This is a genomic window from Actinomycetospora chlora, from assembly GCF_039542135.1.
In the GTDB taxonomy this organism is placed as follows: domain Bacteria; phylum Actinomycetota; class Actinomycetes; order Mycobacteriales; family Pseudonocardiaceae; genus Actinomycetospora; species Actinomycetospora chlora.
Map to the genome: position 1 here is coordinate 1 of NZ_BAABHO010000023.1, position 89,219 is coordinate 89,219.

Annotated in this window: 89 protein-coding genes and 2 pseudogenes; 47 read left to right on the forward strand and 44 right to left on the reverse strand. The window is 75.1% G+C overall.

Annotation, left to right across the window (positions count from 1 at the left end; genetic code table 11):
* Positions 1 to 80 precede the first annotated feature (80 nt).
* Together ABD994_RS15435 and ABD994_RS15440 are read right to left on the reverse strand one after the other, a co-directional pair.
* Positions 81 to 938 carry a CbtA family protein gene (locus ABD994_RS15435; protein ID WP_345416322.1) on the reverse strand — a complete coding sequence of 286 codons (858 nt, stop codon included), beginning with the start codon at positions 936 to 938 and terminating at the stop codon, positions 81 to 83.
* A complete protein-coding gene (locus ABD994_RS15440) occupies positions 938 to 1,150 on the reverse strand; it encodes a CbtB domain-containing protein (protein WP_425550068.1) in 213 nt (70 codons plus the stop codon). Before ABD994_RS15440 ends, ABD994_RS15435 begins: the two co-directional genes overlap by 1 nt.
* 136 nt (positions 1,151 to 1,286) lie before the next feature.
* On the opposite strand from ABD994_RS15440, the gene ABD994_RS15445 reads away from it, so the two are divergent.
* Complete coding sequence (locus ABD994_RS15445; RefSeq protein ID WP_345416325.1) at positions 1,287 to 1,847, forward strand: histidine phosphatase family protein; 561 nt, start codon at positions 1,287 to 1,289, stop codon at positions 1,845 to 1,847.
* On the opposite strand, the gene ABD994_RS15450 is transcribed toward ABD994_RS15445, so the two are convergent.
* Positions 1,832 to 2,404, reverse strand: coding sequence for a TetR/AcrR family transcriptional regulator (locus ABD994_RS15450; protein WP_345416328.1), 573 nt, complete (start codon positions 2,402 to 2,404; stop codon positions 1,832 to 1,834). The two genes, ABD994_RS15445 and ABD994_RS15450, sit on opposite strands and share 16 nt — an antisense overlap.
* A gap of 163 nt (positions 2,405 to 2,567) precedes the next feature.
* Here ABD994_RS15450 and ABD994_RS15455 point away from each other — a divergent pair, with 163 nt between their 5' ends.
* Positions 2,568 to 4,595: an HNH endonuclease signature motif containing protein gene (locus ABD994_RS15455; protein ID WP_345416330.1), complete on the forward strand. Its 2,028-nt coding sequence runs from the start codon at positions 2,568 to 2,570 to the stop codon at positions 4,593 to 4,595.
* A gap of 60 nt (positions 4,596 to 4,655) precedes the next feature.
* Here the strand turns inward: ABD994_RS15455 and ABD994_RS15460 are convergent, their stop codons facing one another.
* Genes ABD994_RS15460 through ABD994_RS15470 form a run of 3 tightly spaced genes read right to left on the reverse strand, consistent with a single transcriptional unit; the run spans position 4,656 to position 7,264 of the window.
* Positions 4,656 to 5,045 carry an ester cyclase gene (locus ABD994_RS15460; protein ID WP_345416332.1) on the reverse strand — a complete coding sequence of 130 codons (390 nt, stop codon included), beginning with the start codon at positions 5,043 to 5,045 and terminating at the stop codon, positions 4,656 to 4,658.
* Positions 5,042 to 5,797 carry a precorrin-6A synthase (deacetylating) gene (gene cobF, locus ABD994_RS15465; protein ID WP_345416333.1) on the reverse strand — a complete coding sequence of 252 codons (756 nt, stop codon included), beginning with the start codon at positions 5,795 to 5,797 and terminating at the stop codon, positions 5,042 to 5,044. The genes ABD994_RS15460 and cobF overlap by 4 nt, the downstream gene beginning before the upstream one ends.
* A 30-nt stretch (positions 5,798 to 5,827) precedes the next feature.
* Positions 5,828 to 7,264 carry a hypothetical protein gene (locus ABD994_RS15470; protein ID WP_345416336.1) on the reverse strand — a complete coding sequence of 479 codons (1,437 nt, stop codon included), beginning with the start codon at positions 7,262 to 7,264 and terminating at the stop codon, positions 5,828 to 5,830.
* Between the two features lie 154 nt (positions 7,265 to 7,418).
* Between ABD994_RS15470 and ABD994_RS15475 the strand changes: the two genes are divergently transcribed.
* From ABD994_RS15475 to ABD994_RS15500, 6 genes are all read left to right on the forward strand, one after another.
* The gene (locus ABD994_RS15475; protein ID WP_345416339.1) at positions 7,419 to 8,048 is read left to right on the forward strand and encodes a hypothetical protein; all 630 of its coding nucleotides are present in this window, start codon (positions 7,419 to 7,421) and stop codon (positions 8,046 to 8,048) included.
* Positions 8,045 to 9,016: an HTTM domain-containing protein gene (locus ABD994_RS15480; protein WP_345416342.1), complete on the forward strand. Its 972-nt coding sequence runs from the start codon at positions 8,045 to 8,047 to the stop codon at positions 9,014 to 9,016. The genes ABD994_RS15475 and ABD994_RS15480 overlap by 4 nt, the downstream gene beginning before the upstream one ends.
* Complete coding sequence (locus ABD994_RS15485) at positions 9,013 to 10,743, forward strand: hypothetical protein (RefSeq protein WP_345416345.1); 1,731 nt, start codon at positions 9,013 to 9,015, stop codon at positions 10,741 to 10,743. Before ABD994_RS15480 ends, ABD994_RS15485 begins: the two co-directional genes overlap by 4 nt.
* Positions 10,744 to 10,862: 119 nt before the next feature.
* Positions 10,863 to 11,696, forward strand: a complete 834-nt coding sequence (locus ABD994_RS15490; protein WP_345416348.1) for a hypothetical protein — start codon at positions 10,863 to 10,865, stop codon at positions 11,694 to 11,696.
* 3 nt (positions 11,697 to 11,699) lie between these two features.
* The gene (locus ABD994_RS15495) at positions 11,700 to 12,338 is read left to right on the forward strand and encodes a class F sortase (RefSeq protein WP_345416351.1); all 639 of its coding nucleotides are present in this window, start codon (positions 11,700 to 11,702) and stop codon (positions 12,336 to 12,338) included.
* Positions 12,339 to 12,364: 26 nt separating this feature from the next.
* Positions 12,365 to 12,754 carry an ACT domain-containing protein gene (locus tag ABD994_RS15500; RefSeq protein WP_345416354.1) on the forward strand — a complete coding sequence of 130 codons (390 nt, stop codon included), beginning with the start codon at positions 12,365 to 12,367 and terminating at the stop codon, positions 12,752 to 12,754.
* Here ABD994_RS15500 and ABD994_RS15505 read toward each other — a convergent pair.
* Positions 12,741 to 13,475 carry a DUF4118 domain-containing protein gene (locus ABD994_RS15505; protein WP_345416357.1) on the reverse strand — a complete coding sequence of 245 codons (735 nt, stop codon included), beginning with the start codon at positions 13,473 to 13,475 and terminating at the stop codon, positions 12,741 to 12,743. The two genes, ABD994_RS15500 and ABD994_RS15505, sit on opposite strands and share 14 nt — an antisense overlap.
* 96 nt (positions 13,476 to 13,571) lie before the next feature.
* Entirely contained in the window at positions 13,572 to 14,168 is a 597-nt protein-coding gene (locus ABD994_RS15510) for a DJ-1/PfpI family protein (RefSeq protein WP_345416360.1), read from the reverse strand.
* A 118-nt stretch (positions 14,169 to 14,286) separates the two neighbouring features.
* Between ABD994_RS15510 and ABD994_RS15515 the strand changes: the two genes are divergently transcribed.
* The 7 genes from ABD994_RS15515 to ABD994_RS15545 are packed head-to-tail and all read left to right on the forward strand — an operon-like array spanning position 14,287 to position 22,201.
* Positions 14,287 to 14,412, forward strand: coding sequence for a hypothetical protein (locus ABD994_RS15515; RefSeq protein ID WP_345416363.1), 126 nt, complete (start codon positions 14,287 to 14,289; stop codon positions 14,410 to 14,412).
* Positions 14,409 to 14,507: a K(+)-transporting ATPase subunit F gene (kdpF, locus tag ABD994_RS15520; RefSeq protein ID WP_345416366.1), complete on the forward strand. Its 99-nt coding sequence runs from the start codon at positions 14,409 to 14,411 to the stop codon at positions 14,505 to 14,507. Before ABD994_RS15515 ends, kdpF begins: the two co-directional genes overlap by 4 nt.
* On the forward strand, positions 14,507 to 16,162 hold the full coding sequence (gene kdpA, locus ABD994_RS15525; RefSeq protein ID WP_345416369.1) for a potassium-transporting ATPase subunit KdpA: 1,656 nt from the start codon (positions 14,507 to 14,509) through the stop codon (positions 16,160 to 16,162). Before kdpF ends, kdpA begins: the two co-directional genes overlap by 1 nt.
* Positions 16,159 to 18,279, forward strand: a complete 2,121-nt coding sequence (gene kdpB, locus ABD994_RS15530) for a potassium-transporting ATPase subunit KdpB (RefSeq protein ID WP_345416372.1) — start codon at positions 16,159 to 16,161, stop codon at positions 18,277 to 18,279. The genes kdpA and kdpB overlap by 4 nt, the downstream gene beginning before the upstream one ends.
* A 2-nt stretch (positions 18,280 to 18,281) precedes the next feature.
* On the forward strand, positions 18,282 to 18,962 hold the full coding sequence (locus tag ABD994_RS15535; protein ID WP_345416375.1) for a potassium-transporting ATPase subunit C: 681 nt from the start codon (positions 18,282 to 18,284) through the stop codon (positions 18,960 to 18,962).
* Between the two features lie 24 nt (positions 18,963 to 18,986).
* Positions 18,987 to 21,521, forward strand: coding sequence for a DUF4118 domain-containing protein (locus ABD994_RS15540; RefSeq protein ID WP_345416378.1), 2,535 nt, complete (start codon positions 18,987 to 18,989; stop codon positions 21,519 to 21,521).
* Positions 21,518 to 22,201 carry a response regulator gene (locus tag ABD994_RS15545; protein WP_345416382.1) on the forward strand — a complete coding sequence of 228 codons (684 nt, stop codon included), beginning with the start codon at positions 21,518 to 21,520 and terminating at the stop codon, positions 22,199 to 22,201. Before ABD994_RS15540 ends, ABD994_RS15545 begins: the two co-directional genes overlap by 4 nt.
* Here ABD994_RS15545 and ABD994_RS15550 read toward each other — a convergent pair.
* Positions 22,164 to 23,324, reverse strand: coding sequence for an MFS transporter (locus ABD994_RS15550; RefSeq protein ID WP_345416385.1), 1,161 nt, complete (start codon positions 23,322 to 23,324; stop codon positions 22,164 to 22,166). The genes ABD994_RS15545 and ABD994_RS15550 overlap by 38 nt on opposite strands.
* A gap of 163 nt (positions 23,325 to 23,487) precedes the next feature.
* Between ABD994_RS15550 and ABD994_RS15555 the strand changes: the two genes are divergently transcribed.
* Both ABD994_RS15555 and ABD994_RS15560 read left to right on the forward strand, forming a co-directional pair.
* The gene (locus ABD994_RS15555; RefSeq protein ID WP_345416388.1) at positions 23,488 to 24,819 is read left to right on the forward strand and encodes a hemolysin family protein; all 1,332 of its coding nucleotides are present in this window, start codon (positions 23,488 to 23,490) and stop codon (positions 24,817 to 24,819) included.
* The gene (locus ABD994_RS15560; protein WP_345416391.1) at positions 24,816 to 25,844 is read left to right on the forward strand and encodes a hemolysin family protein; all 1,029 of its coding nucleotides are present in this window, start codon (positions 24,816 to 24,818) and stop codon (positions 25,842 to 25,844) included. The genes ABD994_RS15555 and ABD994_RS15560 overlap by 4 nt, the downstream gene beginning before the upstream one ends.
* On the opposite strand, the gene ABD994_RS15565 is transcribed toward ABD994_RS15560, so the two are convergent.
* Positions 25,841 to 26,179, reverse strand: a complete 339-nt coding sequence (locus ABD994_RS15565; RefSeq protein ID WP_345416394.1) for a universal stress protein — start codon at positions 26,177 to 26,179, stop codon at positions 25,841 to 25,843. The genes ABD994_RS15560 and ABD994_RS15565 overlap by 4 nt on opposite strands.
* 155 nt (positions 26,180 to 26,334) lie before the next feature.
* On the opposite strand from ABD994_RS15565, the gene ABD994_RS15570 reads away from it, so the two are divergent.
* Positions 26,335 to 27,633: an MFS transporter gene (locus tag ABD994_RS15570; protein ID WP_345416397.1), complete on the forward strand. Its 1,299-nt coding sequence runs from the start codon at positions 26,335 to 26,337 to the stop codon at positions 27,631 to 27,633.
* 75 nt (positions 27,634 to 27,708) lie between these two features.
* Positions 27,709 to 28,401: a Crp/Fnr family transcriptional regulator gene (locus tag ABD994_RS15575; protein WP_345416400.1), complete on the forward strand. Its 693-nt coding sequence runs from the start codon at positions 27,709 to 27,711 to the stop codon at positions 28,399 to 28,401.
* Between the two features lie 18 nt (positions 28,402 to 28,419).
* On the opposite strand, the gene ABD994_RS15580 is transcribed toward ABD994_RS15575, so the two are convergent.
* Positions 28,420 to 28,740: a DUF3040 domain-containing protein gene (locus ABD994_RS15580; protein WP_345416403.1), complete on the reverse strand. Its 321-nt coding sequence runs from the start codon at positions 28,738 to 28,740 to the stop codon at positions 28,420 to 28,422.
* 156 nt (positions 28,741 to 28,896) lie between these two features.
* Positions 28,897 to 29,424 (reverse strand): TetR/AcrR family transcriptional regulator, encoded by a 528-nt coding sequence (locus tag ABD994_RS15585; protein ID WP_345416406.1) that lies wholly within the window; start codon positions 29,422 to 29,424, stop codon positions 28,897 to 28,899.
* A gap of 75 nt (positions 29,425 to 29,499) precedes the next feature.
* Here ABD994_RS15585 and ABD994_RS15590 point away from each other — a divergent pair, with 75 nt between their 5' ends.
* On the forward strand, positions 29,500 to 30,981 hold the full coding sequence (locus ABD994_RS15590; protein WP_345416409.1) for an MFS transporter: 1,482 nt from the start codon (positions 29,500 to 29,502) through the stop codon (positions 30,979 to 30,981).
* Here the strand turns inward: ABD994_RS15590 and ABD994_RS15595 are convergent.
* On the reverse strand, positions 30,978 to 31,316 hold the full coding sequence (locus tag ABD994_RS15595; RefSeq protein ID WP_345416414.1) for a putative quinol monooxygenase: 339 nt from the start codon (positions 31,314 to 31,316) through the stop codon (positions 30,978 to 30,980). The genes ABD994_RS15590 and ABD994_RS15595 overlap by 4 nt on opposite strands.
* A 124-nt stretch (positions 31,317 to 31,440) precedes the next feature.
* Between ABD994_RS15595 and ABD994_RS15600 the strand changes: the two genes are divergently transcribed.
* Both ABD994_RS15600 and ABD994_RS15605 read left to right on the forward strand, forming a co-directional pair.
* Positions 31,441 to 32,280, forward strand: coding sequence for a helix-turn-helix domain-containing protein (locus tag ABD994_RS15600; protein ID WP_345416417.1), 840 nt, complete (start codon positions 31,441 to 31,443; stop codon positions 32,278 to 32,280).
* Positions 32,281 to 32,285: 5 nt separating this feature from the next.
* A complete protein-coding gene (locus tag ABD994_RS15605; protein ID WP_345416420.1) occupies positions 32,286 to 32,720 on the forward strand; it encodes a VOC family protein in 435 nt (144 codons plus the stop codon).
* A 7-nt stretch (positions 32,721 to 32,727) separates the two neighbouring features.
* Here the strand turns inward: ABD994_RS15605 and ABD994_RS15610 are convergent, their stop codons facing one another.
* From ABD994_RS15610 to ABD994_RS15620, 3 genes are all read right to left on the reverse strand, one after another.
* Positions 32,728 to 33,513 (reverse strand): YybH family protein, encoded by a 786-nt coding sequence (locus tag ABD994_RS15610; RefSeq protein ID WP_345416423.1) that lies wholly within the window; start codon positions 33,511 to 33,513, stop codon positions 32,728 to 32,730.
* A 65-nt stretch (positions 33,514 to 33,578) separates the two neighbouring features.
* Complete coding sequence (gene idi, locus ABD994_RS15615; protein WP_345416427.1) at positions 33,579 to 34,172, reverse strand: isopentenyl-diphosphate Delta-isomerase; 594 nt, start codon at positions 34,170 to 34,172, stop codon at positions 33,579 to 33,581.
* Between the two features lie 229 nt (positions 34,173 to 34,401).
* Positions 34,402 to 34,911: a DUF1707 SHOCT-like domain-containing protein gene (locus tag ABD994_RS15620; protein ID WP_345416430.1), complete on the reverse strand. Its 510-nt coding sequence runs from the start codon at positions 34,909 to 34,911 to the stop codon at positions 34,402 to 34,404.
* A gap of 184 nt (positions 34,912 to 35,095) precedes the next feature.
* On the opposite strand from ABD994_RS15620, the gene ABD994_RS15625 reads away from it, so the two are divergent.
* The gene (locus ABD994_RS15625; RefSeq protein ID WP_345416433.1) at positions 35,096 to 35,824 is read left to right on the forward strand and encodes a VIT1/CCC1 transporter family protein; all 729 of its coding nucleotides are present in this window, start codon (positions 35,096 to 35,098) and stop codon (positions 35,822 to 35,824) included.
* Here the strand turns inward: ABD994_RS15625 and ABD994_RS15630 are convergent.
* Together ABD994_RS15630 and ABD994_RS15635 are read right to left on the reverse strand one after the other, a co-directional pair.
* Positions 35,821 to 36,810 carry a helix-turn-helix transcriptional regulator gene (locus ABD994_RS15630; protein WP_345416436.1) on the reverse strand — a complete coding sequence of 330 codons (990 nt, stop codon included), beginning with the start codon at positions 36,808 to 36,810 and terminating at the stop codon, positions 35,821 to 35,823. The two genes, ABD994_RS15625 and ABD994_RS15630, sit on opposite strands and share 4 nt — an antisense overlap.
* Before the next feature lie 39 nt (positions 36,811 to 36,849).
* Positions 36,850 to 37,626, reverse strand: coding sequence for an HpcH/HpaI aldolase family protein (locus tag ABD994_RS15635; RefSeq protein ID WP_345416438.1), 777 nt, complete (start codon positions 37,624 to 37,626; stop codon positions 36,850 to 36,852).
* 75 nt (positions 37,627 to 37,701) lie between these two features.
* On the opposite strand from ABD994_RS15635, the gene ABD994_RS15640 reads away from it, so the two are divergent.
* Positions 37,702 to 37,917 carry a hypothetical protein gene (locus ABD994_RS15640; protein ID WP_345416441.1) on the forward strand — a complete coding sequence of 72 codons (216 nt, stop codon included), beginning with the start codon at positions 37,702 to 37,704 and terminating at the stop codon, positions 37,915 to 37,917.
* A gap of 139 nt (positions 37,918 to 38,056) precedes the next feature.
* On the opposite strand, the gene ABD994_RS15645 is transcribed toward ABD994_RS15640, so the two are convergent.
* Complete coding sequence (locus ABD994_RS15645) at positions 38,057 to 38,665, reverse strand: response regulator transcription factor (protein WP_274203284.1); 609 nt, start codon at positions 38,663 to 38,665, stop codon at positions 38,057 to 38,059.
* A gap of 127 nt (positions 38,666 to 38,792) precedes the next feature.
* Here ABD994_RS15645 and aroQ point away from each other — a divergent pair, with 127 nt between their 5' ends.
* Positions 38,793 to 39,254 carry a type II 3-dehydroquinate dehydratase gene (gene aroQ, locus ABD994_RS15650; protein ID WP_345416448.1) on the forward strand — a complete coding sequence of 154 codons (462 nt, stop codon included), beginning with the start codon at positions 38,793 to 38,795 and terminating at the stop codon, positions 39,252 to 39,254.
* A gap of 8 nt (positions 39,255 to 39,262) precedes the next feature.
* Here aroQ and ABD994_RS15655 read toward each other — a convergent pair whose 3' ends face one another.
* Together ABD994_RS15655 and ABD994_RS15660 are read right to left on the reverse strand one after the other, a co-directional pair.
* Entirely contained in the window at positions 39,263 to 40,237 is a 975-nt protein-coding gene (locus ABD994_RS15655; protein ID WP_345416451.1) for an alpha/beta fold hydrolase, read from the reverse strand.
* On the reverse strand, positions 40,234 to 41,601 hold the full coding sequence (locus ABD994_RS15660; RefSeq protein ID WP_345416454.1) for an NAD(P)/FAD-dependent oxidoreductase: 1,368 nt from the start codon (positions 41,599 to 41,601) through the stop codon (positions 40,234 to 40,236). Before ABD994_RS15660 ends, ABD994_RS15655 begins: the two co-directional genes overlap by 4 nt.
* Positions 41,602 to 41,818: 217 nt before the next feature.
* Between ABD994_RS15660 and ABD994_RS15665 the strand changes: the two genes are divergently transcribed.
* The 3 genes from ABD994_RS15665 (at position 41,819) to ABD994_RS15675 (ending at position 44,267) form a co-directional block, all read left to right on the forward strand.
* Complete coding sequence (locus tag ABD994_RS15665; protein ID WP_345416457.1) at positions 41,819 to 42,931, forward strand: SDR family oxidoreductase; 1,113 nt, start codon at positions 41,819 to 41,821, stop codon at positions 42,929 to 42,931.
* Between the two features lie 38 nt (positions 42,932 to 42,969).
* Entirely contained in the window at positions 42,970 to 43,824 is an 855-nt protein-coding gene (locus ABD994_RS15670; RefSeq protein WP_345416460.1) for a glutamate racemase, read from the forward strand.
* 83 nt (positions 43,825 to 43,907) lie between these two features.
* Positions 43,908 to 44,267, forward strand: a complete 360-nt coding sequence (locus ABD994_RS15675) for a PRC-barrel domain-containing protein (protein ID WP_345416463.1) — start codon at positions 43,908 to 43,910, stop codon at positions 44,265 to 44,267.
* Between the two features lie 4 nt (positions 44,268 to 44,271).
* On the opposite strand, the gene ABD994_RS15680 is transcribed toward ABD994_RS15675, so the two are convergent.
* The gene (locus tag ABD994_RS15680; protein ID WP_345416466.1) at positions 44,272 to 45,027 is read right to left on the reverse strand and encodes a lytic murein transglycosylase; all 756 of its coding nucleotides are present in this window, start codon (positions 45,025 to 45,027) and stop codon (positions 44,272 to 44,274) included.
* A 186-nt stretch (positions 45,028 to 45,213) separates the two neighbouring features.
* Here ABD994_RS15680 and ABD994_RS15685 point away from each other — a divergent pair, with 186 nt between their 5' ends.
* Positions 45,214 to 46,230 carry an alpha/beta hydrolase gene (locus ABD994_RS15685; RefSeq protein ID WP_345416469.1) on the forward strand — a complete coding sequence of 339 codons (1,017 nt, stop codon included), beginning with the start codon at positions 45,214 to 45,216 and terminating at the stop codon, positions 46,228 to 46,230.
* A gap of 19 nt (positions 46,231 to 46,249) precedes the next feature.
* On the opposite strand, the gene ABD994_RS15690 is transcribed toward ABD994_RS15685, so the two are convergent.
* Complete coding sequence (locus ABD994_RS15690) at positions 46,250 to 46,984, reverse strand: beta-ketoacyl-ACP reductase (RefSeq protein ID WP_345416472.1); 735 nt, start codon at positions 46,982 to 46,984, stop codon at positions 46,250 to 46,252.
* 251 nt (positions 46,985 to 47,235) lie between these two features.
* On the opposite strand from ABD994_RS15690, the gene ABD994_RS15695 reads away from it, so the two are divergent.
* The 5 genes from ABD994_RS15695 (at position 47,236) to ABD994_RS15715 (ending at position 53,015) form a co-directional block, all read left to right on the forward strand.
* Entirely contained in the window at positions 47,236 to 48,504 is a 1,269-nt protein-coding gene (locus tag ABD994_RS15695; protein WP_345416475.1) for an alpha/beta fold hydrolase, read from the forward strand.
* Positions 48,505 to 48,686: 182 nt separating this feature from the next.
* Complete coding sequence (locus ABD994_RS15700) at positions 48,687 to 49,865, forward strand: acetyl-CoA C-acetyltransferase (protein ID WP_345416478.1); 1,179 nt, start codon at positions 48,687 to 48,689, stop codon at positions 49,863 to 49,865.
* A 309-nt stretch (positions 49,866 to 50,174) separates the two neighbouring features.
* Positions 50,175 to 51,263 carry an S-(hydroxymethyl)mycothiol dehydrogenase gene (locus ABD994_RS15705; RefSeq protein WP_345416481.1) on the forward strand — a complete coding sequence of 363 codons (1,089 nt, stop codon included), beginning with the start codon at positions 50,175 to 50,177 and terminating at the stop codon, positions 51,261 to 51,263.
* Positions 51,260 to 51,904 (forward strand): MBL fold metallo-hydrolase, encoded by a 645-nt coding sequence (locus ABD994_RS15710; RefSeq protein ID WP_345416484.1) that lies wholly within the window; start codon positions 51,260 to 51,262, stop codon positions 51,902 to 51,904. Before ABD994_RS15705 ends, ABD994_RS15710 begins: the two co-directional genes overlap by 4 nt.
* A gap of 127 nt (positions 51,905 to 52,031) precedes the next feature.
* Positions 52,032 to 53,015, forward strand: a complete 984-nt coding sequence (locus ABD994_RS15715; protein ID WP_345416487.1) for a gamma-glutamylcyclotransferase family protein — start codon at positions 52,032 to 52,034, stop codon at positions 53,013 to 53,015.
* Here the strand turns inward: ABD994_RS15715 and ABD994_RS15720 are convergent, their stop codons facing one another.
* The gene (locus tag ABD994_RS15720; protein WP_345416490.1) at positions 53,016 to 53,330 is read right to left on the reverse strand and encodes a hypothetical protein; all 315 of its coding nucleotides are present in this window, start codon (positions 53,328 to 53,330) and stop codon (positions 53,016 to 53,018) included.
* A gap of 169 nt (positions 53,331 to 53,499) precedes the next feature.
* Between ABD994_RS15720 and ABD994_RS15725 the strand changes: the two genes are divergently transcribed.
* A complete protein-coding gene (locus tag ABD994_RS15725; protein WP_345416493.1) occupies positions 53,500 to 54,408 on the forward strand; it encodes an ABC transporter ATP-binding protein in 909 nt (302 codons plus the stop codon).
* Positions 54,405 to 55,595, forward strand: a complete 1,191-nt coding sequence (locus ABD994_RS15730; RefSeq protein ID WP_345416496.1) for an ABC transporter permease — start codon at positions 54,405 to 54,407, stop codon at positions 55,593 to 55,595. Before ABD994_RS15725 ends, ABD994_RS15730 begins: the two co-directional genes overlap by 4 nt.
* A 73-nt stretch (positions 55,596 to 55,668) precedes the next feature.
* Here ABD994_RS15730 and ABD994_RS15735 read toward each other — a convergent pair whose 3' ends face one another.
* Positions 55,669 to 56,598: a TauD/TfdA dioxygenase family protein gene (locus ABD994_RS15735; protein WP_345416499.1), complete on the reverse strand. Its 930-nt coding sequence runs from the start codon at positions 56,596 to 56,598 to the stop codon at positions 55,669 to 55,671.
* A 98-nt stretch (positions 56,599 to 56,696) separates the two neighbouring features.
* Here ABD994_RS15735 and ABD994_RS15740 point away from each other — a divergent pair, with 98 nt between their 5' ends.
* Positions 56,697 to 57,692: a glycine betaine ABC transporter substrate-binding protein gene (locus ABD994_RS15740; RefSeq protein ID WP_345416502.1), complete on the forward strand. Its 996-nt coding sequence runs from the start codon at positions 56,697 to 56,699 to the stop codon at positions 57,690 to 57,692.
* Positions 57,693 to 57,796: 104 nt separating this feature from the next.
* Here the strand turns inward: ABD994_RS15740 and ABD994_RS15745 are convergent, their stop codons facing one another.
* The 5 genes from ABD994_RS15745 to ABD994_RS15765 all read right to left on the reverse strand — a co-directional run bounded on the left by ABD994_RS15745 (position 57,797) and on the right by ABD994_RS15765 (position 63,329).
* Positions 57,797 to 59,176 (reverse strand): cryptochrome/photolyase family protein, encoded by a 1,380-nt coding sequence (locus ABD994_RS15745; protein WP_345416505.1) that lies wholly within the window; start codon positions 59,174 to 59,176, stop codon positions 57,797 to 57,799.
* A 38-nt stretch (positions 59,177 to 59,214) separates the two neighbouring features.
* On the reverse strand, positions 59,215 to 59,979 hold the full coding sequence (locus ABD994_RS15750) for a phosphotransferase (protein WP_345416508.1): 765 nt from the start codon (positions 59,977 to 59,979) through the stop codon (positions 59,215 to 59,217).
* An 11-nt stretch (positions 59,980 to 59,990) separates the two neighbouring features.
* Positions 59,991 to 61,295 (reverse strand): citrate synthase, encoded by a 1,305-nt coding sequence (locus tag ABD994_RS15755; RefSeq protein WP_345416511.1) that lies wholly within the window; start codon positions 61,293 to 61,295, stop codon positions 59,991 to 59,993.
* Between the two features lie 184 nt (positions 61,296 to 61,479).
* The gene (locus tag ABD994_RS15760) at positions 61,480 to 62,433 is read right to left on the reverse strand and encodes a carbohydrate kinase family protein (protein ID WP_345416515.1); all 954 of its coding nucleotides are present in this window, start codon (positions 62,431 to 62,433) and stop codon (positions 61,480 to 61,482) included.
* Complete coding sequence (locus ABD994_RS15765) at positions 62,430 to 63,329, reverse strand: aldose 1-epimerase family protein (RefSeq protein WP_345416518.1); 900 nt, start codon at positions 63,327 to 63,329, stop codon at positions 62,430 to 62,432. The genes ABD994_RS15760 and ABD994_RS15765 overlap by 4 nt, the downstream gene beginning before the upstream one ends.
* Positions 63,330 to 63,417: 88 nt before the next feature.
* Here ABD994_RS15765 and ABD994_RS15770 point away from each other — a divergent pair, with 88 nt between their 5' ends.
* Positions 63,418 to 64,902, forward strand: coding sequence for an NAD(P)/FAD-dependent oxidoreductase (locus ABD994_RS15770; protein WP_345416521.1), 1,485 nt, complete (start codon positions 63,418 to 63,420; stop codon positions 64,900 to 64,902).
* A gap of 83 nt (positions 64,903 to 64,985) precedes the next feature.
* Here the strand turns inward: ABD994_RS15770 and ABD994_RS15775 are convergent.
* Together ABD994_RS15775 and pdxH are read right to left on the reverse strand one after the other, a co-directional pair.
* Positions 64,986 to 66,158: pseudogene (locus tag ABD994_RS15775) on the reverse strand (MFS transporter); the annotation flags it as partial.
* A 19-nt stretch (positions 66,159 to 66,177) separates the two neighbouring features.
* Positions 66,178 to 66,843: a pyridoxamine 5'-phosphate oxidase gene (pdxH, locus tag ABD994_RS15780; RefSeq protein WP_425550069.1), complete on the reverse strand. Its 666-nt coding sequence runs from the start codon at positions 66,841 to 66,843 to the stop codon at positions 66,178 to 66,180.
* A gap of 178 nt (positions 66,844 to 67,021) precedes the next feature.
* Here pdxH and ABD994_RS15785 point away from each other — a divergent pair, with 178 nt between their 5' ends.
* From ABD994_RS15785 to sepH, 3 genes are all read left to right on the forward strand, one after another.
* Positions 67,022 to 68,143 (forward strand): citrate synthase 2, encoded by a 1,122-nt coding sequence (locus ABD994_RS15785; RefSeq protein WP_345416524.1) that lies wholly within the window; start codon positions 67,022 to 67,024, stop codon positions 68,141 to 68,143.
* 71 nt (positions 68,144 to 68,214) lie between these two features.
* Positions 68,215 to 69,348 (forward strand): phosphoserine transaminase, encoded by a 1,134-nt coding sequence (gene serC / locus ABD994_RS15790; protein WP_345416527.1) that lies wholly within the window; start codon positions 68,215 to 68,217, stop codon positions 69,346 to 69,348.
* Positions 69,349 to 69,541: 193 nt separating this feature from the next.
* Positions 69,542 to 70,591: a septation protein SepH gene (gene sepH, locus ABD994_RS15795; protein WP_345416530.1), complete on the forward strand. Its 1,050-nt coding sequence runs from the start codon at positions 69,542 to 69,544 to the stop codon at positions 70,589 to 70,591.
* Between the two features lie 6 nt (positions 70,592 to 70,597).
* Here the strand turns inward: sepH and ABD994_RS15800 are convergent, their stop codons facing one another.
* Both ABD994_RS15800 and ABD994_RS15805 read right to left on the reverse strand, forming a co-directional pair.
* Positions 70,598 to 71,278 carry a DUF2537 domain-containing protein gene (locus ABD994_RS15800; RefSeq protein ID WP_345416533.1) on the reverse strand — a complete coding sequence of 227 codons (681 nt, stop codon included), beginning with the start codon at positions 71,276 to 71,278 and terminating at the stop codon, positions 70,598 to 70,600.
* A gap of 2 nt (positions 71,279 to 71,280) precedes the next feature.
* Positions 71,281 to 72,093, reverse strand: a complete 813-nt coding sequence (locus tag ABD994_RS15805; protein WP_345416536.1) for a TrmH family RNA methyltransferase — start codon at positions 72,091 to 72,093, stop codon at positions 71,281 to 71,283.
* A 176-nt stretch (positions 72,094 to 72,269) separates the two neighbouring features.
* Between ABD994_RS15805 and ABD994_RS15810 the strand changes: the two genes are divergently transcribed.
* Both ABD994_RS15810 and ABD994_RS15815 read left to right on the forward strand, forming a co-directional pair.
* On the forward strand, positions 72,270 to 72,818 hold the full coding sequence (locus ABD994_RS15810; protein WP_345416539.1) for a bifunctional nuclease family protein: 549 nt from the start codon (positions 72,270 to 72,272) through the stop codon (positions 72,816 to 72,818).
* A 246-nt stretch (positions 72,819 to 73,064) separates the two neighbouring features.
* The gene (locus tag ABD994_RS15815) at positions 73,065 to 74,579 is read left to right on the forward strand and encodes a glutamate-cysteine ligase family protein (RefSeq protein ID WP_345416542.1); all 1,515 of its coding nucleotides are present in this window, start codon (positions 73,065 to 73,067) and stop codon (positions 74,577 to 74,579) included.
* On the opposite strand, the gene ABD994_RS15820 is transcribed toward ABD994_RS15815, so the two are convergent.
* Positions 74,576 to 75,268 (reverse strand): class I SAM-dependent methyltransferase, encoded by a 693-nt coding sequence (locus ABD994_RS15820; RefSeq protein WP_345416545.1) that lies wholly within the window; start codon positions 75,266 to 75,268, stop codon positions 74,576 to 74,578. The two genes, ABD994_RS15815 and ABD994_RS15820, sit on opposite strands and share 4 nt — an antisense overlap.
* Positions 75,269 to 75,359: 91 nt before the next feature.
* On the opposite strand from ABD994_RS15820, the gene ABD994_RS15825 reads away from it, so the two are divergent.
* Complete coding sequence (locus ABD994_RS15825; protein ID WP_345416548.1) at positions 75,360 to 76,250, forward strand: AraC family transcriptional regulator; 891 nt, start codon at positions 75,360 to 75,362, stop codon at positions 76,248 to 76,250.
* Here ABD994_RS15825 and ABD994_RS15830 read toward each other — a convergent pair.
* The 3 genes from ABD994_RS15830 to ABD994_RS15840 form a co-directional block, all read right to left on the reverse strand.
* Positions 76,239 to 77,507 (reverse strand): MFS transporter, encoded by a 1,269-nt coding sequence (locus ABD994_RS15830; RefSeq protein ID WP_345416550.1) that lies wholly within the window; start codon positions 77,505 to 77,507, stop codon positions 76,239 to 76,241. The two genes, ABD994_RS15825 and ABD994_RS15830, sit on opposite strands and share 12 nt — an antisense overlap.
* Positions 77,508 to 77,621: 114 nt before the next feature.
* Positions 77,622 to 77,840, reverse strand: coding sequence for a dodecin (locus tag ABD994_RS15835; RefSeq protein ID WP_345416553.1), 219 nt, complete (start codon positions 77,838 to 77,840; stop codon positions 77,622 to 77,624).
* Positions 77,841 to 77,947: 107 nt separating this feature from the next.
* On the reverse strand, positions 77,948 to 78,547 hold the full coding sequence (locus tag ABD994_RS15840) for a TetR/AcrR family transcriptional regulator (RefSeq protein WP_345416556.1): 600 nt from the start codon (positions 78,545 to 78,547) through the stop codon (positions 77,948 to 77,950).
* Positions 78,548 to 78,606: 59 nt separating this feature from the next.
* On the opposite strand from ABD994_RS15840, the gene ABD994_RS15845 reads away from it, so the two are divergent.
* Positions 78,607 to 79,974: a molybdopterin-dependent oxidoreductase gene (locus ABD994_RS15845; RefSeq protein ID WP_345416559.1), complete on the forward strand. Its 1,368-nt coding sequence runs from the start codon at positions 78,607 to 78,609 to the stop codon at positions 79,972 to 79,974.
* Positions 79,974 to 80,459, forward strand: coding sequence for a hypothetical protein (locus tag ABD994_RS15850; protein WP_345416562.1), 486 nt, complete (start codon positions 79,974 to 79,976; stop codon positions 80,457 to 80,459). The genes ABD994_RS15845 and ABD994_RS15850 overlap by 1 nt, the downstream gene beginning before the upstream one ends.
* A 75-nt stretch (positions 80,460 to 80,534) precedes the next feature.
* Here ABD994_RS15850 and sfnG read toward each other — a convergent pair whose 3' ends face one another.
* From sfnG to ABD994_RS15865, 3 genes are all read right to left on the reverse strand, one after another.
* Positions 80,535 to 81,665 (reverse strand): dimethylsulfone monooxygenase SfnG, encoded by a 1,131-nt coding sequence (gene sfnG / locus ABD994_RS15855; protein WP_345416566.1) that lies wholly within the window; start codon positions 81,663 to 81,665, stop codon positions 80,535 to 80,537.
* A 207-nt stretch (positions 81,666 to 81,872) separates the two neighbouring features.
* The gene (locus tag ABD994_RS15860) at positions 81,873 to 82,934 is read right to left on the reverse strand and encodes a nitrilase-related carbon-nitrogen hydrolase (protein WP_345416569.1); all 1,062 of its coding nucleotides are present in this window, start codon (positions 82,932 to 82,934) and stop codon (positions 81,873 to 81,875) included.
* A gap of 13 nt (positions 82,935 to 82,947) precedes the next feature.
* Positions 82,948 to 84,393 (reverse strand): NCS2 family permease, encoded by a 1,446-nt coding sequence (locus ABD994_RS15865; RefSeq protein ID WP_345416590.1) that lies wholly within the window; start codon positions 84,391 to 84,393, stop codon positions 82,948 to 82,950.
* 58 nt (positions 84,394 to 84,451) lie between these two features.
* Between ABD994_RS15865 and ABD994_RS15870 the strand changes: the two genes are divergently transcribed.
* A complete protein-coding gene (locus ABD994_RS15870) occupies positions 84,452 to 84,715 on the forward strand; it encodes a DUF2530 domain-containing protein (RefSeq protein WP_345416572.1) in 264 nt (87 codons plus the stop codon).
* A 34-nt stretch (positions 84,716 to 84,749) separates the two neighbouring features.
* On the opposite strand, the gene ABD994_RS15875 is transcribed toward ABD994_RS15870, so the two are convergent.
* From ABD994_RS15875 to ABD994_RS15885, 3 genes and pseudogenes are all read right to left on the reverse strand, one after another.
* On the reverse strand, positions 84,750 to 87,749 hold the full coding sequence (locus ABD994_RS15875) for a sacsin N-terminal ATP-binding-like domain-containing protein (protein WP_345416579.1): 3,000 nt from the start codon (positions 87,747 to 87,749) through the stop codon (positions 84,750 to 84,752).
* 29 nt (positions 87,750 to 87,778) lie between these two features.
* Complete coding sequence (locus ABD994_RS15880) at positions 87,779 to 88,612, reverse strand: DUF3027 domain-containing protein (protein WP_425550070.1); 834 nt, start codon at positions 88,610 to 88,612, stop codon at positions 87,779 to 87,781.
* Positions 88,609 to 89,219: pseudogene (locus ABD994_RS15885) on the reverse strand (hypothetical protein); the annotation flags it as partial. The gene ABD994_RS15880 and the pseudogene ABD994_RS15885, both read right to left, overlap by 4 nt.

An 89,219-nucleotide genomic window follows, 5' to 3' on the forward strand; every position in this document is an offset into this window, starting at 1 on the left:
CGCGATGTGCTGAGACATCACCTGTCTCCGATGTCCTGAGAACAGACAGGCCCCTGTCGGGCCGCAACTGCTCACGTGGGTCAGGCGGTCGTGGTCTCCGGCGTGCGCGCGGCGGTGTCGTCGCGGGCGAGGCGACGCTCGACGAGCGCCCCGAACACCAGCCCGATGACGCCCCAGAGGATCATCTGCGCGGCGAACGACGCCACGCGGAAGGCGTAGAGCACGTCGGCGTCGAAGCCCGGGAAGACGATCGTCCCGGCGGCGTTGCGCAGCGGCAGCGGCGTCTCCGAGACCCGCGGGCCGTTCTCCACCACGTTGATCGTCAGCTCACCGAGGCCCGGCAGCACCGTCATGAGGACCGCCGACAGCGCGACGTAGACGGCGCCGCCGACGAGCACGGCGTTCCACGTGCCCAGGCGTTCCCGCAGGAGCCGGGCGACGGCCACCGCCGCCACGAGGAACACCAGCGACCCGACGACCATCACCAGGTAGAGCGCGGTCCGGTCGCTGATCGTCTCGTCGCTGCCCACCGCGGGCGGGCTCGCCGGGTACTTGACGAAGGGCGTCGCGTACAGCGTCAGGAACCCGGCGCCGGCCACCACGAGCGCCAGCACGCGCGGCCGCAGCGCGACCCGGCCGTGCAGCAGGGTGTACGCGACGGCGAACAGCAGGCCGAGCGCGATGCCCATGCCGACCATGCCGATCCCCAGGCCGAGCGTGCTCTGCACCCCGCGGCTGACGATCTCCTCCTCGGCCCCGCCGGCCGCCGGGGAGCCCGCCGCCGTCGCCAGGGCGGCCTCGGCCTCGCCGCGACCCTCCTCGTAGGCGATCGCGGCGTTGACCTGCGGTTCGGCGAAGACCAGGGAGAACACCCAGGCGACCAGCCCGGCCACCGCGCCGGCGAGGACGCCGCGCAGGACGAACGAGCGGGCCTCCATCAGTGGCAGGGGAAGCCGAGGAAGTGGCGGGCGTCGTGCACCAGCTCGTGGACGTAGCTGGTGTCGCCGAACACCGAGACGGCACCCTCGTCGATCCCGACGAGGTAGTACAGGGCCAGCCCGACGAGCAGGGCGCTGAGCAGCCAGGGCAGCGTGGCCGAGGTGGGGATGGCGGTGGCCCGGGCGCGGGCGACGGCACCGGCTGTGGTCACGAGGTGTCTCCTTCACGGGCGCACGACGAAGCTGCCGCACCGGGAGGGCGGCGAGATCGACGCTAGGGCGCCCGCCGCGAGGGCGTCAATACCTCAGCAGGTGATGAGATGTTCCCGTCGACCAGGAGGAGTCCCGTTGCGCCTGCACCTGCTCGCCCACGCCGCGACCGCCGCGGCGCGGGCTGCGCGCTTCCCCGCCGACGAGCCGCTCGACGCGGGCGGGCGGCGGGCGGCGACGGCGCTGGCCGGCGAGCTGCGCGACCCGGACCGGCTGCTCGTCGCGCCCTCGGCGCGGTGCCGCGAGACCGCGGGCCTCGCACTGCCCGACCGCACACCCGACGGCGACGCCCCTGAGGGACCCGCGTCCGGGGACTGGGCGGGGCGCGCGCCGGCCGACCTCGACCCCGCCGCGCTCGGCGCCTGGCTCTCCGAGCCCGACGCCGCCCCACCGGGCGGGGAGTCGCTCGCGGGCCTGCGCACCCGCGTCGGCGCCTGGATGGACGGTCTCGAGGGCGCCGAGGCCACCGTGGTGCTCGCCGTCGTCGACCCGCCGGTCGTGCGCGCGGCTGTCGCCCACGCCCTGCGCGCCGGCCCGCACGGGGCGTGGCGGGTGGACGTGGCGCCGCTCGCCCTCGCCGTGCTGACCGGGCGGAGCGGGCGGTGGAACCTGCGCTCGCTGGGTCAACCCGACCGGTAGCGCAGCCCGTCGACCAGCAGCGCGGTCATGCGCCGCGCGTGGTCCGCCCCGGCGTCCCACGCCGGCCCGCAGAGGTTGGCGACCGCGCGCAGCAGGTCGTTCGCCGCGACGTCACCGCGCACCGCCCCGGCCTCGACGGAGGCGGCGAGCAGGCCCTCCAGGGCCGGGCGGAAGCGTGCGTCGAAGTAGCCGGGCAGGGCGTCGAACGCGGGGTCGCCCGAGTGCAGGGCTGCCGCGAGGCCGCGCTTGGTGCCGATGAAGTCGGTGTAGCGCAGGAGCCACCGCTCGAGCGCCTCGTCCGGCGGCAGCTCGGCGGCGAGCGCGGGGGCCTCGTCGGCGCAGGCGTCGACGGCGTGTCGGAAGACGGCCGCGACGAGGTCGGAGCGCTTCGGGAAGTGGCGGTAGAACGTCCCGACCCCGACGCCGGCCTTCGTCGCGATCTCGCGGACCGGGGCGTCGACGCCGGAGGTGGCGAACACCGCGGCCGCGGCCTCGAGCAGGGCGTCGGTGTTGCGGCGCGCGTCGGCACGGACCCGGCGCGCCGGCTGCTCGCCCATCCACCTCTCCCCTTCGACGGGTCGAGCTACGCTGCGCTTCGTCTCCGGTGAGACGGAACCCCCCTCCGCTTCGGTGACGGTAGCGCGCCCGACAGCACGAGCACCACCGAGGCCCGAACAAGATCGTCGAGGACTGTCGGGGGTCGGGTCTAGCGTCTGGTTCGTGAGCATCGGTGCGGGTCTCGGGGCGGGCGCCGGGGTGCCGCTCGAGGTTCTCGATGCGGTGGATCCGGCGGGGTTGGCCGGGGCGGAGGTGGTCGAGTTCGCGCGGGTGTGTTTCCGGGCCCGCAACCAGGCCACGGCGCGGTTGCTGACCGCGTCGCACCATGCGGGCCGCGCGCAGGACGGGCGTCGGGTGCGGCGGGAGCTGCTCGACGAGTTCTCCGCCGACGAGGCGGCGGCCGCGTTGGGGTGGTCGCGGGCGATGGCGTCGCGGTGGCTGGATCTGGCCGACGACGTGTTGGTGCGCCTGCCCGAGGTGCATGCGCTGATGCGCACCGGGGAGCTCGACGAGTCGAAGGCGCGGGTGGTCTCGGACTGGACCCGCGATCTGTGTGACGACCACGCCCACGCGGTGTGCGCGGTGGTGCTGGCCGAGGCGCCCGGGTTGACCAACGCCGGGGTGATCGAGCGCATCCAGGAGCTGGCGGCGGCGCTGGATCCGGAGTGGACCGCGCGGCGGGAGAAGGCCGCGCAGAAGCGGGCGCGGGTGCTGGCGTCCCGGAACCCGTCGGGCACGGCGAACGTGTGCGGCTACGACCTGCCGGTGGACCGCAGCGTGGTGGGGATGGCCCGGTTGGAGGCGCTGGCCGCGGCGCTGCGCCGTCGCGGGGTGCCGGTGCGGATCGAGGCCCTGCGCGCCCAGGTGTATCTGGCGTTGTTCGACGGCACCGCGGCCGGGCTCGACGACGACGCCCTGCTCGACCACCTCGCCGCCGAACTCACACCGCCACCCGACCCGCCCGACCCGCCCGACCCGCCCGACGAGCCCGACGGCGGCCCCGACCCAGGACCCGACGGACCCGGCGACGGCGGCCCCCGCGACGACGGCCCCAGCAACAACGGCTCCAGCGGCGACCCGGGTGGCGCGGGCCCCAGTGATGCCGGCAGCGATCCGATCGCGGGACCGAGCGACGAGCCGAGCGACGACCCGAGCGACGGCCTCGATCAGCGACACACCGGCGAGGACCCGGCCGGCGAGGAGCCGGACCTCGTGGCGCCGCCGGTGTCGGGTGGGGTTCGTGAAGGGCTGGTGGAGGTGCGGATGCGGCTGAGCACGGCGTTGGGGCTCGACGAGCTACCCGCTCGGCTCCCCGGCTGGGCCGGGACCGTGCTGCCCACCACCGCCCGCGAGCTGCTCGAGCGCTACCGCCGCGGCGAGTGGCGCCTGGTGCTCACCGATGACCACGGCCACCTCCAACACGTCCTCCTGCTCCACCACCGACCAGGCGGCCCCCGCCGCGGAGGACGGCGGGGGCGGCGCGGACCAGCGATCGTCGAGCTGCAGGCCCCGACGACGTTGCTGGCCGCCCTCGACCCCGCCGGCCACCCCGCCTGGGCCGGGCTGATTACCGAGGCCCAGCAGCGCCTCGCCGACCTCGGCCCACCCGGCGCCCCCGACCGCGATGTGCACCCCGACCACGCGCGGCACCGGCGGCCCTGCGCCGAGGTCGACCGGTGGGTCCGCGCCCGCGACCGCCGCTGCGTCGCCCCCGCCTGCCGCCGGGCCGCCCACGGCACCGACCTCGACCACACCATCGACCACGCCCACCACGGCCCCACCCTGAGCCGCAACCTCGGCGCCTGGTGCCGACACCACCACCGCGCCAAACACCACGGCGACTGGCGGGTCAGCCAGCCCGCACCCGGCCGGTTCCTCATCACCACCCGCGCCGGTGCGACCTACGACACCTCACCACCACGCATCCTCGACCCGCTGCCGGACCCCCGCCCGGCCGCACGACCCCGCCCCCTGCCACCCCACGAGCAGAACCATGACCAGGACCACGACCAGGACCACGACATGGACGAGGAGCCACGACCGCTGCTCGCGGCCCGTCGAGGGCGGGGCGCCCGCAGTACCGCACGGCCCGCCGACAGCCGCCCACCCCGCAGCCCCGGCACCCGCGAGGGCCTCCGCCGCACACGCACCCCCGCCACCGAGACCGACCTCGACCCACCGCCGTTCTGACGACGCGGACGGCACGCTCGGTAGATCATTCTGGAGAGGTGCCCGCCGCCGTGGTGACGGTCAGCCGCCCGTGAGCTGGCGGCGCACTGCGTCGAGGTCGATGAGCGACCACACCTGCGCGATGCGGCCGGCGTCGAAGCGGTAGAAGACGTGCTCGGCGAACGCCACGCGCCGCCCGTCGGGCTCGATGCCGTGGAAGGTCGCCCGGGGCGTGCAGTCGAACCACAGCCGGCAGGCGACGTGGTCGCCGTGGACGACGAGCAGGTCCACGGTGAACAGCAGGTCCGGGATCCGCGCGACGTCGTCGGCCAGCAGGGCGCGGTACCCGTCGAGCGACAGGGCCTCGCCGTTGTAGGTCAGCTCGTCGTGGACGTACTCCCCCAGCCGCTCGAGCTGCCGCTCGTTCAGGCACGCGAGGTAGTCCCGGTAGACGTCCTCGAGGCCGCTCACCGGCGGCGGACCAGGTAGGTGTCCATGATCCAGCCCTTGCGCTCCCGCTCCTGCGCGCGCCGGGCGAGGATCTGCTCGCGCACGTCGGCCACGCGGCCGGCGAGCAGCACCTCGTCGGGGGTGCCGACGTAGGCACCCCAGTAGACGGTCGCGTCGTCGGGCAGGTGGTCGAGGCCGTGGTCCTTCGCGCTGTCGAGCATGACGACCAGGTCGGCCTCGCCCGAGTCGACGCTGTCGTCGAGCACGCGGCGGGCCGGGGTGATCGTGGCGGCGCGGGCGGTGCGGGTCAGCGTCGTGCGGTGCGCGGCGGCCAGCACCGACGGCGCCCCGAGGCCGGGCACGACGCGCCAGTCGAGGTCGACGCGGCCGCGGGCGTCGAGGCGGTGGAGCATCTCGACGGTGCCGTCGTAGATCGCCGGGTCGCCCCAGACGAGCAGCGCGCACGACCCGCCCTCGGGCACCTCGTCGAGCAGGGTCTGCTCGTAGAGCGCGGCCCGCTCGTCGCGCCAGCGCTCGGTGGCGCCCTCGTAGTCGGGCGAGGTGCGGTCCCGCACCGCGTCGTCGCGCTCGACGACCCGCGCCTGCGGGGCGAAGCGCTCAACGAGCCCTGCCCGGACCGCGGTCAGCTCGTCGGCCGGCCCGGGCTTGTGCAGCAGCACCACCACGTCGACGCCGCCGAGCGCCTCGACCGCGTCGAGCGTCAGCTGCCCCGGGTCGCCCAGCCCGATCCCCACCACCTGCACCGTCCGCACGAGGAGGCAGGCTCTCACGCCGGCGGCCGTTCAGGGCGCCGGCGTCTCCGGGGCGACGTCGACGGTGACCGGCACGGTGACGACCCGCCAGTCGCGCTGCACCTGCGCCCAGAGCGCGTAGCGGCCCGGCTGCGGGAAGGTGACGTCGAAGGCGACCTCGGGGCCGTAGGTGCCGGCGGGGCCGGCCGGGCGCATGTCGTGGACGTGGCCGAACGCCGACGCCGGGTCCACCGGGTCGGGCGTCCCCGCCAGCCCGGGGCCGAGCACCAGGAGGTGCCCGGCCATGCCCAGCCAGGACTGCAGGTCGGTGACGGGGGCACCGGCGCGGCTGAACGCCGCGGCGACGCGGGCCGGCCGCCCGGCGACGGCGCCGCTCACCGCGACATCGGCCTGCAGGTCGCCGACCTGCCGCGCCCCGGGACCGGGGGCGGGCGCCGCCGTGGCCGGCGCGCCGGCGACCGCGAACGCGGTGCGCGCGACCTGGTGACCGCCGTCGCCGGCGCGCTCCATCTCGGCGAAGACCCCGTACCGCCCGGCCACCGGCGGCACGAGCCGCACCACGTAGCGGCCCGGCGCCGTGCGGACGGGGTGGACGTGCGTGACCTGCCCGTCGGGGCCGATCACCGCGAGGTGGATCAGCGCGTCGTCGTGGATCGCGAGGTCGTCGACGACGGTGCCGCCCGAGGAGTCGGTGAGGTCGAGGACGAGGTCGACGGGGGTCGCGGCCGTGGCCGGGGTCGCGGTCCGGGCGGCCACGACGACGCTGCCCGGGGCCATCGCCGTCGGGACGCTCATCGGCGCGGCCGCCGGCATCGCGGGCATGTCCGCCATCCCGGCGTGACCTGCGTGTCCCCCGGCCGCGGGAGCGGGGGTCGGGGTCGGGGCCGGCGCGGCCGTGGTGGCGGGGGCCGTGGAGGCAGCCGTGACCGCGACGGTCACCCCGACGACCGCGACGACCCCGAGCGCCAGCGCCACCCGCGGGCGGTGCCGCAGGGCCAGGGCGGCGACGAGGGCGACGACGCCCACCACCGCGGCGACGCGCACCGCCCACACCCAGCCCGGCGTCGGGGCCGGCGCCGGGACGTCCACCGGGACCCGCGCGACCGCCGCTCCGTCGGCGACCACCACCTCCCACGGCCCCGGCCCGTCGGCGGTCAGGACCGCGTCGTGCGGCCGGCCGGCCGGCCCGACGGGGACGGCGACCGGCGTTCCCGCCCCGCCGGGGCGCGCGGCCGCGACCGTCACCTCCCCCGGCGGCGCGTCCTCCCGCGCGAGCACGACCACGGGCATCCGGCCGCCGCCCGCGGGCGGCGTGGTGATCGTCAGGACGAGGTCGCGGGCGCCGAGCGAGAGCTCGATCCGTGACACCCCGGCCGGCGCCGCCTCGTGGGCGAGCGCCGACGGCGCGAGCAGCGCGGCCAGCGCGACCAGGAGCACGACCGCGGCGGCTCGGCGGGGACGGGTCACGGGGACACCGTAGGTGGTGACACGGATACCTCATCAGACGCTGAGGTGAGGGCGCCGTTCCCGACCCACCGGTAACCGCCGTAACGCTCACCGCGGTGCGCCGATCTCACCAGCGTCCGGCGGAGCGCCCGGGCACCGGAGTTCGGGGGACAGGGTGACCACCAGCGAGACCGACGCGGAGGACCGGCAGGCGGTCGACGAGCACGTCGACCGCACCGAGTCCGAGCCGCAGGAGCACGACGAGCAGCAGCACGACGGGCCCGACGACGGGTCACCGGCCTACCGCCCCTGGCAGCGTCTCGCCATCTCGGCGCTGATCGTCGCGGTGCTGGTGTCGCTGCTCGCGACGAACGCACCGGACTCGACGATCAAGAACGCACTGGTCGGCCTCGCCCGCCCGTTCATCCTCGTCACCGGCCTGGACCAGCGCTGGGGCGTGTTCGCCCCGAACCCACGCCTGGAGACCAGCAACGTCCTCGCGCGCGTCGAGCGGGCGGACGGCACGGTGGGGACCTATCCGCTCGACTCGGGAGCGGGTCTCTCCGAGTACTGGAACTACCGCTGGCGCAAGTACGGCGAGCAGCTGTGGACCAACGACAACGCGGTGCGTGAGCGCGCGGCCTTCTCGCAGTGGGTCATCGCGCAGGACCGGGCGGCCGGGCACGAGCCGACGCGGCTCACCCTGATCCGGGTCACGCGGCCGAACCTGGCGCCCGGCCCGGGCCCCGACGAGGGCCCCTGGAGCGAGGTCCCGTTCTCCACCACCACGGTGAACGCGCGATGAGCGGCCCGTGGACCCGCCTGCGCGCGGGCTGGGAACGCTTCTTCTTCACCCCGGAGTCGACCGCGCCGGTCGAGGTGGTGCGCATCGGCTTCGGGCTCGTGGCGACCGGGTGGACGCTCTCGCTGGCCCCGGTCCTCGTCCCGTTCTTCGGGCCCGCCCCGGCCGTGCCGGACCCGCCGCGCGTCGCCCTCGGCTGGACGCTCATGACCCTCGTCGGCGGCTCCCCGTTGGTGTGGGTGCTGTGGCTGGCCGGAGTGCTCGGCGCCGCCGCGCTGACCGTCGGGTTCCGGACGCGCCTGGCCGCGCTGCTCGTGTTCGTGGTCATGGTCTCGGTGACCCGGCAGGCGCCGCTCGCCTTCAACGCCGGTGACGGGCTCCTGCGGGTCATCTCCTTCTACGTGCTGCTCATGCCGGCGGGCTCGGCGTTCTCGGTGGACCGGTGGCTCGCCGACCGCCGGGGCGTCTGGACCTTCCCCCGCCGCGCCCCCTGGGCCCTGCGCCTCGCGCAGATCCAGCTGTCGGTCATCTACCTCGCCACGGTGTGGGAGAAGTCCGGCGGCGTCCTGTGGCGCAACGGCACGGCGGTGTCGTACGCGATGCGCATCGGCGACCTCGAGCGCGTGCCGATGCCGTCGTTCGTCACCGACTCGCTCGCGCTGACCCAGCTCGCGACGCTCGGGACCCTCGCCGCGGAGCTCGCGATCGGCATCCTCGTCTGGAACCGGGCCGCGCGGCCCTACGTCCTCGCGATCGGCGTGCTGCTGCACCTGTCGATCGAGCTCACGCTGGCGGTCGGCTTCTTCGGCCTCGGCATGATGACGCTCTACCTCACGTTCCTTCCCCCGCGCCGTGCCGAGCAGGTCCTGGGCTGGTTCCGCGACCACGCCGCCGGCCTGCGGCGCCGCCGGTCCGGGGCACCGGTGGCCGCGGACGGGGCCGTGCGCGCTGATCCCGACGTCGTGCGATGAGCGCCGCCGGCACCGTCCGGGACGAGGCCCCGCCGGCCGGGACCCCCTCCCCGGCACCCGCCGGCACCACGCCGCGGTCGGGCGGGGACCTCGCCGTGGCGATCGGGATCCCGACGCTGGTGCTGGCCGTCCACAGCGCGTCCTACGGGCCGTACATCGAGGACGACGCCGGGATCACCTTCGCCTACGCCCGCTCGATCGCCACGGGCCTGGGCCCCGTCCTCCAGGCGGGTGCCGCACCCGTCGAGGGCTACTCGAACCCGCTGTGGCTCGGCGTCCTCGTCCTCGGCCACTGGCTCGGACTGTTCGACCACGGGGCCTGGTTCGGCCTCGCCGACGTCGTGCTGTTCCCCAAGCTCGTCGCGCTGGCCTGCGCCGCGACCATGTTCGGGGTGCTGTTCGGGCTCGCCCGCACCGTGTCCCGGCGCCCGGCCGTCCTCACCGCCGTCGCGGGCACGATCACGGCGCTCGTGCCCTCCTTCGCGATCTGGACCACCAGCGGCCTCGAGAACGGCCTCTACGCCCTGCTGGTCGTCGCCCTCGCCGCGACGGTCGCCCGGGCGGCGGTCGAGGGGCGCCTCCTCGCGAGCCTGGTGGCGGTGACCGCTGGGGCCCTGGCCGGCCTCGCGGCGCTCACCCGGCCGGACGGGCTGCTCTACCTGGCCGCCTACCCCGTCGTCGCCGCCCTCGTGCACTCCGGCGACCCGCAGCGGGCCCTCGTGCCGGCCCTGCGATCGGTCGGTGCCGCGCTCGTGCCCGTCGGGACCTACCTCGTGTGGCGTCTGCTCACCTTCGGCGACTGGCTGCCCACGACCGCGCGGGCCAAGCGCCAGGCGCTGCCGGGGCCGGCCGACCTGGCCCGCCCCGGGGAGCTGGTCTCCTACGCCGGCTGGCTCGCGGTGGCGCTCGCGGTCGTCGCCGTCGCGCTGGTGCTCACCCGGCCGTCGCGCGTCCGCACCGTCGTCGGGGTGCTGCTCGTGCCGCTCGGGATCGCGCTGACCGCGTTCGCCGCCCTGTCGCCCGACTGGATGGAGCAGTACCGCTTCGCGACGCCGGTGTGGCCGCTCGGGGCCTTCGTGGGCGTGCTCGCGGCGGGCGAGGCGTGGCGCCGGTGCCGCTCGCGGCGAAGCCGGGTGCTCGCCCTGGTCGCCGTCGCCCTGGCGGTGCTGTCGTCGGGAGCGGCGTGGTTCGACGCCGCCGCCTCGTTCCGCCGGGACCCCACGGCGCCGCTGTGCTTCGTCGCGACGACCGTCGGCGAGCGGACCAACGCCTACGCCGACATCCTCGGGGTCCGGGACGGCAGCTTCCTCACCGTCGACGGCGGCGGGACGGCGCTCACCAGCCGGCTGCGCTTCGTCGACCTCTCCGGACTGACCGACGCGCGCTACGCGGACGCCTGGCAGCGCGGTGACACCCAGCGGATCCGCGACCTCACCTTCGAGACCGTCCGGCCCACGTTCTTCAAGATCGACGCCGGCTGGTCGGGCACGGTGAGCTCCGGACTGCTGACCGACCCGCGGCTCGACCGCGACTACGTCCTGCTGATCTCCCCGTGGGTCAACACGGGGACCTGGGTGCGTCGTGACGCCGTGCCCGACGCGCAGGCCCTCGCGACGGCGCGGAGCCACGCCACCGCGGGCTACACCGCCTTCGACGTGCCGTTCCTGACGGGAGACCGCTCGGCCTGGCTGTGCGGCCCCGTGCTCCGGCCAGGGGCGACGTCGTGATCGGCATAACACTTTCGTCACGACGCGACCAGCGAGTAACACCGAACGGGTGAGTGCCGACACGTGATCGTCGGCGGGGCGGCGACCGGGTCGGATCAGGGGTGGGACGGAGCGAGGGCATGACGACGGCACAGACGATCGGGCGGCGGGCGCTGGTGCTCGGCGCGGGTGTTCTCCTCGTGGGGTCACTCGGCGTCGGCAGCGCCTCGGCGTGGACGGGCGGCGGCTATGGCTACGGCTACGGCTACGGCTGTGTGACGGTCGCCAGCAGCGGCAACAGCTCGACCTACCTCGGCACCACCAGCAGCACCGGCAACTCGGGCACGCTCACCAGCACCGGCATCCTCAGCGACCTCACCAGCACGGGCATCCTGAGCGACCTGACCAGCACCGGCCTGACCAGCACCGGGCTCACGAGCACCGGCCTGACCAGCACCGGCCTGACCAGCACCGGGCTCACCAGCACCGGCCTGACCAGCACCGGCCTCACGACCGGCAGCGGCACGACCGGAGGCACGACGGGCGGCACCACCGGGGGCACGACGGGCGGCACCACCGGGGGCACGACGGGCGGCACCACCGATGGGGGGACCACGGGCGGCACCGCCGGTGGGGCCAGCAGCGTCCTGCCGCTGACCCAGAACCTCCGCGCCGCGGACGGCACGACGACCGACGGCACCACCACCACCGACGGGTCGACCACCACCGACGGCAGCACCACGACCGACGGGTCGACGACCACCACGGGCACGACGACGGGCTCCACGACCGGCTCCACGACCAACCAGTCGACGACGAGCGTCACGACCGGCACGACGTACCCGACCTACTCGACGACCTGCTACTACCACCCCTCGACGGGGCACTACTACTACGACTCCCGCCCCGTCGGCCCGGTCTACGCGACGCAGGTCAGCTCCGTCCCGCGCGGCGGCGTCGACACCGGCAACTGAGCGATGACGACCACCGAGAAGCCGGAACAGAAGGACCAGGACCGGTCCGCCCGCGGCGGGCGATCGCTGACCAACCTGTCGATCGGGATCGTCGTGGTCCTCGTCGGCCTGGCCGTCATCGTCGGGATGAACTCCGGCTCGTCGTCCTCGTCGTCGGTCGACTCGCCGGCCCCGCTGGCGGCCTCGACGCCGACGCACGTGAGCGTGCCGTCGATCTCCGCGGACTCGTCGCTGGTGGCCACCGGGCTCCAGCCCGACGGGAGCCTCGCGGTCCCGCCGGTCTCGCAGCCGATGCAGGCGTCGTGGTTCGACGGGTCTCCCACCCCGGGCTCTGTCGGGCCGGCCGTCATCCTCGGTCACATCAACGGCAACGGGCAGCCCGGGATCTTCGCGAACCTCGACAAGGTCACGGCCGGCGCCGAGGTCGTCGTCGACCGGGCCGATGGACAGCGCGCGATCTTCCAGGTCTCGCGGGTCGACGTGATCCCGAAGTCGTCGTTCCCGACCGACTCGGTCTACAACGACACGCCGAACTCCCAGCTGCGCCTCATCACCTGCGGCGGGCAGTACGACCGGGCCAACCGGAACTACCTGTCGAACGTGATCGTCTACGCCGATCTCATCGACGTCCAGCACGTCTGATCGCCGTCCCCGGGCACGATGACCTCGTGCCCGGGGACGCCGACCTCGCCCGCCTGCTGGCGGGGATCGACCCCGTCCTGCACCCCGAGCCGCACGTGTTCGTCACCGTCCCGGTGCTGCCGGAGGGGCTGGCGCCCGTCGCGACGATCCGCGAGGACGAGGGACTCTCGGCGGTCGTGACGGCCGAGGACGCCGCGGCCCACGGGCTCGCGGGCACCTTCGTCTGCGCCTGGATCACGCTGCGCGTGTACTCGGCGCTCGACGCCGTCGGCTTCCTCGCGGTGGTCACCCGCGCCCTGGCCGACGCCGGCATCGGCACCAACCCGGTCGCCGGCTTCCACCACGACCACCTCTTCGTGCCGTGGGACCGCCGGCACGACGCGCTCGCGGTGCTGCGCCGCCTCAGCCGGGCGTGACCTCCCGCGGCGTCCCCAGCTGCTCGGCCAGCGTCACGGCGACCAGCAGCTGCTCGGGCTCCGGGCGGCGGACCTCCGAGCTCGCCGTCAGCAGGAACGTCCCCGCCCGCCCGTCACGCCCGGCCGGCAGCTCGATCTCGTCCATGACGGGCAGGCCCTCGCGCCGGACGTCGACCGTGCGGCCCGCCCACACGACCGTGCCGTCGCGCTCGAGGACGGGCCGACCCGGGGTGTCTCCCGCCGCCTCGAAGCGGCACCCGTCGAGGTCGAGGACCTCGGTGATCATGCCGGCGATCGTCTCCGCCACGTCCTGCCGCGGCGAGCCCTCGGCCGCCAGCCGCGCCGCCCGGGCGACCCCGGACAGGTAACCCGCCCGCCGGCTCGACCGCGCGGCCTGGCGCCGCCCCCACCACGCGATCTCGGAGACGGCGACACCGATCACGAGGAGCAGCACCGCGGTCTCGACGTCCTCCCGGTCGAGGATCGCGAACCGCAGGTACGGCGCGGTGAGGAAGAAGTCGAAGGACGCCGCGGAGGCCAGCGCCGCGAGCACCCCGGCGATCCGATCGCCCGCCGCGGCCACCGCCACGACCACCACCACGAGCACGAGCGCGGCCCCCGTGTTCGCCAGCAGCTCGCGGGCCAGGCCCGCCACGACCGCGACGAGCACGGGCAGCACCACCGCGACCGCCCGCACGCCGACCCGCCACCGCTCCGTCACCGGACCAGCACACCGCGGGCCGGCCCGCGGGTGCCGGAGTTCTACGCGACGTTGACGGCGCCGGGCCCGACGTTGTCGTCCTGCGTCCGCCGCGGCTCAGACGGGCGGCTCGGGGTCGTACTGGATCCCGCGGCGCACCTGCCGGGCGCGTTCCGGGCCGACGAGGCGGGCGACCAGGTGCAGGGCCATGTCGATGCCCGCCGACACGCCGGAGCTGCTCACGACGTCGCCGTCGTCCACGAACCGGTCGTCCCGGCGCACCTCGACGGTGGGGTCGAGCTCGGCGAGGACGTCCAGCGACGCGTGGTGGGTGGTCGCGGGCCGGTCCCCGAGCAGGCCGGCGGCGGCGTAGACGAGCGAGCCGGTGCAGACGCTGGTCATCAGCGGCACCTCGGCGCGCCACCGCCGCACCCGGTCGAGGTGCTCGGGGTCGCGCATCAGCGGCCGCGTGCCCCGGCCTCCCGGGTGCAGGAGCACCTCGAGCGGCGGCAGGTCGTCCACCGCCCGGTCGGGAAGGATCACCATGCCCTTGGCGCAGCGCACCGGCTCGCCGTCGACCGAGAACGTCGTCACCCGGAAGCCGTCGTCGGCGAAGTTGGCCGTCCAGAACGCCAGGACCTCCCACGGCCCCACCGCATCGAGCTCCTCGACGCCCTCGAACAGCAGGATCCCCAGCCAGCGCTCCGTGCCCACCGGGCCAGCGTGCCGGATCACATCCGGCTGCGGCGACGTGAAAACCGCGCACGGCGGGCGTCAACGACGCGTCAACGCGGACCCGCGGCGCCCGGCGCGGGCGGAACCTCGGCGGTCGGTGCACCGCGGTCGGACGCGGTGCCGCGGCGAAGGGAAACCGGTGCTCGACCTCCTCTACGCGGGCGTGGTGATCGTGGTCTTCGCGGTCCTGCTGCTCGCCGTCCGCGGGCTGGACCGGCTGTGAGCGGGGACGCCGTGGCCAACCTGGTCGGTGGTCTCGTCGCGCTGGGGCTGCTCGTCTACCTGGTCATCGCCCTCGTGCGCCCGGAGAGGTTCTGATGGCCGGCCTCCTGCAGGTGCTCGTCCTGCTCGTGCTGCTCGCGGCCGTGTGGCGACCCCTCGGCGACTGGATGGCCCGCGTCTACACCGACGAGCGCGACTGGCGCGTCGAGCGCGTCCTCTACCGGCTCGTGCGCGTCGACCCCCGCTCCGAGCAGCGCGCGAGCACCTACGCCGTCGCGATCCTGGTGTTCTCCTTCGCCGGCGTCGTGCTGCTCTACCTGCTCCAGCGGCTGCAGTCGTTCCTGCCGTTCGCCTTCGAGCGCGGCGCCGTCGAGCCGGGCGTCGCGTTCAACACCGCGATCTCCTTCGTCACCAACACGAACTGGCAGTCCTACGTCCCCGAGACGACCATGGGCCACACGGTGCAGATGGCCGGCCTCACCGTGCAGAACTTCGTGTCCGCCGCGGTCGGGATGGCCGTGGCCGTGGCGCTGATCCGCGGCTTCGTCCGCAGCCGCACCGACCGTCTCGGCAACGCCTGGGTCGACATCGTCCGCGGGTGCACGCGCGTCCTGCTGCCGATCGCGGCGGTCGCCGCCGTCGTGCTCGTCGCCACGGGTGTCGTGATGAGCCTGCGGTCGGGCGTGGACGTGCTCGGCGTCGACGGGCGGCCGTCGACGATCGCGCTGGCGCCCGCCGCCTCGCAGGAGTCGATCAAGGAATTGGGCACCAACGGCGGCGGCATCTTCAACGCGAACTCCGCGCACCCGTTCGAGAACCCCACCCCGGTGTCGAACCTGTTCGAGATCTTCCTGCTGCTCGTCATCCCGGTCGCGCTGACCCGGACGTTCGGGCGGATGGTCGGCTCCGTCCGCCAGGGCGTCTCGCTGCTGGCCGTGATGGCCGGGCTGTGGGGCGCGATGCTCGCGGTCATCTGGGTCGCCGAGGCGCGCAGCGCGTCGTTCGCGGGAGCCAACCTCGAGGGCAAGGAGGTCCGGTTCGGCATTCCCGGTTCCGCCCTGTTCGCCGACTCCACCACGGGCACGTCGACGGGGGCGGTCAACTCGCTGCACGACAGCTTCTCCGCCTTCGGCGGCGGCGGGGCGCTGCTCAACATGCTGTTCTCGGAGATGACGCCCGGCGGCGTCGGGACGGGGCTCTACTCGATCCTCATCGTCGCGATCATCGCGGTGTTCCTCGCCGGGCTGATGGTGGGGCGCACACCGGAGTACCTCGGCAAGCGCCTGGGGCGCCGCGAGGTGACGTGCGCGGTGGTCGTCGTGCTGACGATGCCGGCCCTGGTGCTGCTCGGCACCGGGCTCGCGATCGCGCTGCCGTCGACCGCCGGTCGCCCAGGAATGCCGGGGGCACTGACCAACGCGGGACCGCACGGCCTGTCCGAGGTGCTCTACGCCTACGCGTCCGCCGCCAACAACAACGGCTCGGCCTTCGGCGGGCTCACGGTCACCAGCGGGTTCTTCCAGACCACGCTCGGGATCGCGATGCTGCTCGGCCGCTTCCTGCCCATCGTCGCCGTGCTCGCCCTCGCCGGCCTGCTCGCCCGCCAGCCGCGGACCGAGCCCGGACCCGGCACGTTGTCGACCGGTACGCCGCTGTTCGCCGTCCTCGTGGCCGGCACGGTCGTGCTGGTCGCGGCGATCACCTTCCTCCCCGCCCTCGCCCTGAGCCCCCTCGCGGAGGGACTGGCATGACCGCCGCCCCGGTCCACAGCGACCACCGCTCCCCCGCCGAGGCCGAGGAGCTCCACGCCGGCCGCACCGGCCGCGCCGTCGGCGCCGGCGCGTTCCGGCCCGGGCAGCTGCTCGAGTCGCTGCCCACCGCCCTGCGCAAGCTCGACCCGCGCCACCAGGTGCGCAACCCGGTCATGTTCGTGGTCTGGGTCGGGTCGGTCGTCGTCACCGTGTCGGCGATCGTCGACCCGAGCGTGTTCGCCTGGCTGATCGCGGTCTGGCTCTGGTTCACCGTCGTCTTCGCGAACCTCGCCGAGGCCGTCGCGGAGGGCCGCGGCCGGGCCCAGGCCGACGCGCTGCGGGCGACGCGCACCGACACCGTCGCCGTGCGGGAGGACGGCACGACCATCGCGGCGACCGAGCTGCGCGTCGACGACCGCGTGGTCGTCGAGGCCGGGCAGACGATCCCCGGCGACGGCGAGATCGTCGAGGGCATCGCGACCGTCGACGAGTCGGCGATCACCGGCGAGTCCGCGCCGGTGGTGCGCGAGTCCGGCGGGGACTTCTCCTCGGTCACCGGCGGCACCACCGTGCTCTCCGACCGGGTCGTCGTGCGGATCACCGCCAAACCCGGCGACTCGTTCGTCGACCGGATGATCGCGCTGGTCGAGGGCGCGCAGCGGCAGAAGACGCCCAACGAGATCGCCCTGACGATCCTGCTCTCGGCGCTGACGATCGTGTTCCTGCTGGCCGTCGTGACGCTGCAGCCGATGGCGGGGTACTCGGGCCAGCAGCAGTCGCTCGTGGTGCTGGTGGCCCTCCTGGTCTGCCTCATCCCGACCACCATCGGGGCGCTGCTCTCGGCCATCGGCATCGCCGGGATGGACCGGCTCGTACAGCGCAACGTCCTCGCGACGTCGGGGCGCGCGGTCGAGGCGGCCGGCGACGTGTCGACGCTGCTGCTCGACAAGACCGGCACGATCACCTACGGCAACCGGCGCGCGACGGCCCTGCACCCGCTGCCCGGGGTCGACGCCGCCGACCTCGCGGCGGCGGCGCGGCTGGCGAGCCTCGCCGACACCACGCCCGAGGGCCGCTCGATCGTCACGCTCTGCGCCGAGCAGCACGGCCTGCCCGCCGGGGCCTCGGCCCACGAGGCGACCGCGGAGTTCGTCCCGTTCAGCGCGACCACCCGCATGTCCGGGGTGGACCTCGACGGCCGGGAGCTGCGCAAGGGCGCGACGGCGGCGGTGATCGCCTGGCTCGGGGACGACACCGACCGGGCCCGTCTCGAGGCGATCAGCACCGGCATCGCCGAGCGCGGCGGCACCCCGCTGGTCGTCGCCTCCCACGTGCGTGATCTTTCGAGCTATAGCTCAGAAGATCACGCACGTAACCGGGCGCTGGGGGTCGTCGAGCTGTCGGACGTCGTGAAGCCCGGGATCGCGGAGCGGTTCGCCGAGCTGCGGGCCATGGGCATCAAGACCGTGATGATCACGGGCGACAACCCCGTGACGGCCCGCGCGATCGCCGCCGAGTCCGGCGTCGACGACGTGCTCGCCGAGGCCACGCCCGAGGACAAGCTCGCGCTCATCCGCCGCGAGCAGGCGGGCGGGCGCCTGGTCGCCATGACCGGCGACGGCACCAACGACGCGCCCGCGCTCGCGCAGGCCGACGTCGGCGTCGCCATGAACTCGGGGACCAGCGCGGCCAAGGAGGCCGGCAACATGGTCGACCTCGACTCCGACCCCACCAAGCTCATCGGGGTCGTCGAGGTCGGCAAGCAGATGCTCATCACCCGCGGGGCGCTGACCACGTTCTCGCTGGCCAACGACCTCGCGAAGTACTTCGCGATCCTGCCGGCGATGTTCCTGGCGATCTTCCCGCAGCTCGCGGCGCTGAACGTCATGCGGTTGGCGACGCCCGAGTCGGCCATCCTGTCCGCGGTCGTCTTCAACGCGCTCGTCATCGTCGCGCTGATCCCGCTGGCGCTGCGCGGCGTGCGGTTCCGCCCGTCGTCGTCCGACCGGCTGCTGCGCCGCAACCTGCTCGTCTACGGGCTCGGCGGCGTCGTCGTGCCCTTCGTCGGCATCTTCGTCATCGACCTCCTCGTCCGGCTCATCCCGGGGATCGGGTGACCATGTCCACCGTCATCGACCACGACACCGAGCACGCCCCGGTCCGGGAGTCCGCCGTCACGGGGACCCAGCTGCGCCGCCAGCTCGCCGCCGCCGTCCGGGTGCTGCTCGCGCTCACCGTGCTGCTCGGCGTCCTCTATCCCGCCGTCGTCTGGGGGGTCTCGCGCCTGCCCGGCCTGCACACGAACGCCGAGGGCTCGCTGATGCCGAGCGGCCAGTCGAGCCTCATCGGCATCGACCCCGTCCCGGCGAACCCCGCCGCCGACCCGTGGTTCCACACCCGGCCGTCGGCCTCGGCCCCCGCGGACGCCGTCGCCGGGCTCGGGCCGGCCGACACCACGACGTCGGGCGGGTCGAACCTCGGCCCGCACGCCGGGGACCTCGAGACGGCGGTCGCGGAGCGCCGGGCGGCCATCGCGGCCCGCGAGGGCGTCGCTCCCGCCGCGGTGCCGCCGGACGCGCTCACCGCGTCCGCGTCCGGGCTCGACCCGCAGATCAGCCCGGAGTACGCGGCCCTGCAGGTGCCGCGCGTCGCCCGGGTCACGGGTCTGGGCGAGGACCGGGTCCGCGCCCTCGTCGCCGACGCCACCGAGGGGCGCACGCTGGGGTTCCTCGGCGAGCCGCGGGTGGACGTCCCCGAGCTCGACGCGGCACTCGTCTCGGCGGCACCGGGGATCCGCTGAGCCGTGTCGGTGCACGATGAGGAGGTGACCGAACCCGCCGCGCCGCGCCGGGGTGAGCTGCGCATCCACCTCGGTGCGGCGCCCGGTGTCGGCAAGACCTACGCCGCGCTCAACGAGGCCCACCGGCGCCTCGACCGGGGCACGGACGTCGTCGTCGGGCTGGTGGAGACCCACGGGCGGGAGCGCACCGCCGCCCTCCTCGAGGGGCTCGAGGTGCTGCCCCGGAAGGTGTTCCACCACCGCGGCGCCGAGCTCACCGAGCTCGACGTCGACGCCGTGCTCGCGCGGGCCCCCGAGGTGTGCGTCGTCGACGAGCTCGCACACTCGTGCGCCCCCGGCTCGCGGCACGCGAAGCGCTGGGAGGACGCCGAGGAGCTGCTCGCCGCCGGCATCGACGTGATCTCGACGGTCAACGTGCAGCACCTCGAGTCCCTCGCCGACGTCGTCGAGCGGATCACCGGGGTGCGCCAGCGGGAGACGATCCCGGACGCGGTGGTGCGGGCGGCCGACCAGATCGAGCTCGTCGACATCACCCCGGAGGCCCTGCGCCGGCGGATGGCGCACGGCAACATCTACAAGCCCGAGAAGATCGACGCGTCGCTGGCCAACTACTTCCGCACCGGCAACCTCATCGCGCTGCGCGAGCTGGCGCTGCTGTGGGTGGCCGACCAGGTCGACGTCGCCCTGCAGCGTTACCGCAGCCAGGAGGCGATCTCCGAGGTCTGGGAGGCGCGCGAGCGGGTGGTCGTCGCCGTCACCGGCGGGCCGGAGAGCGCGACCGTCGTGCGCCGGGCGGCGCGCATCGCCCGGCGCGCGGGATCGGCGGAGCTGCTCTGCGTCCACGTGCTGCGCAGCGACGGGCTGGCGACCAGCGGCCCGCGTCCCGACGGGCCCGGGCTGCGCCGGCTCGCCGAGGACGTCGGGGCCTCGTTCCACTCCGTGGTCGGCGACGACGTGCCCGCCGCGCTGCTCGAGTTCGCGCGCAGCGCCAACGCCACCCAGCTCGTGCTCGGGACGTCGCGGCGCTCCCGGTGGGCGCGGCTGTTCGACGCCGGGATCGGGGCCCGGACGCTCGCCGAGTCCGGGTCGATCGACGTCCACCTCGTGACCCACGAGAACGCGGGCGGGACGGTGCGCCCGCCGCGGCTGTCGCTGCGGGCGCGCCGCCACGCCCGGGGCTGGCCGGCCGCGGTCGTCCTGCCGCTGCTGGCGACGCTCGTCGGCGTGCTCCTGCGGGAGTCGGTGGACCTCTCCACCGACGTGGTGCTGTTCTTCCTGGCCACGGTCGTCACCGCGATGATCGGCGGGCTCGCCCCGGCCCTGCTCGCCGCGGTCGGCGGCGGCCTGCTCCTCAACGTCTTCCTCACCCCGCCGCTCTACACGCTCACCGTCGCCGAACCGGAGAACGTCTTCGCCATCGTGGCGATGGTGCTGGTCGCGGCCCTGGTCGCGGCGGTCGTCGACCGGGCCGACCGGAGGGCGGGGCAGGCCACCCAGGCCCGCACCGAGGCGACGCTCCTGGCGTCGTTCGCCCGGGTGGTGATCGCGCGCTCCGACCCGTTGCCCAAGCTCCTCGAGCGCGTGCGGGAGGCGTTCGGGCTGACGACGGTGGCCCTGCTCGAGCGGGGGCCGCAGGCCGGCTGGGAGGTCACCGCGTGCACCGGCGGGACACCCTGCACACGGCCCGCCGACGCGGACGTCGACGTGGAGGTCGACGAGGGCGTGCACCTCGTGGGCAGCGGCCGCACCCTCACCGCCGGCGAGAGCGCGCTCTTCACCACCGTCAGCGGGCAGGCGCTGCTCGCCCTGCGCAACCGCCGCATGGCCGCCCAGGCGACCGACGCCCAGCGCCGGGCCGACGCCGCCGGGCTGCGCACCGCGCTGCTGTCGGCCGTCGGGCACGACCTGCGCACGCCGCTGACCGCGATCAAGGCCGCCGCCGGGAGCCTGCGCGACCCGACCCTGCAGATGTCCGACGAGGATCGCGGGGAGCTGCTCGCCACCGTCGAGGAGTCCGCGGACCGCCTCACCGGTCTCGTCGACAACCTGCTCGACTCCTCGCGGCTGGCGACCGGCGCGGTGAGCCCGGTGACCGCGCCGGTCGGCGTCGACGAGATCGTCGCCGCGGCGATGACGGGCGTGTACGGCGACCGGGGCCGGGTGGCGGTGGAGGTCGGCGAGGACCTCCCCGACGTCCTCGCCGACGCCGGGCTCGCCGAGCGGGTGGTGGCGAACCTCGTCGACAACGCCCTGCGTCACGGCGGGGACGGCCCGGTGGCCGTGCGCGCGAGCGTCTACGCCGACCGCGTCGAGCTGCGCGTCGTCGACGGCGGACCGGGGGTCCCGCGCAAGCAGCGCGACCGGCTGTTCACCCCGTTCCAGCAGCTCGGGGACCGGCGCAGCGCCACGGGCGTCGGGCTCGGCCTGCACGTCGCCCGCGGGTTCGCCGAGGCCATGGGCGGCACGCTCGACGCGGAGGACACCCCCGGCGGCGGGCTGACGATGGTGCTGTCACTGCCCGCGGCCGCGGTCCCTGCGGCGACGGTGCCGGCGCCGTGAGCCGCGTCCTCGTCGTCGACGACGACCCCCACCTGCGCCGCACGCTGCGGATCAACCTCTCCGCGCACGGCCACACCGTCGTGCTCGCCGCCGACGGCGCCGCCGCGCTGCGGGCCGCCGCCGAGCACCCGCCGCCCGACGTCGTCGTCCTCGACCTGGGCCTGCCCGACATGCCCGGCCTCGAGGTCCTCGAGGGGCTGCGGGGCTGGACCGCGGTGCCGGTGATCGTGCTGTCGGCGCGCACCGACTCCGCGGACAAGATCGCCGCCCTCGACGCGGGCGCCGACGACTACGTCACCAAGCCCTTCGGGGTGCCGGAGCTGCTCGCGCGGCTGCGGGCGGCCGTGCGGCGCGCGGCGGTGGTGACGCCGGACGGCGCGCCGGTGGTCGAGACCGCGAGCTTCACCGTCGACCTCGTCGCGAAGAAGGTCGTGCGCGACGGCGAGGAGGTGCACCTCTCGCCCACCGAGTGGGGCGTGCTCGAGCACCTCGCCCGCCACCCCGGCATGCTCGTCACCCAGCAGCAGCTGCTGCGCGAGGTGTGGGGGCCCGCCTACGGCACCGAGGGCCACTACCTGCGGGTCTACCTCGCCCACCTGCGCCGCAAGCTCGAGCCGGACCCGTCGCGCCCGCGGCACCTGGTCACGGAGGCGGGGCGGGGGTACCGCTTCGAGCCGTGATCGCCACCGCGGTGACCACGAGGAGGACGGCGAGCCCGATCAGCACGGCGGCGAGGCTCACGGCCCCGAGCAGCACGCCCACCACCGCCGGCGCGACGACCGCGGCGACGGCCCCCACGGCGACGACGACGGTCAGCGCCTGTCCCGACCGCTCGGGCGCGATCTCGGCGGTCCACACCGCGAGCACGGCGGCGCCACCCATGATCCCCGGCGCGTAGAGCGCGGCGGCCACCATCGCCACGAGCCCGGACGCCGGCCCGGCACCGAGGACGACCAGCGAGGCCCCGAGGAACAGCAGACAGGCCGCGGCGACGCGGACCGTGCCGAACCGCGCGCACCACCCGCCGACGCCCAGCCCGACGAGCCCGACGACGCCGACCAGGGCGTAGAGCACCGGCGCCCAGCCGGGCGCGACGGCGGCGCGGCGCAGGACGTCGGCGGCCCAGGTGAAGAACGTCGTGACGCCGACGTGGAAGGCGATCGAGTAGGCGATCGGCACGCCGAGGCCGCGCAGGGGCAGGCGGCCCGCCCGGCCCGCCGGCGCGGGCGGCACCCGGGGCGTCCAGCGCAGGTTGAGCAGGCCGGCCGCCGCCGAGGCGACGCCGATCGCCACCCACACCAGCCGCCACCCCGGCACCCCGATCGCCGCCAGCCCGACGAGGCCGGTGACGACGAGGCCCGCGCTTGTCCCGGTCGAGATGACCGCGAGGACGCGCGGGCGGCGCGGGACGTCCACGACGACGGCCGCGAGGTCGGAGTACGCCGCCCACACCCAGCCCGCGGCGCTGCCGGCGAGCACCGTCCCCACCGCCAGCACCAGCGGGGACGGCGACACCGCGACGAGCAGGCCGCCGACCAGCCCGCACACGCTGCCCACGGTGGTCGGGGCCCGCGGACCGGACCGCCGCCCGACGACGGGCGCGAGCAGCAGCCCCGCGAGGTAGCCGGCGAAGGAGCCCGAGGCGATGAGGCCGAGGACGGCGTCGTCGAGACCCGACGGCGAGAGCGACGGGTCGTCGCGCAGCGACGGCAGCGTCAGGCCGAAGGCGTACCGGCCCATCCCGTAGGCGACGCCGACCACCGCGACCCCGGCGACGGTGAGACGGACGTCCGGGGTGCGCACGCTCCCGATCACAGCACGGTCCCGCGAGCCGGGTCACGGACGGGAACTCGGCCCCGCAGCGATCCGTTGACCGCATTGTCCGCTTCGACACAGTCACCGCTGAGGAGCCCATGACCCGCCGCCGCCGGCGACGGCCCGTCCGACCCACCGGTCCGGTGCGCCCGTGACCGAGATCCTGCTCATCCTCGCGGCGGTGGTGCTCGTCGTCGCGTGCGGCGTGTTCGTCGCCGCCGAGTTCGCCTTCGTCGGCGTCGACCGCGCCGCGATCGAGCGGGAGGCCGAGACCGACCGGCGCTCGCGCGGGGTGCTCACCGCGCTGCGCTCGCTGTCCACGCAGCTCTCGGCCGCCCAGCTCGGCATCACGATCACCAACCTCGCGATCGGGTTCCTCGCCGAGCCCGCGATCGCCCGCCTGCTGGCCGGGCCGCTGACGTCGCTGGGGCTCTCGGGAGCCGGGGCGTCGGCGGTGTCGCTGATCGTGGCGCTGGTGCTCTCGACCGCCGTGACCATGGTCTTCGGCGAGCTCGTGCCGAAGAACCTCGCCATCAGCGCGCCGCGCGGCACCTCCCGCGCGGTGCAGGGCGTCATGCGCGCGTTCACCACCGCGACGCGGCCGCTGGTGGCGCTGCTCAACAACACCTCGAACACGCTCGTGCGCGCCGTCGGCGTGGAGCCCACCGAGGAGCTCGCGTCGGCCCGCTCGGCCGAGGAGCTGTTCTCGCTGGTCCGCCGCTCGGCCGACCAGGGCACGCTCCCCGGCGAGACCGCGACGCTGGTGCAGCGCACGCTGGCCTTCACCGAGCGCCACGCCGGCGACGTCATGACCCCGCGCGGCGCGATGGCGACCCTCGATCCGGCCGACACGGTCGCGACGCTGCTCGAGCGCGCGGCGGCCACCGGTCGCTCGCGCTTCCCGGTGCTCGACGAGCACGCGGAGCCGGGCGTCGTGCAGGTCCGCGACGCCCTCGGCGTCGCCGACGCCGACCGCGCGAGCACGCCGGTCGGCGGCCTGGCCCGGCCCGTCGAGGCGGTCCCGGAGACGCTCGACCTCGACCGGCTCCTCACGCAGCTGCGCGCCGGCGAGGTCCAGCTCGCGCTGGTCGTCGACGAGTACGGCGACGTCGCGGGCCTGGTCACGCTCGAGGACCTCGTCGAGGAGCTCGTCGGCGAGGTCCGCGACGAGCACGACCCGGCCACCCCGCCCGGCCGCCGCGTCGGCGAGGGCGTCTGGCGCGCCGACGGCCGCCTGCGCCCCGACGAGGCCTCCACGCTCGTCGGCTGGACGCTGCCGGACTCCCCCGAGTACGACACCCTCGCCGGCCTGCTCGCCGAGCACCTCGGCCGCGTGCCCTCGCGGGGCGACACCGTCACCGTCACCGCGACGCGCCCGGGCGAGGAGCTCGGCGAGATCGACGAGCAGGACGTGCGCCTGACGGTCGAGGCCGTGGAGCGCTGGCGGGTCGTCGACGTCCGTCTGGAGCTGGTGTCGTCGTGAGCACCGGGACCGGGATCGCCGTCGCCGTCGTGCTGCTCGCGGTCAACGCCTTCTTCGTCGGCGCCGAGTTCGCCTTGATCTCCGCGCGCCGCGCCACCCTCGAGCCGCGGGCGGCGAGGTCGTGGGCCGCGCGGGTGACCGTGCGGGCGATGGAGAACGTCTCGCTGATGATGGCCGGGGCGCAGCTCGGCATCACCATCTGCTCGCTGGGCCTCGGCGCGCTCGGAGAGCCCGCCGTCGCAGCGGCGATCGAGCCGCTCTTCGCCGCGCTCGGCCTGCCCGAGGCGGCCGTGCACCCCGTCGCGTTCGTGATCGCGCTGCTGATCGTCGTGTACCTGCACGTGACGGTCGGCGAGATGGTGCCGAAGAACATCGCCCTGGCCGTGCCCGACCGCGCGGCCATGGTGCTCGCGCCGCCGCTGGTCGCCGTCGTGACGGTGCTGCGGCCGTTCCTGTGGGTGCTCAACGGCATCGCCAACCTGACCCTGCGGGCGGTGCGCGTGGAGCCGCGCGACGAGATGACCAGCGCCTTCAGCCGCGACGAGGTCGCGGGGCTGGTCGAGCAGTCGCGGGCGCACGGGCTGCTCGACCGCGACGAGGCCGCCCTCGTGCACGGCGCGCTCGGGTTCTCCGACGCGACGCTGGACGCGGTTGCGGTCGGCGACGTCGTCACGGCGCGGCCCGGCGCGACGGTCGCCGAGCTCGAGGCGCTGGCCCACGCGCGGGGCTTCTCGCGCCTGCCGCTGCGCGACGAGCGCGGCTGGCACGGTTACGTGCACGTCAAGGACCTGCTCGGCCCGCCCGCCCCGCCGCGGGACGCGCCGCTGCCGGCCCGCCTCGTGCGCCCGCTGACGAACCTGGCCGCGGACACCCCGCTCGCCGACGCCCTCACGGGGATGCGGCGCAGCGGGGCGCACCTCGCGCTGGTGGCCGACGGGGGTGGCGAGCCCGAGCGCGTGGTCGCCCTCGACGACGTGCTCGCCGCGCTGGTCGGCGACATCCACCACGCCGGGACGGGCTCCTAGGGCCCGTCCTTCACGGCCAGGACCGGCACCTCGGCCTCGAGCAGCAGCCGCTGCGCGACGTCGCCGAGGAACGCCTTGCCGACGGGGCTGCGGCGGCGCACGCCGATGACGAGCAGGTCGAGGTCGGCGTCGGCCTCGAGACGCTCGAGCACGGCGTCGCCGTCCTCCACCCCGAGCACGCGATCGATGACGGTCGCGCCGTCGGGGACCTCCAGCGGGGTGGGGCGCAGGTTGAGCGCCACGACGCCGACGCCGCGGACCGCGCCCTCGGCGAGCGCGACCTCCAGCGCCGCCGCGCCCGGGCTGTCGTCGGTGACGGCCACCAGGATGGTCATGTCCTGCGAGCCTACCGGCCGGTATCGCCGCTGGTCGCGGTGCGGCACGCAGCGTGCCACCACGAACCGCTTGGTCCGTCTGTCGTGTGTGATACAGACCGCGAACCTCCCGAAACGGACACTCGGCGCGCCCGTCCGAACGTTCAGGAGGCCCCGTGAGCAGCGCGCCACCCCCGATGCGGCGCATCGCCGTCGCGAGCATGACCGGCACGGTCATCGAGTTCTACGACTTCTTCATCTACGGCACCGCCGCCGCGCTCGTGTTCAACAAGGTCTTCTTCCCCTCGCTGGGGGCGGCCGCGGGCACGGCGCTCGCGCTGGCGACGTTCGGGGTCGCGTTCGTGGCCCGCCCGTTCGGGTCGGTGCTGTTCGGGCACTTCGGCGACCGGCTCGGGCGCAAGCGCACCCTCGTGACCACGCTGCTGCTCATGGGCCTGTCGACGCTCGCCATCGGCCTGCTGCCCACGACGGGGACCATCGGCATCCTCGCCCCGATCCTGCTCGTGATCCTCCGCATCCTGCAGGGCCTCGCGGTCGGCGGGGAGTGGGCCGGCGCGACGCTGCTCACCGCGGAGAACTCGCCCGGCAAGACCCGCGGCAAGTACGCCCTCTTCCCCCAGCTCGGCCCGTCGGTGGCGTTCGCGCTGGCCAGCGCCACGTTCCTGACCACCGCGCTGACCATGAGCAACGAGTCGTTCCTGGCCTGGGGCTGGCGCGTGCCGTTCATCGCCAGCGTCCTGCTCGTCGCGGTCGGGCTCTACGTACGGCTCGCGATCACGGAGACCGCGGCGTTCCGGTCGCGCGACAAGAACGTCAGCACGCGCATGCCGGTGGCCGAGGTGCTCACCACCCACCCGCGCCGCGTGCTGCTGGGCGCCGGCTCGACGATGGCCGTGTTCGCGTTCTTCTACATCGGCGTCACGTACCTGACGAGCTACGGCACCCAGCAGCTCCAGCTCCCGCGCACCACCGTGCTCGCCATGGGCATCATCGGCGGGCTCGTCTTCGCCGTGACGACCATCGCCGGCGCGATCCTCTCCGACCGCGTCGGACGCCGGAAGATGATCATCATCGGGAACGCGCTGTCGGTCCTCGGCGGGATCGTCGCGTTCCCGATCCTCGACATCGGCACCGGCTGGGCGTTCGGCCTCGGCCTGTCGGTGGTGCTCGGCGTGGTCGGCATCGCCTACGGACCCCAGGGCGCGCAGCTGCCCGAGCTGTTCCCGACCCACTACCGCTACACCGGCGCCGGCATGGCCTACAACCTCGCCGGCGTCCTCGGCGGCGGCGTCGTGCCGCTGATCGCGACCGCGCTCGTCGCGTCGTTCGGGTCCAGCCTCGCCATCGGCGTGCTGCTCGCCGGGATCTCGGTGGTGAGCCTGCTGTGCACCCTGGCCCTGCCCGACACCGACGCCGCGTCGATCGAGGTGTCGGCGGAGCCGGCCGCAGCCTGATCGCCGCCGACGACCGCCGGGCCGGCGCCTGCTTCGTCCCTTTCGACGGGTGCCGGTCCGGCCTAGGCTCCGGCCGTGCGCGCTCCCACGGTGTCGCCGTTCCTGCTCGCCGAGACCGGCGCCGTCAGCCGGCGCATCGAGTCCCTCGGCGTGCTGCGGCACGTCCGCGCCGGCGAGCACCTCTACCGGCAGGGCGACACGTCGTCGTCGTTCCCGGTGCTGGTGTCCGGGCGGGTGCGGGTGCACATGCTGCGACCCGACGGCACGGTGCGGGTGATCTCGTGGGCCGAGCCGGGCGCGAGCCTCGGCGAGGGGGCGTGCTTCGACGGCGGCCCGCACCCCGTGTCGGCGACGGCGGCGACCCCGTGCCGGGTGCTCACCGTAGGGCGCGACGTGCTCGTCGAGACCGCGCGGGACGACCCGGAGCTGCTCGTGGAGGTCGTGCGACGCGTCGCCCACAAGCAGCGGGTGCTGCACCTGCACGTCTTCCTCGACGGCCTGCCCGCCCGCGAGCGCGTGACGCTGCTGCTCGGGCACCTCGTCGAGGCCTACGGCGCGCCGGCCGGTCCCGGCTCGCCCGGCGCGGCCGGGCTCTCGGTGCGGCCGGCCGTGGACGAGCTCGCGCTGATGGTCGGCCTGACCCGGGTGACGACGAGCCGCGAGCTCTCCCGGCTGGTGGCCGAGGGCCTGCTCGTCAAGGACGGGCGCCGCTTCGTCGTGCGCGACCTCGCCGGCCTGCGCCGGCGCGTCGACGCCGTGGCGGCGTGACGCCCCGCGCCGGGACGGCTAGCGCAGCAGCGGGCGCATGCGGCGCAGCACGGTCCCGAGCAGGATCGGGACCCCGACCGGCAGGGCGACGCAGCCGACCGCCCCGATGACCACCAGAGCGGGGACGCCGAGGTGCAGCCCGAGCACGAGCGGGAGCGCACCGAGGACGACGGTGGCGACCAGGCCCCCGAAGACCATGAGGCCGCCGGCGGAGAGCCGGCCCCTCGTCGGGGCGCTGACCCGGCGCACGAACCGCGGGTCCTCCTGCTCCAGGGCCCGCACCAGGGCGGCGAACCGGTCGTCCGCGACGCGTCGGCGGATCTCGTCGTCCTGCTCCACGTCCCCAGGGTGAGGCAGGGCGGAGCTGGGCACACCGTGTCCTCGACCACCGGGACGAGCCGTCGACCAGCGGGAACATCAGCTTCACACGGGCGCAACACCCGGCCGCCGACGGCGGCCGTCCCACCGGTCACCGACGGCGGGCCGAGACCGTCGTCACCGCGGGGCCGCTCGTCGCAGCACCTCCTCGACGGCCGCGCCGAGCGCCCGGCTCGACTCCCCCACGATCGCGCGGAGGTAGATGCCGTCGCCGACGGCCGCCACGAGGTCGGCGGCCAGGGGATCGGCCAGCTCCTCGGCGAGCGCGGCGCGCCAGGCCTCGAGGCACCGGCGGGTGACCTCGGCGGCCCGCGGCTCCGTGGTCGACAGCTTGATCATGGCGACGGTCGTCCGGTAGACGGGGCTGCCCGCCGCGGGCTCGTCGACCGACGTGCGCAGGTAGTAGCGGGCGATGCCCTCCGGCGCGGCGCGGGCCGCCGCGAGGTCGGCGTCGGCGAGCTCCCGCCCGCGGTCGAGCAGGCCCTCGAGCAGCGCCTCCCGCGAGCCGAAGTGGTAGAGCAGCCCGCCCTTGGAGACGCCGGCCGCGGTGGCGACGGCGTCGAGGGTGACCGTCTCGGGGCCCGAGGTGACGACGAGGTCGGTGTAGGCGTCGAGGATGCGGTCGCGCTGTGACGGGCGAGGCACGGCGTTGACACTAGACCGTCCAGCCGGTGTAGTTTCGGAGACGACCGAAACTTGACCGTCTGGACGGTATAGCTCATGCGGACGTCGCCGCGGCTCGCGCTCGCCGTGCTCGTGCTGCCGGTGCTGCTCATCAGCATCGACATGACGGTGCTGGGCACGGCCCTGCCCGCGCTCGCCGAGGACCTCGCGCCGGGCGCGGCCGAGCAGCTCTGGATCGTCGACGCCTACTCGTTCGTGCTCGCCGGCCTGCTGGTCACGATGGGGACGCTCGGCGACCGCATCGGGCGCCGCCGCCTGCTGCTCTGGGGCTCCGCCGCCTTCGGCCTGGCTTCTGTGGCGGCCGCCTTCGCGCCGACCGCGGGGGCGCTCGTCGCCGCCCGCGCCCTGCTCGGGCTCGGCGGGGCGACGCTGATGCCCTCGACGTTCTCGCTCATCAAGACCGTGTTCCCCGAGCCGCGGCGGCGCGCGACCGCGGTGGCCGTGTGGTCGGCCGCGTTCTCCGGCGGCGCGGCGGCCGGGCCGGTGGTCGCGGGCGTCCTGCTCGAGCACTTCTGGTGGGGCTCGGTGTTCCTGGTCAACGTGCCGGTGATCATGCTGCTGCTCGTGGTCGGACCGGTCGTGCTGCCGGAGAGCCGCGACCCGCGGCCCGGCCCGTTCGACCTGCTCTCCGCGGTGCTGTCCCTGGTCGCCCTGGTGCCGCTCGTCGCCGCGGTGAAGACCCTGGCCACCGAGGGCCCGTCGCTCGCGGCGCTCGCCGCGGCGGTCGTCGGCCTCGGCGGCGGCGTGCTGTTCGTGCGCCGCCAGCGCCGCGCCGCCCACCCGCTGCTCGACCTCGCCCTCTTCCGGCGGCGGGCGTTCTCGGTGTCGGTCGCCACCAACCTGCTCGGGGTGTTCGCGCTGGTCGGCCTGCTCGTGCTGCTGCCGCAGCACCTGCAGCTGGTGCTCGGCCTCGGTCCGCTCTCCTCGGCGCTGTGGATGCTGCCGGGCTCGGTGGCGGGCGTGGCCGGCGCGCTCGTGGCCGCGCGGCTGGCGCGCCGGCTCGCCCCGCCCGCCCTCGTGGGCGCCGGGTTGGGCGCCGCCGCGCTCGGGCTCGTCCTCGTGGCCGCGCTCGGCGGGCTCGCGGGGGTCCTCGCCGGCTTCGTGCTGCTCGGGGGCGGGGTGGCGCTGGCCGAGGCCCTGACCAACGACCTCATCCTCGGCGCCGCCCCCGCCGACCGGGCGGGAGCCGCGTCGGCGATCTCCGAGACCGGCTACGAGCTGGGCGGCGCGCTGGGCACGGCGGTGCTCGGGAGCCTCGCCGCGGCGGTGTTCACCGGCCGGACCGGCCTGGAGACGCTCGGGGGCGCCGTCGCGTCGGGGCTCGACCCGGCGCTCCTGGCCGCCGCGCGGGAGGCCTTCACGGCCGGCCTGCAGGTCGCCGCGGTGCTCGGCGCGGCGGTGCTCGCCGTGGCCGCCGTCGGCGCGTGGCGACTGCTCCCGCGGGCCCGGGCCACCGGGACGCCCCCCGAGGAGCGGCCGGCCGGGGAGGCGCCCCGACCGGCCGCGACCGGCGCCTAACGGGGCGCGATCTCGCCCATCTCGCCCCAGCCGTCCTGCGGCACGTTCTGCACATTGATGATCCGCGGCTTCTGGGAGACCCAGTCCGGCGCCTGCTCGACGAACGCCTTGAAGTGGTCGGACTGCACGTGCGCCTCGCCCGCGTCGTCCTGGAACGCCTCGATCAGGACGTAGGTGTTCTCCTCGGTGAGGTGGCGCGCCCACTCGAAGAAGATGTTGCCGGGCTCCTGCCGCACCGCGTCGGTGAACTCCGCGACGAGCGAGGGGAACTGCTCGGCGTACTCCGGCTTCACCGTCCACTTGACGTTGATGAGGATCACGGTGCTCTGCTCCATCCGGTGCGGGCGTGCGGTCGGCGGGATCCTGCCGCGCGGAGATCGTCCCGCGCCACGGGCGCGCGGAGGGGTCGCCGGGACGCCACGGCGTGACGCGGCCCGTGGCGCACGCCAGACTGGCGTCGTGGCCGAGCACGGGGACGCCCGCGCGGGGCGCCCGACCGGCGCCCTGGCCCGGCACGTCACCTTCCAGGGCTACGACATGACCGGCGACCCGGGCGTGCACCGCGGCCTGCCGTCGCCGTACCTGACGTTCATCGTCACGTTCGGGGTGCCGCTGGTGATGCGCGGGCCCGACGGTGGGCTCGTGCGGCGGCGCACCGCCCTCGGCGGGCTGCACACCACGCCCGAGACGATCGTGCACGAGGGCCGGCAGTCCGGCGTGCAGATCTCGCTCGACCCGCTGGCGGCGCGGGCGCTGCTGCGGCGGCCGGCGTCGGAGATCGCGGGGGTGACCGTCGACGCCGACGACGTCCTCGGCGCCCTCGCCCGCGAGATGCAGGAACGGGTCGAGTCCGCCGACGGGTGGGCCGGCCGCTTCGCCGCGCTCGACGAGGTCCTGCACCGCGCGCTGGACGACGAGGCCCGGCCCGTGGCGCCGGAGGTCCGGCAGGCGTGGCGGCGGGTGGTGTCGTCGGCCGGGACGGTCCCGGTGCGCGCGCTCGCCGACGAGGTCGGCTGGAGCGAGCGCCACCTCGGGCAGCGTTTCCGCGCCGAGGTCGGTGTCGCCCCCAAGGTCGCGGGCCGCATGGCGCGGTTCGACCGCACCCGCCGCAGCCTCGCCGCCCGGGCCGCGGCCGGGACGCCGCTGCACCTCGCCGAGCTCGCCGTCGACGCCGGCTACGCCGACCAGGCGCACCTCACCCGCGAGTTCGGCGCGCTCGCCGGCTGCTCCCCCACGCGCTGGATCGCCGAGGAGATCGGATACATCCAAGACGCGGTGCCCCTCGAACCGGCACCGTGAGCGGCATGGCTACCGACAGCACCGACACCAAGACCCCGCCCCCGCAGGTGTGGCCCACGCTGGCCGCCGCCGACGCCCCGGCCCTCATGGCCTTCCTCCGCGAGGTGATGGGCTTCGTCGAGGTCGTGGCGTACACCGACGACGCCGGCGTCGTGCACCACGCCGAGCTCGCGTGGCCCGCGGGCGGCGGGATCATGATGGGCCAGCGGCGCCCCGACAACGAGGGGCGCGTGACCGGGCCCGGCTCGTTCAGCGCCTACGTCGTCCTGCCCGCGGCCGCCGACGTCGACGCCCTCGCCGCGCGGGTTCGCGCCGACGGTCGCGGCGAGCTCGTCGCCGAGCCCTTCGACACCGACTACGGCTCCCACGACACCAGCGTGCGCGACCCCGAGGGCAACACCTGGCACGTCGGCACCTACCCGGGGGCGCCGCGCCCCTGACCGCGGGTCACTCCGGCAGCGGGAACGACAGGTGCTGGTGGACCATCCGCCAGCCCTCGGGCGTCCGGCGGAACACGCGGGTGCCGCGCGAGCGCACGGTGCCCGCGTCGCCGGGCGTGATCTCGTCGATGCCCCACGACACCGCGAGATCGCCCCCGGTGCGCACCTGCAGGTCGGGGATCGTCCACGCCACCGGGTCGGGCGAGGACTCCAGGCCCGCCCGGCACACCTCCCGCACCTCGTCGATGCCGACGTACTGCAGCGGACCGCCGTGCTCGTAGGACACGACGTCCTCGGCGATCGGGGCCACGAGCGCGTCGAGGTCGCCCGCCGCGGTGTCCTCGGCCCAGCGGCGGTGCACCTCGCGCACGGCGCGCTCGTCGTCCTCGGCGATCGGCGTCTCGTCGGCGAACGAGTGGTGCTCGTGCGCGACCACCCACCGGCCGCGCTCCCGGCGCAGGCCGACCGTCAGGCGCAGGCGGCGGTCGGGGTGGGCGGCGAGCTCGGCGGGGGTGTCGCAGCGCAGCAGCGCATGGGCGAAGGCGACGTCCTCGCCCGCCGTGACGTCCAGCTCGACGACCTCGAAGAGCGCCCCGGACGCCTGCCAGCCGAAGAACGGCGGCCAGGTCGCGGCGTAGGCCTCCCGGCCGCGCACGCCGTCGTGGGGCGGCGGGACGTCGAACACGACGATGTCGTCCGCGTGGTCGGCCAGGACCGCGTCCAGGTCGCCGGCGTGCACGGCGCGGGCCCAGCGCAGGACGAGCTCGCGCACCCGCTCCTCGGCGTCGGTCATCGGTTCCTCCTCGGTGGGTGGTGTGTCCACCCGGTGGAACCGTCCCGACGCCGCGGACTCATCGGTCAGGACGCGAGGAACGCCGCCGGCGGCAGGGCCCGCGGGTCGCCCGGCGCCCACCCCACGGGGTCGGGACCGAGGCGGGTGAGGTCGCGGACCTGGTCGGCGCACCACGGCGAGATGCCCGGCCACGAGCCGGCCAGCACGTCGTCGCGGAACGGCGCCCAGGCCACGGTGCGGATCTCGTCGACCTCGGACGGGTCCGGCTCGCCCGGCGCCTCGGCGGTGCGTGCCACGAACACCGGGCACATCTCGTTCTCCGCCACGCCGCCCTGCTCGGCGCGGTAGCGGAAGGCGGGCAGCACGAGGCGCAGCTCGTCGACGTCGATGCCGAGCTCCTGGCGGGCGCGGCGGCGGATCGCGAGGTCCATCGGCTCGCCGGGGGCCGGGTGGCCGCAGAAGGTGTTGGTCCAGACCCCGGGGAAGGTCGCCTTGCTGCGCGCGCGCCGCGTGACGACGAGGTCGCCCCGGCCGTCGAACACGTAGCAGGAGAACGCGAGGTGCAGCGGGGTGTCGGCGTGGTGCACGTCGGCCTTCGACGCCGTCCCCGCGGCCACGCCGGACTCGTCGAGCAGCACGACCTCTTCGGTGGTGACCATCCCGGTCAGCTTCCCAAGAGGCGGGCCCGGCGGCACGTCGGGAGGTGGCGTCCCACGCGCACGGGGAGGCGGCGGGGAGCTCGGCGTGGTATGCAGGTGAGGTCGGTGGGCCCGGGCTCGTCCCTCGAGCCCGGGCCCACCTCTCGCCGCTGCAGCTGGGCGCCACCACAACACCCGCGCAGCGTTGAGGTTAGCCTAACCTCATCCGCGCGGAGAGCGCCAGCCCCTCTCACCACCGATCTCGCGGGCCGCCGTGGGGACCGCCGGGGCCGCCCGGTCCCCGGCCGTGCCACCGGCCGTGGCGCGCGTTCGCGAACACGATGAACAGCAGCGGGAAGAGCAGGAACCCGCCGGGCGCGCCCGCGCCCGCGGCGACCACCACCAGCGGCACCAGCAGCACGAGCAGCGTGATCGCCGCGAACGCGGGGCCGGAGCCGTGGTGGACCGGCGGCCCCGGCACGGGACGGGCCCGGACGGCGGTCTCCTCGACCGCGCGTGCGGGCCGCTGCGGCAGCGGGGGGTGCGGGGCGGGCAGGTCGTGGAAGAGCGCCTCGATCTCGGAGCGCCGGACCGCCACGGCGGCGCGCTCCGAACGGTCGCCGAACTCGTCGACGTCCAGGCGGCCGGCACCGAGGTGCACACCGAGGGCGTCCAGGGCCGCGGTGCGGTCCGCGTCGCCCACCCGCAGGTCGGGCTCGCGACGGTCGTCGCGCGCGTCGTCGTGGGCCGGCTGGTTCACGGCGCCTCCTCCCACCCGCCGGGCATCCCCGATGGGCCCGACCGGCTCCTCCATCGTGCGCCTCCCGGCGCCGGATCGCCGTGAATCGACGGGATCGACTCCGATCGACCCGGATCGCCCCGGATCGACCAAGGCGAGCCTCAGCTTTCTGGAACCGTTCCAGTCTCCGTGGGACGCTGGAGGCATGTCAGAACCCGCCACCGACGACACCGTCGTGCACCCCGAGCCCCACGGCGGGGAGCTGTCCCAGCGGCTGAACTGGCTGCGGGCCGGCGTCCTCGGCGCCAACGACGGCATCGTCTCCACCGCCGGGATCGTGGTGGGGGTGGCCGGGGCGACGATCGAGCGCGGGCCGATCGCCACGGCGGGGGTCGCGGGGCTCGTCGCCGGCGCGGTGTCGATGGCCCTCGGCGAGTACGTCTCGGTGTCCAGCCAGCGCGACTCGGAGCGTGCCCAGCTCGCCAAGGAGCGTCGCGAGCTGCGCGAGACGCCCGAGGAGGAGCTCGAGGAGCTCACCGAGCTGTACGAGGGGAAGGGCCTGTCGCGGGAGACGGCGCGGCAGGTGGCGGTCGAGCTCACCGAGCACGACGCCCTCGCCGCGCACGTGGACGCCGAGCTGCACCTCGACCCCGAGGAGCTGACCAGCCCGTGGCGGGCGGCGGCGGCGTCGGCGGTCGCGTTCGTCACCGGAGCGCTGCTCCCCCTCGTCGCCGTGCTCGTGACCACGGCGTCGTGGCGGGTACCGGTCACGGTCGCCGTGGTGCTCCTGGCGCTGGGGCTGGCCGGGTGGCTCGGTGCGCGCCTCGGCGGGGCGGCCCCGCGGCGGGCGGTGCTGCGGGTCGTGGTCGGCGGCGGCCTCGGGCTCGCGGTGACCTACGGGATCGGCTACCTGGTGGGCGGGGTGGTCGGCTAGTCGACCGGCTGGTCGACCCGCGGAGCGCCGACTGCGCGGGCGTAGCGGTCGGCCACCCGTCGCAGCTCGTCGCCCAGCGTGTCGGGCGACTCGACCACGAAGTCGGTGTCCAGCCCCGTGAGGATCAGCGCGGCGGCGCGGGCGTCGTCGGTCGAGAGCCGCACGCGGCAGGCGTCGGGGCCGAGCTCCTCGACGCGCACCTGGTCGGTCCAGATCGTGGCGCGCACCCGCTCCGCCGGCGCCGCGACGCGCACGACGCAGCGGAACGGCCGGACGTCGGCGACGCGGTCGGCGACGAAGGCCGCGGGGTCGCCGCCGGGCACCGCGCGCGCCGCGAAGCGCGGCCCGGTGGGCAGGCCGTCCGGGGCCAGGCGCGGCACCATGCGGTCGACGCGCAGCGTGCGCCAGTCGTCCCGGTCACGGTCCCACGCGACGAGGTACCAGCGCCGGCCCCAGGCGACGAGGTGGATCGGCTCGATGTGCCGGCGGGTGGGGGCGCCGTCGCGGGCGGTGTAGTCGATCTCGAGGACGCGCCGGTCGCGGCAGGCGGCGCCGACGGCCGCGAGCACGGCGGGGTCGACGGTCGCCGCGACCCGCGGCGCCACCGTCGCCACCGGGATCGCCGTGATCCGCGCCCGCAGCCGCGCCGGCAGGATCCGCTCGAGCTTGACCAGCGCGGCCAGCGCCGTCTCCCCCGTCCCCGCCACACCCGAGCCGGCCGCGGTGCGCAGGGTGACCGCGACGGCGACCGCCTCGTCGTCGTCGAGCAGCAGCGGCGGCAGCGCGGCCCCGGAACCCAGCCGGTAGCCCCCGCCGGGCCCGAAGCCGACCTCGACGGGGTAGTCGAGCCCGCGCAGCTTGTCCACGTCGCGGCGCACCGTGCGGGTGGTGACGCCCATGCGCTCGGCCAGCTCCGGGCCGGTCCACTCGGGACGGGCCTGCAGGAGCGAGAGCAGCCGCAGCAGGCGGGCGGAGGTCTCGAGCACGCGGTCAGTCTGCCCTGACAGGAGGACAGGACCGGTCCGCTACGCGACGAAACCGGCCTTGGCCGCGTCGAGGCCGGCGGCGAGGGCGGGCACGTCGGACCACGTCGTCACCAGCGCGAAACCGTCGGCGGCGCGGGCGGCGGCGTAGCCGGGGTCGGTGGCGTGCACCGCGGCCCGCACACCGGCCGCCGCGCAGGCGTCGAGGACCCGCCGGAACGCGTCGTGGATCGCGGGCTCCCCGCGGTCCTGGGCGGGCCCGAGACCGAGCGCGACGCCCAGGTCGCCGGGGCCGACGAACAGGCCGTCCAGACCCGGGACGGCGGCGATCTCCGGAGCCCTGTCCAGCGCGTCGGCGGTCTCGATCATCGCGAACGCCAGCACCGTGTCCGCCGCGGCCACCGGGTCCGCGCCGGCCCGCAGCGCGGTGCGCACGGGCCCGAACGAGCGGCGCCCGGCCGGCGGGTAGCGGCACGCGGCGACGAGCTCGGCGGCGACGTCGACGTCGGACACCATCGGCGCGATGACGCCGCGCACGCCGAGGTCCAGCACGAACCCGATCGTCGACTCCTCGACCGCGGGCAGGCGCACCAGCGGGGCGAGGCCGTGGGCCTCGATCGCGCGGACGGCGTGCGCCGTGCCCGCGCGGTCGAACAGGCCGTGCTGCAGGTCGAGCGTCAGGGCGTCGAGCACGTCGTGCCCGGCGGCGTAGGCCGCCACGACCTCGACGAGGTGCGGGTCGGGGACGGTCAGCCAGCCGTTGCGGGCGGCGCGTCCCGCGGCCCAGGCCGCACGCACCGTGTCGATCTCGATGACCATGGTCCGCACCGTGGCACCGACTCCCCGCGCGTGCCACCGTCGAAATCCGTCCGGACCCGTAGCATCGGGGGCACCATGGCCGTTCCCCCCGCCCCGCGCTTCCGGTTCGCCCGCGACACCTCGTACACGATCACCGTCCGCGACGACGCCGGCGAGCGCCGCGAGGTCGTGCTCGACGCCTACCAGGGGTGGCTCGCCGCGCCCGACGGCATCCGCCACCGGTTCGGCACGCACCGCCGGACCCGCACCGAGCTGCGCGACGACCGCATCCGCACGGTCGTCGGCCCCTGACCCACGCACCGGCGGCTACTGGCTGGTATCGCTCGCCGGGCGAGCGATACCAGCCAGTAGCCGCGAGACACCACGCTCGTCGGGGATCCTGCCGCCTCCGACCCGGCGGGACCGCCCGTGAGCACGCCCGAGCTCGGTCTCAGGAGACCAGCCCGCAGCGGAAGCCCTGCGCCACGGCCTGCGCGCGGTCCGCGGCCGAGAGCTTGCGGAACAGGCGGCGAGCGTGGGTCTTGACCGTGTCCTCGGACAGGTAGAGCTCGCGCCCGATCTGCCCGTTGCTCTTGCCCTGGCTCATGCCGCGCAGGACCTGCATCTCGCGCTCGGTGAGGTTGACGCCCGCGCCGGGCGACGCCGTGCGCTGCATCGGCATGGCACCGGCCTCGGCGCCGACGGCGGAGTGGGCGAGGGCGGCGACGAGCTCGGGGCGCGAGGCGTCCCAGCGCAGGTAGCCGCGGGCCCCGCCGGCGATCGCGGCGGCGATGCTGCCGGCGTCGTCGGGGGCGCCGAAGACCATGACGTTGGCCTGGGGGTGCGCGGCCATGAGGCGACGGGTGGCCTCGGCGCCGGAGGCGACGGCGCGCTGCGTGCCCACGAACACGACGTCCGCGCTCTGGCGGGCGTAGCGGGTGAGCAGCTCGTCCGCGGTGGAGACACAGTCGATGCGCTGGACGCCGGGCACCGCGGACATGACGCGCGTCAGTCCTTCGCGGACACTGCGGCGGTCGTCGCAGATCAGAACAGTCCTCATGAAGACTCCGTCCGGGTGGGGCGGGGGTGGTTCGCTCCACCGTCGGCCGGTGGGCGTTGTCTCCTCATCGGCCGTCCCACCCGTCCGCTTGACCCCCGAATGACACCCACGTCGTTAGGAACCCCCGATGGAGTGGCGCGCGAACCCCCGCCGCGTACTGGTCGTCAACGGCCCGAACCTGGATCTCCTGGGCCGCCGCGAGCCCGCCGTGTACGGCACCGACACCCTCGCCGACCTGGTCGAGCGCTGCCGGCGGACCGCCGGCGAGCTGGGCCTGGAGGTCGACGCCCGCCAGAGCAACCACGAGGGCGTCCTCATCGACACCGTGCACGAGGCGATGACCGACTTCGCCGGAGTGATCATCAATCCGGGCGGCTACACGCACACGTCCGTGGCCCTGCGGGACGCCCTGGCCGCGCTGCCCGTGCCCGTGGTCGAGGTGCACCTGTCGAACGTCCATGCCCGTGAGTCGTTCCGCAGCCACTCCTACGTGTCACCGGTAGCCACGGCCGTGATCGCCGGGGCCGGGGTGACCGGGTACGACCTCGCGCTGCGTTTCCTGGCCGAGAAGGTGCTCCGCCGGACCTGAGGGGTCCCTCAGAGGTGGGCGCGTCGCGCCAGCGCCTCGAGCTCGCCGGCCAGCGCGTCGGGGAACTGCAGGGGCAGGAAGTGCGAGCCCGGCAGCCGGACCAGGCGAGCGTCGGGCAGGGCCTCGGCCAGCGCGGCCATGTCGGCCGGCGGGGCGAGGGTGTCCAGGTTCCCGCTGACGACGGTGACCGGCACGGTGATCCCGGCCAGCGCCGCGTCGTCGGCTCGCTCGTGCTCGGCGCCCGCGAGGACCAGCCGCGAGAACCAGGTCCAGTCGTGCCGCGCGAACTGCCGCGCCACCTCGGCGAGGGTGACCAGCGGCGCCGCCGTACCGGTCGGATCGAGCTGCGCCGGGTCGACCCCGGCCCGGTCGAGCGCCTCCCGGCTCGCGTCCAGGCTGCGCGGGAGCAGGTCGATGATCCCCGCCACGGGCGGGCCGACGACGCGCAGCAGCCAGCCGCTGAGCTGCGCCGCGCGGCGCTGGACCCCCTCGGGGACGCCGGGGCCCACGGGCGGGAACGGGGGCGGGAGCTGCGGCAGCACCCGGAACGTCCCGGTGGCCGCCCCGCCCATCACCATCAGCCCCGCCACGCGCTCCGGGGCGCGCCGCGCGGCCTCGATCGCGATCGGCACGCCCAGCGACCAGCCGACGACGAGCGCGGCGTCCATGCCCGCCGCGTCCATGACGGTGAACAGGTCGTCGACGTGGTCGTCGACCCGGATGCGGGTCTCGTCGGCGGGCCGGTCGGACCCGCCCAGACCGCGGTGGTGCCAGCTCGTGGCGTGGTAGCCGCAGTCCGGCCCGTGCAGGAACGTCCACGCGGTCGGGCTCGCGCCCAGCCCGTTGGACACGACGACGGGCACGCCCGCGGCACCGTTGTCCCAGCGCCGCAGGCGCGTCCCGTCCCGGGCGTACACGTCCTCGACGAACCCGCCCGCGTCGTCGGGCTCCGCGCCGTCGAGCCCCCTGTCGTCAGGCGTCATGACGCCGCGGCGGCCCGCTCCTTCATCTCGTCCTCCGAGAGGTAGTCCCGGGTCTCCTCGAACGACGACGTCTCGTTCTTCCGCCCGGCGAGGAAGCCGATGCGGATGAAGTCGTCACCGCCGAAGAGGTGCAGCATCCAGTTGGCCACCACCCGCACCCGCGTGCGGGTCAGCGGCAGCGCGTAGAGGTGGTACCCGCGGGTCACCGCCTGGGCCACGATGCCGGTCAGGCGCAGCTTCAGCGGGTGCGCGACGGCCTGGGTGCCGCCGAGGTCGACGACGAGGCCCAGGTCGTGGTGCTTGTAGTCCTGCAGCGGCTCGCCGCGCAGCGAGCGGACGACGTTGTCGGCCGCGGTGACGGCCTGCCGCGTGGCGTGCTGGGCGGTGGGCGGACAGATCGCGGAGCCCGGGTCCTCGGCGGTCAGGTCGGGCACCGCGGCGGCGTCGCCGAGCACGAACACGTCGTCGTGGCCGTCGAGGCGCAGGTCGGTGCCGGCCTTGACGCGCCCGCGGACGAGCTCGACGTTCAACGTCTTGACCAGCGGGCTGGCGGTCACCCCCGCCGTCCACACGAGCGTCTTCGTCGGGATCGTGCTGCCGTCGGTGAGCGTGACGCTGGAGTCGGTGACCTCCTCCACGCCGGTCTCCAGCCGGATCCCGATGCCGCGGCGGCGCAGCAGGTCGAGGGCCTCCTCGCCGAGGCGCTGCCCCAGCTCGGGCATGAGCCGCGGCGCGATGTCCACGACGGTCCACTTCACGAGCGTCGGGTCGAGGCGCGGGAAGCGCTTCATGGCCGCGTCGGTGAGCAGCTCGAGGCAGGCCGCGGTCTCGACGCCGGCGTAGCCCCCGCCGACCACCACGAAGCTGCAGCGCGCCGCACGCTCCTCGGGATCGGTGGAGGCGTTGGCCAGCTCGAGCTGGGAGAGGACGTGGTCGCGCAGGTAGGCGGCCTCGCCCAGGTTCTTCATCCCGAGCCCGTGCTCCTCGAGGCCCGTGATGTCGAACTGCCGGGTGACGCTGCCCGCGGTGATGACCAGGCGGTCGTAGGGCAGCTCGACGACGTCCTCGCTGATCTTCTTGACCACCGCCACCTTGCGGTCCAGGTCGAGCCCGACGACCTGGCCCGGCAGGCGCTGGGCCCGCTTGATGGCCCGCGGCAGCGGCACGGTGACCGACTGGGCGGTGATGACCCCGGCCGCCACCTGCGGCAGCAGGGGCAGGTAGAGCATGTAGTCGTGGGGGTTCACCACCACGATCTCGACCTCGCCGCGCGACAGCTCGCCCTTGAGCTCACGTTCGAGGCGCTGGACGCACTTCAAGCCGGCGAACCCCGCGCCGACCACCACGATGCGCTGCGCGCTCATGACCGTATGCCCTCCCACTGTCTCCCCGCGGCGGCGCCGCTCCACTGCGTGCCGGACCCCTGGGGCGTGCCGGTGTCGTTCGCGGTGCATTCCCCGGGCCGTGCGGTGGGCACACCTTTCCGTGCCCGTCCGTCCGGTCCCATGACCGCGCTCACAGGGTGCCGCCTTCTCGGGTGGTCGGCGAGCACCCGGACGACCGGCGTGGTCTGCTCCCCCTGTGCCGACGACCGCGCCGACGACCGTGCTGTTCACCGGGTTCCCCGGGTTCCTCGGGACGGCGCTGCTGCCCCGCACGCTGCGCCGCGCCCCCGACGCGCAGGCCGTGGCGCTCGTGCAGGAGCGGTGGCTGGACCAGGCGAAGCAGACCCTCGCTCGGATCGAGGGCGCCGAGCCCGCCGTCGCCGGCCGCACCCGCCTCGTCGTCGGTGACATCACCCGGCCCGGACTCGGGCTCGACCCCGCGGAGGCCGACGAGCTGCGCCGCGGGCCGCTCGAGATCTTCCACCTCGCGGCCGTCTACGACCTGTCGGTGCCGCCCGGCCCCGCCTGGGCGGTGAACGTCGACGGGACCCGGCACGTCGTCGACCTCGCCCGGGGCGCCGACCAGCTCGTGCGCCTGCAGTACGTCAGCACCTGCTACGTGTCCGGGGACTACGCGGGACTCTTCTTCGAGGACGACCTCGAGCTCGGGCAGTCGTTCTCCAACCACTACGAGCACACCAAGCACGAGGCCGAGCGCATCGTCGCCAAGGCGCGGGACGCCGGCATGCCGGTGACCGTCTACCGGCCCTCGATCGTCGTCGGCGACAGCCGCACGGGCGAGACGCAGAAGTACGACGGGCCGTACTACGCCCTGCAGCTCATCGCCCGCCAGCCCGGGCGGACCGCGGTGATGCCGCTGCCCGCGGACCCGTCGCGGGTGCAGTTCAACCTGGTGCCGAGCGACTTCGTCGTGGACGCCATCGCCGCGCTGGCGCCCCACCCCGGGGCCCGGGGCCGCACCGTCGCGCTCGCCAACCCCGCCCCGCCGACCGTGCTGGAGATGTGCGAGGCCTTCGCCGCCCACACCGGCAAGCGGCTGCGCGTCGTGCCCGCGCCCACGGCGCTCTCGAAGTTCGCCGTCGACCACCTCCCCGGCGTCGGGCGGCTCTTCAAGCTCCCGTCGTCGACGCTGGACTACCTGACCCACCCGACCGTCTACGACGTCACGGCGACGACCGCGCTGCTCGAGGAGGTCGGCGTGCGCTGCCCGCCGTTCGCCGAGCACGTCGGCGCGATGGTGGCCTTCCACCGCGAGCACCCCGACGTCGGCAGCGCGGCGATGGTGTGAGGCCGGCCTGAGATCGGGCGGGTCCTAGACTCGCCCCGATGGTCCGCGTGGCGCTGCTCGACTCCGGGTGCGGTCTCCTGCCCACCGCGGGCTGGCTGCGACACCTGCGCCCCGACCTCGGGCTCGACCTCTACCTCGACCCCGACGGCATGCCGTGGGGGTCGAAGCCCTCGGGGTGGATCGTCGACCGGGTGCTCGCGACCGGGCGGCACGCCGTGGCGCGCGGCGCCGACGCGATCGTCGTGCCCTGCAACACCGCGTCGGTGACCGCCGTGGTGCCGCTGCGCGAGGCCGTCGAGCCCGAGCGGCCCGTGGTGGCGACGGTGCCGGCGGTGAAGCCGGCCGGGGCCACGGGCCGGCCGTTCGCGATCTGGGCGACCGAGCGCACCACGGCCAGCGACTACCAGCGCGACCTCGTCGCCCGCTTCGCGGCGCCCGGCCAGGCCGAGGCCGTCGCGTGCCCGGGGCTGGCCACCGCCGTCGAGCACGCGGACCACGCCGCCGTGCGGGAGGCCGTCGCGCTGGCCGCGTCGCGGACGCCGCGGCGCTGCCGCTCGGTGGTGCTCGGCTGCACCCACTACCCGCTGGTCGTCGAGGACATCCTCGCGGCCCTGCCGCCGGGCACCGGCCTGCACGACAGCTCCCGGGCCGTCGCCGGCCAGGCCCTGCGCCGCCTCGGGCTGCCCGAGGACCCGTCGGCACCCGCCGCCGACGTGCGGGTGCACCTCGGCGGGGACGAGGGCCCGCTGCCGTCCGCGGCGCTCGCCTACCCGGTCGGTCGGGCGCTGGCGCGCGGCGGTCGCGTCGGGCGCGACGACCTGCCCGTCACCGACGAGACCGGTGGGCAGACCCGTCCCGACACCGCGGAGCACCCGGTCCTGCGCGGGGTGTGACCCCGCGCCGGCACCCCGGTGACGAAAGCCGCGCTCAGCGCGGGATCCGTCACCGAGGACGGCGCCGCCGTAGGGTCCCCGGCGTGATCCCCGCCGAGAACATCCGCGACTGGCGCGGCCGCCCCGTCGTCGACCACGAGGGCGACAAGGTCGGCACGCTGGACGCGGTGTACGTCGACACGCTCACCGACGAGGCCGCGTTCGTGACGGTCAGGATCTCATCGCTGTTCGGGAAGACGCACCTGGCGTTCGCGCCGCTGAACGGCGCGGTCGTGACGCCGGACCACCTCAAGCTGGCGTTCGGCCGGGACCTCGTCCGCGAGGCGCCCTCGATCGACCCGGACGGCGAGCTCTCGGCCGCCGACGAGCCGGGCGTGTTCGGCCACTACGGCCTCGACTACCGCACGGGGACCCTCGGCGAGCGGCGGCTCGCGCGGCGCTGACCGGTCAGACCGGCGGCACCGCGGCGGCCATGCCCACCGCCTCGCGGCGGACCCGGTCGACGTAGGCGTTCGAGCGGTTGTAGGCCAGCACCGCCGCGCGCCAGTCGTCGCCGCGGCGAAGGTCGCGGTCGTCGGCGCAGAGGTAGCGGGCGGCGGCGAGGGCGGCGTCGTCGAGGTCGTCGGGGTCGCGCACGCCGTCCCCGTCGCCGTCGGCGCCGTACTCCGCCCATGTGGTGGGGATGAACTGCAGCGGGCCGACCGCGCGGTCGTAGGACCCGTCGCCGTCGACGGTGCCGCCGTCGGTGTCGCGGATCTCGCGGTTGCCGCCCGTGCCGTCGAGCTCCGGGCCGCGGATGGGCTCGCCCGGCCGCCCGACCTCGTCCAGGGCGGTGCCGCCGAAACGGCCGTGGTCGGACTCGACCCGGCCGAGTCCGGCGAGCGTCACCCACGACAGCCCGCAGTCGCCCAGCTCGTCGCGGGCGGCCGCCTCGGCGCCCGCGTACGCCACCAGCGCCCGGGCCGGCACGCCGGTCGGGCCCGCGGCGGCGTCGGCCCACGCCACGCGGGCCGACGGGTCGGCGGGGACCGGGGCCGTCAGCGGCTGGGCGAAGGCCGGCGCCGGGTCCGGACCGCGCCGGGTGGCCACCGCGACGCCCGCGATGCCGGCGGCGAGCACCAGCACGAGCACGACGGCGGCCGCGAGCAGGTGCTCGAGCTGCCGGGCGTCGATCTCGCCGCGGGAGGGCGCAGGGCTGCTCACCGGCCCGACGCTACGGAACGTCCGGGCGGCCCAGCACGGGGGCGACGTCCGGAGCAACCGCCCGTCGGGGCGACACGGTGTGTCGCCGCTGCGACACGCGCCTCACCCGCTCGTCCTCGTGGCGGGCTCACCGGTCACCGACAGGCCCCGATCGATGGTCCGTTCGAGGAGGATCCCGTGTGGCCGATGGGGCAGTCTGTCGACCTCTCCACCGGCGAGGTCCCGTCGCCGGGCCGGGTCGCGGGAGGAGGCGCCGTGGACATCGACGTCCGGCTGCGCATGTTCACGTGGTTCGCCGACGTCTCGGGGGCCGTCGCGGTCAGCCGCATGGGCCCCGAGGAGATCACCCGCGCCCGCTCCCGGCGGCTGAGCCACAACGTCGTCACCTCGCGCGTCTTCGGGCCGATGCCCCGCGGGGTGTTCGTCACCGACCGCGTCGCGCACACCGACGCCGGGCGGCTGCGCGTGCGGCTCTACCGGCCGCACACGGCGCGCGCGCTCCCGGTCGTCGTCAACTTCCACGGCGGCGGGGGCACGCTCGGCAACCTCGACCAGTCCGACTGGCTCTGCGCCCACGTCGCGTCACGGGTCGGCGCGCTGGTGGTGTCGGTGGACTACCGGCTCGCCCCCGAGCACCCCTACCCCGCGGGGCGCGACGACGGCTACGCGGCGGTGACGTGGGCGGCGCGGCAGGCCGCCGCGCTCGGCGCGCGGCCCGACCGCCTCGCGGTCATGGGCGACAGCGCCGGCGGCAACATGGCCGCGGTCGTCTGCCTGCTCGCGCGGGAGTCCGGGCCGGTGATCGACGCCCAGGTCCTGCTCTACCCCGCGCTCGACCTGACCTTCGAGCGGCCATCGGTGGACCGCTTCGCCGACGGCCCGGTGCTCACGCGCACCGACATGGAGGTCTTCCGGTCGCACTACCTCGGCGACGACGGGGACCCCACCGACCCGCTGTGCTCGCCGCTGTTCGCCCCCGACGTCGCGGACCTGCCCCCGGCGCTGATCGTGACGGCCGCGGTCGACCCGCTGCACGACGACGGCGCCGACTACGCGCGCCGCCTGGACGCGGCCGGTGTGCCCGTCCGGCACACCGACCACGCCCGGGCCGTGCACGGCTTCCTCACGTTCCCCGGCGTGTGCCGGGCCTCGGCGCAGGCGCTGGACGACGTCTGCGCCGAGCTGTCCCGGCGTCTGGCCTGAGGGGCGGCGTGGGGACCGGTCAGGCGTCCATGTGCAGGCCGCCGTTGACCGAGTACACCTGCCCCGTGATGTAGCCCGACTCCGGGTCGGCGAGGAACTCGACCGCCCGGGCGATCTCGTCGGGCTGACCGAGGCGCTGCATCGGGATGCCGGACACGATCTTCTCGAGGGCCTTCTCCGGGACGGCGGCGACCATGTCGGTCTCGACGTAGCCCGGGGCGACGCAGTTGACGGTGACGCCCTTGCGCGCGCCCTCCTGCGCCATCGACATCGTCATGCCGAACAGGCCCGACTTCGTCGCTGCGTAGTTGACCTGGCCCGCGTTGCCCTTCTCGCCGATCACCGAGCTGATGTTGACGATGCGGCCCGAGCCCCGCTCGGCCATGTGCAGGTACGCGAGCTGCGACATGTAGAAGGTGCCGGAGAGGTTGACCTGGACCACGCGGTCCCAGTCGTCGACCTCCATCTTCGCGACCATCTTGTCGGCCGTGATGCCGGCGTTGTTGACCAGCACGTCCACCCGGCCGTGGGCCTGGATCACCTCGTCGAACACGCGCTCGCAGTCGCCGCGCTGGCCGATGTTGCCCTGGTGGATGGTGATCTGGTCGGGGTACTGCGACTTCAGGTCCTCCGCGGACGTCGGGTCCGATGAGTAACCGACACCCACCTTCATGCCGCGCTTCGCCAGGCGCTCGCTGATCGCGCGGCCGATGCCCCGGGCGCCGCCGGTCACGATGGCCACCTGTCCGGTCATGTCTCCCATGCGTGCTCCCTCTCGTGGACAGCGCTGTCGGCTGTGCATGTACCCAGGCCGTGGCCCGGGCCACACGGACCCGTCACATCGAAGACGGTCATCCCGCGTTCCGGAAGGGCCTGCCCGTCTACCGCCGGGTAGCGCCGTCGTGTCAGGCCGTTGCGAAAAATCCCAAGCGCGCCGTACGGTCCACGCAGCACCCAGAGCCGGGTGCGTCGAGCGCCCGCGAGTCGGGCGCGAGGAGGTGCGCCATGACGGCCGCTGCCGACGAGAGGTTCCTGGCTGACGAGCAGGTCAGCCCCGACACCGACGCTGACCCCATCGCCGCCCAGACCGAGGCACCCACCCCCGATCCCGCGGCCTACCTGCGCGGCTACCACGCGACGGCCGCCCTGCGCGGCGCCACCGAGCTCACGAAGGGCGCGGGCTACGTGCTGGGCCGCGCCCTGCAGCAGTCGGTGACGCCCGGGGCCAACACGCGCGACGCGCGGCGCTGGTGGCGCCACGTGCTCACCCGCCGCCGCCCGCAGTGGCACAACGAGCACGAGATCGTCTTCGAGACGCCGATCGCGCGGCTGCGGGACTTCTCCCAGGGCTCGACGGACGACGTGGTCCCCACCCTCGTGCTCCCGCCGCAGGCCGGGCACGACTCGTGCATCGTCGACTTCCAACCGCGCCAGTCGCAGATGATGGTGATCCGCGAGGCGGGCCTGACCCGCGCGTTCACCCTCGACTGGGTCGGCGCGACGCGCGAGACCGCGCACTCCACGATCTCCGACTACATCGCCGTGGTCGACCGCGCCGTCGAGCACTGCCGGGCGACGTCGGGCCAGGACGTCGTGAACCTGGTGGGCGACTGCCAGGGCGGCTGGCTCGCCACGATCTACGCCGCGATGTTCTCGGAGAAGGTCAACACCCTGACCCTCGCGGGCGCCCCGATCGACTTCCACGCCGGCGAGACGCCCATCGGCGCCCAGTCGCGGGTGTGGGCGCAGCGCTTCGGCCAGCTGCCCTACCGGGCGATGGTGGCCGCGGGCGGCGGCGTGATGCCGGGGTCGTTCGTCCTCGGCGGGTTCATCGCCATCAAGCCCGACGCGGAGATCGCCAAGCACGTCGACCTGCTGCGCAACCTCGACGACCCCGAGGCGATCGCGCGCTACGAGGCGTTCGAGGACTGGTTCAAGCACACCCAGGACGTCGCCGGCACGTTCTACCTCTGGCTGGTGGAGCACCTCTTCGCCGGCAACGAGCTGATCAGCGGGGAGCTCGAGGTCGACGGGCGCCGCGTGGACATGCGGTCGATCTCCTGCCCGCTGTTCCTGCTGGGCGGGGCGACCGACCACATCACCCCGCCGGTGCAGGTCTTCGCCGCCGCCGACCACGTGTCGACGCCGGCCGACCAGGTCACGCGACGCACCGCTCCGGGCGGCCACCTCGGGCTGTTCATGGGCAACCAGGCGTTGCGCCACGAGTGGCCGCCGCTGCTGGCCGCCGTCGCCGAGCACTCGCGACGCGGCTGAAACCCGCTCCCGACCTGGACCGATCCCGCACATCCCGGACGATCGGCCGCCCGCGGGCCTGGGTTTCGGCCCCGGCCCGCGGGTAGTTTCGGTCACACAGCACCGTCACGTGGCGATCACCGCGCGTGATCGGTCGTCATCGGCACACCGTCGCGCCATCCACCGACCAGGAGGACCACAGCATGCCCGGTTCCGTCATCGTCTCCGGCCGTCGCACCCCCATCGGCAAGCTCTCCGGGGCCTTCGCCGGGATCACCGCCGGCGAGCTCGGCACGGTGGCGATCAAGGGTGCGCTCGAGGCCGCCGGCCTCTCCGGCGAGGAGGTCGAGTACCTGATCATGGGTCAGGTCATCCAGGCCGGCGCGGGCCAGAACCCCGCGCGCAAGGCGGGCGCCGACGCCGGCATCCCGATGTCGACACCGTCGTTCACGCTGAACAAGGTGTGCCTGTCGGGCCTCGACGCCATCGCGCTGGCCGACCAGATGATCTCCGCCGGCGAGTACGACGTCGTCGTCGCGGGTGGCATGGAGTCCATGACCGAGGCGCCGTACATGCTCCCGAAGGCTCGCCGGGGCTACAAGTACGGCTCGGGCAAGATCATCGACGCCACCGAGAACGACGGCCTCACCGACGTCTTCGACCACGAGTCGATGGGCGCCTCCACCGAGCGCTTCTCGCAGTCGATCGGGCTGACCCGCGAGGCCATGGACGAGTTCTCCGCGGCCTCGCACCAGCGCGCCGCCGACGCCGCGAAGAACGGCCGCTTCGACGCCGAGATCACGCCGGTGCCCGTGCCGCAGCGCAAGGGCGACCCGGTGATGGTCACCGAGGACGAGGGCGTGCGCGGCGACACGACCGCCGAAGGCCTGTCGAAGCTCAAGCCGGCCTTCGACAAGAACGGCGCCATCACCGCCGCCTCCTCCTCGCAGATCTCCGACGGCGCCGCGGCCGCCGTGGTCATGTCGAAGAAGAAGGCCGACGAGCTGGGCCTCGAGATCCTCGCGACCATCGGCCACCACGGTTGGGTCGCCGGCCCGGACAACTCCCTGCTCTCCCAGCCCTCGCGCGCCATCCAGAAGGCCCTGTCCCGCGAGGGCATCGAGGCCTCGGCGCTCGAGATGCTCGAGATCAACGAGGCGTTCGCGGCCGTCGCGCTGCAGTCGACCACCGAGCTCGGCGTCGACCCCGAGCGGGTCAACCCCGACGGCGGCGCCATCTCCCTGGGCCACCCGGTGGGCGCCAGCGGCGCCCGTATCGCGATCCACCTGGCGCACGAGCTGCGCCGCCGCGGCGGCGGCGTCGGTGCCGCCGGCCTCTGCGGCGGTGGCGGCCAGGGCTCGGGGCTGATCCTGCACGTGTGAGCGCACCTGGATGTCAGCGGAGTGGCACCGCTGACATCCAGTGTCCGTCACTCCACTCCGATCACCACGGCGCGGCGGTCACCTCACCGGTGGCCGCCGCGCCGTCGTGCGTCGGGAACCGCGGGCGGGCCGGCGGCGTCGAACCACCGTGCGGGGCCGCGGACGGTGGGAGGAGCCGGGCGCGGCCCCGCCCGCCACACCACGTGAAACGATCTTGCTCGCGACGGTGACCATGGTCAGGTACGCATGCCAAGGTGGTCGTCCGGGCACAGGTGACCGGGAGCACACCCGAGCTAGACGGAGGCACACATGCCGCAGGAGGTCCGGGGCGTCGTGTCCCGGGAGAAGGGCAAGCCGGTGACGGTCGAGACGATCATCGTCCCGGACCCCGGCCCGGGCGAGGCGGTGGTCGCGATCCAGGCGTGCGGGGTCTGCCACACCGACCTGCACTACCGCGAGGGCAACATCGAGGACGCCTATCCCTTCCTGCTCGGCCACGAGGCCGCGGGCGTCGTGGAGTCGCTCGGCGAGGGCGTCGAGGGCCTCGAGGTGGGCGACTTCGTGATCCTCAACTGGCGGGCGGTCTGCGGGGTCTGCCGCGCCTGCCGCGCGGGCAAGCACCACCTCTGCTTCGACACCCACAACGCGAAGCAGTCGATGACGCTCAAGGAGACCGGCGAGGAGCTCAAGCCGGCGCTGGGCATCGGGGCGTTCATCGAGAAGACGCTGGTGCACTCCGGCCAGTGCACGAAGGTCAACCCCGACATCGACCCGGCCCAGGCCGGGCTCATCGGGTGCGGGGTCATGGCCGGCACGGGCGCGGCGATCAACACCGGCGAGGTCAAGCGCGGCGAGACGGTCGCGGTCATCGGCTGCGGCGGCGTCGGTGACGCCGCGATCGCCGGCGCGGCGCTGGCCGGCGCGACGACGATCATCGCCGTCGACACCGAGGACCGGAAGCTGGAGTGGGCCAAGGGCTTCGGCGCCACCCACGGCGTCAACGCCAAGAACGAGGACCCGGTCGAGCGCATCCGCGAGCTCACCGGTGGCTTCGGCGCCGACGTCGTCGTCGACGCGGTGGGCATCCCCGCCACCTGGAAGCAGGCCTTCGAGGCCCGCGACCTGGCCGGGCGTCTCGTGCTCGTCGGCGTGCCGGCGCCGGACATGAAGCTCGAGGCCGACTTCCAGCCGTTCTTCTCCCACGGCGGGTCGCTGCGGGCGTCCTGGTACGGCGACTGCCTGCCCAGCCGCGACTTCCCGATGCTGGTCGACCTCGCGCTGCAGGGCCGGTTCCCGCTCGACAAGTTCGTCACCGAGCGGATCTCCCTCGACGACGTCGAGCAGTCGTTCGAGAAGATGCACCACGGCGACGTGCTCCGTTCGGTGGTGATCATGTGAGTGCCGAGAAGGTCGGCGAGGGCGTCGAGCACCTGACGACGTCCGGCAAGTTCGAGATCGACGGCAACTCGTTCGACGTCGACAACAACGTCTGGATCATCGGCGACTCGTCGGAGGTCGTCCTCCTCGACGCTCCGCACGACGCCGAGGCCATCAAGTCCGCGATCGGCGACCGCAACGTCGTGGCCATCCTGTGCACTCATTCGCACAACGACCACGTCAACGCCGCCCCGGCGATCGCGTCCGCGTTCGACGCGCCGATCCTGCTCAACCCGGACGACCGGGTGGTCTGGAACCTGACCTACCCGGACCGCGAGCCCGACGGCGAGATCACCGACGGCGAGGTGTTCACCATCGGTGGCATCGAGCTGCGCGCCATCCACACGCCGGGGCACTCCCCCGGCTCGACGGTGTTCTACGCGCCGGACATCGGCACGCTGTTCTCGGGCGACACGCTGTTCAACGGCGGTCCGGGGGCGACTGGCCCGTCGTACTCGGACTTCAACGTGATCATCGAGTCGCTGGCCGACAAGGTGTTCTCGCTGCCCGGCGACACCATCGTGCGCACCGGGCACGGCGACACCACGAAGGTCGGCGACGAGGCCTCGCGTCTCGAGGAGTACCGCGAGCGGGGCTACTGAGGCCCTGGGGGAGACGGAGCATTGAGGCGAGCACGCCGATAGGGGAGCTCGACCCATCGACTCCGACCACCCGGACACCGAGTACCCGGCCGACCCCTACCCGGGGGTCGCGCCGGGTTTCTCGTTCGTGCACCTCGACGCGGTGAGCCGCCGCCTCGACCCGTCCGACCGCGCCGCGGCGGGCTGGACGGTCGAGGGCGCCGACCTCGACGCCTGGCTCGCCCGCCACGGCGCGGCGCCGATGGCCCGCCGGGTGCCGGTGCTCGCCTTCGGGTCCAACCGCTCGCCGGGCAAGCTGACGTGGCTGCGGGAGCACCTCGGTCTCACCGGGCCGGTGGTGGTGCTGCGGGCGCGGGTCGAGGACCTCGCCGCGGTCTGGGCGGCGGGGCTGCGGGCCCGCGACGGCGCTCGCCCGGCGACGCTCGCACCGGCGCCCGGGGTGGTCGAGACCCACGCGGTGTGGATGGCGACGGCCGACCAGGTGCGCGTGCTCGACCGCTGCGAGGGCCGCGGCGAGCGCTACGACCTGGTGCGCCTCCGGGCCGGGACGGTCACCACCGAGGACGGGGCCCGGCTCGGCGGCGTCTGGACGTACTGGGCGGGGGGTCCGGTCCGGGCCCCGTTACTCGTGGACGGGGCGCCGGTGCGCGTGGCCGACGTCGACCAGGCCGCGGCGCGGGAGCTCGCGGGTGACCCGGCCCCGCCCGTGCCGGACGCCGTCACCGTCGAGCACGGCGTCCCGGACGCCCTGGCCTGGCCGGACCGCGTCTTCGTCTACGGGACGCTGCTGCCCGGCCGGCGGGCGTGGCCGCTCATCGGGCCGCACGTCACCGGCCGGGCGGTCGAGGCGTGGATGCCGGGCCGCGTCCACGACACCGGCCGCGGCTACCCGGCCCTCGTGCCCGGGGGCCCCGGGCGGGCCCGCGGGGCGCTGCTGACCCTCGCCGACCCGCCGTCGGCGCTGCCCCTGCTCGACGGGTACGAGGGTCCCGACTACGCGCGCCGGCGGGCCGTCGTGCACACCCCGGACGCGCGGCGGCCCGCCTGGGTGTGGACGTGGCGCGGCGCGGTCCACGGCGCCCCGCTGACGGCGGCCTGGCCGGCGGACTGATCAGCGGCGCAGGCGGACCGCGACGAAGCCCGGGGTCGGCGCCCGGGCCGCCGGCCGTGGGCGCGCGTGGGATCTCGGGCTCGGCGTCGGGCTCGGCGCCGGCCGTGGTGCCGGCACCTCGTCGCGACGCCGCGCGCGCCGGCCGCGGGCGAGCAGGAGCAGGCCCGCGAGGAACGCGACCACCGCGAGCCCGAGCACCCCGAGCGCCACCGGCGTCGGCACGCCGTGCAGCCGCAGCGGCACCCCGGGCACCGCCAGCGGCGCGGCGCCCACGAAGAGGATCAGGGTCACCCCGCCGATCACCAGCGCCCGCACGACCCCTCCCCCGTGGATCTCCCCGCCGCGGATCTCCCGTCGGACACCCTGTCGCGGACGTCGTCCGTGGCGCCAGTGCCCGTTACGACGATCGAGATCACGATGCGGTCCCGTTCGTGTGGACGGCACGCGGGCGCTCCGACATCCTGTCGCGGTCGCAGGGGGTGGGATGCTCGAGATCGACGGGATCTCCAAGCGGTTCGGCAGCACGGTGGCCCTCGACGGGATGACCTTCACGGTCCGCCCGGGCGAGCTCTACGGCTTCGTCGGCGCGAACGGCGCCGGCAAGACGACGACGATGCGGATCGCGCTCGGCGTGCTCGCCGCCGACGCCGGCGAGGTGCGTCTCGACGGCCGCCCCCTCGACGCCGCGTCCCGGCGGCGGATCGGCTACATGCCCGAGGAGCGTGGACTGTACCCGCGGATGGCCGTCGGCACCCAGCTGCGCTACCTCGCCGAGCTGCGCGGCCGCTCGGCGGCGGACGCGAAGGCCGCCGCCGACCGCTGGACCGAGCGCCTCGGCATCGCCGAGCACCGCGGCGACGAGGTGCAGCGCCTGAGCCTGGGCAACCAGCAGCGCGTCCAGCTCTCGGCCGCGCTCGTCGCCGACCCCGACGTCCTCGTGCTCGACGAGCCCTTCTCCGGGCTCGACCCGATGGCGGTGGACGTCATGAGCGACGTCCTGCGCGAGCGCCGCGACGCCGGCGCCCCCGTCGTCTTCTCCAGCCACCAGCTCGAGCTGGTCGAGCGGCTCTGCGACCGGGTCGGGATCGTCCGCGCGGGGCGCACGGTCGCCGAGGGCACGGTCGACGAGCTGCGCGACGCCTCGGCCACCGAGCTCGTCGTCAGCGCGCCACACGCCCCGGCCGGCTGGGCGGACGCCCTGCCCGGCGTCGCCGCGTCCCGGGCCGGCGAGGGCGGGACCGTGCTGACGCTCGCGGACACCTCCGAGGCCACCCTCGCCGGCGTGCTCGACGCGGCGCGGGACACCGGCGCCGTGCACGAGTTCCGCCGGCGACGCCCGACGCTCGCGGAGATCTACCGCGACACCGTCGCCCAGCCCCCGGCGGCGGCGTGACCGCGCTGCGGCCCGTCGGGCTCATCGCCCGCCGGGAGTTCGCCTCGCGGGTGCGGGGCCGGGCGTTCGTGCTGAGCACGCTCGCGGTCCTGGTCCTGCTCGGGGTGTACGCGGCCGTGGTCGCCACCGTGGCCTCGGGCGAGGACCGCGCCACCGTCGGCCTCGTCGGCCCGGCCACGGCCCTCGCCGGCCCGATCGCGCGGGCCGCCCCGGCCGAGGGCCAGACCGTCACGGTGACCACGCCGCCTGACGTCGCCGCCGGCGAGGCGGCGGTGCGCGCCGGGGACCTCGACGCGCTGGTCAGCGGGGACGCCGCGCGCCCGCGCGTCTACGTGGAGTCCGAGCCCGACGCCGCCCTCGAGCGGGTGGTCGTGGCCGCGACGACGTCGGTGGCCCGCGACGCGTTCCTCGCCGGGCAGGGCGTCTCGCCGGGCGCGCTGGACGCCGCCGTCGCCGAGTCGGGACCCGTGATCGTCGCCGCCGAACCACCCGACCCGCAGGCCGGTGCCCGGCTGGGCCTCGGCCTGGCGGGGGCGTTCCTGCTCTTCTTCTCCATCCAGACCTACGGCGCGATGGTCGCCCAAGGCGTCGTGGAGGAGAAGGCCAGCCGGGTCGTGGAGATCGTGCTGTCGTCGGTGCGGCCGTGGCAGCTGCTGCTCGGCAAGGTGCTGGGCCTCGGGGCGGTGGGGCTGCTGCAGCTCGTCGTCCTCGGCGGGGCGGGCCTGGCCGTCGCGGGTGCCGCGGGGGTGGTGACGGCCGGTGCCGGACTCGCGCCGACGATCGTCTCGGTCGTCGTCTGGTACCTGCTCGGCTTCGCCCTCTACGCGACGATCTACGCCGCGCTGGGATCGCTGGTGTCGCGCCAGGAGGACACGCAGAGCGTCCTGTCGCCGATGACGGTCGTCGTGCTCCTGGGCTTCGTCGTCGGGTTCAACCTGCTGACCTCGGACCCCCGCGGCACGGGGATCACCGTCCTGTCGCTGCTGCCGCCGTTCAGCCCGCTGTTCATGCCGGCGCGGATCGCGCTGGGCGTGGCCCCGGTGGGCCAGGTGGTGCTGGCCTTCGCGCTGACGATCGCGTTCACCGCCGGGGTCCTGGCGCTCGGCGGGCGCATCTACGCCAACTCGGTGCTGCGCACCGGCGCGCGCGTGAGCCTCCGCGAGGCCCTCGGCCGGGCCCGCTCCTGACCCGGCTGGGGTTACTGGCTGGTATCGCTCGCTGGGCGAGCGATACCAGCCAGTAACCGTGTGGACGGGGGACCTAGAACGGACGGTCACCCGCGATCGCCACGCGCTCGGCGGCGCGGCGGTGCGGGTGGTAGTCGCCGACCGCGTAGTGCTGCGTCGCGCGGTTGTCCCAGAACGCCACCGTGCCCGGCGTCCACCGGTACCGGACCTGGTACTCGGGGACGTGGGCCTGCGCGAACAGGTGCCGCAGCAGCGCGTCCGACGCCGCGGGCTCGAGGCCCTCGACACGGGTGGTGAACGCGCTGTTGACGAACAGCGTCCGGCGCCCGGTCTCGGGGTGCGTCCGCACCACGGGGTGGGTCACCGGCGGGAACACGTCCTTCAGCCGCTCGAGCTTGCCCTCCTCGAGGAAGCGCACGAAGCCCGGCAGGAAGTCGTGCACGGCGACGGCGTCGTCGATGCGCGCGCGGACGTCGGCGTCGAGGTTGTCGTACGCCGCGGCCATGTCGGCCCACATCGTGTCGCCCCCGAAGGGCGGGGTCTCGATCATCCGGAGGATCGCGCCCATCGCCGGCGCCGACCGGAACGACGTGTCGACGTGCCAGATGTTCTCGTAGGTCTGCGGCCCGTCGCCGCCCTTGGTGAAGCGCACGACCGTCGGGTCGTCGCCCTCCTCGAGCAGCGGGTTCGTCTCGAGCTCGCCCCAGTGGCGGGCGAAGGCCCGCTGGGCGGCCGAGGAGAGGTGCTGGTCGGGGAAGAACAGGACCTTCCACTCCAGCAGGGCGCGGTGGATCTCCGCGCGGGTGGCGGCGTCGGTGGTCGTGAGGTCCACGCCACGGATCTCGGCACCCAGGGTGACCCCGACGGGGGTCAGCTCGAACGCGTACGGACAGCGGTCCGGCCCGTCGCCCGGCAGTCGGCGCAGGTAGCGCCGCCCCTCGAGGAGGTCGATGGCCGGGGTGGAGGTCGGTCGGTCCGTTCGCTGTTCGAGGGTGCTGGTCACGATCGTCCAGCTTCTCCCCGCCTCCGTGCACCGTCAATGCGTCCGTTCCCGAGATCATTGACCTCGCCAGGAACGTGCCGTGATGCCAGGATCACGCGATGCTCACACGTTCCTCCGGCCGAGTGGCCGGCGCGATCATCGTCGTGCTCGCGTTCGTGCTCGCCGGGTGCGGTGGCCTCTCCGGGAGCGGCCAGCCGCAGGCCCAGGGCGGCAGCCTCTCCGCCAGCGGGATCAACCTCGCCGGCCAGACCTACACGGTCGGGGGCCAGGAGTTCGACGAGCAGCTGCTGCTCTGCAAGATGAGCGTCGCGGCGCTGCAGTCGGTCGGCGCGACCGTCAACGACCGCTGCAACATCACCGGTTCCGCCGCCGCGCGCCAGGCGCTGCTGAGCGGCGAGATCGACATGGGCTGGTCGTACACCGGCACCGGCTGGATCACGAACCTGCAGAACACCACCCCGATCCCGGACTCGCAGCAGCAGTACATCGCCGTGCGCGACCAGGACCTGCAGCGCAACCAGATCGTGTGGACCAACCCGACGCCGTTCAACAACACCTACGCGATCGCCACCACCCGGGCGTTCGCCGACCAGAACAACCTGCGCACCACCAGCGACTGGGCCAACTTCATCAACAGCGGCAACCCGCAGGCCACCACCTGCGTCGAGGCCGAGTTCGCGAGCCGCAACGACGGCCTGCCCAACCTGCTGACCGCGTACGGCGTCACCCGGCCCTACAACGCCCCGCCGGCCGTGACCGTCATCGACACCGGCGCGATCTACCAGGCCACCGCCAACGGCAACCCCTGCCGCTTCGGCGAGGTGTTCACCACCGACGGCCGCATCCCGGCGCTGAACCTCGTGTCGCTGACCGACGACCGCAACTTCTTCCCGAAGTACAACGCGTCGAACACGATCCGCAAGAACGTCGTCGACCGGAACCCGCGCGTCGTCGACGTCTTCAACCAGATCTCGCCGGCCCTGACCGACGACGTCATGCTCCAGCTCAACGGGCAGATCTCGTCGCAGGGCGCCGACCCGGCCCAGGTCGCGTCGCAGTTCCTGCAGCAGCGGGGCTTCATCGGCGGGCAGTGACCCACCAGCTCTGATCCGACCGGAGGGCCCCCTCGCTCGACTCTTCCGAGCGAAGGGGCCCTTCGCTCGTGGGCGGGGGCGTCGGTTCGCGTCGCCGGCGGCGTCTACAGCGCGTTGAAGCGCTCGAGCGCCTCCTGGCGCTCCGCCTTGTGGTCGACGATCGGGGCCGGGTAGTCGGCCGGGGGCTCGTCGAGCTTCCAGGGCTGGTGCACCTTCTTGCCCTCGATCCCCGCGAGCTCGGGCACCCAGCGCCGGACGTAGTCGCCCTGCGGGTCGAAGCGCTCCCCCTGCGTCACGGGGTTGAAGACGCGGAAGTAGGGCGCGGCATCGGTGCCGGTGCCCGCGGCCCACTGCCAGCCGTGCTGGTTGGAGGGCAGGTCACCGTCGACGAGCAGGTCGAGGAAGTGCCGCGCGCCCCGCCACCACGGCAGGTGCAGGTCCTTGACCAGGAACGACGCGACGGCCATGCGCATGCGGTTGTGCATCCAGGCCTCGCCGCGCAGCTGGCGCATGGCGGCGTCGATGGCCGGGAAGCCGGTGCAGCCCTCCTGCCAGGCCCGGAAGCGCTCCTCGGCCGCCTTCCCGCCGTCGTAGGTCATGGCGTCGAACTTCGGGTCGAAGTTCTCGCGCGCCGAGCGCGGGAAGAACCAGAGGACCGCGGCGTAGAAGTCGCGGAAGCACAGCTCGTTGCGGAACGACGTCGCGCCCTTGCCGGACCCGCCCACCCCGGCGAGGAGGGTCCGCGGGTGGATGACGCCGTACTTCAGGTACACCGACATCCGCGAGGTGCCCGGCCGGTCGGGGCGGTCGCGCAGGTCGTCGTAGTCCTCGAGGTGCTCGTCGACGAACGCCTCCCAGTAGTCGTGGGCGGCCTGCTCGCCGGCGGTGGGGAGCTCGGCCTCGACCGACTCGTCGTCGGGGACCTTGACGGCCCGCGGCCCGCCCTTCTTCTCCGACGGGTCCATCCAGTCGACGGTGGACGCGTCGGTGTCCGCGGGGGCGCCCTTGTCGCGCTTGCCCCACTCGCGGCTGAACGGCGTGTAGACGCGGTACGGGTCGCCGTCGGACTTCGTGATCTTCCCGGGCTCGACGGCGTAGGGCGAGCCGGTGCGCACGAGCTCGACGTCGCGGTCGGCCAGGGCCTTCTCCACGGCCTCGTCGCGCTCGCGGCCGTAGGGGCCGAAGTCGGCGGCGACGTGCACGCTGCTGGCCCCCACGGCCCCGGCGAGCTTCGGGACCGCCTCGGCCGGGTCGCCCCGCACCACGAGCAGGCGCCCGTCCAGCGAGGCGTCCAGGTCGCGCAGGCTGCGGTACAGGAACGTGCGCCGCGCCGCCCCGGACGGCCCGAGCAGCTTCTCGTCCAGCACGAACACCGCCAGCGCCCGCTGCGCCCGGCCCGCCGCGGCCTCGAAGACCGGCTGGTCACGCACCCGCAGGTCGCGGCGGAACCAGACGATCGCGGTCTCGTCCCGCTCGTCACCCATGCGCGACGGCTACCCCTCCGAGCAGCGCCTACGCCCGTTCAGGCGCACCGTGCCGCGAGCAGGTCGAGCGATGCGGTGACGAGCGCGTCGTCGTCCGTGTCGAGCCCGTGGACCACGGCGTAGCAGGGGCCGACCGCGTGCCAGTCGGCCGCGCGGGCGGACAGGTCGGTGCCGTAGGCCTCGCCCACGGCCGCGGCGACCTCGGTCGTCGTCTCCAGCAGCGGCCAGACGAGGTCCTTGGCCGGGTCGCCGGCGCGGGCGTCGGACCAGTCGAGCACCCCGGAGATCCGGCGGCCGTCGGTGAGGACGTGGTCGGCGCGCAGGTCGCCGTGCACGAGCACCGACGCCGGCGCCGTCCGCAGCCGCCCCAGCCGGAGCGCCACCGGCCCGGGGTCGGCCAGGCGGGGCAGCACCTCGGCGTCGAAGCGGTCGAACGCGCGGTCGCGCCTCCCGCGGGTCGTCGCCGGGTCGGGCAGGCCGTGCCGGACGGCGTCGTCGAGCGGCACCGCGTGCAGGGCCCGCAGGAAGGCCCCGAGCGCCGCGCCGTGGACGACCGTCGGCGCGACCAGGGGCTCGCCGCGCAGCACGGCGTGCCGCGCCGTGCAGGGCTCCTCGCCGACGATCTCCGGGCGGGGCACGGGCAGCGGCAGCCGCGGCGCCAGCCACGACAGCAGGTGCGCCTCGCGGCGCAGCCCCGCCGCGGCCGCCGGGTGGCGCGCCGTGCGCTCCACCCAGCGGTCGTCGACGAGCACGGCGTCCGCGTCCCACCCGGAGCCGAGCGGGACGCGGCCCACCGTGGCCACCGCGAGTCAGCTCAGCGCTGGTCCATCCCGACGTACTCGCGCTGCGTCGGGCCGGTGTAGACCTGACGCGGGCGGCCGATGCGGGTGTCCGGGTCGTCGATCATCTCGCGCCAGTGGGCGATCCAGCCCGGCAGGCGCCCGATGGCGAACAGCACCGTGAACATCTCGGTCGGGAAGCCCATGGCCTGGTAGATCAGGCCGGTGTAGAAGTCGACGTTCGGGTAGAGCTTGCGCTCGACGAAGTACTCGTCGTGCAGCGCGAACTCCTCGAGGCGCATGGCGATGTCGAGCATCTCGTCGCCGCCGCCGAGCTTCTCGATGATCCCGCGCGCGGTGTCGCGGACGATCGCCGCGCGGGGGTCGTAGTTCTTGTAGACGCGGTGGCCGAAGCCCATGAGCCGGACGCCCGGCTCCTTGTTCTTGACCTTGCGCACGAACTCGTCGGCGTTGCCCTCGTTGTCGCGGATGCCCTCGAGCATCGTGAGCACCGCGGCGTTGGCGCCGCCGTGCAGCGGGCCGAACAGGGCGTTGATGCCCGCGGAGATCGACGCGAACAGGTTGGCCTGCGACGAGCCGACCATGCGCACCGTCGACGTCGAGCAGTTCTGCTCGTGGTCGGCGTGCAGGATGAACAGCATGTCGAGCGCCTTGGCGACGTCGGGGTCGACGTCGTAGGGCTCGGCGGGCAGGCCGAAGGTCAGCCGCAGGAAGTTCTCCACCAGGCCCAGCGAGTTGTCCGGGTAGAGGAACGGCTGGCCGATCGAGTTCTTGTAGGCGTACGCGGCGATCGTCGGGACCTTCGCGAGCAGGCGCACGCTGGACAGGTCGACGTTCGGCTCGTCGAACGGGTCGAGGGCACGCTGGTAGAAGGTCGACAGCGCCGACACCGCCGACGACAGCACCGGCATCGGGTGCGCGTCGACCGGGAAGCCGTCGAAGAACTTCTTCAGGTCCTCGTGCAGCATCGTGTGCCGCTGGATCTGGTCGGTGAACGTCTCGAGCTGCTGCTTGTTCGGCAGCTCGCCGTAGATCAGCAGGTAGCTCGTCTCGACGAACGTCGAGTTCTGGGCGAGCTCCTCGATCGGGTAGCCGCGGTACCGCAGGATGCCGGCGTCACCGTCGATGTAGGTGATGTCCGACCGGCAGGCACCGGTGTTCACGTAACCGGGGTCGAGCGTGATCAGCCCCGTGTCCCCGAGCATCTTCCCGAGGGCCACACCCGAGGAGCCCTCGGTCGCCTCGACGATCTCCATCGTGTGCTCGCCGCCCGGGTAGGACAGCGTGGCGGTGCGCTTCTCGGAATCCTCGCCGGCCATGGCATCCCTCTCGCGCGGTCGTTGCGCGGGAGAGGGGCGGCCCGGCCGCCGGGGGTGTCCCCGCGGCGCGCTCCCGCACGGGTCGGGGTCGTACGACCGCGAACCGTAGCGCTCGCGCGGTCCGCGCCGCATCACGAGCCACGGGCGTACCGAGGGTGGCCCATGTCACTGTGTGACGGCCGTGTTACGTCGCCGCGTCGAGCTCCGCCCGCCACGGCGGCTCGGCCCCGGCCCGCGACACCGTCCACGCGGCCGCCCGTGCCGCGGACGCCAGGGCCTGCGACCAGGCCTGCGCGTCGAGCCGCGCCACCGCGTCGCGGTCCAGCGCGTCGCGGTGCGCCAGCCAGGCCAGCAGCGCGGCGTGCACGCTGTCCCCGGCGCCGATCGTGTCCACCAGCGGCCCGACACGGTCCGCGGGGACCTCGACGACGCCCCCGCCGCGGGTGTGGGCCGTCAGGCCCTCGCCACCGCGCGTGAGCACGACGGCGCCGGCGCCGAGGTCGAGCACGTCCTGCGGCGACCGGCCCCAGCGCTCGGCGTCCTCGTCGGAGAACTTGACCAGGCCCGCCACCGCGGCGACGGCGTCGAGCCGCGCGACGAGCGCCGCCGGGTCGTCGACGAGCCCGGGCCGCAGGTTGGGGTCGAGGCTCACGAGCCGGCCCCGGGCGGCCTCCCGCTGTGCCAGCGCGGCGTAGCGGGACGCGCCCGGCTCGAGCACCAGCGACAGCGTGCCGACCGCCACCGCCGCCGTGTCCGCAGGCAGCTCCCCGGGGTCGGCGACGAGCCGGTCCGCCGTGCCCTCGACGTGGAACGTGTAGCGGGCCGCGCCCGCGGCATCGAGCGTGACGACCGCGAGCGTCGTCGGCTCCGGGCCGCGCTGCAGCAGGCCGGTGTCGACGTCGTTGGCCTCCAGCCGCGCGACCAGCGCGTCACCGAACGCGTCGGTCGAGAGGCGCGTGAGCATCGTCGTCGGCGCGCCGAGGCGCCCCAGCCCGACCGCGGTGTTGAACGGGCCGCCCCCCAGCCGCGGGGCGAGGGGGCGCAGGGCGGGGTCGCCGCCCTGATCGACGGAGTGCTCGCCCGGGACGGGCACGAGGTCGACCAGCGCCTCGCCACCGACGACGACGCGGCCGGTCACGTCGCGTCCCGACTGGTGATCCCCCACCGCATCGTCCACGTCTCCCCCGGCGCGACGACGTGGAGGTCGGTGCCGGAGTTGGCCGCGTCGGCGGGGCAGGTCATCGGCTCGACGGCGACGGCCCTGCCACGGCCGGCGAGGTCGTCCGGGGTGAAGACCATGACCCAGCGGAAGCTCGCGTCGCCCCACAGCGCGGTGGCCCGCCCGTCGGGCGCGGTGACGGTGCCGAGCACCCCGTCCGGGCCGGGGGCGGCGCCGAAGCAGGTGTCGAGGGCGAGGTCGCCGACGCGCCGGCCGCCGCGCAGGTCCTCGGCCGGGGTCACCGGCCGCACGCCGGTCGGGATCATGAGGTCGTCGGTGTCGACCACCCGGTCGGCCGCGACGGTGACGGTGCACGTCGCGGGGTCGGCGTCGCCCGCGCGCAGGTAGGGGTGGGTGCCGACGCCCGCGGGCACGTCGTCCGTGCCGGTGTTGGTGAGGGCGTGCGCGACCGTGAGCCCGTCGGGGCCGCAGGTGTAGGTGGTCTCGACGTGCAGCGGGCCCGGCCAGCCCCACGCCGGGTCGACGTCGGCGGCGAGCACGACGCGGTCCTCGGCGCGGTCGACGATCTCCCACGGCCGGCGGCGCAGCAGCCCGTGGATGGCGTGCCCGCGGGCGGCCTCGGTGACCTCGAGGGAGTACCGCCGCCCCCGCCAGGTGTAGGCGGCGCCGGCGATCCGGTTCGGCCACGGGACGAGGACGCCGCCCGCCCCCATCGGCGGGGTGGTGTCGACCTCGAAGGACTCGGTGCGGGGCTGCCCGTCGATCGCGAGGGCCCGCAGCCCGGCCCCCACCCCGGTGACGACCGCACGGGTCGTCCCGGCGACGAGGTCGATCTGCTCGCCGGTCGGGTGCACGGCGTCACACGCTAGCGGTTGTGACGATCGGTTTGCTTCTGCGTCCGTCCGGTTTCGCCGACCGTCCCGAACGGTCACTGTGCCGGACATGACGAGCCACAGCTCCCCGCGCCCGAAGGTCGTCATCGTCGGCGGCGGGTTCGCCGGCTTCCAGTCGGCCCGCTCGCTGGCCCGGCAGATGGGCGACGAGGTCGACATCGTGCTCGTCAGCCCCACCAACTACTTCCTCTACCTGCCGCTGCTGCCCGAGGTCGCGGCCGGGATCCTCGAGCCGCGACGGATCTCCGTCGCGCTCGCCGCGGCGCTCCCGCCGTGCGTGCGCCACGCGCCCGGAGAGGTCGACGAGCTCGACCTCGACGCCCAGACCATCGGCTGGCTCGACCCCGAGGGCGTCCACCACGAGAGCCGGTGGGACCGGCTGGTCGTGGCGGCGGGCAGCGTGCACAAGGTGCTGCCGGTCCCGGGCGTCACGCAGTACGCGCAGGGCTTCCGCGGCGTGCCCGAGGCGCTCTACCTGCGCGACCACCTCATCCGCCAGGTCGAGCTCGCGGCGATGTGCGAGGACCCCGAGGAGCGCGCCGCACGGCTGACCACGGTCGTCGTCGGCGGCGGCTACACCGGCACCGAGGTCACCGCGCAGGGCTACCTGTTCACCAAGGAGCTGGCGGCGAGCCGCGGGCTGCCCGAGACCCCGCGGTGGGTGCTGGTCAGCCGCGGGGAGATCCTCGCCGGGCTGGCCGGGCACCTCTCCGAGACGGCCGACCGCGTGCTGCGCGAGCGCGGCGTCGACGTGCGCACCCACGAGGAGGTCGAGGAGGCCACCGGCGACGGGGTGCGCCTCTCGTCCTCCGGTGAGCACGTGCCCACCCGCACGCTGCTGTGGTGCGTCGGGGTGCGCCCCGACCCGCTGATCGACGACCTCGGGGTCGAGGTCGACCAGGGCCGGCTGGTGGTCGACACGCGGCTGCGCGTGCCCGGCCACCCGAACGTCTTCGCGTGCGGCGACGCCGCCGCCGTGCCCGACCGCGCCCGGCCCGGGCAGTACACGGCGATGACGGCCCAGCACGCCGAGCGCCAGGGCAAGCTCGCCGGCCGCAACGTCGCCGCCTCGCTGCGCGGCGGGCGGATGCGCACCTACAAGCACCGCGACCTCGGCTTCGTCGTCGACCTCGGCGGCTTCGACGCGGCGGCCAACCCGCTGGGCATCAGGCTCACCGGCAAGCCCGCGCACGTCGTCGCCCGCGGCTACCACCTCATGGCCATGCCGGGGAACCGCGTGCGCACCGCCGTCGACTGGCTGATGGACGCGCTGCTCCCGCGCCAGACCGCGCAGCTCGGGCTCGTGCGCTCCCCCGCCGTGCCGCTGGACTCGGCGTCCCCCGAGGTACCGCAGCACGGCCTCGGGTTCCCCCACCGGTCCGCGCCGCCCGATCAGTCCGCGACGTCCTCGGGGCGCGAGCGGCCGGGCGGGTCCGCCGAGGCGGCCTCCCCCTCGGCGGACGCGGCGGGGGCGTCGGCCGAGGTGTCGGGCGAGGACCCGGTGGAGGAGTCGCCGCGCAGCGGGGCGCGGTAGCGCCAGAACACCGGGAAGATCGCGACGACGACGATCGTCAGGACGATCACGCCGACGCCGCCGATGACGACCGCGGCGCCGGTGCCCAGCGCGTCGGCGACCGGGCCGTGCCACAGGTCCCCGAGTCGCGGCCCGCCCGCGACCACGACGGTGAACACGCCCTGCATGCGCCCGCGCATCTCGTCCGTGGCGACGACCTGCAGCATCGTCTGCCGGAAGACGGCGCTGACGAGGTCGGCGGCGCCGGCGACGGCGAGGCACGTGACCGCCAGCCAGAGCACCGACGTCAGCCCCGAGAGCGCGACGCCGAGCCCCCAGATGCAGACGGCGACGGTCACCGCGACGCCCTGGCGCCGGATGGCGTGCAATCGCCCGGAGAACAGGCCGCCGAGCGTCGCGCCGATGGCGATCGAGGCGAAGAGCCAGCCCAGCGCCGTGCCGCCGCCGGGCGGGTCGCCGAACACGGTCACCGCCGCCTCGGGGAACACGGCCCGCGGCATCCCGACCGCCATGGCCACGATGTCGACGAGGAACGACACCAGCAGCACCTGGCTCATGGCGGCGTAGCGGAAGCCCGCGACGACGTCGGCGAACCCGGCGTGGCGGCGGACCGCCCGGATCGCGCCGCGCAGCCCGCCCGCGCCGGAGCCGACGGGCAGGCGCGGCAGCATGAACGCCGCCCAGATCGACGCGACCAGGCAGACGGTGTCGACGAGGTAGAGGGTGCCGATCGAGGTGAAGGTCAGCGCCACGCCGGCGGCCAGCGGGCCCGCGATCGACCCGAGCTGGGTGACGGTGAAGAGCAGCGTGTTGGCCGCGGGCAGCTGGTCGTTCGGCAGGATCCGGGGCAGGACCGCGGAGCGGGTCGGCTGGTTGATCGCGAGGAACGCCGTCTGGATCGCGAAGATCGTCAGGACCTCCCACGGGCTGCCGAGCCCGGTGATCGCCGCCAGGCCCAGCAGCGCCGACGTCACCGCGATCCCGGCGCCGGTGATCACCAGCAGCCAGCGCCGGTCGACGGCGTCGGCGATCGCGCCGCCCCACAGCCCGAAGACGATCAGCGGGACGAGGCCGAACAGGCCGGTCAGGCCGACCCACGCCGACGAGCCGGTCAGCTGGTAGAGCTGGGTCGGGACGGCGACGACGGTGAGCTGCGCGCCCACGACCGTGACGATCGCGGCGATCCACAGCCGCCGGAAGGCGGGCGTGCGCAGGGGCGTCGTGTCCGCGAAGAGCCCCGATAGTCCTCTCGCCACGAGGGACCATCGTGCGCCCCTACGGCGCGAGGCGCTCCACGACCCACCCCGTCTCGGTGCGCCGGAAGCGGATCCGGTCGTGCAGCCGGTCGGTGCGGCCCTGCCAGAACTCGACGTGGGTCGGCGCCAGGCGCCAGCCGCCCCAGTGCGCGGGCGCCGGGATCTCCTCGACGTCGGCGAAGCGCTCGGTCACGGTCGCGAGCAGCTCGTCGAGCGCGGCGCGGTCGCGCACGACCGCCGACTGCGGCGACGCCCACGCGCCGAGCTGGGACCCGCGGGGACGCGTGCGCCAGTAGGCCGCGGTCTCCTCGCGCGAGAGCAGCTCGACCGTGCCGATCACCGTGGCCTGGCGCTGCAGCGCGATCCACGGGAACGTCGCCGAGGCCTGGCGGGTCTGGCGCAGCTGGTGGCTCTTCTCCGAGGTGTAGTTGGTGAAGAACGTGACCCCGTGCGCGTCGACGTCCTTGGCGAGCACGGTGCGCGTCGTGAGCCGGTGCTCCTCGTCGCCGGTGGCCAGCACCATCGCGTTGGCGTCGGGCAGCCCGGCCTCGCGGGCGGCCCCGATCCAGGCGAGCAGCTGCTCGTGCCAGGTGGGCGCGACGTCGGCGACGTCGAGCGTCGCCGACCGGTAGTCCTCGCGCATGCCCGACAGGCCCGCGTGCGGTTGCTGCGTCACGCGGCGCACCGTAGGCGACGGCGCCCCGCACACCACGTGAGCAGGGACACAAGCGCCGTCGTTGCCCGTCGGTGCGCCCGCGGAGCACGGTTCTGCTGGGTACGTCCGATCCGCCGGACCCGGCGGTGCGACGGCCCTTCGGGCAGCGGGGCCCGACCGGGACCCGCGCGCGACGCGAGGAGGACCCGTGACGACTGCCGCTCCCGCCGTTCCCCCGCCGCCCCCGGGGTTCTCCCCCGGGCTCGAGGGCGTCGTCGCGTTCCGCACCGAGATCGCCGAGCCCGACCGCGACGGCGGCGCGCTGCGCTACCGCGGGGTCGACATCACCGAGCTGGCCGGCCGCGTCGGGTTCGGCGACGTGTTCGGGCTGCTCGTCGACGGCGACCTCGGCCGGCCGCTGCCGCGCGAGGAGGCCGGGCTCGAGCCGCCGTTCAGCGGCGACGTGCGCGTCGACGCCCAGGCCGGGCTGGCCCTGCTCGGCGCCCGCTGGACCCTGCCACCGCTGCTCGACGCCACGCCCGAGCGCGCCCGCGACGACCTCGCGCGCAGTGCGGCCGCCGCGCTCGCGCTGGTCGCCCGCTCGGCACGGGGCGACGGGCTCCCGGCCGTGCCCGAGAGCGACCTCGCGTCGATCGACGACCCCGTCGAGCGGTTCCTGACCCGCTGGCGCGGCGAGGCCGACCCCACCCACGTCCGGGCGCTCGACGCCTACTGGGTCTCGGCCGCCGAGCACGGCATGAACGCCTCCACGTTCACCGCCCGCGTGGTCGCCTCGACGGGCGCCGACGCGGCCGCGGCGCTGTCCGCGGCCGTCGGCGCGATGTCCGGCCCGCTGCACGGCGGTGCTCCGGCACGCGTGCTGCCGATGATCACCGAGGTCGAGCGGACGGGCGACGCCGACGCCGTCGTCGCCGGCATCCTCGACCGCTCCGAGCGCCTCATGGGCTTCGGCCACCGTGTCTACCGCGCCGAGGACCCCCGCGCCCGCGTGCTGCGCCGCACCGCCCAGGAGCTGGGCGCGCCGCGCTACGAGGCGGCCGCCGCGCTCGAGGCCGCGGCGCTGGCCGCGCTGCGCGAGCGCCGGCCCGACCGCGCGATCGAGACCAACGTCGAGTTCTGGGCGGCGGTGATGCTCGACCTCGCGGGCGTACCGGCGGCCGTGATGCCGGCGATGTTCACCTGCGCACGGACCGCCGGCTGGGCCGCGCACGTCCTCGAGCAGCGGCGCACGGGGCGCCTCGTACGGCCGTCGGCCCAGTACATCGGCCCGGAGCCCCGGGCCGTCGGGACGGTGGCGCGCTCGGCCTGAGCCCGGGGCCGCACCCCCGGACGTGGCCCACGCGACAGCACCCGCGGACGGTCGCTGGGACACTGACCGCCGTGACCACCTCGACCGACACGCTGCAGATTCCCGCCGAGCTCCTGCCCAGCGACGGGCGGTTCGGGTGCGGGCCCTCGAAGGTGCGCCCCGAGCAGCTCGCCCACATCGCCGAGAGCGCGCAGGTGATGGGGACGTCGCACCGGCAGAAGCCGGTCAAGTCGATCGTCGGCCGGATCCGCGCGGGGCTGCGGGACCTGTTCTCGCTGCCCGACGGCTACGAGGTCGTCCTCGGTGTCGGCGGCACCACCGCGTTCTGGGACGCCGCCGCCGCCGGACTGGTGCGCGAGCGCAGCCTGCACCTGACCTACGGCGAGTTCTCCTCGAAGTTCGCCTCGGTGACCAAGGGCGCGCCGTTCCTCGCCGACCCCATCGTCGTCTCCGCCGACCCGGGCAGCGCCCCCGAGCCGACGTCCGACCCGAGCGTCGACCTCATCGGCTGGGCGCACAACGAGACGTCCACGGGCGTCGCCGTCCCGGTGACGCGGCCCAGCGGCTCGGGCGACGCGCTCGTCGCCGTCGACGCCACCTCCGGCGCCGGCGGCCTGCCCGTGCAGATCAGCGAGTCCGACGTCTACTACTTCGCGCCGCAGAAGTGCTTCGCCTCCGACGGCGGGCTCTGGATCGCGATCATGTCGCCGGCCGCGCTGGAGCGCGTCGAGCAGATCGACACCGACCGTCCGGGCGGGCGCTGGATCCCGGAGTTCCTGTCGCTGCCGACGGCGCTGGACAACTCCCGCAAGGACCAGACCTACAACACCCCGGCGGTGGCGACGCTCCTGCTGCTCGCCGACCAGATCGAGTGGATGAACGCCGGCGGCGGCCTGGACTGGACCACCGCGCGCACGAAGGACTCGTCGGACCGGCTCTACACGTGGGCGGAGCAGTCGTCGTTCGCGACGCCGTTCGTCGCCGACCCGGCCCACCGCAGCCAGGTCGTGGGCACCGTCGACTTCTCCGACGACGTCGACGCCGCCGCGATCGCGTCGACGCTGCGGGCCAACGGCGTCGTGGACACCGAGCCCTACCGCAAGCTCGGCCGCAACCAGCTGCGCGTCGGGATGTTCCCCGCGGTCGAGCCGGACGACGTCACCGCGCTGACCCGCTGCATCGACTGGGTCGTCGAGCACCAGTGACCAGCTGACTGGTCCGAACGGGGGAGATGCGGGCGCCCCACGCGTCCCGCCCGTGTTCACCGTCCACAGAGACAGGTGGCACGGGCGGCGCGCCTCCCTCGTCCGAGGAGATCCCTCGCCTAGCGTCGGTGGGCGAGCACCGCACCCCACCCGACGTCCGGGGTCCGGGTTCGCGAGCCGACGGGGAGGCCTGATGCGTCAGCTGCGCGTCGTCGGCCTGGGAGACGACCACGAGACCGTGATCCTCGAGGACCCGATCCGCCACGAGCGCTTCGTGGTGACCGGGGACGAGCGCCTGCGGGCCGCGGCCCGGGGCGATGTCCGCCGGCTCGGGCAGATGGAGATCGAGGTCACCAGCCCGCTGCGCCCGCGCGACATCCAGGCGCGGGTGCGCGCCGGCGAGTCGGTGGACGACGTCGCCGCGGCCGGCGGGGTGAGCGTCGCGCACGTCGAGCGCTTCGCGTACCCCGTCCTGCTCGAGCGCGCCCGGGTCGCCGAGATCGCGCGGCGGGCGCACCCCGTGCTGCCCGCCGACCCCACGCGCACCGAGGGCCGCACGCTCGGCGAGATCGTCTCCGCGACGTTCCTCGCCCGCGGCCGCGACCTCGACGACGCCCGCTGGGACGCCCACAAGGCCGAGGACGCCCAGTGGGTCGTGACGCTCTCGTGGCAGGCGGGCCGCTCGGACAACGTGGCCCGCTGGACGTTCCGCCCCGGGCCCTCCGGCGGCGTCGTCGACCCGCGCGACGACCCGGCCCGCGAGCTGCTCGGGCAGGACCCGGTGGCCGGCGGCCCGCGGCGGGTCGACACCCCGACCACCCCGGCGCCCCAGTCCGCACCCGTCGAGGCGCCGGCCGAGGAGACGCCCGCGCTGGCCGTCTCCGGCGACACCGCTCCCGCCCGGCGCGCCACGGCGCACGGCGCCCACACCGGCAGCGGGCACGCCAGCTCCGGCCCCTCGGGGACGCGGCGGGCCGCGCGCGGCGCGGCCCGGCGCGGCACCCGCCCGCCCCGCGGTACGGCGGTGCCCGACGAGCACGTGCCCGCCCCGCGCACCGCCCGCCGGGAGGACGCCCCGGACACCCCGCCGGTGACCGAGCCGGCGACCGAGCCCGTCACGACCCCGGTCCCGGACGCCGCGGCGGCCGAGACCCCCGAGACCGGGCGTCGCGGCAAGCGGTCGCACCCGATCGTCCCGTCGTGGGAGGACGTCCTGCTCGGCACGCGCTCGCCGCGGACCTGAGCCCGGTCAGAAGGCCGCCACGGCCAGGAAGACCAGGGCGACGCCGGTGCCGGCGAACGTGCCGTAGACCGCCCACCGCCACGTCGGCACCCGGCGGTTGAGCCACAGCGCGGGCACCAGTCCGGCGACGACCGCGGCGTCGACGAGCAGCCCGAGGACGCCCAGCCCGGTGATCAGCGGGGCGGCGAGGGCGAGGTTGGCCAGCAGCACGACGCCGGCGACGAGCACGGTGAGCACCAGGCCCACGCCCCACGGGGTGGGCTCGGCGGCCACCGCCTCGGGGGTCAGCGCGCCCTGCTCCACCGGCGGCGCGCTCCCACCGGCGGCGGCCGCGGTGTCGCGGGGGCGCAGGGGCGGCACCGGCGGCGGGTGCGGGGTCCGCGTCACCGCCCGCAGGGCGACGCGGTGCCCGGTGACGGGGTCGAGGTAGTCGACGGGGGCGGCGAGCTCCACCGACATCCGCGCGGCGAGACGCCGGCCGCGGCGGCTGATCGCGGCGGCCTCCCCGTCGGGGCCGGGACCTCCGGCCGGTACCGGCGCCGGCAGCGACGCCGCCACCCGCGCCCACTCCTGCAGGGCCTCCACGAGGTCGGGCGGCAGGCCCCACGTGCGCCCGTCGGGCCCGTGGGCGGACAGCGGCACCCCGGCGACCAGGGGCCGGCCGCGCACCGCGCGGAGCTCGACCACCCTCACGAGCCGCCGCCGGTGGCGTGGAAGGCGACGGCGGCGGCCGTGGCGACGTTGAGGGAGTCGACGTCGCCGGCCATGGGGATGCGCACGCGGACGTCGGCGAGGTCCAGGGCCTCCTCGGAGAGCCCCGGGCCCTCGGCCCCGAGCAGCAGCGCCAGCCGGTCGCGGCCGGCCACCGCCCGCAGCGCGGCGGGGTCCCCGCCCGGGGTCAGGGCCGCGAGCGTGAAGCCGGCGTCACGCAGCGCCGCGACGGCCGGGGCCAGCCCGCACGCGACGAAGGGGACGCGCAGCACGTGCCCCATGGAGACGCGCACGCTGCGCCGGTAGAGGGGGTCGGCGCAGCCGGGGCCGACGAGCACGGCGTCCACCCCGAGCGCGGCGGCGTTGCGGAACAGTGCCCCGAGGTTCTCGTGGTCGTTCACGCCCTCGAGCAGCGCGACCCGCCGCGCCGTGGCGAGCAGCGCCGGCAGGTCGGGGGCGGGGGCGCGGTCCGCGCTGGCGAGGACGCCGCGGTTGAGGTGGAATCCGACGACGTGCGCCATCGTGTCCGCGTCCGTGACGTAGGCGGGCACGTCGGCGGGCACGTGGGGGCCGCGCAGGTCCCCGGCGAGGTCGGAGATCCGGCGGGCCACCCCGAGCAGGGCCCGGGGCGGGTAGGGCGAGGCGAGGAGGCGGCGCACGACGACCGTGCCCTCGGCCAGCACGAGCCCGCGCCCCCCGGGGCGGTCGGGCCGGCGGTCGGCGCGCGCGAGGTCGCGGAAGTCGGCGAGCCGCGGGTCCGCCGCGTCGTCGACCTCCACCACACGCGCCACGTGCGTATCGTCCCAGACCCCGACGACGCGGTCGGCGGCCGCCGACGCGAGGTATGGCGAGGGCGACCCGGGGCACCCGGGCCCGACGCGGACGGGAGCCCGTCGGAGCGAGCCGGAGCGATGAGCAGCGGAACGGAACCCCCCGGCGGCGGCCGGGGACGTGGGAGGCTGGGGCCGTGAGCGAGATGCGGGTGGTCGGCGTGCTGGCCGTGGACGACGCGACGCAACAGGGCGGCTCGTCGGGCGGTGGCGAGAGCCGGCACCCGGTGGTCCTCCTGCAGGAGACCGACGGCAAGCGGTGCCTGCAGATCTGGATCGGGCTGGCCGAGGCCGAGGCCATCGCCCTCGAACAGCAGGGCCGGCTCCCCGAGCGCCCGCTGACCCACGTGCTGATCTCCGACGTCGTGTCCGCGCTCGGCCGCCGTCTCGAGCGGATCGAGATCACCGAGGTCCGGGGCGGCACGTTCTACGCCGACCTCGTCTTCGACGGGGGCCTGCGGGTCTCCGCGCGGCCCAGCGACTCGATCGCCATCGCGCTGCACGCCGACGTGCCGATCCACGCCACCGAGGGCGTCCTCGACGACGCCGGCGTGGTGGTCGAGGACGACGAGTCCGAGGAGACCCCGGCCGGCGGCAGTGCCGCGAGCAGCGACGACGACGAGGTGGACCGCTTCCGCGCGTTCCTGGACAACATCTCGCCGGAGGACTTCGGGCGCAGCGGTTAGCCGCCGATCACGAGGGGTCGGTGAGGCGCGGATCACGCGGGTGAGAGGTCACCGTCCGGCGCCCAGCGGTCGACCTTCCCGGTGCTCTACGCTGAACGGACGCTTTCCACGGGCGGGCGGCGCCGGTGGGTGGCGTGTCCCCGCGGGCTGTGTCAGCGTGACCGGTCGTCGGGGTTCGCGTGGGGTCCGCGGCGCCGATGAGCGTCACGGTGACAGGTCGGATCGTGGACGGGAGCCGGGCGGGTAATGGGCCAGCACCTCACCGCCACCCTCTTCACCGCCTCGGACCAGGCCCGGTACCGCCACCGCATCCACCGGTGCCTCGAGGCGTTCGGGCGGATGATCAGCGAGGGCCGGTTCGCGGGGGCGGAGCCGAGCACAGGCGTCGAGCTCGAGCTGGCGCTGGTCGACCAGGAGATGCGCCCGGCGATGCTCAACCACGCCGTGCTCGACCGGTCGGCGTCGGACGTCCTGACCTCCGAGCTGGGCCGCTGGAACCTCGAGATCAACCTGCCGCCGCGCCTGCTGCCCGGCGCGACCGCGCGCGACCTCGAGCAGGACATGCTCGACGCGGTCACCAACGCCGGCGACTGCGCCGCGCCCGTCGGCGCCCACGCGGTGACGATCGGCATCCTGCCCACCCTCGCCGCCGAGCACCTCGCGTCCGATCAGCTCACCGAGGACCCGCGCTACGCCCTGCTCAACCGGCAGATGCTCACCGCGCGGGGCGAGCCGTTCCGCCTCGACATCACCGAGCCGCCGGCGTCGCGCCACGGCCCGCTCGACGGCGCCGCGGCCGAGCACCTCGTTCTCGACGTCGACTCGATCGCCCCCGAGGCGGCCTGCACCTCCCTGCAGCTGCACCTCCAGCTCACCCCGGAGACGTTCCCCGCCTACTGGAACGCCGCCCAGGCCGTCGCGGGCCTGCAGGTGGCGCTGGCGGCGAACTCCCCGTTCCTGCTCGGGCGGCGGCTCTGGGCCGAGACCCGGGTGCCGCTGTTCACCCAGGCCGTCGACACGCGGCCGGTCGAGCTGCGCAACCAGGGCGTCCGGCCGCGGGTGTGGTTCGGCGACCGGTGGACGCAGTCGGCCTACGACCTGTTCGAGGAGAACGTCCGCTACTTCGGCGCGCTGCTCCCCCTGGCCGAGGACGAGGACCCGTTCGCCGAGCTCGACGCCGGCCGGGCCCCGAGCCTGCAGGAGCTGCGGCTGCACAACGGCACGGTGTGGCGGTGGAACCGCCCGGTGTACGACGTCGCCGACGGCGTCGCCCACCTGCGCCTGGAGAACCGCGTGCTGCCCGCCGGCCCCACCGCCGTCGACGCCGTGGCCAACGCGATGTTCTTCTACGGGCTCATCCGCGCGCTCGCCGAGTCGGACCGGCCGCCGTGGCAGCTGATGTCGTTCGACGCGGCCGAGGCCAACTTCACCGCCGGCGCCCGCCACGGCATCGAGGCCGCCCTCTACTGGCCCGGCGTCGGCACCGTCCGCGCCGACGAGCTCGCCCTGCGCCGCATGCTGCCGCTGGCCCAGGAGGGCCTGGCCGCGTGGGGCGTGGACGGCCCGGCGATCGACCGCTACCTGTCGATCATCGAGCGGCGCTGCGTGCGCCGGTGCACGGGCGCGACCTGGCAGGTCCGTGCCGTCGCCGACGCCGAGGCCCGCGGCCTGGACCGCTCCCACGCGATCCTCGAGATGATGCGCTGCTACCTCGAGGGCATGGAGGCCAACGAGCCCGTGCACGACTGGCCCGACGTCTAGCGCTCCGCCCGGTGGAACACCACCCGCCCGACGGCGCGGGTCCGGCGGGCCACGGCGTCGACGCCGGTGAACCCGGCGTCGCGCAGCATCGTCGCGACGCGGTCCGCGTCGACGAGGTGCGGTTCCGGGTGCCCGGCCCCGGCCCCGTGGTCGTGGCCGTGCTCGTGCCCGCCCCGGTGGCGCCGCGCGACCCGGCCGACGATGCCGGGGTCGGCGGCGTCGGGATCGGCGAGGTGGAGGCTCCCGCCGGGCCGCAGCACGCGGTGGGCCTCGGCGAGCATCGCGTGCTGCTCGTCCGGCGGCAGGTGGTGGAACATGAACGACGACAGCACCCGGTCCACCGAGCCGTCGGGCCGCGGCAGCGCGTCGGCGTACCCGCGCTCGAGGTGCAGCGTCGCGCCCTGCCGCTCCGCCTTGCGCGCCGCCAGCTCGAGCACCGACGGGTCGGGGTCGAGGCCGACGAAGGTCGCGCCGGGCGCGACGCGGGCGGCGAGCAGGAGCACCTCACCGGTGCCGACGCCGACCTCGAGCACGGTCTGCCCGGGCGCGACGCCGGCCTGCGCGACGAGCTGCCAGTGGAGCGGGCGCGCCCCCAGCAGCCGCGCGTAGGCGTCGTAGAACGACGTCGGCATCCCGTGGCCCGTCGCCGGCAGGAACGGGCGCTCGCCGGCGGGCGCGGTCTCGGACACGGTGGCCTCCCTGGTCGGTGGGGACGATCGTCGGGTGAGCACCTCTACCCTCGAACGCGGGTGACCTGCGAACAAGGGACGGAGTGCGGCCGTGACGGGACGATCCTCGGTGCCGCTCATGGGCTACCCGCGCGTCCCCGGCGCCCCGCCGGTGACGGTGCAGCGCTGGGACGGCGGCACGCCCCGACCCGGGCCGGCGCTCCCCGGCGCCCACGCGCACGACTTCCTCGTGCTGCTGCACGTCGAGCGCGGGCACGGGCCGGTGCGGGTCGACGACCGGGAGATCGAGCTCGGGCCCGGCGACGTCCTGGTCGTCGCGCCCGGCGCCGTCGTCACCCCGTCGGAGACGGTGGTGCCCGCGGACGGCCTCGCGTGGACGGTGTTCTTCCCGGCGGACGCGGTCGACCCGGCCGGCCCGGCGCCGCTCGTGTCGTGGCGGGCGCACCCCCTGCTGGCGCCGTTCGTGGGCGGCCAGGCCGGGGCGCAGCGCCTGACGGTGCCGCCGGACGAGCGCGCGGCGTGGCGGGCCGGGCTGGAGGCGCTCGCCACCGAGCTCGACGAGCGCCGCGACGGCGTCGCCGAGGCCGTCCGCGCCCACCTCACGCTGCTGCTCGTGCGGCTGGGCCGCCTGGAGGTCGACGTCGCGACCGCGCTGGCCGACCGCCCGGTCCTGGCGGCGGTGTTCGAGGTGCTGGAGCGGCGCTTCGCCGAGCCGGTCACCCCGCAGGACGTCGCCCGCGAGGTCGGGCTCACCCCGGGGCACCTGACGACGCTGGTCGGGCGGGAGACCGGGCGCACGGTCGGGCAGTGGCTCACCGAGCGACGGATGCGCGAGGCGCGGCGCCTGCTCGCCGGCACGGACCTCACGGTCGCCGCCGTGGCCGGGCGCGTCGGCTACCGGGACCCGGGCTACTTCGTGCGGCGGTTCCGTCGCGAGCACGGGGTGCCGCCCCGGGCGTGGCGGGAGGCGTCAGGCGGGTGACGCCGCGGGACGTCGCCGCCGCGCCAGCAGCCAGAGGCCGGCCACGACGGCGGCCAGCGCCGAGAGCGCCCCGCCGAGCCAGAGCGGCGCGCGCCCGCCGAGTTGCTCGGCGAGCCAGCCGAGCGCCGGGCCGCCCACGGGCGTGCCGCCGAGCATGACGAGCATCCACAGGCCCATCACCCGGCCGCGCACCGACTCGTCCACCCCGAGCTGCACCGCGGCGTTGGCGGCGCTCGTGAACAGCAGCTGGGCGGCCCCGGTGGGCACCAGCAGCAGCGCGACCAGGGCGTAGGTGGGCATCAGACCGGCCGCGACCTCGCAGAGCCCGAAGACGACGCCGGCGCCCACCACCGTGCGCAGGCGCGGACGGCCGACCCGCCGCGCGGCGGTGAACGCCCCGAGCAGGCAGCCGACGGCCAGCGCCGAGGTCAGCAGGCCGTAGGACTCGGCGCCGCGGCCGAACACGTTGCGGGCCATGATCGCGAGCGTCACGAAGAAGTTGATGCCGAGCGTCGAGACGAAGAAGGCGAGCACGAGCAGCAGCACGACGTCCGGATGGCGACGGACCTCCCGCAGCCCGGCCCGGATCGCGCCGCGCTCCCGCGGGGCGCGGTCGAGCACGAACATCTCGGCCTGGCGCATCATCGCCAGGCCGGTCAGCACGGCGGCGAACGTGATCGCGTTGAGCAGGAACACCCAGCCGGTGCCGACCGCGGCGATGACGAGGCCGGCGATCGCCGGGCCGAGCACGCGGGCGGTGTTGAACGTCATCGAGTTGAGGGCGACGGCGTTGGCCAGCGCGCCGGACCCGACCATCTCCCCGGCGAAGGACTGGCGCACGGGCCCGTCGAGTGCGGAGAAGACGCCGAGCAGCACGCACAGCACGTAGACCTGGGCGAGGGTGACCGCGCCCGACACGTCGAGCAGCCCGAGCACGAGCGCGCACACGCCCATGGCGACCTGCAGGCCCATGAGCAGGCGGCGCTTGTCGTAGCGGTCGGCGATGGCGCCGCCCCACAGCGAGAGCAGCAGCGTGGGGCCGAACTGCAGGGCCGCGGCCACGCCGAGCGCGACGGGGCTGCCGCCGGAGAGCTCGAGGACGAGCCAGTCCTGGGCGACGCGCTGCATCCACGTCCCCACCAGGGAGACGACCTGGCCGGAGGCGAACAGCCGGTAGTTGCGCACCCGCAGCGCGGCGAACGTGCCGCCGAGACGTCCGCGGGACCGTGCCGAGGGGGCGGTGTCGACCTCGCTCACCGTCGTCCCCTCACACTCGTGAGCTTACCTAAGTACCTCGGACCGGGTGGATCAGCGAAGTGCCGTCACGGACGCTGAGTGTCCGCAACGGCACTTCGCTGACACCGGGGGCGCTCAGGACTTGGTGTCCTCGAGGGCGAAGCCGATCTTGAGCGTGACCTGGAAGTGGCCGACCTCGCCGTCCTGGACGTGACCGCGGATCTCGGTGACCTCGAACCACTCGACCTGGCGCAGGGTGCTCGACGCCCGGCGGATCGCGCCGCGGATCGCCTCGTCGACGCTCTCCGCCGAGCTGCCGACGATCTCGGTCTTGCTGTAGGTGTTGTCCGCCACGCAGGGCTCCTTCGCGCTGGTCGGGAGTCGAATCGTTGTCCGTCGAACCGATACCCGTTCTCCCCCGGACGTCCACCTGACGCCGCCCGGGGCGCCGGTCACGCCGGTCACGCCGGCCGCGGCCGGACGTGGTCGACGGCGGCGTCGAGGGCGAGGGCGAGGACGTGGAGGTCGCGGTGGAGCCGGGCGAGCATCAGACCGCCCTGGACGGCGGCGAGCACGCCCACGGCCATCTCGGCCGCGTCGCGCCCCGCATCGACCGTGCCGTCGCGCTGGCCCGCCACGAGCAGGGCGGCGATGCGGTCCTGCCACCGCGCGAAGGCCGCCGCCTGGTGCTCGCGCCAGCGCGGCTCCGCGTCGACCTGGCCGCTGAAGACCCCGAGGGGGCAGGCGAACGGGCCGCCGCCGTCGCGGTGGAGCTCGTAGAGCGCGGCCGCCCAGGCCCGCACATCACCGCCGCCGGCCAGGCCGGGCTGGGCGGCGAGCACCCGCTCGAGCTGGCGGTCGATGACCGCGAGCACGAGGTCGGACTTGCCCTCGAAGTAGTGGTAGAGCTGCGACTTCCCCGTGCCGCTCGCCCGCAGCACGTCGCCGAGCCCGGTGGCCGCGATGCCGCGGGAGTGCATGAGGTCCGCCGCGGCGTCGACGATCGCGTCCCGGCTGCGCCGCCCGCGCGCCGTGGGCGGACGCGTCCCCGTCGTGCTCACCCGTCCGCCGCCACGTACTCGATTGTACCGATAGGTACAGTTCGCGCTAGGGTCCGCCCATGACGACCGCGCGCCCGGCCGACCCGGCGCCACCGCCACCCGAGCCCGAGTACGGGTTCCCGCAGGCCCTGTGGCGGGGTCTGGGCCGGATCCCCGTGCCGCCGCCGCTGTCGCCGCGCACGTGGCGCAGCCCGCTGCGCGGCCGCTGGCTGACGTCGGTGTTCGGGCTGGTGCTGCTCGTCGGGCTGCCGATCGTGATCATCACGGGGCTGCTGTCCTACGTCGCGTACGGCCCGCAGTTCGGCCAGGCCATCCCCGGCGACGTCGGCTACCTGCGGCTGCCGCCGTTCGACTGGCCGGCCTCGCCGTCGTGGCTCTACCGCCTGACGCAGGGCCTGCACGTCGGGCTGGGCCTGGTGCTCGTGCCGGTGGTGCTGGCCAAGCTGTGGTCGGTGGTCCCGAAGCTCTTCGCCTGGCCCCCGGTGCGCTCGATCGCGCAGCTCCTCGAACGGATCTCGCTGCTCGCCCTGGTCGGCGGCATCCTGTTCGAGCTGGTCACCGGCATCATGAACATCCAGTACGACTACTCGTTCGGCTTCGACTTCTACACCGCGCACTATTGGGGCGCGTGGGTGTTCATCGCCGGGTTCGTCGTCCACGTGCTGATCAAGCTGCCGACGATGGTGCGCGCGCTGCGCACGGGCGCGCCCGGGCGCTGGCTGCACGACTCGGTGTCCGAGACCGTGCCCGAGCCGCCCGACGACGAGCCGGGGCACACCCTCGTCGCCACCGCGCCGAGCCCGCCGACGATGAGCCGGCGCGGGCTGATCGGCACGGTCGCCGGCGGCAGCGCCCTCGTGGCCGTGCTGACCGTCGGGACGACGGTCGACCCGCTGCGCCCGCTCGCGCTGCTCTCGCCGCGCGGGCGCTCCTACGGCACCGGGCCCAATGACTTCCAGGTCAACCGCACCGCCTTCGCCGCGGGGATCGGGCCGAACGTCGGGGACGGGTACGCACTCGTGCTGCGCGGCGGCCCGGCCGGCGAGGTCCGACTGGACCGCGCGGCGCTCGCCGCCCTGCCCCAGCACACCGCGACGCTGCCCATCGCCTGCGTCGAGGGGTGGTCGGAGACGCGGGTGTGGAGCGGCGTGCGGCTGCGCGACCTCGCGGCCCTGGCGGGGGTGCCGGAGCCGGCGAACGCCCTCGTCCAGTCACTGGAGCGCGCCGGCCCGTTCGCGCGGGTCACGCTGCAGGGCAACCAGGTGCTCGCCGACGACGCGCTGCTCGCCCTGCGTGTGGGCGACGACCCCGAGGTCATGGCCGACCTCTCGCTGGACCACGGGTTCCCGGCGCGCGTGATCGTCCCGGCCCTGCCCGGGGTGCACAACACCAAGTGGGTGGGCACGATCGACTTCCGGAGCTCGTGATGGCCTGGTTCCGACGGTTCTACGGCGAGAACCCGATGCACCTGCTCGCGCTGCTCGGGTGCTTCGCGCTGGTCGGGGCGGTGGTGCTCGAGCTCTACCCGAACCCGAGCGCACCGCTGATCCTGCTCTGGTTCGTGGCGGCGGTGATTGCCCACGACCTGGTGCTCTACCCGCTCTACGCCCTGGCCGACCGGTCGCTCGTGCTGACGCGCTGGGTGCGCCGGCGCGTGTCGGCGCGGGCGGTGAGCGTCGCGGCGACCAACCACGTCCGGCTGCCCGTGATGGGGTCGGCGCTGGTCGGGCTCATCTGGCTGCCGACGATCTCCGGGCACGCGGCGTTCGTGGCCTACTTCGCCTCGGACCTGCCCCCGACCGTCGACTTCGTCGAGCGCTGGTTGCTCATCACCGCGGCGCTGTTCCTGCTCAGCGCCGTGGTCTACGCCGTGCGCCTGGGCCGCGCCGCCGTCCGCGAGCGAGCCTCGTGAGCACTACTGGCTGGTATCGCTCGCTGAGCGAGCGATACCAGCCAGTAACCGCCGTGTTCGGGGACGGGACCGGGGTCAGGCCTGGGCGAGCGCCGGGGCCGGCTCGGCGTCGGGGAGCTCGGCCTCCTTCTCGCGGATGATCGGCAGCACCTTCTCGCCGAACTGCTCGATCTCCTCCTTCACGTGCAGGAAGCACAGGAGGTTGAGGTCGACGCCGAGCTTCTTGTACTCGATGACGCGGTCGGCGACCTGCTCGGCGGTGCCGATCAGCTGGGTCTTGAAGCCGTCGTTGTACTGCACGAGGTCCTCGAACGACGACTCCGCCCACATGCCCTTGCCGTCCGACGCCGAGGCACCGGCCTGCTGCACGGCCTGGCGGAAGCCCTCCACCTGCTCGACGTTGGCCTTCGCCACGATCTCGCGCAGGGTGTCGCGGGCCTCCTTCTCGGAGTCGCGGACGATCATGAACCCGTTGAGCCCGAAGTTCACGGTGCGGTCGTTCGCCGCGGCCTCGGCGTTGACGTCGCGGAGCTGCTCGACGACGCCGTCGAAGTCCTTGCCGTTGGAGAAGTAGAAGTCCGAGACGCGCCCGGCCATCTTCCGCGCGGCCGTCGAGTTGCCGCCCTGGAAGATCTCCGGGTGCGGGCGCTCCGGGGTGTTCAGCGGCTTGGGCTTCAGCGTGTAGTCGTGGAACCGGTAGAAGTCGCCGCGGAACGTGAAGTCGTCCTCCTCCCAGATGCCCTTGAGGCACCGGATGAACTCCTCGGTGCGCCGGTAGCGCTCGTCGTGCTCGAGCCACGGCTCACCGAAGGCGGTGAACTCGCCCTTGAACCAGCCGGAGACGACGTTGGTGGCGAAGCGACCGTTCGTGAGGTGGTCGGCGGTGGCACCGAAGTTGGCGAAGACGCCCGGGTGCCACATGCCGGGGTGCACGGCGGCCATGACCTTGAGGCGCTCGGTGGCCATCATGATCGCGAGGGACAGCGAGGTCGACTCGTGCTGGTACTCCGCGGAGTAGCTGGCCATGTACCGGACCTGGGAGAGCGCGAACTCGAACCCGGCGTTCTCGGCCGCGATCGCGGTGTCGCGGTTGTAGTCCCAGTTCCAGTCGGTGCGCTGCTCGATCCCGCTGGTGACGAGACCGCCGGAGACGTTGGGGACCCAGTAGGCGAAGCGGAGCGGGGCGGTGGGGGTGCCGACGGACACGGCGGGGTGCCTCCTCGTCGAGGGGACGCGCGGGAGCGCGGGGGAAACGGGCAGGAGAGGACGAACGGGCTCAGCGACAGAGAGACGTCGCGAGCTTCCCGTGGTCGACGTGCCGACGGCGCGTCAGGAGTGCCCAACCCATTGCGGGCGACGCTCCCGGTACCGGGCGACCCTGTCAACCGGTGACCGGGCCGCGTCACACCGTACTCAGGGCCGGCGCCACACGTCGCGGTCGTGGAGCAGCTCGATCTGCTTCTCGGTGACCTCGCGCCGGTAGTCCGCGTGGTCGTAGGGCGCGCGGTCGAGGTAGAGGTTCTTCGGGTAGATCGGCTCGCGGTAGATCGCCCGGTACTGCTCGGTGGTGAGGTCCTTGAGCCAGTTGCCGAACTGCGCGCGGGCCCGGAAGTCGCGCAGCGCCCCGATGTCGATCGTGCCGGCCAGGTAGGTCGAGTGCCCCGCATAGCCGACCTCGCCGACCACCTGGCCGCGGTAGTCGCAGATCATGCTCGGCGAGCCGAACGTGTCGATGGGGACGTCCGAGTCGGTGTGCAGGTAGTAGGTGCCGACCTGGTTGGCGACGACGTACATGTTGTTGTCGAGCGCCCGGGCCCGGTTCTGGATCTCGTAGAAGCCGTTGCCGGCGTGCGGGTGCGGGTAGGGGCCGCGGTAGGCGACCTCGCAGCCGTTCATCGCCAGGCCCCGCGCGTTCTCGGGGTACGACGCCTCGTTGGCCATCATGATCCCGAGGCGGCCGATCTCGGTGTCGGCCACCGGGTAGAACGCGTCGAGGCCGTCGCCGTAGAGCTCGACCCATCGGTCCCACACGTTGTGCGGTGTCACCGAGTGCTCCACCGGCTGCAGCGGGACGACCTTGTAGTGGGTCAGCACGATCTCCTGCTGCGGCGAGATCGCGAACCCGATGTTGAAGAACCGTCCCGGGAACTCGGGGTGGCGCGCCTTCGCCGTCGCCACCACGTACGCGTCGTAGGTCGCGGCCAGCCGGCCCAGCGCGTCGGTCTCCGGCCCGGGGACGTCGATGGCGCACTCGCGGGCGAACCACTCGTGGTCGTGGTCGAGGACCTCGTCGTTGAAGCCCTGCAGCGCGCCCTCGGGGATGGTGATGAGCCGGACCGGCAGCGCCATCGCCGAGAGCCACGACGCGGCCTTCGCCAGGTGCTCGAGGTGCTCGAGGTTGACCTTGATCTCGTCGCGGTGGCGGATGCCACGCATGGTCGGGACGAGGCCGACCACCTGGTAGGGCTCGATCACGCCCCCGAGTAGCTCACAGCCCGAACAGCACCCGCAACGGGGTGACCGCGAAGTAGAGGACGAACGCGACGGCGACGACCCACATCAGCGGGTGGATCTCGCGGGCGCGGCCGGTCGCGGTGCGCAGCAGCACCCACGTGATGAAGCCGGCGCCGATGCCGTTGGCGATCGAGTACGTGAACGGCATGACGACGATCGTCAGGAACACCGGCAGGGCGACCGAGAAGTCCGACCACTCGACGTCGCGCACGCCGCCGATCATCAGCGCGCCGACGATGACCAGGGCGGGCGCCGCCGCCTCGACCGGGACGATCTCGTAGAGCGGGGTGAAGAACATCGCGGCCAGGAACAGCAGGCCGGTGATGATGTTGGCGAGCCCCGTGCGCGCGCCCTCGGCGATGCCCGAGGCCGACTCGACGAACACGGTGTTGGAGCTCGAGGAGGCCACACCGCCGGCGATCGCGCCGGCGCCCTCGACGACCAGCGCCCGCCCGACCCGGGGCAGCTGCCCGTTCTCGTCGAGCAGGCCGGCCTGGCGGCCGAGGCCGGTCATGGTGCCCATCGCGTCGAAGAAGTTGGCGAGCACGAGGGTGAAGACGAGCAGCGTCACCGCCAGCGCGGGCAGGCGCGCGAAGGCGCCGAACGAGACGTCGCCGACCAGCGAGAGGTCGGGCAGCGAGACGATCGACGACGGCAGGCCCGGGTAGCCGAGGTTCCAGCCCTTGGGGTTGGTGCCGTTGGACGGCCCGGCCTGCACGATCGCCTCGACGATGATCGCCAGGACGGTGGTGCCCAGCACGCCGAGCAGGATGCCGGCGCGCACGCCGCGGGCGACGAGCACGCCGGTGAGCAGCAGGCCGACGCAGAAGACGGCCGTGGGCCACGACGCGATCGAGCCCTCGATGCCCAGACCCACCGGGACCGTGGTGTTCGCCGCGTCGGGCAGGCGGCGGACGAACCCGGAGTCGACGAGGCCGATGAAGGCGATGAACGCGCCGATCCCCGCCGCGATCGCGATCTTGAGGGGATCGGGGATGGCGTTGAACACCGCCGTCCGGAACCCGGTGAGACCGAGGATCACGATGATGATGCCGTTGACGACCACCAGGCCCATGGCCTCGGGCCAGCTGACCTGCGGGGCGATCGTCACCGCGACCAGGGTGTTGATCCCCAGGCCGGTCGCCATCGCGAACGGGAAGTTCGCGACCAGCCCGAAGACGATCGTCATGACGCCGGCGACCAGCGCGGTCACGGCCGCGACCTGCGGCACCGTGAGTGTCGCGCCGAGGACGTCGCGCTTGGCCGACGGGGACGCCGGGTCGAGGCTGCCGAGGATCAGGGGGTTGAGGACCACGATGTAGGCCATCGTCACGAAGGTGACGACGCCCCCGCGGACCTCGCGGCCGACGGTGGTCCCGCGCTCGTCGAGCCGGAAGTAGCGCTGCAGCACGGCGCGCAGGCTAGCCGGATCACGCTCTCCTCATGTGCGTGATCTTCCGCGCACGTAGGGTGCCGGCGTGGCCCGCCTCGACCTGCACGCGGAGCCGCCGCCCCTGCCGCGGCGGCTGACCGATCCCGTGCCGATGGTGCTGGCGGGCTCGGCCGTGTGGCTCGCGGTGGCGGTCGTGCTGGGGCTGCTCGCCGCCACCGGCGTCCGGCCGCTGGACGTGTGGTTCGCCGCCGCGCTCTGCGGCGTCGCGCTCGGCGCGATCGGGCTCGGTGTCCTCGCGCTCCAGCGGCGCGCCCTGCGCCGCGGCGTCAAGGGCGCCCAGAAACTCTGATCAGCCAGAAACTCTGATCAGCCAGGAGCCCTGATCAGCCCGCGAGGGCGGCCAGGAGCCCGCGCACCGGGTCGTCGGTGTGCACGACGCCGTCGCCGTCCACCCACGCCGACGGCGTGTGCTCCACCGGGGCGCCCCCGCGCTCGTCGTCGACGACGAGCACGCGCAGCCGGTCGTGCAGCACCAGCGCACCGTCGGGCACCGGGTGCCCCAGCGCCGCCGCCCAGGCGACGACGGCCGGGATCGCCGCCCACGGCACCGCGCGCCCGCCGTCGCGGACCGTGACGCGCAGGCGCTCCGAGGCGGGGGCCAGGTCGAGCAGGTCGGCGAGCAGCGCGGGGTCGCCGGCGCCGGGCAGCACCAGCACGCCGGGCGGCAGGACGGCCGCGAGCTGGGCGCGGTCGAGCACGGCGGGCGGGACGTCGCGGCCCGGGTCGGCGTCGTGCACGAGGCCGTCGGCGGTGCGGACCCGGTCGGGCGGGTCGACGTCGGCCACGGTGACGCGGCGGGCCGCGACGGCGTCCGCGAGCGCGGCGTGCGCGCCGGCGGCGATCGCGGGGGTCACGACGCGGCCGGGGTCGGCGAGGCGGTCGAGCAGGTCCGCGGCGTCCTCCGGACCGCCCACCCGCGGGCGCGTGCGCACCCCGATCGCCGCCAGGAAGGCCGGGTCGAGGCGGGCGGCGACGGCGTCGGGGACGGGGTCGTAGAGGCCCTCGACGGCGCCCGCCCCCGGCAGGCGCCAGGCGGTGGGCGCCCGCCCGGCCAGGCGGCCGTGCCGCCCGAGCCACCAGGCGGTGTAGGGCTGCGGGCCCTCGTGGTCGGCCCCGACCGGCCGGGCGCCCAGCGCCTCGCGGACCTCCCGGTCGCCGGCGAGCACCGGCCAGGCGTCGTCCCAGCGGTCGGGCGCGACGAGCTCGAGGTCGCGGACGGCGACGAGCGGTGCCCCGATCTCGTCGAGACCGTCCACCTCGTCGGCCCACCACGTCTCCTCGTCGTCGAGGTCGTGGTCGGGTCCGGTGGGGGCGTCGTCGCGCAGGACGGCGAAGCCGTCGAGGACGCCGAGCGCGACGAGGGCGGGCCGCGGGTGGGCCTCCGCGACGGCCGGGTCGAGCACACCGAGCGGGCCGTCGGGGTCGACCAGCCCGCGCAGCAGGCCGTCGGGCAGCACCAGCTCGTCGGCGCGCCGGTACCCGCCGCCGGCGTCCCGCAGCGCCAGGGCCCCGAGCGCGCGGTCGACCTCGCCGCCACGGGCGACCAGGTCCAGCACGAGGGCGGCGAGCGCGTCGAGCGCGTCGAGCGCGTCGGGGTCTGCGCCGGCCTCGGCCTCGTCGACCGAGCGGTCCACGGCCTCGCGCAGCGCGGGGTCGGCCAGCAGCGCGGGCCCGTCGACGGGGCGGGCGCCGAGCGCGACGAGCAGGTCGCGGGCGGCCGGATCGTCGTCGAGGCCGGTCGCCGCCACGCGCAGGCCGGGGACGCCGGCCGCGGCGAGGCGCCCGGCCAGCGGCACGTGGACGCCGGGCCGCAGCACGCCGCGCATACCGTGGACGACGCGGCCGTCGGCCAGGCGCACCCCCAGCGCGTCGAACTCCTCGCGGGCGGCGGGCGTCGCGAGCGCGGGCACGGTGGCGAGCCCGCCCAGCAGCGCACCCCACCACGCCACGGGCCGGTCGAGCCCGGCCAGCGCGTCCACCAGGGCGGCCGGCCCGACGCGGGTGACGCCCTCGCCGGCCAGCGCCGCGGCGCGCCGGCCCCCGGCGAGGCGCGGGTCGACCGGCAGCAGGAGGACGGCGTCGAGCAGGTCGGCGACGGCGTCGAGCAGGGGGTCGAGGTCCAGGACGCGCGCCGCCGCGGGCGCGAGGTCGCCGCCGGCGACGGCGGGCAGCCAGGCCGCGGTGAGCAGCGCGGCGAGGACGCCGTCGCGCAGGGACGCGTCGACCGCCGAGGCCGGCAGCGCGGGCCGCGGGACGAGGTCCGGGCGCTCGTCGGCGAGCCGGGCGGCCACCAGCGCCCGGTAGTGCGCGGCCGCGGCGGCGAGGACGTGCTCGGTGACGGCGCCGGCGCGGACGTGGCGGCGGTCGGGGTCGAGCGGGACGGTCGCGAGCAGCCGCGCGGGCAGGGTGGTGCGCTCGGCGGTGGGGGTCGGCGCGTGCAGCACGTCGGGGCGCTCGGGCCCGAACGGCGCGTCCGCCGGCGCCGCCCACGTCGCCCGCCATCCGGGACGGGCCCGGTCCTCGACGGCGAGGTCGGCGAGCAGCGCGGGCGGCACCGTGCCCGCGGCGTGCACCACGTGCCAGCGCCGCTCACCGACGACGACCGCGTCGGGCTCCTCGGTGCGGGCCACCTCGGCGTCGGGCAGGTCGACCGCGCGCAGCGCCGGGAGCGCGAGCAGCAGGTCGGGCGCCTGCGCGGCGGCGAGCGCGAGCAGGACCGCCGGGTCGGTGCCGGGGCGCAGCGGGAGCCGGACCTCGGTGTCGGTGCCGGCCGGCGGGGCCAGCTCGCCGGGCGCGGTCGCCCACACCAACCGCAGCGCGGGTGCGGCGCCGTCCCGGCGGGCGAGCTCGTCGGCCGCGGCGTGCACCACGGCCTCGGCGACCGCGCGGGCGGTGCGCGCCCGGTCGAAGGCCACCCCGGCCGTCGCGCCGTCCGGGGTGCGGGTGACCACGCGCGGGGCGTCGCTGATCGCGGTGACCGCGGCGAACCCCACCCCGAAGCGTCCGACGCCCCCGCCGTCCCGCTTGGCCGACGCGCGCAGCGACGCCAGCGCGGCGACGCCGTCGGCGTCCAGCGGCGCACCGGCCCCGGCCACGAGCAGCTCGCCCTCGACGACCCGGACCCGCAGCACCGTCGTGGTCCCGGCGCGCTCGGCGGCGTCCGCGGCGTTCTGGGCGAGCTCGACGAACCAGCGGTCGCGGTAGCCCCCGCGCAGGAGGTCCTCCTCGGCGTTCGCGTCCTCGCGGAAGCGGGCCGGCGACGCGGCCCAGGCGTCGAGGACGGCACGCCGCAGGGCGGCGGTACCGAAGGGGTCCGGGGTCACGGACGCCGTGTCCCCGCTCTCCACGGGTCTCAGCTGCGTGCGGCGGTGGTCTCGGACTCCATCTCGACGCCGTCGTCGTAGACGAGGTCCGCCACGGCCACGATCGAGCCGCTGTCGACCTGCAGCTCCGAGTGCCCGCCGCAGCCGTACTCGGCGTGCACGACGTGCCCGTCGGCGGGCACGTTGCCGTTGCCGCAGACCCCGAACGCGGCCCGCAGCGAGCCCGCCACCGGCAGGTAGAACCCGCAGGTGCCGCAGTGCGCCGACGCGGCGCGGGCCATCTCGGTGCCGGGCCCGAAGTCGCCGTCCGACCAGCGCACCGCCGCGTCCAGGCGGCCCTCGCGGCTCATGACGCGCGGGCGGCCCATGCCCAGCTCGTCGCCGACCTCGCGGACGCCCGGACCGGCCGCGTCCGCCTCGGCGCCCTCCTCCTCGTCGGGGTCGAGGGCGGCGTGGGCCGGGACGAGGCGCTCGTCGTCCTCCTCGACCGGCAGGAGGTCGCCCGGGCCGAGGTCCTCGGCGCGCAGCCGCTCCGTCCAGGGCACCCACGCCGGCGCCACCACGGAGTCCGGCCCCGGGAGCAGCACGACCTCGCTGACCGTGACGTCGCCGTCCGGTCCGGCGACGGTGACCGCCCAGTACCAGCCCCGGTAGCCGGGCTTCTCGGCGGCGAAGTAGACGGTCGCGGCGTCGGGCACGTCCTCCGGGCGCACCGCGACGACGTCGCCGACCTGGCCGGCGTCACCGTCGGCGATGTCGACCGCCGCGGCGCGCGCGAGGTCCTGCGCCGCGGCGAGGTGGGGGGCGACGGTCTCTGGCGGATCGGCGAGCTCGGGCACCACGACGTCGATTGTGCCGGTCACCCGGTGGTGCGCGACATGCGGGCGACGTTGTCCGGGGTGCCGCACGTGGGCGGGCAGGGGTAGGTGAAGCGGTAGGTGAGCGTGGCGCCGCTCAGCGTCAGCGTCGCGGTCCCCGACGACACGCACGTGCCGGCGTTGGTCTCGGCGGTCATGGCGACCGTGACGACCTGGCCGGCCACCCCCGTCAGCACCCCCGCGAACGAGCAGCCCTCGGTGGGCAGGGCGATCGTCGCCACCCGCTCGCCGACGTCCCCCTCCCGCAGCGAGACCCGCACCTCGGCGCGGGTGGTCTCCGACCCGGTGCCCTGCCAGTCGCCCCGCATCGACACCGGGACACCGGTGACCCCGCCCGTCGCGGTGCTCGTCGGCGGGGCCGCGGACGAGCCGGCGGGCGGGCCGGGCGGGGTCGTCGCCGGGGCGGCGGTGGCCGGGGCGGGCGCGGGGGCCGCCCCGGGGGCGACCAGCAGGACGGCGACGAGCACCGCGAGGACCGCGACCAGCGCGCCGACCAGCGGGAGCACCCAGCGGGCGCGCGCGGGCGGGGGCGCGGGCGGCGGGGCCCAGGCCGGGTGGCCCGGCGGGGGCGGGTACGCCGGCCAGCCGGCGG

Bases quoted from the DNA above. Each gene is read 5' to 3' on its own strand.
- ABD994_RS15770 (WP_345416521.1), top strand. From the start codon at position 63,418: ATGACGAGCCACAGCTCCCCGCGCCCGAAGGTCGTCATCGTCGGCGGC.
- ABD994_RS15660 (WP_345416454.1), bottom strand. From the start codon at position 41,601: ATGAGCGCGCAGCGCATCGTGGTGGTCGGCGCGGGGTTCGCCGGCTTG.
- ABD994_RS15610 (WP_345416423.1), bottom strand. From the start codon at position 33,513: ATGACCGACGCCGAGGAGCGGGTGCGCGAGCTCGTCCTGCGCTGGGCC.
- aroQ (WP_345416448.1), top strand. From the start codon at position 38,793: ATGGAGTGGCGCGCGAACCCCCGCCGCGTACTGGTCGTCAACGGCCCG.
- ABD994_RS15435 (WP_345416322.1), bottom strand. From the start codon at position 938: ATGGAGGCCCGCTCGTTCGTCCTGCGCGGCGTCCTCGCCGGCGCGGTG.
- ABD994_RS15740 (WP_345416502.1), top strand. From the start codon at position 56,697: ATGCTCACACGTTCCTCCGGCCGAGTGGCCGGCGCGATCATCGTCGTG.
- ABD994_RS15815 (WP_345416542.1), top strand. From the start codon at position 73,065: ATGGGCCAGCACCTCACCGCCACCCTCTTCACCGCCTCGGACCAGGCC.
- ABD994_RS15625 (WP_345416433.1), top strand. From the start codon at position 35,096: ATGTCAGAACCCGCCACCGACGACACCGTCGTGCACCCCGAGCCCCAC.
- ABD994_RS15565 (WP_345416394.1), bottom strand. From the start codon at position 26,179: ATGACCATCCTGGTGGCCGTCACCGACGACAGCCCGGGCGCGGCGGCG.
- ABD994_RS15745 (WP_345416505.1), bottom strand. From the start codon at position 59,176: ATGGGTGACGAGCGGGACGAGACCGCGATCGTCTGGTTCCGCCGCGAC.
- ABD994_RS15645 (WP_274203284.1), bottom strand. From the start codon at position 38,665: ATGAGGACTGTTCTGATCTGCGACGACCGCCGCAGTGTCCGCGAAGGA.
- ABD994_RS15485 (WP_345416345.1), top strand. From the start codon at position 9,013: ATGAGCGCCGCCGGCACCGTCCGGGACGAGGCCCCGCCGGCCGGGACC.
- ABD994_RS15700 (WP_345416478.1), top strand. From the start codon at position 48,687: ATGCCCGGTTCCGTCATCGTCTCCGGCCGTCGCACCCCCATCGGCAAG.
- ABD994_RS15635 (WP_345416438.1), bottom strand. From the start codon at position 37,626: ATGGTCATCGAGATCGACACGGTGCGTGCGGCCTGGGCCGCGGGACGC.
- ABD994_RS15605 (WP_345416420.1), top strand. From the start codon at position 32,286: ATGGCTACCGACAGCACCGACACCAAGACCCCGCCCCCGCAGGTGTGG.
- ABD994_RS15850 (WP_345416562.1), top strand. From the start codon at position 79,974: ATGGCCTGGTTCCGACGGTTCTACGGCGAGAACCCGATGCACCTGCTC.
- ABD994_RS15450 (WP_345416328.1), bottom strand. From the start codon at position 2,404: ATGGGCGAGCAGCCGGCGCGCCGGGTCCGTGCCGACGCGCGCCGCAAC.
- ABD994_RS15670 (WP_345416460.1), top strand. From the start codon at position 42,970: ATGGTCCGCGTGGCGCTGCTCGACTCCGGGTGCGGTCTCCTGCCCACC.
- ABD994_RS15685 (WP_345416469.1), top strand. From the start codon at position 45,214: ATGGGGCAGTCTGTCGACCTCTCCACCGGCGAGGTCCCGTCGCCGGGC.
- kdpB (WP_345416372.1), top strand. From the start codon at position 16,159: ATGACCGCCGCCCCGGTCCACAGCGACCACCGCTCCCCCGCCGAGGCC.
- ABD994_RS15755 (WP_345416511.1), bottom strand. From the start codon at position 61,295: ATGGCCGGCGAGGATTCCGAGAAGCGCACCGCCACGCTGTCCTACCCG.
- ABD994_RS15690 (WP_345416472.1), bottom strand. From the start codon at position 46,984: ATGACCGGACAGGTGGCCATCGTGACCGGCGGCGCCCGGGGCATCGGC.
- ABD994_RS15845 (WP_345416559.1), top strand. From the start codon at position 78,607: ATGACGACCGCGCGCCCGGCCGACCCGGCGCCACCGCCACCCGAGCCC.
- ABD994_RS15705 (WP_345416481.1), top strand. From the start codon at position 50,175: ATGCCGCAGGAGGTCCGGGGCGTCGTGTCCCGGGAGAAGGGCAAGCCG.
- ABD994_RS15655 (WP_345416451.1), bottom strand. From the start codon at position 40,237: ATGACGCCTGACGACAGGGGGCTCGACGGCGCGGAGCCCGACGACGCG.
- idi (WP_345416427.1), bottom strand. From the start codon at position 34,172: ATGGTCACCACCGAAGAGGTCGTGCTGCTCGACGAGTCCGGCGTGGCC.
- kdpA (WP_345416369.1), top strand. From the start codon at position 14,507: ATGGCCGGCCTCCTGCAGGTGCTCGTCCTGCTCGTGCTGCTCGCGGCC.
- ABD994_RS15595 (WP_345416414.1), bottom strand. From the start codon at position 31,316: ATGGAGCAGAGCACCGTGATCCTCATCAACGTCAAGTGGACGGTGAAG.
- sepH (WP_345416530.1), top strand. From the start codon at position 69,542: ATGCGTCAGCTGCGCGTCGTCGGCCTGGGAGACGACCACGAGACCGTG.
- ABD994_RS15535 (WP_345416375.1), top strand. From the start codon at position 18,282: ATGTCCACCGTCATCGACCACGACACCGAGCACGCCCCGGTCCGGGAG.
- ABD994_RS15590 (WP_345416409.1), top strand. From the start codon at position 29,500: ATGCGGACGTCGCCGCGGCTCGCGCTCGCCGTGCTCGTGCTGCCGGTG.
- ABD994_RS15695 (WP_345416475.1), top strand. From the start codon at position 47,236: ATGACGGCCGCTGCCGACGAGAGGTTCCTGGCTGACGAGCAGGTCAGC.
- ABD994_RS15490 (WP_345416348.1), top strand. From the start codon at position 10,863: ATGACGACGGCACAGACGATCGGGCGGCGGGCGCTGGTGCTCGGCGCG.
- ABD994_RS15495 (WP_345416351.1), top strand. From the start codon at position 11,700: ATGACGACCACCGAGAAGCCGGAACAGAAGGACCAGGACCGGTCCGCC.
- ABD994_RS15725 (WP_345416493.1), top strand. From the start codon at position 53,500: ATGCTCGAGATCGACGGGATCTCCAAGCGGTTCGGCAGCACGGTGGCC.
- ABD994_RS15480 (WP_345416342.1), top strand. From the start codon at position 8,045: ATGAGCGGCCCGTGGACCCGCCTGCGCGCGGGCTGGGAACGCTTCTTC.
- ABD994_RS15640 (WP_345416441.1), top strand. From the start codon at position 37,702: ATGGCCGTTCCCCCCGCCCCGCGCTTCCGGTTCGCCCGCGACACCTCG.